The sequence below is a fragment of the Ensifer sp. LC163 genome, assembly GCF_001695855.1.
Lineage (GTDB): Bacteria > Pseudomonadota > Alphaproteobacteria > Rhizobiales > Rhizobiaceae > Ensifer.
In genome coordinates this window covers 55,894-171,236 of record NZ_MBSS01000066.1, presented here as the reverse complement: position 1 = coordinate 171,236, position 115,343 = coordinate 55,894, and the positions used below count along the sequence as shown (strand labels likewise).

At 63.2% G+C, this 115,343-nt stretch carries 94 protein-coding genes, 1 pseudogene and 1 riboswitch (2 of these 96 only partly in view); of the genes and pseudogenes, 65 read left to right on the top strand and 30 right to left on the bottom strand.

The window, feature by feature from the left end; all coding sequences use genetic code 11:
- From BC360_RS28315 to BC360_RS28285, 7 genes and pseudogenes are all read left to right on the top strand, one after another.
- Positions 1-77 carry the 3' end of an extracellular solute-binding protein gene (locus BC360_RS28315; protein WP_065797687.1) on the top strand. Its footprint begins 1,270 nt before the window's first position, so 77 of the gene's 1,347 nt are visible here — the last part of the coding sequence; the start codon falls outside the window, past its left edge; the stop codon is at positions 75-77.
- 70 nt (positions 78-147) lie between these two features.
- A complete protein-coding gene (locus tag BC360_RS28310; protein ID WP_065797686.1) occupies positions 148-1,449 on the top strand; it encodes a carbohydrate ABC transporter permease in 1,302 nt (433 codons plus the stop codon).
- A 2-nt stretch (positions 1,450-1,451) separates the two neighbouring features.
- Positions 1,452-2,294, top strand: a complete 843-nt coding sequence (locus BC360_RS28305; RefSeq protein ID WP_065797685.1) for a carbohydrate ABC transporter permease — start codon at positions 1,452-1,454, stop codon at positions 2,292-2,294.
- A complete protein-coding gene (locus tag BC360_RS28300; protein WP_065797684.1) occupies positions 2,294-3,346 on the top strand; it encodes an ABC transporter ATP-binding protein in 1,053 nt (350 codons plus the stop codon). The genes BC360_RS28305 and BC360_RS28300 overlap by 1 nt, the downstream gene beginning before the upstream one ends.
- A 2-nt stretch (positions 3,347-3,348) precedes the next feature.
- Positions 3,349-4,083: pseudogene (locus tag BC360_RS32580) on the top strand (glycerophosphodiester phosphodiesterase); the annotation flags it as partial.
- Positions 4,075-5,088: a LacI family DNA-binding transcriptional regulator gene (locus BC360_RS31975; RefSeq protein WP_065797735.1), complete on the top strand. Its 1,014-nt coding sequence runs from the start codon at positions 4,075-4,077 to the stop codon at positions 5,086-5,088. The pseudogene BC360_RS32580 and the gene BC360_RS31975, both read left to right, overlap by 9 nt.
- Positions 5,089-5,910, top strand: coding sequence for an inositol monophosphatase family protein (locus tag BC360_RS28285; protein ID WP_065797683.1), 822 nt, complete (start codon positions 5,089-5,091; stop codon positions 5,908-5,910).
- A 3-nt stretch (positions 5,911-5,913) separates the two neighbouring features.
- On the opposite strand, the gene BC360_RS28280 is transcribed toward BC360_RS28285, so the two are convergent.
- Both BC360_RS28280 and BC360_RS28275 read right to left on the bottom strand, forming a co-directional pair.
- Positions 5,914-6,771, bottom strand: a complete 858-nt coding sequence (locus BC360_RS28280; protein WP_065797682.1) for a glycerophosphodiester phosphodiesterase — start codon at positions 6,769-6,771, stop codon at positions 5,914-5,916.
- Between the two features lie 124 nt (positions 6,772-6,895).
- The gene (locus BC360_RS28275; protein ID WP_244512958.1) at positions 6,896-7,768 is read right to left on the bottom strand and encodes a LysR family transcriptional regulator; all 873 of its coding nucleotides are present in this window, start codon (positions 7,766-7,768) and stop codon (positions 6,896-6,898) included.
- A gap of 209 nt (positions 7,769-7,977) precedes the next feature.
- Between BC360_RS28275 and BC360_RS28270 the strand changes: the two genes are divergently transcribed.
- The 5 genes from BC360_RS28270 (at position 7,978) to BC360_RS28250 (ending at position 13,262) form a co-directional block, all read left to right on the top strand.
- A complete protein-coding gene (locus BC360_RS28270) occupies positions 7,978-8,523 on the top strand; it encodes a hypothetical protein (RefSeq protein ID WP_139110239.1) in 546 nt (181 codons plus the stop codon).
- A gap of 122 nt (positions 8,524-8,645) precedes the next feature.
- A complete protein-coding gene (locus BC360_RS28265) occupies positions 8,646-9,641 on the top strand; it encodes an aldo/keto reductase (protein ID WP_065797679.1) in 996 nt (331 codons plus the stop codon).
- A 119-nt stretch (positions 9,642-9,760) separates the two neighbouring features.
- Positions 9,761-9,961, top strand: coding sequence for a hypothetical protein (locus BC360_RS28260; RefSeq protein WP_208858220.1), 201 nt, complete (start codon positions 9,761-9,763; stop codon positions 9,959-9,961).
- A gap of 95 nt (positions 9,962-10,056) precedes the next feature.
- Positions 10,057-10,809, top strand: coding sequence for a protein-L-isoaspartate(D-aspartate) O-methyltransferase (locus BC360_RS28255; protein WP_065797677.1), 753 nt, complete (start codon positions 10,057-10,059; stop codon positions 10,807-10,809).
- Positions 10,806-13,262, top strand: coding sequence for a spermidine synthase (locus BC360_RS28250; protein ID WP_065797676.1), 2,457 nt, complete (start codon positions 10,806-10,808; stop codon positions 13,260-13,262). The genes BC360_RS28255 and BC360_RS28250 overlap by 4 nt, the downstream gene beginning before the upstream one ends.
- A 146-nt stretch (positions 13,263-13,408) precedes the next feature.
- Here BC360_RS28250 and BC360_RS28245 read toward each other — a convergent pair whose 3' ends face one another.
- Entirely contained in the window at positions 13,409-14,326 is a 918-nt protein-coding gene (locus BC360_RS28245) for a hydrogen peroxide-inducible genes activator (RefSeq protein ID WP_065785792.1), read from the bottom strand.
- Between the two features lie 166 nt (positions 14,327-14,492).
- Between BC360_RS28245 and katG the strand changes: the two genes are divergently transcribed.
- Positions 14,493-16,667 carry a catalase/peroxidase HPI gene (katG, locus tag BC360_RS28240; protein ID WP_065797675.1) on the top strand — a complete coding sequence of 725 codons (2,175 nt, stop codon included), beginning with the start codon at positions 14,493-14,495 and terminating at the stop codon, positions 16,665-16,667.
- Between the two features lie 231 nt (positions 16,668-16,898).
- Here katG and BC360_RS28235 read toward each other — a convergent pair whose 3' ends face one another.
- From BC360_RS28235 to BC360_RS28220, 4 genes are all read right to left on the bottom strand, one after another.
- Positions 16,899-21,581 (bottom strand): putative Ig domain-containing protein, encoded by a 4,683-nt coding sequence (locus BC360_RS28235; RefSeq protein WP_065797674.1) that lies wholly within the window; start codon positions 21,579-21,581, stop codon positions 16,899-16,901.
- 539 nt (positions 21,582-22,120) lie between these two features.
- Positions 22,121-23,665, bottom strand: a complete 1,545-nt coding sequence (locus BC360_RS28230) for an aldehyde dehydrogenase family protein (protein WP_065797673.1) — start codon at positions 23,663-23,665, stop codon at positions 22,121-22,123.
- Between the two features lie 18 nt (positions 23,666-23,683).
- Complete coding sequence (locus tag BC360_RS28225; RefSeq protein WP_065797672.1) at positions 23,684-24,568, bottom strand: NAD(P)-dependent oxidoreductase; 885 nt, start codon at positions 24,566-24,568, stop codon at positions 23,684-23,686.
- A gap of 201 nt (positions 24,569-24,769) precedes the next feature.
- Positions 24,770-25,759 carry a zinc-dependent alcohol dehydrogenase family protein gene (locus BC360_RS28220; protein WP_065797671.1) on the bottom strand — a complete coding sequence of 330 codons (990 nt, stop codon included), beginning with the start codon at positions 25,757-25,759 and terminating at the stop codon, positions 24,770-24,772.
- Between the two features lie 104 nt (positions 25,760-25,863).
- Here BC360_RS28220 and BC360_RS28215 point away from each other — a divergent pair, with 104 nt between their 5' ends.
- Complete coding sequence (locus tag BC360_RS28215) at positions 25,864-26,763, top strand: LysR family transcriptional regulator (protein WP_065785786.1); 900 nt, start codon at positions 25,864-25,866, stop codon at positions 26,761-26,763.
- A gap of 118 nt (positions 26,764-26,881) precedes the next feature.
- Here the strand turns inward: BC360_RS28215 and BC360_RS28210 are convergent, their stop codons facing one another.
- The 4 genes from BC360_RS28210 to BC360_RS28195 all read right to left on the bottom strand — a co-directional run bounded on the left by BC360_RS28210 (position 26,882) and on the right by BC360_RS28195 (position 30,395).
- Positions 26,882-27,799 (bottom strand): LysR family transcriptional regulator, encoded by a 918-nt coding sequence (locus BC360_RS28210; RefSeq protein WP_244512948.1) that lies wholly within the window; start codon positions 27,797-27,799, stop codon positions 26,882-26,884.
- 24 nt (positions 27,800-27,823) lie between these two features.
- Entirely contained in the window at positions 27,824-28,981 is a 1,158-nt protein-coding gene (locus BC360_RS28205) for a M20 aminoacylase family protein (RefSeq protein WP_065797733.1), read from the bottom strand.
- Positions 28,982-29,049: 68 nt separating this feature from the next.
- Positions 29,050-29,562: a hypothetical protein gene (locus BC360_RS28200; protein ID WP_065797670.1), complete on the bottom strand. Its 513-nt coding sequence runs from the start codon at positions 29,560-29,562 to the stop codon at positions 29,050-29,052.
- A gap of 17 nt (positions 29,563-29,579) precedes the next feature.
- Entirely contained in the window at positions 29,580-30,395 is an 816-nt protein-coding gene (locus tag BC360_RS28195) for a DUF3100 domain-containing protein (RefSeq protein ID WP_065797669.1), read from the bottom strand.
- A 464-nt stretch (positions 30,396-30,859) separates the two neighbouring features.
- Here BC360_RS28195 and BC360_RS28190 point away from each other — a divergent pair, with 464 nt between their 5' ends.
- The 8 genes from BC360_RS28190 to BC360_RS28155 all read left to right on the top strand — a co-directional run bounded on the left by BC360_RS28190 (position 30,860) and on the right by BC360_RS28155 (position 40,658).
- Positions 30,860-31,885: an ABC transporter substrate-binding protein gene (locus BC360_RS28190; protein ID WP_065785780.1), complete on the top strand. Its 1,026-nt coding sequence runs from the start codon at positions 30,860-30,862 to the stop codon at positions 31,883-31,885.
- Positions 31,886-31,952: 67 nt separating this feature from the next.
- Positions 31,953-33,458 carry a sugar ABC transporter ATP-binding protein gene (locus BC360_RS28185; RefSeq protein ID WP_065797668.1) on the top strand — a complete coding sequence of 502 codons (1,506 nt, stop codon included), beginning with the start codon at positions 31,953-31,955 and terminating at the stop codon, positions 33,456-33,458.
- Entirely contained in the window at positions 33,458-34,450 is a 993-nt protein-coding gene (locus BC360_RS28180; protein ID WP_065785778.1) for an ABC transporter permease, read from the top strand. Before BC360_RS28185 ends, BC360_RS28180 begins: the two co-directional genes overlap by 1 nt.
- Positions 34,447-35,403 (top strand): ABC transporter permease, encoded by a 957-nt coding sequence (locus BC360_RS28175; RefSeq protein WP_065797667.1) that lies wholly within the window; start codon positions 34,447-34,449, stop codon positions 35,401-35,403. Before BC360_RS28180 ends, BC360_RS28175 begins: the two co-directional genes overlap by 4 nt.
- Positions 35,400-36,422, top strand: coding sequence for a LacI family DNA-binding transcriptional regulator (locus BC360_RS28170; protein WP_065797666.1), 1,023 nt, complete (start codon positions 35,400-35,402; stop codon positions 36,420-36,422). The genes BC360_RS28175 and BC360_RS28170 overlap by 4 nt, the downstream gene beginning before the upstream one ends.
- Positions 36,423-36,497: 75 nt before the next feature.
- Positions 36,498-37,742 (top strand): Gfo/Idh/MocA family protein, encoded by a 1,245-nt coding sequence (locus tag BC360_RS28165; protein WP_065797665.1) that lies wholly within the window; start codon positions 36,498-36,500, stop codon positions 37,740-37,742.
- A 277-nt stretch (positions 37,743-38,019) separates the two neighbouring features.
- Complete coding sequence (locus BC360_RS28160; RefSeq protein ID WP_065797664.1) at positions 38,020-38,367, top strand: hypothetical protein; 348 nt, start codon at positions 38,020-38,022, stop codon at positions 38,365-38,367.
- Positions 38,368-39,149: 782 nt separating this feature from the next.
- Positions 39,150-40,658 (top strand): arylsulfatase B, encoded by a 1,509-nt coding sequence (locus tag BC360_RS28155; RefSeq protein ID WP_065797732.1) that lies wholly within the window; start codon positions 39,150-39,152, stop codon positions 40,656-40,658.
- Positions 40,659-40,885: 227 nt separating this feature from the next.
- Here BC360_RS28155 and BC360_RS28150 read toward each other — a convergent pair whose 3' ends face one another.
- A complete protein-coding gene (locus BC360_RS28150; RefSeq protein WP_065785766.1) occupies positions 40,886-41,380 on the bottom strand; it encodes an Lrp/AsnC family transcriptional regulator in 495 nt (164 codons plus the stop codon).
- A gap of 104 nt (positions 41,381-41,484) precedes the next feature.
- Between BC360_RS28150 and BC360_RS28145 the strand changes: the two genes are divergently transcribed.
- Genes BC360_RS28145 through BC360_RS28135 form a run of 3 tightly spaced genes read left to right on the top strand, consistent with a single transcriptional unit; the run spans position 41,485 to position 45,157 of the window.
- Positions 41,485-42,693: a diaminopropionate ammonia-lyase gene (locus BC360_RS28145; protein ID WP_065797663.1), complete on the top strand. Its 1,209-nt coding sequence runs from the start codon at positions 41,485-41,487 to the stop codon at positions 42,691-42,693.
- Positions 42,693-43,874: a M20 aminoacylase family protein gene (locus BC360_RS28140; RefSeq protein ID WP_413813792.1), complete on the top strand. Its 1,182-nt coding sequence runs from the start codon at positions 42,693-42,695 to the stop codon at positions 43,872-43,874. Before BC360_RS28145 ends, BC360_RS28140 begins: the two co-directional genes overlap by 1 nt.
- Positions 43,875-43,918: 44 nt before the next feature.
- Entirely contained in the window at positions 43,919-45,157 is a 1,239-nt protein-coding gene (locus tag BC360_RS28135; protein ID WP_065797730.1) for a Zn-dependent hydrolase, read from the top strand.
- Between the two features lie 217 nt (positions 45,158-45,374).
- On the opposite strand, the gene thiC is transcribed toward BC360_RS28135, so the two are convergent.
- From thiC to BC360_RS28120, 3 genes are all read right to left on the bottom strand, one after another.
- Entirely contained in the window at positions 45,375-47,198 is a 1,824-nt protein-coding gene (gene thiC / locus BC360_RS28130; protein ID WP_065797662.1) for a phosphomethylpyrimidine synthase ThiC, read from the bottom strand.
- Between the two features lie 94 nt (positions 47,199-47,292).
- Positions 47,293-47,424, bottom strand: a riboswitch (TPP riboswitch).
- A 75-nt stretch (positions 47,425-47,499) separates the two neighbouring features.
- Complete coding sequence (locus tag BC360_RS28125; RefSeq protein WP_065797661.1) at positions 47,500-48,864, bottom strand: sigma-54-dependent transcriptional regulator; 1,365 nt, start codon at positions 48,862-48,864, stop codon at positions 47,500-47,502.
- Between the two features lie 3 nt (positions 48,865-48,867).
- Complete coding sequence (locus tag BC360_RS28120; protein WP_065797660.1) at positions 48,868-50,736, bottom strand: sensor histidine kinase; 1,869 nt, start codon at positions 50,734-50,736, stop codon at positions 48,868-48,870.
- A gap of 229 nt (positions 50,737-50,965) precedes the next feature.
- Between BC360_RS28120 and BC360_RS28115 the strand changes: the two genes are divergently transcribed.
- The 11 genes from BC360_RS28115 (at position 50,966) to BC360_RS28065 (ending at position 62,092) form a co-directional block, all read left to right on the top strand.
- A complete protein-coding gene (locus BC360_RS28115) occupies positions 50,966-52,291 on the top strand; it encodes a dicarboxylate/amino acid:cation symporter (RefSeq protein ID WP_065797659.1) in 1,326 nt (441 codons plus the stop codon).
- A 356-nt stretch (positions 52,292-52,647) separates the two neighbouring features.
- Positions 52,648-53,916, top strand: a complete 1,269-nt coding sequence (locus tag BC360_RS28110; RefSeq protein ID WP_065785755.1) for an ABC transporter substrate-binding protein — start codon at positions 52,648-52,650, stop codon at positions 53,914-53,916.
- 139 nt (positions 53,917-54,055) lie between these two features.
- Positions 54,056-54,931: a sugar phosphate isomerase/epimerase family protein gene (locus tag BC360_RS28105; protein WP_161491403.1), complete on the top strand. Its 876-nt coding sequence runs from the start codon at positions 54,056-54,058 to the stop codon at positions 54,929-54,931.
- Complete coding sequence (locus BC360_RS28100) at positions 54,928-55,713, top strand: 6-phosphogluconolactonase (RefSeq protein ID WP_065797658.1); 786 nt, start codon at positions 54,928-54,930, stop codon at positions 55,711-55,713. Before BC360_RS28105 ends, BC360_RS28100 begins: the two co-directional genes overlap by 4 nt.
- Before the next feature lie 11 nt (positions 55,714-55,724).
- The gene (locus BC360_RS28095) at positions 55,725-56,651 is read left to right on the top strand and encodes an ROK family protein (RefSeq protein WP_065797657.1); all 927 of its coding nucleotides are present in this window, start codon (positions 55,725-55,727) and stop codon (positions 56,649-56,651) included.
- Complete coding sequence (locus BC360_RS28090; protein ID WP_065797656.1) at positions 56,648-57,721, top strand: ABC transporter ATP-binding protein; 1,074 nt, start codon at positions 56,648-56,650, stop codon at positions 57,719-57,721. The genes BC360_RS28095 and BC360_RS28090 overlap by 4 nt, the downstream gene beginning before the upstream one ends.
- A 4-nt stretch (positions 57,722-57,725) precedes the next feature.
- Positions 57,726-58,640 (top strand): carbohydrate ABC transporter permease, encoded by a 915-nt coding sequence (locus tag BC360_RS28085; RefSeq protein ID WP_244512946.1) that lies wholly within the window; start codon positions 57,726-57,728, stop codon positions 58,638-58,640.
- Position 58,641: 1 nt separating this feature from the next.
- The gene (locus BC360_RS28080; protein WP_065785749.1) at positions 58,642-59,481 is read left to right on the top strand and encodes a carbohydrate ABC transporter permease; all 840 of its coding nucleotides are present in this window, start codon (positions 58,642-58,644) and stop codon (positions 59,479-59,481) included.
- A 36-nt stretch (positions 59,482-59,517) separates the two neighbouring features.
- Positions 59,518-60,603: a Gfo/Idh/MocA family protein gene (locus BC360_RS28075; RefSeq protein ID WP_065797655.1), complete on the top strand. Its 1,086-nt coding sequence runs from the start codon at positions 59,518-59,520 to the stop codon at positions 60,601-60,603.
- A gap of 35 nt (positions 60,604-60,638) precedes the next feature.
- The gene (locus BC360_RS28070; protein ID WP_065785746.1) at positions 60,639-61,205 is read left to right on the top strand and encodes a TetR/AcrR family transcriptional regulator; all 567 of its coding nucleotides are present in this window, start codon (positions 60,639-60,641) and stop codon (positions 61,203-61,205) included.
- A 35-nt stretch (positions 61,206-61,240) separates the two neighbouring features.
- Complete coding sequence (locus BC360_RS28065; protein ID WP_065797654.1) at positions 61,241-62,092, top strand: cupin domain-containing protein; 852 nt, start codon at positions 61,241-61,243, stop codon at positions 62,090-62,092.
- Positions 62,093-62,131: 39 nt separating this feature from the next.
- Here the strand turns inward: BC360_RS28065 and BC360_RS28060 are convergent, their stop codons facing one another.
- A complete protein-coding gene (locus BC360_RS28060) occupies positions 62,132-62,848 on the bottom strand; it encodes a helix-turn-helix transcriptional regulator (RefSeq protein WP_065797653.1) in 717 nt (238 codons plus the stop codon).
- A gap of 76 nt (positions 62,849-62,924) precedes the next feature.
- On the opposite strand from BC360_RS28060, the gene BC360_RS28055 reads away from it, so the two are divergent.
- Positions 62,925-63,536, top strand: coding sequence for a glutathione S-transferase family protein (locus BC360_RS28055; RefSeq protein ID WP_065797652.1), 612 nt, complete (start codon positions 62,925-62,927; stop codon positions 63,534-63,536).
- Positions 63,537-63,615: 79 nt separating this feature from the next.
- Here BC360_RS28055 and BC360_RS28050 read toward each other — a convergent pair whose 3' ends face one another.
- From BC360_RS28050 to BC360_RS28035, 4 genes are all read right to left on the bottom strand, one after another.
- Positions 63,616-64,533, bottom strand: coding sequence for an aldose 1-epimerase (locus tag BC360_RS28050; protein WP_065785737.1), 918 nt, complete (start codon positions 64,531-64,533; stop codon positions 63,616-63,618).
- A gap of 7 nt (positions 64,534-64,540) precedes the next feature.
- Entirely contained in the window at positions 64,541-65,491 is a 951-nt protein-coding gene (gene araH / locus BC360_RS28045; RefSeq protein ID WP_065797728.1) for an L-arabinose ABC transporter permease AraH, read from the bottom strand.
- Between the two features lie 2 nt (positions 65,492-65,493).
- Positions 65,494-67,020: an L-arabinose ABC transporter ATP-binding protein AraG gene (gene araG, locus BC360_RS28040; protein ID WP_065797651.1), complete on the bottom strand. Its 1,527-nt coding sequence runs from the start codon at positions 67,018-67,020 to the stop codon at positions 65,494-65,496.
- 70 nt (positions 67,021-67,090) lie between these two features.
- Positions 67,091-68,074, bottom strand: coding sequence for an arabinose ABC transporter substrate-binding protein (locus BC360_RS28035; RefSeq protein ID WP_065797650.1), 984 nt, complete (start codon positions 68,072-68,074; stop codon positions 67,091-67,093).
- A gap of 199 nt (positions 68,075-68,273) precedes the next feature.
- Between BC360_RS28035 and BC360_RS28030 the strand changes: the two genes are divergently transcribed.
- The 3 genes from BC360_RS28030 to BC360_RS28020 are packed head-to-tail and all read left to right on the top strand — an operon-like array spanning position 68,274 to position 71,070.
- Complete coding sequence (locus tag BC360_RS28030) at positions 68,274-69,035, top strand: FadR/GntR family transcriptional regulator (RefSeq protein ID WP_065785730.1); 762 nt, start codon at positions 68,274-68,276, stop codon at positions 69,033-69,035.
- A 32-nt stretch (positions 69,036-69,067) separates the two neighbouring features.
- The gene (dgoD, locus tag BC360_RS28025) at positions 69,068-70,255 is read left to right on the top strand and encodes a galactonate dehydratase (protein WP_274533961.1); all 1,188 of its coding nucleotides are present in this window, start codon (positions 69,068-69,070) and stop codon (positions 70,253-70,255) included.
- A 38-nt stretch (positions 70,256-70,293) separates the two neighbouring features.
- A complete protein-coding gene (locus tag BC360_RS28020) occupies positions 70,294-71,070 on the top strand; it encodes an SDR family oxidoreductase (protein ID WP_065797649.1) in 777 nt (258 codons plus the stop codon).
- A gap of 45 nt (positions 71,071-71,115) precedes the next feature.
- Here BC360_RS28020 and BC360_RS28015 read toward each other — a convergent pair whose 3' ends face one another.
- The 4 genes from BC360_RS28015 to BC360_RS28000 form a co-directional block, all read right to left on the bottom strand.
- Positions 71,116-71,616, bottom strand: a complete 501-nt coding sequence (locus BC360_RS28015) for a hypothetical protein (RefSeq protein WP_065797648.1) — start codon at positions 71,614-71,616, stop codon at positions 71,116-71,118.
- A gap of 229 nt (positions 71,617-71,845) precedes the next feature.
- Entirely contained in the window at positions 71,846-72,781 is a 936-nt protein-coding gene (locus BC360_RS28010; RefSeq protein ID WP_065785723.1) for a response regulator, read from the bottom strand.
- The gene (locus BC360_RS28005; protein WP_065797647.1) at positions 72,759-76,145 is read right to left on the bottom strand and encodes an ATP-binding protein; all 3,387 of its coding nucleotides are present in this window, start codon (positions 76,143-76,145) and stop codon (positions 72,759-72,761) included. The genes BC360_RS28010 and BC360_RS28005 overlap by 23 nt, the downstream gene beginning before the upstream one ends.
- A gap of 113 nt (positions 76,146-76,258) precedes the next feature.
- The gene (locus BC360_RS28000) at positions 76,259-76,690 is read right to left on the bottom strand and encodes an OsmC family protein (RefSeq protein WP_065785721.1); all 432 of its coding nucleotides are present in this window, start codon (positions 76,688-76,690) and stop codon (positions 76,259-76,261) included.
- 289 nt (positions 76,691-76,979) lie between these two features.
- Here BC360_RS28000 and urtA point away from each other — a divergent pair, with 289 nt between their 5' ends.
- The 5 genes from urtA (at position 76,980) to urtE (ending at position 82,735) form a co-directional block, all read left to right on the top strand.
- Entirely contained in the window at positions 76,980-78,272 is a 1,293-nt protein-coding gene (urtA, locus tag BC360_RS27995) for an urea ABC transporter substrate-binding protein (protein ID WP_065797646.1), read from the top strand.
- 185 nt (positions 78,273-78,457) lie between these two features.
- Positions 78,458-80,074, top strand: coding sequence for an urea ABC transporter permease subunit UrtB (gene urtB / locus BC360_RS27990; RefSeq protein ID WP_065797645.1), 1,617 nt, complete (start codon positions 78,458-78,460; stop codon positions 80,072-80,074).
- Positions 80,071-81,234 (top strand): urea ABC transporter permease subunit UrtC, encoded by a 1,164-nt coding sequence (gene urtC, locus BC360_RS27985; protein WP_065785718.1) that lies wholly within the window; start codon positions 80,071-80,073, stop codon positions 81,232-81,234. Before urtB ends, urtC begins: the two co-directional genes overlap by 4 nt.
- Before the next feature lie 5 nt (positions 81,235-81,239).
- Positions 81,240-82,004, top strand: a complete 765-nt coding sequence (gene urtD, locus BC360_RS27980; protein ID WP_065785717.1) for an urea ABC transporter ATP-binding protein UrtD — start codon at positions 81,240-81,242, stop codon at positions 82,002-82,004.
- Between the two features lie 35 nt (positions 82,005-82,039).
- Positions 82,040-82,735 carry an urea ABC transporter ATP-binding subunit UrtE gene (gene urtE / locus BC360_RS27975; RefSeq protein WP_065797644.1) on the top strand — a complete coding sequence of 232 codons (696 nt, stop codon included), beginning with the start codon at positions 82,040-82,042 and terminating at the stop codon, positions 82,733-82,735.
- Between the two features lie 8 nt (positions 82,736-82,743).
- Here urtE and BC360_RS27970 read toward each other — a convergent pair whose 3' ends face one another.
- The 4 genes from BC360_RS27970 to BC360_RS27955 form a co-directional block, all read right to left on the bottom strand.
- A complete protein-coding gene (locus tag BC360_RS27970; RefSeq protein ID WP_065797643.1) occupies positions 82,744-83,997 on the bottom strand; it encodes an LVIVD repeat-containing protein in 1,254 nt (417 codons plus the stop codon).
- A gap of 70 nt (positions 83,998-84,067) precedes the next feature.
- Positions 84,068-85,111 (bottom strand): substrate-binding domain-containing protein, encoded by a 1,044-nt coding sequence (locus tag BC360_RS27965; RefSeq protein WP_065797642.1) that lies wholly within the window; start codon positions 85,109-85,111, stop codon positions 84,068-84,070.
- 32 nt (positions 85,112-85,143) lie between these two features.
- Positions 85,144-86,166, bottom strand: coding sequence for an ABC transporter permease (locus BC360_RS27960; RefSeq protein ID WP_065797641.1), 1,023 nt, complete (start codon positions 86,164-86,166; stop codon positions 85,144-85,146).
- 4 nt (positions 86,167-86,170) lie between these two features.
- A complete protein-coding gene (locus BC360_RS27955; protein ID WP_065797640.1) occupies positions 86,171-87,646 on the bottom strand; it encodes a sugar ABC transporter ATP-binding protein in 1,476 nt (491 codons plus the stop codon).
- Between the two features lie 388 nt (positions 87,647-88,034).
- On the opposite strand from BC360_RS27955, the gene BC360_RS27950 reads away from it, so the two are divergent.
- From BC360_RS27950 to BC360_RS27940, 3 genes are all read left to right on the top strand, one after another.
- Positions 88,035-89,042, top strand: coding sequence for a substrate-binding domain-containing protein (locus BC360_RS27950; protein ID WP_065797727.1), 1,008 nt, complete (start codon positions 88,035-88,037; stop codon positions 89,040-89,042).
- 243 nt (positions 89,043-89,285) lie between these two features.
- Positions 89,286-89,744, top strand: coding sequence for an RrF2 family transcriptional regulator (locus BC360_RS27945; RefSeq protein WP_065785711.1), 459 nt, complete (start codon positions 89,286-89,288; stop codon positions 89,742-89,744).
- Positions 89,745-89,882: 138 nt separating this feature from the next.
- Entirely contained in the window at positions 89,883-91,109 is a 1,227-nt protein-coding gene (locus BC360_RS27940; protein ID WP_065797639.1) for an acyl-CoA dehydrogenase family protein, read from the top strand.
- Between the two features lie 390 nt (positions 91,110-91,499).
- Here the strand turns inward: BC360_RS27940 and BC360_RS27935 are convergent, their stop codons facing one another.
- Entirely contained in the window at positions 91,500-92,897 is a 1,398-nt protein-coding gene (locus BC360_RS27935; RefSeq protein ID WP_065797638.1) for an LLM class flavin-dependent oxidoreductase, read from the bottom strand.
- A gap of 85 nt (positions 92,898-92,982) precedes the next feature.
- Complete coding sequence (locus BC360_RS27930; RefSeq protein WP_065797637.1) at positions 92,983-94,200, bottom strand: SfnB family sulfur acquisition oxidoreductase; 1,218 nt, start codon at positions 94,198-94,200, stop codon at positions 92,983-92,985.
- A gap of 393 nt (positions 94,201-94,593) precedes the next feature.
- On the opposite strand from BC360_RS27930, the gene BC360_RS27925 reads away from it, so the two are divergent.
- The 17 genes from BC360_RS27925 to BC360_RS27845 all read left to right on the top strand — a co-directional run.
- Positions 94,594-94,980: a hypothetical protein gene (locus tag BC360_RS27925; protein WP_065785707.1), complete on the top strand. Its 387-nt coding sequence runs from the start codon at positions 94,594-94,596 to the stop codon at positions 94,978-94,980.
- A 200-nt stretch (positions 94,981-95,180) separates the two neighbouring features.
- Positions 95,181-96,083 carry a LysR family transcriptional regulator gene (locus BC360_RS27920; RefSeq protein ID WP_065797636.1) on the top strand — a complete coding sequence of 301 codons (903 nt, stop codon included), beginning with the start codon at positions 95,181-95,183 and terminating at the stop codon, positions 96,081-96,083.
- A 97-nt stretch (positions 96,084-96,180) separates the two neighbouring features.
- Positions 96,181-96,669, top strand: a complete 489-nt coding sequence (locus BC360_RS27915; protein WP_065785705.1) for a GAF domain-containing protein — start codon at positions 96,181-96,183, stop codon at positions 96,667-96,669.
- Between the two features lie 61 nt (positions 96,670-96,730).
- Positions 96,731-97,858 carry an NAD(P)-binding domain-containing protein gene (locus BC360_RS27910; protein ID WP_139110244.1) on the top strand — a complete coding sequence of 376 codons (1,128 nt, stop codon included), beginning with the start codon at positions 96,731-96,733 and terminating at the stop codon, positions 97,856-97,858.
- 345 nt (positions 97,859-98,203) lie between these two features.
- A complete protein-coding gene (locus tag BC360_RS27905; protein ID WP_065785703.1) occupies positions 98,204-98,383 on the top strand; it encodes a hypothetical protein in 180 nt (59 codons plus the stop codon).
- A gap of 321 nt (positions 98,384-98,704) precedes the next feature.
- Positions 98,705-99,649 carry an ABC transporter permease gene (locus BC360_RS27900; RefSeq protein ID WP_065797635.1) on the top strand — a complete coding sequence of 315 codons (945 nt, stop codon included), beginning with the start codon at positions 98,705-98,707 and terminating at the stop codon, positions 99,647-99,649.
- Positions 99,646-100,464 carry an ABC transporter permease gene (locus BC360_RS27895; RefSeq protein ID WP_065797634.1) on the top strand — a complete coding sequence of 273 codons (819 nt, stop codon included), beginning with the start codon at positions 99,646-99,648 and terminating at the stop codon, positions 100,462-100,464. Before BC360_RS27900 ends, BC360_RS27895 begins: the two co-directional genes overlap by 4 nt.
- Positions 100,461-102,089 carry an ABC transporter ATP-binding protein gene (locus BC360_RS27890; protein ID WP_065797633.1) on the top strand — a complete coding sequence of 543 codons (1,629 nt, stop codon included), beginning with the start codon at positions 100,461-100,463 and terminating at the stop codon, positions 102,087-102,089. Before BC360_RS27895 ends, BC360_RS27890 begins: the two co-directional genes overlap by 4 nt.
- Position 102,090: 1 nt before the next feature.
- Positions 102,091-102,948 (top strand): serine hydrolase, encoded by an 858-nt coding sequence (locus BC360_RS27885; RefSeq protein ID WP_065797632.1) that lies wholly within the window; start codon positions 102,091-102,093, stop codon positions 102,946-102,948.
- 52 nt (positions 102,949-103,000) lie between these two features.
- Positions 103,001-104,545, top strand: a complete 1,545-nt coding sequence (locus tag BC360_RS27880; protein WP_065797631.1) for an ABC transporter substrate-binding protein — start codon at positions 103,001-103,003, stop codon at positions 104,543-104,545.
- Between the two features lie 112 nt (positions 104,546-104,657).
- On the top strand, positions 104,658-106,097 hold the full coding sequence (locus BC360_RS27875; protein ID WP_065797630.1) for a M20 family metallopeptidase: 1,440 nt from the start codon (positions 104,658-104,660) through the stop codon (positions 106,095-106,097).
- 270 nt (positions 106,098-106,367) lie between these two features.
- Entirely contained in the window at positions 106,368-107,627 is a 1,260-nt protein-coding gene (gene repA, locus BC360_RS27870) for a plasmid partitioning protein RepA (protein ID WP_065797629.1), read from the top strand.
- Between the two features lie 5 nt (positions 107,628-107,632).
- Positions 107,633-108,697 (top strand): plasmid partitioning protein RepB, encoded by a 1,065-nt coding sequence (gene repB, locus BC360_RS27865; RefSeq protein ID WP_065797628.1) that lies wholly within the window; start codon positions 107,633-107,635, stop codon positions 108,695-108,697.
- Between the two features lie 348 nt (positions 108,698-109,045).
- Complete coding sequence (locus BC360_RS27860; protein ID WP_065797627.1) at positions 109,046-111,961, top strand: DNA translocase FtsK; 2,916 nt, start codon at positions 109,046-109,048, stop codon at positions 111,959-111,961.
- A 362-nt stretch (positions 111,962-112,323) separates the two neighbouring features.
- Positions 112,324-113,391 carry a LacI family transcriptional regulator gene (locus BC360_RS27855; RefSeq protein ID WP_065785693.1) on the top strand — a complete coding sequence of 356 codons (1,068 nt, stop codon included), beginning with the start codon at positions 112,324-112,326 and terminating at the stop codon, positions 113,389-113,391.
- Between the two features lie 26 nt (positions 113,392-113,417).
- Positions 113,418-114,164 (top strand): transporter substrate-binding domain-containing protein, encoded by a 747-nt coding sequence (locus BC360_RS27850; RefSeq protein WP_065785692.1) that lies wholly within the window; start codon positions 113,418-113,420, stop codon positions 114,162-114,164.
- Between the two features lie 77 nt (positions 114,165-114,241).
- Positions 114,242-115,343, top strand: the 5' portion of a protein-coding gene (locus BC360_RS27845) for an amino acid ABC transporter permease (RefSeq protein ID WP_065785691.1). It continues 554 nt past the right edge of the window; only the first 1,102 of its 1,656 coding nucleotides appear in the window; it begins with the start codon at positions 114,242-114,244; its stop codon lies beyond the right edge, outside the window.

Below are 115,343 nucleotides of genomic sequence, written 5' to 3'. Positions count from 1 at the left end.
AGACGGTCGACGCAGCGGTCAGCGACGCGGAGACCGAGCTGAAGGCGACGCTCGGCGACGCGATCGTCATCCGCTGATCCCAGGCGAACATCGCTCTCCGGCGAGCGGCGCTGGCTCCGCCGCTCGCCTTACCTTTGAGGCCCCGCCATGAGAACGTCGCGAACGCTGGGACTGATCATGATCGCACCGGCGGCGATCATGATCCTCCTGTTCTTCCTGATGCCGGTCGTCCTGACCGCCGTCTTCTCGTTGACCAATATGAGCACGGCGACCGGCATTTCCGGTGGCGCCTACCAGGTGACGCAGGCTGCCGTGAACCGGCTGACGACCGATATGCCCGAGCTGGCCGCGGCGATTTCCGAACCGCGCTTCGTGATCGATGGGGAAGGGGTAGCGGCGCTCGAGGCGCTCCAGTTGAAACCTCACTTCGCCACCGAGCTGCGCTCAGAGCATCTGGGTGAGGTCTTTGCCTCGCGGCGCGAGGCGGAGCGGGTCATCAAGGCGCTCAAGGACCGGCCCTCCACCCGCGAGGTCAAGCGGATCTCCGACCTCTTCAACCGTTCGGTTCTCAACACCCGCTTCGAGACGCGCGAGGCGCTCCTGGAAAGCCTCCGCAAGCTCGGTTTTGACCTTACGCCCGAGGAGCAGGAGGCGGTCGCCAAGGCGACCTATACCGGCTGGGTGTGGACTGCCGACAATTTCCGGATCATCGGCAATTCGCCGGATATGGCGCAGGTCTTCCTCAACACTGCCTTCTATGTCGCGGTGACGCTGCTCCTCTTCAATGTCGGTTACGCGCTGTTCCTTGCCGTCACCACCCACTACATGACGGCCTCGACCGCCTCGATCTTCCGCGCTGTCTGGCTGCTGCCGCGCATCACGCCGGTCGTCATCTACATCCTGATGTGGAAGTGGCTCACCTGGGACAATGGTTTCCTTTCCCTGTTCATGGGCCAGTTCGGCTATCCCGCGAAGAACTATCTCCTGGACAATGCCCGAGACGCCTGGTTCTTCGTGATCCTACTCAACGGCTTCATCGGCGCGTCCATGGGCATGCTGGTCTTCTCCTCAGCGATCAAGGCGATTCCTGAGACGCAGTTCCACGCAAGCGAGATGGATGGCGCCAGCCGCTGGCAGCAGATCCGCTACATCATCCTGCCGCAGCTTAGATGGCCGATCCTGTTCGTCACCTGCTACCAGACGCTCTCGCTGCTCGCCTCCTTCAACGAGATCCTGCTTTCGACCCGCGGCGGGCCGGGGCGGGCGACAGAAGTGTGGTCGCTCGCCGCCTATCACACCGCCCTACAGAACTATACCGGCAACCTCGAATACGGGCTCGGCGCCGCCATGGCACTGGTGCTGGTGGTGATCGGGGTGATCCTGTCGCTGATCTATCTGCGGGTCTTCCGCTACGACACGCTGATCTCCAAGCCGTTGATCGAGGACTGACCATGATCGAGAAGACGAGAGTTTCCGCGAATTTCTCGAGCGTCCCGGTCGTGCTGCTGCTCGGGCTCCTGAGCCTGCCGCTGGTGCTGATATATGCCTATCTCTTCATCGACACGATCAGCAATTCCGACGCCGGCTCGTTGGTTCCAAGCGAGTTCACGCTCCAGCATTGGAGCTTCCTCTGGGAGACGAAACCCGGCAAGCCGAACATCTGGCTGGTGACGCTCAACACCTTCGTCTTCACTTCCGTTATCACCGCGGTGATCCTTCTCGTCTCCTCGATGGCCGGCTATGTGCTTTCGCGCCTCAATGTCCCCGCGCGCGGCTTCTTTCTCGCGGGCGTCATGGTGTTGCACGCCTTTCCGTCCGTGACGCTGATCATCGCGATCTTCATCGTGCTCCAGTATCTCGGCCTCTACAATTCGCTGCTCGGGGTCATCCTGGTGAAGGCGGCAATCGACCTGCCGCTCGGCATCTGGCTGATGAAGGGCTTCTACGACACAGTGCCGTGGGAGATCGAGATGGCCGGCATCGTCGATGGCGCCTCCCGCTTCACCGTCTGGCGCCGGCTCGTCCTGCCGCAGATCCGGCCGGCCGTTATGGCGCTCGGCCTCTTTTCCTTCCTCTCCGGCTGGAGCGAATTCATCCTACCGCAGGTGCTGGCGCCCGGCGCTCAGGTCCAGGTGCTCTCCGTCTATCTGGCGAGCCTGATCGCCGACGACAACAATTTCGATTTCGCCACCTTCAAGGCCGTAGGCGTCTTCTACGTCATTCCGGTCCTGATCCTCTACGTCTTCTTCCAGAAGCATCTCATGAACATCTACGGCGGAGGCACGAAAGGCTGATGCGTATCCTGCTCGACAAGTTTTCGAAGAGCTTCGGCACCACCAAGGTCATCGAGGGCATGGACCTCGAAGTGGGTTCCGGCGAGATGCTGGCGCTGCTCGGCCCCTCCGGCTGCGGCAAGTCCACGACGCTTTTTGCCATCTGCGGCATCCACCGGCCGACATCGGGCCGCATCCTGTTCGGCGACAAGGACGTCACCGGCCTGCCGAGCCAGGAGCGCAATGTCGGCGTCGTCTTTCAATCCTATGCGCTCTATCCGCATATGACGGTGGCGGAGAATATCGGCTTCCCGCTCACGGTCCGGCGCCTGGCTGCCGCCGACATCAGGAAAGAGGTGGCGGAGATCGCAGCGCTTGTTCATATCGACAATCTGCTCGACCGGCGCCCATCGCAGCTTTCTGGCGGCCAGCAGCAGCGCGTCGCCCTTGCCCGCGCGCTCATCCGCCGCCCGGACGTCCTCTTACTCGATGAACCGCTCGCCAACCTCGACGCCAAGCTCAGGCTCGAAATGCGCTCGGAGATCCGACGCCTGCAGAAGGAGACCGGCATCACCGCGATTCTTGTCACGCACGACCAGGTCGAGGCGATGTCCATGTGCGACCGTATCGCAATCATGAAGGCCGGTGAGATCGTACAGATCGCCACGCCGTCCGGGATGTATAACGATCCTCGCTCGGCCTTCGTCGCCGGCTTCCTGGGCAATCCGCCGATCTCCTTCCTGAAAGGCAGGGCGGAACAGGGCGCCTTCGTATTCGCAAACGGCATCCGGTTGTCGCTTGCCATCCTCGGCGGAATTCCGGACGGCACCGTGCTTACACTCGGCGTGCGGCCGGAGCACTTCGGGACATCAGGAGATATTGCGGTGGACGGCAAGATTGCCTTCGCGGAGACGCAGGGCCGCGAGAACCTCTATGATGTCATTTTACCGGACGGTTCGGTGCTGCGCTCCATCCAGTCGGTGCGTAACGACGTGGCAGTCGGCGATGCAGTTCGCTGGAGCCTCGACAGCAAGGCGGCCCTCGTCTTTGCCGAAGACGGCCGGAGACTTTGAGCATGCGGGACTTTTCAGCCTTCTTCGGCCGCTTCGGCTGGCCGACAAACAGGGGCAGGTTGCCGTTGTGTATCGGCCATCGCGGCGCAAGCGGGCACGAGCGGGAAAACACCCTCGTCGCCTTCCGCCGGGCTGCGGAACTCGGCGCCGAGATGTGGGAACTCGATACCCAGATGACGATCGACGACGTCGTGGTCGTTGCGCATGACGACCATTTGGAGCGCGTTTTCGGCAAGGACCTGCACATCTCCCGCATGACGTTTGCGGACCTGCGCGCCGCCGTCCCGGATGTGCCAAGCTTCGAGGAGGTCTCAGCGCTCGGCCGCGAGACGGGCTGCGGGCTCTACGTCGAGCTGAAGCGGCCGGGCACCGGGCCGCTCTGTTGGCAGCACCTGAAGGCAATGGACCAGTCTTTCGCCTGCCTCGGTTCGTTCGATGTGGCGCAAGTGCGGGAATTGCGCAACATCGGCTGCGACTACCCGCTCTCCGTGCTGGTCCGGATCGGCGCCGATCCGCATGCGCTCGGCGAGGCGTCCGGTGCCGATATCCTCCATCTCTGCTGGGAGCGGGCGAGCGACACGCCGCAGGACCTCGTCACTGCGGAATTGATCGGGAAGGCCTTCGGCGACGGCAAGGAACTGGTGCTCTGGCACGAGGAGCGGCCGGAGGTGCTCAAGGATCTGATGGCGCTGCCGGTGCTCGGCATCTGCACCGATCTACCGGACCTGATGCGCCCGCGGGAAACGAGCGGCGGCGCTCGCGAGCTGCGCCGGGTGACCTCTTTCGACGTGGCGCGTGTGGCGGGCGTTTCCCGTGCCGCCGTCTCGCGCGCCTTCACGCCCGACGCCAGCGTCTCGAAGAAGACCAGGGAAAAAGTCTATCAGGCGGCCAAGGATCTTGGCTATCGGGTGAACTATCTCGCGCGAAGCCTGACGAACAAGCGTTCCGATCTCGTGGGCCTCGTGGCGGCGGGTCTCGACAATCCGTTCCGCACCCGCCAGCTCGACCACCTCGCCCGCGCATTGATTGCCCGTAACTACCGGCCGATCCTGCTACCGACATCCAAGGAGGTGGATACTTCCACCGTGATCGGGCAGCTGCTGCACTACGCCGTTTCCGGCGTCATCGTCACCTCCGACGCGCCGCCCTCGCATATCTGCGAGGAATGCGCCGCCGAAGGCGTCCCGATCGTACTCGTCAACAAAGGCGAGGATTTTCCCTTCGTCGATCGCGTCGTCTCCGACGATCGAATGTCGGGCTACACCGCCGCCGAGCACCTCCTGGCAGCCGGTGCGAAAAGGCTGGGCGTCATCGCCGGCACCGCCGTTTCCTATACCGCCCGCCGCCGGGCCGAAGCGTTCCGGAGCCGCTGCTCCATGCTGGGTGTCGAGACGCAGCTGATCCCCGTTGCGCTCAACGACTACCAGCACGGCCGTGACGTGGCGCCGCAACTGCTCGACCTCGGCATCGACGGCGTCTTTTCCGTAAACGACTACATGGCCTGCGGCGTTCTCGATGGACTTGTTGGCGCCGGCAATGGCGATGGTTCGGTCAAGGTCATCGGTCATGACGACATCCCGCAAGCAAGCTGGTCGGCCTACGAACTCACCACCTTCCTGCAGCCAGCCGATCTGCAGGCGGAGCAGGTAGTCGACCTGCTCATCAGCCGCATGGCCGAGCCCGATGCGGTTGCACGCGTGGAGTTCACGCCGGTGACCCTGATCAAGAGAAGAAGTGCTTAAATGTCAGCTCCGTTCGCCATTTCCTCCTTGCGGGCCCGCGCCGAGGCCGCGATCCGTATCGCCCGCCGTGTCGGCAGGGAGGCGGCTGCTTTCCGGGCGGAGGCCCCGCCCGAGATGCTGGCTGTCGAGAACAAGGGCTTGCAGGATTTCGTCACCGCTGCCGACAGGCGCGCCGAACAGGCAATCCGTACGACGCTCGCCGGTGAGTTCCCCGATGACGCGGTCATTGGCGAGGAGGGCGGTGGCCACGCCCACGACAGCGGCACCTGGGTGGTCGATCCGATCGACGGCACCACGAATTTCATCCGCGGTTTCCGCCACTGGGGTGTGTCGATGGCTTTCATCGCCGGCGGAGAGCTCCTGATCGGGGTGATTTACGACGCCACACAAGACAAGGTGTTCCACGCGATCCGCGGGGAGGGCAGTTTCAAGGAAGGTCAGCCGATTGCGGCCGCGAAGACCAGCGATCCGGCCCAGGCGATCGCCATGCTGGGGCATTCCCGCCGCACGGATTTCGAGGACTATCTGGCCGTCTCGCGCCGGCTCTACGAGCGCGGCATCGACTACCGCCGCATGGGCGCTGCCGCGATCGGACTGGTCCGTGTGGCCGAGGGTATCGCGGACCTTTACTACGAGCGGCATCTGGCCGCGTGGGATATGCTGGCAGGGGCCCTGATCGCAAGGGAGGCGGGAGCAATCGTCGCCATGCCGCCGCTTGAGCAGCTTCTCGAGCGCGGCGGGCCGGTCGTCGTCTGCGCGCCGCTGATTGCCGATGAGTTCGCGTTCCTGGGGGAGATGGAACGTCTTCCCACCGGCGGTTAGGTTTCAGCCAGCCTCCACCCGCCGAAGCCAGGCACGTTCGATGGCAGGAGCGACATCCGTGGTGATCTGGTCGGGCCTTCGCGCCATCAGGGACGAGAATTCCTGCCATTCTTCTTCGGCGAAGCCAGCGTCGGGCTTATCGAGATTGTAGGTCCAGGCGTCGACGCGTGTTCCCTTGTCGTGGCAGAGACCAATCAGGTCCAGACCATTCCGCGCCGCCTGCAGCACCAACCCCCAGGCAAGATAGATGGTATCGGGCTCGGTCGGGCCGTCGAGGTCGGCAATCAATTCCCGTTCCACCGCTGCCAGGCCGGCGTAGCTATGGATCTCGATCAGCTTGTCGGTTGGGTCGATGCCGCGCTTGAGATCCGGAAGTCGTCGTTTGATGGCGAGGATGAGATCCAGGTCCGCGCCGCTGACGATGATCTGCCGGCCAACGTCGCGGAAGTGGAGGCTAAGATGCTCGACGCCGCGTTCGCCGACAGTCGCGAAGCCGTCCTTCATGTCGAATTGCAGAAGTGCATCCGGGTGCGCCTCTGTCAGCATCGTGGCCAGATCCTCGCTGAGCGTGATGGCATGCCCGCCTGTCTTCATTCTCAGGGGACGAAGATCCGCTGCTGCCATGCGATGGACGGCCCCCGAACCGGTCGTTTCGCCGTCCAGCACATCGTCGTGAAGAACGGCGAAGCCGCCATCCGCCCGCACCCGCAGGTCGATTTCCATTGATGCGCCCAGCCGAAAACCCTCTGTCATCACCGCGGGCGAGAACAGCGGGTCGCCGCGATGCCTGCGCAGGCGGTGCCACTTGAGCCGGGTTATGTGCCCCAGGTGGGTCAAGCTGAGGCCGGAGAACGCATTCATGAGGCACCGGACGGAATGGATGGGACATAGGGCACACCGAGGCTCGTCGACTTGCACCTCGTTCGGCTTGCCTCCCCTAAAGCGGAAGGATGTCAGGGATATAACAAACGAACGGCGGGGGATGTCATGTCTGTTGCGCGACCTCCCGAACCACGCCCCGAAGCCACTGGTGGCCGGGATCTGCGTCATGACGCGCGTGCCAAGCCTGAACGACCCGAAAGGGAGGAATATCGATCGGGGGCGGAAAGAACCGAAGCGGCAGCCGACTGGCGCAGGTCCCGAAAAGGCGGCGGGGTTCGGTGGCCAGGAGATCCGAGGAATCAACCAGGAACGGCGCCATCAGGAAGTGGCCGACGGTGACGGCGACGCTTCTCTTTAGCCCGCGTTCTGCGAGGACGGCATCGACATAACCGTGCGGATTGCCACTCGTCGACACCTGGAGATGCCGAAGGGACAGGTAGCCGTCGAGGTCGAGGGGAGTTGCAAGGGCAGGGTGATCGCCCCGGCCAGCACAGACAAAATCCTCTTCGTAAAGCAATTCCTCGCGCATGTGCGAAGGTGGTCCGGGAAAGTTGCCGGCGATGAGTTCGACGGATCCCTCATCCAGCATCGGCAGGCCGACACCGTGACTGGTGTTGCGGATCACAAGCGATATGTTCGGCGCTTCGCGTTCTATCCGCTCGGTCAGCCGCGGCAGGAGCACGAAGGCGGCATAATCGGACAGGCCAAGGACGAATTGTCGTCGGCTCTCTTCTGGCTCGAACGCCCGACCACCGCGAAGCACAGCTTCAACCTGCTCGAGGATCGACCGGATGGCAGGCGCGGCGTCCAGTGCAGCCGGCGTCGGCACCATGCCGCGCGGAGAGCGGACGAAGAGCGGATCTCCGAACAGGGCGCGCAACCGATTGAGTGCGTGACTGACTGCCGGCTGAGTGAGTCCAACCCGCTCGGCGGCGCGGGTGGCATGCCCTTCGGCCACCAGCGCGTCGAAGATCACCAAAAGGTTGAGGTCGATGGTCGCGATATTAATCGTGTTCATGATTATAATACTAACTATTCATTGGATTTATCGCAACCGCTCGGCAATCAATGTCTCAGCCTTCGGTCGCCCGTGGCCGAACAGGAAATCGCTCTCGGGCGGCCTAAAGTTGATCACGTTCTGAAGGAGAAGAAACAGTGCTCCGTCATGCCACAATTTCCGGTCGGATGAAGACCGCGACCGCCGCGGTGATGATTCATCTGGCTGTCTTAATGGGCTCCACCGTCAACCTCGGGGTCGTCTCCCCTGCGGCTGCGCAGATGAACGCCGGTGCGGTTCCTCCGGAGGCGATCACCGCAGCAAGGACCAGCGTGACGGATGCGCTTGAAGCAGGCCGGCGTGTCTTGCTGGTGGAGCTCCATGGCACCACGCTTTACGTCTTCAACGCCAGCAACAATGTTGGCGGACCCGTCTTGCGTGTTCTCGAAGAACTGGGGTTCACGCCCGTTCTGCCGGAAGGGATCGATGTCGGCGCTTCAGGCGTGACGTCCTTGTCCATCGATCAGCTGCAGGGCGCCAGCGCCGATCACGTTTTCTTCCTTAACTTCTCGACTTCCATGGAGACCGTACGGGAAGTCGAGGGCGCGCTGCGGCGTATTTCGAGCGGCCGCCTCCATCGACTGGACACGACCACCTCCGTCGCGCTCTCGGACGATTGGACCGAATCCTATCTGGTCCCTCGTGTGGCCAACGCCATCCAGGCGGACGGCTGACGTCCTGCATAGAGGCATCAGCGATGTAGGCGCCATGCCAGTCACCTGCCCCCGGATAGACCGGACCTTGCTGCCAATCTGCAGACGGTCATACGGCCTCGTCAATCAAAGGGAATGAACTGATGAAGACACGTAAACTCGGCCCTGATCTCACGGTTTCGGCAGTCGGGCTCGGCTGCATGGGCATGAGCCACGCCTACGGCGGTCAGGGCGAACAGGAGTCGATCCGCACCCTTCATCGTGCCGTCGAGCTCGGCGTCACCTTCTTCGATACGGCCGAGATCTATGGTCCGTTCGAGAATGAAATCCTCCTGGGCAAAGCGTTGAAACCCCATCGGGACAAGGTGGTCATCGCGACGAAATTCGGCTTCCGGATCGATGCCGGCAAGCAGGGCGTGGAAGCCATGTCCGGGGTAGACGGCCGGCCGGAACATGTCCGCGAAGTGGCCGAAGCATCATTGAAACGGCTTGGAGTCGACGTCATCGACCTTTTCTACCAGCACCGCGTCGACCCGCAGGTACCGATCGAAGACACCGTCGGTGCCATGGCCGATCTTGTGAAGGAAGGCAAAGTGCGCGCGCTCGGCCTCTCCGAGGCGGGAGCCGCCATCATCCGGCGAGCCCATGCCGTTCATCCGATTTCCGCTCTGCAGAGCGAATATTCGCTCTGGACCCGCGACCCGGAAGGCGAGATCCTCGACACCTGCCGGGAACTTGGCGTCGGCTTCGTGCCGTTCAGCCCACTCGGCCGCGGGTTCCTGACCGGCAAGATCGAGAAGCCGGAGGACTTCGCTGCCGGCGACTTCCGCCGGACGCTTCCCCGCTTCAGTTCCGAGAATATGGCGGGCAACGTCCTGCTCGTGAAAAGGCTGGAGGAGATGGCGGCTGACAAGGGCGCGACGGCCGCCCAGCTTGCGCTTGCCTGGGTCCTCAACCAGGGAGAATTCATTGTGCCTATTCCCGGTGCACGGAAGATCCCGCATCTGGAACAGAACGTCGCCGCCGCGGACGTCACGCTGACGCCGGAGGAGCTTGTGTTGCTCGGCGACATGCTGGCGCCGGAGAAATTCGCCGGCGCCCGCTACGGCACCGCCGGCGCTTGGGTCAGCAACAAGTGAGTTGCCCCGACGAAAGCTAAGACTTGCCGCAATAGACGAAGGACACTCTGGACATGACCAAGACATGGAAAGATGCCGCGCCCGCTGCGGACGGCACAACAGATCAGGACAGGCGAACCATGCTCAAGACATCCATGGGACTGATGACCGCGGCCGCCCTCGGCCATTCCGCGTCTGCCCATGCGGCCGGTGCGCCAGCCGATGATCGCCGCGCACGGGGCCTCGAAGCACTCAGGGCCGTCGGCGGCGGGGACTTCGGCCGGACCCTGGATCCGCTTTTGGCGCCGCCGCTTTCCGGCAGCGCCATCGCTTTGTTCTGAAATCTTAAGCTGGGGCGCAGCAGAGATCCGAGCGAGGTTTGTTCAAAATTGCCGCCGCCGCCGCTATACTCGGCGTTATAGCCGGGAGGGAGTTCATGCCTCGACTAGCCCAGTGCCAAGCTTTGCTGGCCGTGGTTCTCGCGAGCGCAGCCGCCATGGTTTCGACGTCCGCGCCCGCTCAGGACCGCCTCGGCGAGCGTGCGGCCATGGTCGAAACGATCAAAGGGCACGCCCGCTCAGCGCCGTCAGCGGTCGAGGGGCAAGGCATCGATCCGGCGGTGCTGGAGACGATGGGAAAGGTGCCGCGCCACCTTTTCGTGCCCGAGGAGCAGCGCGGCGCGGCCTATCGAGATCGGCCACTGCCGATTGGATACGGTCAGACCATCTCGCAGCCCTTCATCGTTGCGCTGATGACCGACCTGATCAACGTCGGGCCTGGCGATGTTGTCCTCGAGATCGGTACCGGCTCGGGCTATCAGGCAGCCGTCTTGTCTCCGTTTGCAGCGAAGGTTTACTCGATTGAGATCATACCGGAACTGGGCGAAAGGGCGGCCGCCCGCCTCGCGGAGCTCCGCTTCGACAATGTCGAGGTGAAGGTGGGCGACGGTTACTATGGTTGGCCTGCGCACGCACCTTTCGACGGCATCGTGGTGACTGCCGCTGCCAGTCACATCCCGCCGCCGCTGGTCGAGCAGCTCGCCAAAGGTGGCCGGATGGTCGTCCCCGTGGGAGGTCCCTTCGCGACCCAGTTTCTCATGCTGGTCGAGAAGCGACGGGACGGAAGCATCACCACCCGGCAGTTGCTGCCGGTGGCTTTTGTGCCGCTGACGGGAGGTAGGGCCCGATGAGAGCGGGGCGCCTGCTGCCGATTGGTCTCATATCGGCGGCAACCCTTGCCCACGAAGTGCTGCTGATAAGGCTCTTTTCGATCATTCAGTGGCATCATTTTGCCTATATGATGATAAGCATCGCGCTCCTGGGCTTTGGCGCGAGCGGTACATTCGTTGCGTTGGCCCGCCGCCCCCTGGTGGAACGGTACCCGGCCGTCTTCGCAGCGTCGGCAGCGCTGTTCGGCATTGCTGCGGTTGCCAGCTTCGCCTGTGCCGAACGCCTGCCGTTCAACGCGCTCGAGATCGTCTGGAACCCGCGGCAGCTCGGTTGGCTCGCGGCCATCTATGCTCTCCTGATCCTGCCGTTCTTTTTCGGTGCAACCTGTATCGGTCTTGCCTTCTGCCGCCATCCTGGCCAGATCGGACGCGTCTATGCCTTCGACCTGGTCGGCGCTGGGGTCGGTGCGCTGGGCATCGTCGGGCTCCTGTTCCTGGTCTTTCCCGATACGGCGCTGCGCTTCGTTGCGGCGTTGGGATTCGTGGCGGCTGCCCTCGCCGCGACGGGCATGGCTCGCCATCGGTGGTTCGCCGCGGGCAGCCTCGGGCTTGCAGCCGCGGTCATCATGGTGTGGCTACCACCGTCCTGGACGGCCCCTGGCCCGCACATGTCGCAGTACAAGGGCCTCCGCATGGCTCTCGAAGTGCCGAACGCGCGGGTGGTCGAGGAGCGATCGAGCCCGCTCGGACTACTGACGGTCGTCGAGAGCCCGACCGTCCCTTTCCGGCACGCGCCGGGCCTCAGTCTCGCCAACACCCAAGAGCCGCCCGTGCAACTCGCCGTCTTCACCGATGGCGACGGTATTACGGCGATCACCGCCTATGGCGGCGACCCGGCGACGGTCGCCTATCTCGACCGGACAACGGCGGCGCTCCCGTATCGCATCCTTGAGCGGCCGCGAATGCTAATCCTCGGTGCCGGCGGGGGCGAGCAGGTGCTGCTGGCGCTGCGCGCCGGAGCCGATATCGTGGATGTTGTAGAGGTCAACCCGCAGATGATCGACCTGGCTCGGAACCGCTTCGCGGACTTCGTCGGCGGCATCTTCAGCCGACCGAACGTGCATCTGCGTTTAGCCGAGGCGCGCGCCTTCGCAGCGACCACTGGCGAGCGTTACGACCTGATCCAGATGCCGCTCCTTGACTCCTTCAGCGCGGCCGCGGGCGGCGTGCAGAGCATGCATGAGAACTATACCTACACCGTCGAGGCACTGCGGGATTACCTGGCGGTGCTGAGACCAGATGGAGTCGTCGCGATCACGCGGTGGCTGCGGGTGCCGCCGCGCGACATCCTCAAGCTGTTCGCCACTGCCGCCGTCGCGCTCGAAGCGAATGGCGTGGCCCAGCCAGGCCGGCACCTGGTGCTGATCCGAAGTTGGAACACTGCGACCCTGCTCGTCGCCAAGTCGCCGTTCACGGGCGAAGACGTCGCAGCCACCCGCGGCTTCGCGGCCGAGAATTTCTTTGACATCTCCTGGGCGCCGGGTATCTCCGCGAGCGACGTAAACCGCTACAACCAGCTCGACCAGGAATATCTCTACGAGGGGGCCCTCGCTCTCCTCGGCCCTGATCGCGCTGACTTCACCGAGCGCTACAAGTTCGATATTGCACCGGCCACTGACAATCGGCCCTATTTCTTCGACTTCTTCCGCTGGCGCGCGCTGCCCGAACTCCTGACGCTGCGCACCCAAGGTGGGGCAGCGATGCTCGACTGGGGCTACCTGATCCTGGTAACGACGCTCGTCCAGGCCGCGACCCTCAGCGCCGTCCTGATCCTGCTGCCGCTCTGGCTTCGCCGACGCGCACTCGGGAGAGCCGTACACGGGTTGCGCTTCGGGCTCTATTTCCTTGCCTTGGGCCTTGCCTTCCTCTTCATCGAGATCGCATTCATCCAGCGCTTCGTGCTGTTCCTCGGCCATCCGCTCTACGCTGTCGCTGTCGTGCTTGCGGGTTTCCTTGCCTTCGCCGGTCTCGGTAGCGCCATGGCTGCACGCTGGATGGCGGCGGTCGGAGGTGGGTCACCGGTGCGCGGCATTGCCCTCGCCGTCGTGGTGATCGCATTCCTGGCTGCGATGTACCTACTCGCGCTGCCGTTAATATTCGAACGGCTGCTGGCGCTCCCGGATGCCGCGAAGATCGCGATCACACTCCTCCTCATAGCGCCGCTCGCCGTCTTTATGGGTATGCCGCTCCCCCTCGGCCTCGGCTACGTCGGTGCACGCTCGGACGAGTTTATTCCTTGGGCGTGGGGGATCAATGGCTGTGCGTCGGTGCTGGGCGCGATCCTCGCCGCACTGCTTGCGATGCATGCCGGGTTCACAGGCGTCGTGACGATCGCCACCATCCTTTATCTTGTCGCCCCGGCCTTACTCGCAGGGGTGTCGGATCGAGATCGCAACCCTTCGCCAACCGCCTGAAAGCCCGACGCGGCTATCGGGCGCGCCGGGTGGCGGATTGCGGTCGCCAGGGTCGGCGCGCGGGTCATCAGCAAATGTTTGCTTTGCGATCAGGGCTTTCCCTCCAAATATCTGTCGGGGAAGATCCGAGAGGGGGCGGTTTCCTTTCACGGGGCGCCATCCATTTGCCTCTGCCTTCTCAGTCCGGCTTCGCGCACGATGTCGGCGATCCGAGTGAACTGCGTCGACAGTGGATTGGTCTTTCGCCAGACCATCCCGATCGTTCGGGTGGGACGGGGGCCGGCAAGCCGGGACACGCAGACCGAAGAGGACCGCGTTTCGGTCTCGATGGCCATCTGCGGAATAAGCGTCACACCTATGCCCGCACCCACCATCTGAACGAGTGTCGAAAGCGAGCTCCCCTCCATTACATCGCGCGTCGATGCGGTCGTGATGTTGCAGACGGACAGGGCCTGGTCCCGGAAGCAATGCCCCTCCTCCAGCAGAAGCAGGCGCATCTCGTGAAGCCTCTCCGACGCCGGCACCGGCTTTCCCGCATCCTCCAGCGGCCGCACCAGCACGAATTCCTCGTCAAAGAGTGGGATTTCCTCCAGGGCAGGCTCCGAAATCGGCAGCGCGACGATGGCGATATCCAGTTTCGCCTCCGCCAGGTCTTCGATCAGTCTTCGCGTGATCGCCTCGCGCGGCCGCGGATCGAGCCCCGGATAGAGCTGTGTGAGCGCCATTATGATGCTTGGTAGCAGATACGGCGCGACCGTTGGAATGATGCCGAGGCGAAGGCGGCCCGCGAGCGGGCCGTGCGCAGCCCGTCCGAGGTCTTCCAGTTCGTCAACAGCGCGCAGGATAGCGCGGGTACGGCCAACGAACTCCTCGCCGAGACCCGTCAGCCGTATGCTGCGCCCACCTCTTTCCACAAGCGGCGCGCCGAGCAGTTCCTCCAGTTCCCGTATCTGCACGGACAGCGCGGGCTGCGAGATGGCGCAGCTCTCCGCGGCGCGGCCGAAATGGCCGATCCGGGCAAGGGCGTCAAAATAGCGGAGATGTTTCATGGTTAGGCCATTCATAACCTCAGCATATCGCAGCCTTTAGAATATACAATTGGAAATTATGGATTTGGCTTGTTACTCCTTGGTCACTTGGAAGACACTTTCCCGTGGCGCTGACCCAAGAGGCGTGCCCGCGAAGCTCTTCCAGTGTCTGTAGATTGAAGAAAATCCGTTGGAGGACCAAATGGATACGAAGACAACGACGACCGGCAAGTGTCCGGTCATGCACGGCGGCGCCACGGCTCTCGGCAACTCCGTCATGGAATGGTGGCCCAACGCTCTCAACCTCGACATCCTGCACCAGCACGACAGCAAGACCAATCCGCTGGGCAAGGGGTTCAACTATCGCGAAGAACTCAAGAAGCTGGACGTGCAAGCGCTGAAGGCGGACCTGCGCGCCCTGATGACGGACAGCCAGGAATGGTGGCCGGCCGACTGGGGTAGCTATGTCGGCATGATGGCGCGCGTCACGTGGCACGCGGCCGGCTCCTACCGCGTCGCCGACGGCCGCGGCGGTGCCAACACCGGCAACCAGCGCTTCGCCCCGCTCAATTCCTGGCCGGACAATGTCAACACCGACAAGGGTCGTCGCCTGCTTTGGCCGATCAAGAAGAAATACGGCAACAAAATCTCCTGGGCCGACCTGATCGCGTTTGCCGGCACCATCGCCTACGACGTCGCCGGCCTGAAGACCTTCGGCTTCGCCTTCGGCCGCGAGGACATCTGGGCGCCGGAAAAGGACGTGTACTGGGGTGACGAGAAGCAGTGGCTCGCCCCGAGCGACGGCCGCTACGGCGACGTCTCCAAGCCCGAAACGCTGGAAAACCCACTTGCCGCCGTGCAGATGGGCCTCATCTACGTCAACCCGGAAGGCGTGAACGGCAAGTCCGATCCGCTGGCGACCGCCGCGCAGATGCGCGAGACCTTCGCGCGCATGGGCATGGACGACGAGGAAACCGTGGCACTCACCGCCGGCGGCCACACCATCGGCAAGTCCCACGGCAACGGCAACCCGGGCGACCTCAGCCCCGATCCGGAAACCGCGGGCCCGGAATTCCAGGGCCTCGGCTGGATGAACACCAAGGGCCGCGGCATCGGTCGTAACACGGTCGTCTCGGGCATCGAGGGCGCCTGGACCTCCGAGCCGACGAAGTGGGACAACGGCTTCTTCGAGATGCTGTTCAAGCATGAATGGACGCTGACGCGCAGCCCCGCGGGCGCCTCTCAGTGGGCGCCGATCACCATCGCAGAGGAAGACAAGCCGGTCGACGTCGAGGATCCCTCGATCCGCACCATTCCGATGATGACCGATGCGGATATGGCGCTGAAGGTGGACCCGATCTACCGCGAAATCTCGCTGCGCTTCAGCAACGACTTCACGGCCTTCTCGGATGCCTTCGCCCGCGCCTGGTTCAAGCTGACGCATCGCGACATGGGTCCGAAGTCCCGTTATCTCGGCCCGGACGTGCCGGCCGAAGACCTCGTCTGGCAGGATCCGATCCCGGCCGGCCGCAAGGACTATGATATCGGAGGCATCAAGGCGAAGATCGCGGCGTCCGGTCTTTCGATCTCGGATCTGGTTGCCTCGGCTTGGGACAGCGCCCGCACCTTCCGCGGTTCGGATTTCCGCGGCGGCGCGAACGGCGCCCGCATCCGCCTTGCCCCGCAGAAGGACTGGGAGGGCAATGAGCCGGTGCGTCTGGCCCGTGTTCTTTCCGTTCTGGAGCCGATCGCCGCGGCGTCGGGCGCCAGCCTCGCCGACGTTATCGTGCTCGCCGGCAACTACGGCGTCGAGCAGGCGGCAAAAGCCGCAGGCTTCGATATCGAAGTGCCCTTCGCCGCAGGGCGCGGCGATGCGACCGCCGAGCAGACGGACGCGGGCGGCTTCGCCCCGCTCGAGCCGCTGGCCGACGGTTTCCGCAACTGGCAGAAGAAGGACTATGTGGTGAGCCCGGAAGAGTTGCTGCTCGATCGCGCGCAGCTCATGGGCCTGACTGCGCCGGAGATGACAGCACTCGTCGGCGGTCTGCGCGTCATCGGCACGAACCACGCCGGCACGGCGCACGGCGTCTTCACGAGCCAGGTCGGCGCGTTGACGACGGACTTCTTCGCCACGCTGACCGACATGAGCTATTCGTGGGTGCCGACCGGCAACAACCTGTACGAAATCCGCGACCGCAAGACCGGCGCGACCAAATACACGGCGACCCGGGTCGACCTCGTCTTCGGCTCGAACTCCGTTCTTCGCGCCTATGCGGAGGTCTATGCCCAGGATGACAACAGGGAGAAGTTCGTCAAGGACTTCGTTGCGGCCTGGACCAAGGTCATGAACGCCGATCGTTTCGATCTGGCTGCATGACCCCTGGGATTTCCCAGCAACGCCTTCCCCCGTCAAACGGGGGGAGGCTGTCGGATTCGCCGTCTCTGGAGATCGGCTCATCCGCACTCAGATCACGGCAAACCCTCGAATGGACTATCGGGTGGCTGCCGGCATGACCGATTTGAAGTGCCAGGCGCAATCCGGGATGGCTGGGCTGTGCTGCTCGAACAGGTGATCGGCCGCCCACGCCATTGCCGTGGGAAGGCGCTTCTAGAAGCGCACACTGACACCCACTCTGCCGCCCGCGGACTGTTCGCCATCTTCCTCGATGTTGACGAGCAAGGCCGCGTCCAGATTCCAATTGATGTCGTTGGACAGATCGATGCCCGCGGAGAGCGCGCCGAAGGCGCCGCTGTTGTCGAGTGCAGCAAATCCGACGCTGGCTCCCATCCGTGGGGTGAGCGTCAATCCGCTTTCAAGCTCGTATCTGCGCTCGATTTCCGCGCCGGCGCTGAGACGCCATTGCTGCTCGGTAAAGCCCTCGAGCGATACGGTTCCGCCGGTGCCGTTAGAGACGGCATAGTCATCGACCTTTTCGTTGAAGAAGACCGCTCTGAGTTTTGGCGTGAGGATGGTCTCCTCATCGATCAGCCATTGCCCCTGCAGCTTGGTGTCCCACAGCCAGCGGGTCGTATCGAAGGAGCCGTCGAAGAACGCGGTGTCGATGTCGTTCCACGAACCGCCGTAGAGCAGGCTTGTGTCGAGGAACACGCCCTTGCCGATCTCGAAGGAGGCGTAGGGGCCGGCGAGCCAGCCGTTGCCCGTTAGCTCCGCATCTTCATCTGTGGGGTCGCTCATGCGGTCGAAATGGAACGACAGACCGACCAGCGCCTTTTCGTTGATGAGGTAGTCGGCGCCAGCTGAAAACAGCCCGAAGTTGCCCCATTGGCCCTCGTTCTCATCACGCTTGTGCATCAGGAATGTGCCGTCGATCCAGACGTCAAACGGCGAGAGAGTGGGATCCGCTTGCGTTCTACCCCTTTCGGCAGCCTTGCGCGCCGCGTCGATCTGCGAAAGGCTGGTGGCGAAACCGAGGGTAATTCCGTCGGCAGAGGGCGACACGCGGGTGGTGACGGGTTCGTTGCTTGTCGCGTTTCTCCGTCGATCGAGCAGACCCGGCACCTTTAGCGTCGAGGAAATAAGGTTCTGCCGCGTTTCGACGAACCCACGCACGAGGCCGTCGATTTCGTCGGCGACTTGCTGCGCATCAAAACCGATGCGGTAGGAAATGCTGGCGACGTTCGACGCGCCGCTGGCGCTTGTCAGCGTGTAGCCGATGACGGCGGTGCCGGAGAAGGCGGGATTTGGCGTGAATTTCAGGTAGAGTCCGACGGGTGTGAAACTGCCTGTTGCTGCAAGTTCGCCTTCGATGATCTCCGCCGTCCCCGCGTTCGGCGGCTGCACGAATGCAACGGCGCCTGAGGCGAACGGTCCGCCGGTCGCGCCGCTGTTCAGATAGACATTCGGCGGCGCGGAGCCGGCGGGAACGTTGACCGTCCTGTCGGGCGCCGTCACTTCGCGCGCCTTGACCGTGATGGAGTATGACGCCGTGCCGCTGTTGCCGGCGGTGTCCGTTGCCGTGATCGTGAAGCTGTGTTCACCGATGGTTGCATCCGCGTCGAGCGGGCCGGTCAGCGCGCCGGTGGAGACGTTCAGGATCATTCCCTTGGGCAGACTTCCGGCGCTGATGCCGTAGAGTGTCGCGCCAACACCCCCGTTTGCCACTATGCCGACGCTGTAGTTCTCGCCGGCCATGGCTGCCGGGAGGGCTCCCTGCGCCGGCGCGAAGGACAATGCGATCGGTGCCGGATTGATCACCAGCGCGTATGTGGCGGATCCGCTTGCCCCATATACATCGGTGGCCGTGATGGTGAAACTGGTGCTGCCGGCGGCAGCCGGGGTTCCGGACAGCGTGCCGTCGACCGCGACGGTGAGACCCGCCGGCAGCGCGCCCGATGTCAGCGAATAGGAATAAGGAGCAGTTCCGCCGCTGGCGGTGACCGTCTGGCTATAGGCGGCGCCGGCTGTTCCGTTGGCAAGGTTTGTCGGTGTGAGCACGATCGTCGGGGTGTCGACGGAGAAAGTGTAGGTTTGCGCTCCGGTACTTCCGAAGGCATCGGTTGCCTGGATGCTGAACGTGAAGTTTCCGCTTGCCGTCGGCGTGCCGGACAATGTCCCGTTGGCCGCAAGGTTGAGACCTGCCGGCAGCGTGCCGGCGGTCAGGGAATAGCCGTACGGCCCGACCCCGCCGCTGGCGGTGACCGTTTGGCCATAGGCGGCGCCCAGCATCCCTGATGCAAGGTTTGTCGGCGTCATCACGATCGTCGGGGCGGTGACGGACAAAGTGTAGGCTTGTGCTCCGGTTCTTCCGAAGGCGTCGGTCGCCTGGATCGTGAACGTGAAGTTTCCGGCTGCAGTCAGAGTGCCGGACAGCGTCCCGTTGGCGGCAAGGTCGAGACCTGCCGGTAGCGTGCCGGAGGCCAAGGTATAGCCGTAGGGGCTGACGCCGCCGCTGGCACCAAGCGTTTGGTTATAGGCCGTGCCCGTCGACGCGGAAGGCAAAGTCGCAGGCGAGAGCGTGATCGTGGGCACACCGATCACCAGCGTATAGGCGTGATCGCCGGAATAGGGGCCGGTTCCGCCGGAACTGTCGGTGGCTCGAATGGTGACGTTGAAGGTCCCGCTCGCCGTCGGGGTGCCGGACAAGGTGCCGTTGGCGGCCAGGGTGAGACCTGCCGGCAACGCGCCCGATGCCACCGAATAGCTATACTGCGCGGTTCCGCCACTGGCCGTCATCGATTGATTGTAGGCGACACCGATTTCCCCTGTCGCGAGGCTTGCCGGAGAAACGACGATCGCCGGCAGGTCGACGGCGAGCGTATAGGCCTGGATACCCGTGCTGCTGAAGGCATCGGTCGCTTGCACGCTGAACGAGAAGCTCCCCCCGGCCGTTGCGGTACCCGACAACGTTCCGCCGACCAATGTGATGCCGGGTGGGAGCGCGCCTGATGATATTGCATAGGTGTAGGGTCCGGTTCCACCTGTAGCCGCGATCGTCTGGCTGTAGGCGGCGCCAGTCGAGGCGGCCGGCAAAGTCGCAGGCGAGAAGGTGATCGTGGGCACGCCGATCACCAGCGTGTAGTTCTGCTCGCTGAAATACGGGCCGGTGCCGCTGGAACGGTCGGTGGCTCGAATGGTGACGTTGGAGGTTCCGCTCGCCGTCGGCGTGCCGGACAAGGTGCCGTCTGCGGCGAGCGTGATCCCTGCCGGCAGTGCACCCGCCATGACCGCAAAGATGTGGGGGGTCGTTCCACCGCTGGCCGAAATGGTCTGGCTGTAGGTCGCGCCGACGGTGCCACCTGCAAGGCTCGTCGGAGACATGGCAATAGCCGGAGCGTTGACGTTCAGGGTGTAGGCCAGGGTCCCGGTGCTGTTGAACGCGTCGGTCGCCTGGATCGTGAACGGGAAACTTCCTCCGGCCGTTGCCGTGCCCGACAACGTCCCGTCGCCAGCCAAAGCCATGCCCGCCGGGAGCGAGCCAGATGTGACCGCAAAAGTGTAGGGACCGACCCCGCCGCTGGCGGTGATCGTTTGGCTGTAGGCCGTGCCCACCATGGACACAGGCAATGCCGCCGGTGAAATTGCAATCGCCGGTGCCACGATTTCAACGGAGTATGCCGTCGGGACGGTATCGTTGTGGCCGTCCCTTGCCTCAATCGAGAACGAGAAGGTACCGGCTGCCGTCGGCGTGCCCGAGAGCACACCCGCCGCCGAGAGGGTCAATCCGGTCGGAAGCGCGCCGGTCGAAACGGAATATGTATACGGCGACAATCCCCCGGAGGCGCTGAAAGACAGGCCATAGGCCGAGCCGACGGTGCCGCCCGCCAAGGTACCGGCCGGAGGCGATAGGGCCAATGGCGTGCCGCGGGTTACGGCGACCGAATAGGTCTTTTGAGTGGAACGGTCCTGCGCGGTGACGGTGACGGAGACGGAATTCGAGCCGACACCCAGAGAGATTGCGCCCGAAGGCGAGCCGCTTGCGACTGGATTGCTATTGACTGAGACGGTCGCTCCGCTGTCGGTGGTCGTGGGGGTCACGGTCAGCGACGAGACGCTGTTGGGAACGTTGACGGAATAGTTCGTTGTCGTTGACGCGAACGGGGGTGAAAGTGATCCCGTGCTCAGCGACAGGAGGCTGAGCGTTGCGTCGGTCGACGGCGCGATGTAGGTGAACCCACTGGTAAGCGTTCCTGAACCTGCCGGGTTCGTGACGACGATGTCGACGGCGCCAGCCGCATGCGCCGGTGCGGCGGCCCTGATCTGCGTTTCGTTGACGACCGTGACCGACGTGGCCGCAGCGCCGCCGAAAGTCACGCTCGTCGTCCCGGTAAAGTTGGAGCCGTCAATCGTCACGTCGGTCGTGTCCAATGTCAGGCCGGAAGCAGGCGAAATCGACGAGATCACCGGCGGCAGCAGCGTGGAACGGCACGTAACGGTGACCGTAGCGACGCCACTCTCGTAGCCGCCCATGACATACATCCAATATGTCTGCGCCGGATCGAGCGTGATGCTCCCGGACCGCGTGTAGTCGTTCGGCTCGGTCGGGCCGATTGAGTGCTCTACGACCGTTATGTCATATTGCCCGCCTTTTGAGACGCCAAACGAGGCGCCGGCATAGCCACCGCTTTTCTCCAAGGCACTGCTGTTGGTCGTGGTGACCGTGTAGGAGAGTTCCTCGCCTTGCTCGAACGACGCATAGTAACCGTCGAACCATGCGTTCTGCACGCCACGCGAAATGTTCGACCAGTTGGCGTTGATTTCATTGCAGGCGTTCGAAAGGGCGTAGGCGTTGCCCGCCATCAACAACGCAATGAGGAACGTTGCGAACCGCATGGCGATCGCCTTGCTTGAGCGCGCCGGGCCCGCCAGCGCTAGCAGGCGGGAAATGGGATGAAATGCTGGAGAACTGTCGTGTGTTGCAAGGACGTCTTGCTCAGAGTCACGACAGAAATACGTCATCGGAAAAAGCCCCACTACAAAATCCCGGGCGCAAACGTACCCGCCGAAAAGGCAAGGCCTTCGGCGCGCGCTTCTTGCGTCTGGATTGTCCCCCGATTGCCACGGCCCTCTTGCCACCAACAGAACCAAAGCAAATATAGTGATACTTATTGCCGGTTCGGCCACGTAAGGCTGTAACAGTCTTGCAACACACGCGCAGATTTTATCATTTCGCCCAGGGCATTTGCGCCTGTCGGTAGAATGCGGAACCGAGGGCGGGCGCTGCGGCGAGCGAAGCACGACGATCCCGGAAACATCGCGCCTGATAATTTGTGGCTAACTCAACGTTGCACCGAGGACGACGGCCTGAACATGGAATCAGGCCGTCCCCTCCTGGCGATCGGTTGATGTCTGGTTCGGCAAAAAGACTGTCGTCACGCCTCGGGGGCGTAGCCGAAGACGACGGCTGGGTTTTCCGCCGTCTCGACCCAGACACTTTTCGTCTGAGTGTAGGCCAGCAGTGCGTCGCGCCCGCTGGAGCGGCCGTAGCCGGAACGGCCGAAACCGCCGAAGGGCGACATGACACTGATCGTCTTGTAGCCATTGATCCAGAACGTGCCGGCGCGCACGCGCGACGCCATGCGGTGGGCGCGCCCGACATCCTTTGTCCAGACCGCGCCGGCGAGGCCGTAGGGGTTGTCGTTGGCAAGCGCCACGGCTTCGTCTTCGTCGTCAAAGACGGTGACGCCGACGACCGGACCGAAGACCTCCTCGCGTGCGATGGTCATGTCGGGCTTGACGTTGTCGAGGATGGTCGGGGCGAAGAAGAAGCCGCCGGAGGAGGAAAGCGCCTCCGGTTTCGTGCCGCCGGTTGCAAGCGTCGCGCCCTCGGCAACGCCCTGGCGCACCATCTCGTCGATCTTTGCCCATTGACGGGCATTGTTGATCGGGCCGATCTGGGTGGCGTCGAGATAGGGATCGCCGACGGGGATGCGCTCGGCGGCGCGGGCATAACGCTCGACGAATTGCTGGTGCACCGAGCGGTGGATCAGGAGGCGGGAACCGGCGACGCAGCTTTGGCCGGCGCCCGAGAAGATGGCCGACTGCGCACCGACGATCGCACGGTCCAGATCCGCGTCGGCAAAGACGATGTTGCCGGACTTGCCGCCGAGTTCGAGAATGCAGGGGACGACATTTTTCGCAGCTGCGGCCGCAATGGCAGAGCCGGCCTCAGCAGAGCCGACGAAGACGACGAGGGCCGTTTTCGGGTGGGCAACCATGGCAGCGCCTGCGGTCAGGCCCTGGCCGGCGATGACGTTGACGAGGCCGCGCGGTGCGCCGCCCGCTTCGCAAAGCGCGCCGAGGACCAGTGTGCTGAGCGGCGTCAGTTCCGACGGCTTGATGACGACGCCGTTGCCGGCGCAGATCGCCGGCGCGATCTGCCAGCCGCCGGTGAAGAGAGGTGCGTTCCAGGGCGTGATCTGCGCAACGACGCCGACCGGTTCGTGCCGGATGTAATTCAGGTGCGAGGTCGGAACGGGGATGACGTCGCCATGCAGCTTGTCGCACCAGCCGGCGTAGTATTCGAACATTTCGGCGACACGCAGCGCTTCGCCGCGGATATCGCGGATCGGCCGGCCGGCGGAACGGCTTTCAAGCTCGGCCAGGTCCGGTGCGCGCTCGCGGATCTTGCGGGCGATATCGTTCATCACGCGGCCACGCGCCGACGCCGTCATCGCCATCCATTCGCGCTGGGCGCGCGTCGCCGCTTCCATCGCCGCATCGACGACGTCGGTACCGGCGTCCTTGAACGTCGCGAACACCTCGCCTGTCGCAGGATCGGTCAGATCCTGCTCAGGCCCGGAGCCCGCCACCAGCGCGCCGTCGACATAGCTGCCGATCTCGCTGCCGGGCAGGAAACCATGAAACAGCGTGCGGATGCGCTCGGCCTTGGCGGCCGGCATGGTCATGTCGTTCATCGTCTTCCCCTTGTCTTGTCAGTTGTCGTTGGCCGCGGCGCGGAAGGCGCCCATGCGGGTGAAATCGTCGGCATTGTCGAGCGGGCTTTCGGCCCAGAGCCGGGCGACGGCGGCCGAAAGCGGTAGTGCTGCGCCGGTGCGCGCGGCGAGCTCGCTTGCAAGCCGCACGTCCTTGCGCATCAGCCCCATGGTGAAGCCGCTGTCGAAGCGGTCGTTCATCACCCATGTCGGAAAATGCACTTCGCTGATCATCGATTTGCCGGAGGCGGCATTCAGCACCTTCAGCGCCTGTTCGGGCTCAAGCCCGGCCGAAAGCGCGAGCTTCAGGCCTTCGCCCGTCGTCACCATATGGGCGGCCGCTAGCAGGTTGTTGACGAGCTTGGCGACGTTGCCGGCACCGCTCGGTCCGACATGCAGGGCCTTGGCCGACATCGCATCGATCACCTCTGCCGCACGCGCGACATCGGCGTCGCTGCCGCCGATCATCATCGTCAGCTTGCCGCTTGCCGCTCCCGCCGGCCCGCCGGAAACGGGTGCATCGAGGAAACCATGGCCAAGCGCATTCAAGCCGGCGGCGAGATCGCGCGAAACGTCGGGCTCAGACGTGGAGGTGTCGATGATGACGACACGCTCCTTGGCACCCTTCAGGGCGTCGAGATTGGCTTCGACGACGGCTGCGACGTCCTTGGCCGTCGGCAGCGAGAAGACGATGAAACCGGTATCGACGAAGACATCGCAGAGCGTTTCGCAAGCCGTCACGCCGCCTTCGCCAGCCAGTCTGCGTCTGCTGTCGGAGAGGTCGAAGCCCTTCACGGCAAAGCCGTGGCTTGCGAGCGTGGTCGCCATTCCGAGCCCCATGGCTCCAAGCCCGACCACGCCTATCGCTGTCTCTTTCGTCGTCATGTCCGGTGTCACCCTCAGCGTTTGTTTTGGTGCTGTGAAGGTGGCACGGGGTATCCGGGGCGGGTAGACGGCGGGTCCGGTACACTGCGTTGCTTGCTCCGCAACGTCGGTGTTTCGCCGGAGACCGACCCGAGGCATCGCGTGTTTCCGGTTTAGATAAAGTCGCAGCAACGCTCGATCTCTTTGTTTTACGCATTACCGTCAGACCGTCACGACGATCTTGCCGAATTGTTCGTTCGTCTCGAGATAGCGATGCGCCTCGACGATCTGCTCGAACGGAAAGGTCCTTGCGATCGTCGGCTGCAACGAGCCCGAGGCGAGGCCGTCGAGAATGAAGGTCTTGGCCGCCTGCAATCGCTGGGGATCGGCAATGATCTCGTGGACGAGGTAGCCTCGCAACGTCAACGTCTTGCTGAGGACGGCAAACAGCGGAAAAGGCGTGGGTTCGGGGCTGAGGCCGCCATACTCGATCAGGATGCCGCCACGCGACATTGCCGCCGTCAACGGCTCGAATATCGGCCCGCCTATGGGGTCAAACACCACACGGATTCCTTGCGGGCCGGCAATCTCCTTCAATCGGGCTTCCAGGTCTTCCTCGGTTGAGGCGACCACATGCGCGGCGCCGAAATCGAGCAGGGCCTGCTTCTTGGCGGAGGTCCGCGTGACCGCGATCGCCGTTGCGCCGACCATGTTGGCGATCTGGATGGCCGCCAGTCCGACGCTGCTCGAGGCGGCGGTGATCACGACCATATCCCCCTTACCGAGCTTGGCGATGTCGATCAGGGCGCCATAGGCCGTCAGATACTGCATCCAGACCGCTGCGGCCGCTTCCCAACCGAGCGTCGGCGGGTGTTTGACGACCTGGGAAGCAGGGAAGGTGGCAAGCTCGCCATAGGCCGGCCAACGGACCATTGATTTCGGTGGGATGACGCTGACGGCGTCGCCGGGCTTGAGGTCGTCGACCCCGTCGCCGACCGCCTCGATGGGGCCTGCAGCCTCAAGGCCGAGACCGGAAGGCAGCGTCGGCGTCTCGATATACCGGCCCGAGCGCAGCAGCGCCTCGGCGCGATTGAGGCCGAGCGCCTTGACGCGAATGCGGACCTCGCCGGGGCCGGGGGCGGCAACATCCCGATCCTCGATGCGCAATACCTCGGGACCACCATGCTCATGAAAACGAACGACGCGTGCCATCAGCCGTAAACTCCGTATTGATTGAACTGAATAAGCTATGCGCGTCCGCTTCTTTTCGATAAATGACGGATTTGGCAGAGTAGCAGAAACCAGGAGTTTCGAATATGGATCGCCTTACGAGCATGGCGGTGTTCGTCAAAGCCGTGGATCTCGGCTCGTTTGCAGCCGCATCGGTCGCTCTCGATCTTTCCGGGCCGATGGTCGGCAAACATGTCCGGTTTCTGGAAGAACGGCTCGGCGTGCGTCTGATCAACCGCACGACCCGCCGACAGAGCCTGACCGAATTCGGACGCGCCTATTATGACCGCTGCCGCGTTATCCTTGCGGAAGCGGAAGCGGCGGATGCACTTGCGGCCGACCAGCTTTCCGAGCCGCGTGGCCGGCTGCGCGTCACCATGCCGGCTCTGCTCGGCCGGCGGTGCGTCGCACCCATCCTCATGGAGTTCGCGCGGAAATACCCAAGGCTCGAGCTCGAGCTCTCGTTCGGCGATCGCATCGTCGATCTCGCCGAGGATGGCTACGACCTTGCCATCCGCACCGGCACTCTGGAGGACCGGTCCGGCCTCATCGCCCGTCGCCTCGCCAGCCACAGCATGGTCGTTTGCGCATCGCCGTCCTATGTCGCGAAATACGGCGCCCCAAGGCAGATCGACGACCTGAGTGGCCATCATGCAGTGACGTATAATCGACCGGGATGGGTGCATCCCTGGCTGTTCCCGCGGGACGGCCAGCCGGCACGGGAAGTGACGCCCGCCAATCGGATGCGCCTCGACGACCTCGAGGCCATCGCCGATGCGGCGACCGCCGGGATGGGGCTGGTGTGGCTGCCGTCATGGCTCGTTCGCCATCGCATCAAGGCTGGTGTCCTTGTCGAAGTTTTGCAAGGCGAGCCTGAATATGTGTTCGACAACTATGCCCTGTGGCTGCGCACGCCGCATTTGCCGCTGAAAGTCCGCCTTGCAGCCGATGCACTGGCGGCGGCCCTGCCCAAGGCGATGATCTAGGCCGTGAACCCATAAACCGGATGAGGAGTGGGGTCCGGTCCGTCCGCTTGGTCAAAGGTTTCCGGTCGGCGAAGCTGAGTGCAGAAGTGGCCCCACTTGTAAGCCCGTTTGGGAAGCGTCAGTGTCGAAAAGACTGCATTTCCAGCGCGAGATGCTGGCCGAGTTTTTCCACCGAGAGCGGCAAACGGCGATGGGCCCGCACCATCAGATGGGCACTCGCCTCGCGCAGCAGCGGATCTTCGAGGTCGACTGCCAGCATGATGCCGCGACCGATCTCGCCGGAGACGGCGGCGCGGGGCAGGAAGGTGACGCCAAGACCGGAGGCGACGAAGCGGCGCAGCACTTCGATCGAGTGGGTTTCGAGCAACGGCGCCAGCGCCATGCCGGCGTCGGCGGCGACGCGGGCGACGAGCTGGGTCACGCCATTGCCCTTGCCGAGCAGGGCTGAGGGCGCGGTCAGACAGTCCGCCAGTTTCAGATCGGTACGGTTGGAGAGGGCATGCCCGTTCGGCACGATAACGCAAAGCGGCTGCCGGGCGATCGCCAGCGCCCGGATGCGCGGATCGGTCAACGGCGTGTAGGCGATGCCGATATCCGCGTCGCTGTTGGCGATGGCATCGACCACGTCCTCGGTGCTGCCGAGTTCGACGATGTAGCGGACATAGGAATGCGCCTTGGAGAAGGACGACAGCCCGTGTTCGACAAGATCGGCCATGAAGCCTTCGCCGCAGCGAATGCGGATGCGCGTCTGCTGTACGCCGCGGATCTGGTCGAGCTGTTCGGCAAGCAGGCCGTTGTCTTCCACGACTCGTTTGCCGTGTTCGAGAACGAGTTCGCCGGCATCCGTCAACACTGTGCCGCGCGCGGTGCGCTCGAACAGCGCCAGGCCGATCTCGCGTTCGGTGTCGGCGATCTGGCGGCTGACGACCGAGGGCGCCAGCCCCATATGTTCGGCAGCGCCGCGGATCGAACCGATACGGGCGACCGCCATAAAAATCTTGAGCGCTTTTGCGTCGAGCACGTCCATGGCGGTCATGGTTGCGACGGAAACGGTTTGAGGTCAACGACCAAGAGAGGTCGCGATCAGCCGTGTCCAGAGGTCGACACCTTGCGCGACGATCGCATCGTTGAAATCGTAGTGCGGCGAATGCAGGCCGGGATTGGCGCCGTCGCGGCGCGCGCCAAGCCAGAGGTAGCAGCCGGGGCGTTCCTCCAACATGAAGGCAAAATCTTCCGCGGCCATGCTGGGCGCGGCATCGACGACCGAAAGCGCGTTGTCTTGGGCTGCGACCGAACGCACGAAGGCCGCCGACGCCGCATCATTGATCGTGGCCGGATAGCGATATTGATAGTCGAGATCGGCGCTGCAGCCGAGACCTTCGGCGATGGCCGCCGTCAGCGTCCGCATGCGCTTTTCGAGGATGTCGCCGACCTCTTTCGCGAACCAGCGTGTGGTGCCGCGAATGACGGCATCCTGCGGGATGACGTTCCAGGCGTCGCCGCCGTGGATCTGGGTCACGGAGACCACGGCTGCGTCGAGAGGCGAGACGTTACGGCTGGCAATCGTCTGCAGCGCGGAAACGATCTGGGCTGCGGCAACCAGCGGATCGGCGCCCTCATGCGGCATCGCGCCGTGAGCGCCCCTGCCGGTGACGCGAATTTCGAACACGCCGAAGGCGGCCATCATCGCGTCGTCGCGGGCAACACAAGTGCCGACGTCGAGCGCTGGCCAATTGTGCAGCGCATAGACGGCGTCGGCTGGAAAGTCACGGAACAGACCGTCGGCAACCATGGCGCGCGCGCCGCCCTCGGCTTCTTCGGCCGGCTGGAAGATGAAGTGGACCGTCCCGTCGAAATCCATTTCCGAGGCCTGTCGCGCGGCGGCGAGCAGCATCGAGACGTGGCCGTCATGGCCGCAGGCATGCATCTTGCCTGGGGTTTTCGACGCGTAGGCGACGCCGCTTGCCTCGACGATCGGCAGCGCGTCCATGTCGGCGCGGATGGCGATGGTTCGGGGCGAGGTACCACGCGAGAGCGTGCCAATGAGGCCGGTGCCGCCATAGCCGCCTTTGACGGCAACGCCCCACCCAGTGAGCCTGCCGGCGACGAAGGCTGACGTTTCCCGTTCCTCGAAGGCCAGTTCCGGATGGGCGTGCAGATGATGGCGCCAGGCGATCGTTTCCGCGATGCGGTCGGGGCTGATATCGTGGCGGCTCATCTCATTCATCCTGTATCTGCAAATTGAGGGCCGGCCGCAAAGGCGGCCGGCCCGGGTTCTGTTCTATCCTATTGGCCGAGCCTCAGGAACAGATCGGCGACGACGACGGAGCCCATATAGGTTCCGATCATCACGCAGATCGCCACGATCACGATCTTCCAGCCCGAGCGGCGGGCGATTGCAAATTCGCTGGCCGTCAGCGCAAGGCCGCCATAGGCGAGCGCCGGCGTGGCGAGCGCCAGGAAGTTCAGGTGTTCGACCTGCTCGCTGACCCAGGCAGCGCCGGGCACGCCGGGGATGGTGATCAGGATCGCGATCAGCGAGACCCAGGCGACGCTTGGGAGATAGAAAGGCACGAAGCGTGCAAAGCCGAGGCCGATGATGCAGGCGACGTAGAGCACCGCCATGCCGGGCAGGGCGACGAGCGGCGAGGTTCCCGTTCCGACCCAGTTGGCGACTAGGCCGATCGCGCAGGCGATCAGCAGCAGTCCGGCGTGGCGGATGACATCGATCTTGCGCTCGTCTTCCGCGTTCAGCGGCAGGTCGTCGGCGAGATTGGCGGTGGTGGTGTGATTGGCCATTGTTCCGGTCTCCCCGATCAGGCTGTTGCGCGTTCGGACGGGCGGGCTTTGTTGTAAAGCCATTCCGTCAGCGGCAGGGCGACGAACATGCCGACATAAAGGCCGGTCGCGTAGGTCAGGATGTTGCTGGCTGCGGCCAGCGCCAGGATGATGTCCTTCTGGTCAGGAACGACGGCGACGAGACCGCCGGTACAGGCGGCAAGCATCGAGCCCGAGCCGACGCCACAGGACATGGCGAGCGCGCGCACGTCGAAGATGCCGAGACCATGGACGAGCGGCGGCATGATGGCAAAGACGAATGTGCCGATCAGCGTGCCGGTGGCATAGACGCCCATGGCGCCAGCGCCTTCCGGCGAGTTGAGGCCGTATTTGTCGGCGATCAGCGCGAGGTTAGGCTCGCGGTCGATCGAGTAGGTGGCGCCGACGGCTTCGCGGCCCATCTTCAGAAGGAACACGGCGACCGGGAAGGCGATGAGGATCGTGCCGAGATTGCCGATTTCCTGCAGCACGAGCGCCGGTCCGGCCTCGATGATCTTGGAGATCTGCGGTCCGACCGTCGTGCCGAACTTGGCGATGAAGGGCATGATCGCAACGGTGATCATGGCGCCGGAGAGCTTGACCGCATCCTTGGAAAGGAACTTGGCGCTTGCCTTGAAAATGGCGGGATTGAGCAGGATGCCGAGCGCGAAGGCGTAAAGGATCGGCAGGAAGATCACGGTGCCGAGGCCGATCGACAGGCGTTGGATGCCGATCAGCTCGCAGGCGATGACGATCGCGAGCACAAGGATGTGCAGATAGAGCCCGCCCGTGGCGGCTCCGGGTTTTCCGGTCATGATGTTCTCCTCTGGTTGGGGACCAGTTGTTGTTCTTTGCCCAGATTTCACACTATGGGGTGAGGGCAAATTCCGGCTAGCCGGTCGGCGAGCAACGAGGTGTTGCCGTTCCAGCAACAGCCACCGAGCTGAAGGCGGCTTTTGCAAAGCCGCGCGTCGCGTTTTGTCATTTCATCGTCACAGTCCTGCTCGGGTCGAGTGCGGATGCGAATCGCGCTTTCGCTTTGTCCTGGCTTTTGCATGTGTCGCCTCGATGGCCAAGGCCACATCCGACCAAGTCGGGGCGAGTGAGGCGGAAACCGCCAGCTTTCCCCAGCAAACCCGCCGATCGGCCCGGCCAACTCCGGGCATTTGCAGATTCGATATGTAGATTTGAAAAACCCTTCAGAAATCACTGAAAATCAGCATTGAAATCGATTACATTTTCTGGCTTCATAGCCCTCGCAAGATTTTGGGAGGATCTTATGAAGAAGCTTATCGCCATAGCACTCGGCACCGTCGCATCCATTGCCATCTCCGCTTCGCTCGCCAATGCAGAGACCTTCAAGATTGGTCTGTCCAATGGTTGGGTCGGCAGCGAGTGGCGCACGCAGATGATCGATGAGGCCAAGGCGGCTGCGGAAAAATGGAAGGAAAAGGGCGTCGACGTCGAAGTCAGCGTCCAGAGCGCCAACGTGGATGTGCCCGGGCAGATCGCCCATGTGCGCAACTTCATTGCCGAGGGCGTGAACGCCATCATCGTCAACCCCAACAGCCCGACGGCCTTCGACCCGATCTTCGCGCAGGCGAAGGAAGCCGGCATTCTGGTGATCGCTACCGATGCCGAAGTCTCGTCGCCGGATGCGACCTATGTTGGTATCGACCAGACGGCGTGGGGTGCGGCCGGCGCCAAGTGGCTTGCCGAAACGCTCGGCGGCAAGGGCAAGGTCGTCGCCATCAACGGCGTCGCGGGCCATCCGGCAAACGAGATGCGCGTCGCCGGCTACAAGCAGGTCTTCAAGGACTATCCGGATATCCAGGTGGTCAACGAAGTCAACGCCAACTGGGATCAGGCGCAGGGCCAGCAGGCCATGCAGAACATCCTGGCGACCTACCCTGATGTCAACGGCGTCGTCGTCCAGGACGGCATGGCTGCCGGCGCCTGGAAGTCGATCATGGATGCAGGCAAGACGGGCCAGATCGCTGCAACCGGCGAGATCCGCAAGGACTTCATCGATCTCTGGAGCAAGGACAAGCTGAACTCCGGCGCGACCGTCAATCCGCCCGGCGTCATGGCAAGCGCGCTCAACGTCGCTGTCCTCATGCTGCAGGGCAAGGAACTGAAGGAGCCGGCGACGGCTGGCCAATACAAGAACGCCATGTACCTGCCGATCCCGTTCATCGACTCGAAAAACCTGGCGGACGCCGCCAAGCAGGTCGACGGCAAGCCCGGCTACTATTCCTACACCAGCGCTCTTTCGATCGAAGACGCCGAAGCGCTCTTCAAGTAAGCGCTTGAGCCGAGCGGATGTCGTCATCCGCTCGGCGCCCCGGACCCGATTTTACGGACGACACTCCATGTCGAAACTCAAACTGAACGGCGTAAGCAAGGCTTACGGCGCCACCCTGGCTTTGCGCCGCGGCGACCTCGAGATCGCCGCCGGCGAAGTTCATGTGCTCATGGGCTCGAACGGTTCGGGCAAGAGCACATTGTGCAAGATCATTGCCGGCAGCGTGCGGCCCGATGGCGGGGAGATCCTCATCGACGGCCAGCCGGTTACGATTTCCGGTCCGCAATCGGCGCGTGCGCAGGGCATCGGTATCTTCTATCAGGAACTCAGTCTGGCCGGGAACCGCTCGGTCGAGGAGAACATCTGCCTGGCCATGCTGCCGGTGAAAGCCAGGATGTTCATCGATCGTGCCGCCCTGAAGGCGCGCGCCGCGCGCTACATCGACCTATTCACTGGAGTTTTCGGTGACGGATTTGCGGCCGAGACGCTCGTCGGCAATCTGCGCGCCGATCAGCGACAGCTTGTCGAGATCATGAAGGCGCTGGCCAGCGAAGCCCCGATCCTGATCTTCGATGAGCCGACCTCGGCACTCGATCGGGCGCAGGTCGACCGCTTCTTCGATATTCTGCGCAGGCTGAAGCGCGACGGCCGCGGCATCATCTTCATTTCGCACCGCATGGACGAGATCACCGCGATTGGCGATCGGGTGACGATCATCCGCGATGGCGAGACGATCAAGACGCTCAACCTGAACGAGACCGATCCTGCGGCGGTCATCCGGCTGATGGTGGGCGGCGCTGGCGACATGCCGGCTTCGCGGTCGTCCGCGCCTGCCGTGGCGAGCTTTGCCACCGGTGCCGCCATGACCGTCGACAAGCTTTCCGGTGCCGGTTTCCGCAATGTCAGCTTCGAGGTCGCCAAGGGCGAGATCCTCGGTCTCGGCGGCCTACACGGCCAGGGGCAATCGGCGATGTTGCGTGCAATCTTCGGCGCAGGTGCCATAACATCTGGCGGGATCCGCATCGGTGGCGATCATTTCGATGCCAGGAGCCCGCGCGACGCCATCCGGCGCGGCTGCGCCTATGTCTCGGGCGACCGCGGTCGCGACGGTGTCATTGTCGGCAGGCCGATCATCGAGAATGTGACGCCCATCCACTACCTGCGCGATCGGCTGATGATTGCGCATCCGCGAAGCCTTAAGGAAAAGGCGATGCCGGCGCTCGCAGCCATGCACACGAAGTTCGCGAGCCTCCTGCATCCGATCAACTCGCTTTCCGGCGGCAACCAGCAGAAGGTGATCATCGCCCGCTGGCTGATCGACCGGCCGGATGTGTTGCTGCTCGACGATCCGACCAAGGGCATCGACCTCTCGGCCAAGGCCGATCTCTTCGCCCTCATTCGCCAGCTGGCGGCAGACGGGCTCGGCATTCTGCTCTACTCCTCGGAGGACGCCGAATTGCTTGGGAACGCCAACCGCATCCTCGTCTTCAACGGCGGGTCGGTGACGCGCGAGCTCACCGGCGAGGATCGCACCCGCTACAATCTCTACCAGGCTGCATACGAGGCCGCGTGATGACACCGACCACGACAGAAACTCTATCTTCGCACGCTGGCGGCCTGAAGCTGTGGCTTGAACGCTATCCGTTCCTGCCGGCGCTGATCATCGTCGTCGCGCTTCTGGCGCTGAACGGCGCGTTCTCGCCGAACAGCCTCGGCTACCGCTCGTTGACGGGCCTCCTCAGCACCTACATGGCGCTGATCATGCTGGCGATCGCCCAGACCTATGTCGTCTCGGCCGGGGACATCGACCTTTCGGCCGGTGCGACGCTGTCGCTCGTCAATGTCGCGATTGTCGTGCTGATGGAGAAATGGGGTGGCGGCGCCGGCGCCGTTGTCGGCGCCATGCTATTAGGCGTTCTGCTCGGACTCGTCTGCGGCGTGATCAACGGCATCGTCGTCGCAGCGCTGCGATTGCAGGCGATTGTCGCCACCTTTGCGACCAGCATCTTCTTCACCGGCGTTGCGCTCTATGTCATGCCGGTGGCCGGCACACCGGCCCCGGCACTGTTCTGGCGCACCTATGGTGGCCGGTTGCTCGGCCTTCCCTTTGTCTTCTATGTCCTTGCAGCACTCGCCCTTCTGCTCTTCCTGTTGTCGCGCACCCGTCTCGTCACCCAGCTTCTGGCCGTCGGCGACGACCAGCAGGCGGCCTACCAGACCGGCCTTCCCGTGGTTCTGATCCGCATCAAGGGTTATGCGCTGTGCGGTCTGTTTTCGGCGCTCGCAGCGTTCTGCCTGACCGGCGACACCGCCAGCGGCGACCCGCTGGTCGGCGGCAAGATGACGCTCTACAGCGTCGCGGCCGTCGTGCTCGGGGGCAGCGCGCTTGCGGGCGGCTGGACGACCGTGGTCGGCTCGCTGCTCGGCGCGCTGACGATCGGTCTCGTCAATTCGCTCGTCTTCTTCATGGGCACGCCGTCGGAGTGGCAGAACTTCGTCCAGGGCCTCGCCATCCTTTTCGTCTTGATGGCAGGCGTGCTTGCCGGCCGGAGGGCACGCGCATGAACGTCGCCATTTCCTTCCTCAAGAAGCCGCTGGTCATCGCGCTGCTGTTGATCGTCGCGCTGCTCTATCTCGGCGAGGGCCTGTCGCCGGGCTTTGCCTCGGCCGACCAGATCCTGCGCCTGCTGATCGTTGCTTCGCTGCTCGGCATTGTCGCTGCCGGCCAGAATGTCGTCATCCTCGGTGGCCGCGAAGGCATCGATCTTTCGGTTGGCGGCGTCGTTTCCCTGTCGGCGATCATTGCCGGCAATGTCATGAACGGCGCTGACGGCGGCATCCTGCCGGCGGTCCTTGCCTGCCTTGCGGCCGGTGCCTTCTTCGGCCTCCTGAACGGGCTTGGGGTCACGCTGCTGCGCATCCCGCCGCTGGTGATGACGCTCGGCATGCTCGGCGTGCTCCAGGGGCTGCTCGTCGTCATCCGCAACGGCATTCCCTCCGGCCGTGCAGCCCCTGGTCTCTCCGCCTTCGTCACGCAGCCGCTGGTGCTCGGCATTCCAGGCATCATCTGGCTCTGGATCGCCGTCGGCCTGTTCATGGCCTTCATGCTCAGCCGTACCGTCTTCGGCCACCGCATCTATGCGATCGGTTCCAACGAGCATGCGGCCTACATGGCCGGCGTGCCGGTGCGTCGCATGCGCATCGGGCTGTTCATGATCTCCGGCATGTTTGCGGCCGTCGCCGGCCTATGCCTGCTCGGCTATTCCGGCTCGTCCTTTGCCAATGTCGGCGAGCAATACATGCTCTCCTCGATCATCGCTGTCGTCTTCGGCGGAACGTCGCTTGCCGGCGGCAAGGGCGGGTACACCGGCACCATGGCCGGCGCCCTGTTGCTGGTGATCCTCCAGGGCATCCTGACCACCGTCAACATCGACGAATCCGGCCGCCAGATGGTGTTCGGCGCGACGTTGCTGCTGCTGATGCTGTTCTATGGACGGGGAAGGGCGATGCGCGCATGAGCGAGCGGCCGAAGATCAAGGATATCGCCGAGCGGGCCGGCGTTTCGGTTGCAACCGTGTCGCGGGCGCTGAGCGATTCCGGCCTGGTGACGGCGGAAACGCGCCAGCGCATCCATGCTCTTGCCCGTGAGCTCAACTATCGGCCGAATGTCAGCGCGCGCAACCTGCGCACCCGCAAGTCGATGTCGGTGCTGCTGGTCGTGCGCGACGTCGGCAACCCGTTCTATCTCGACATTCTCAAGGGCGTCGAGGCGACGGCGCGCGAGGCCGGCTATTCCGTGCTGATGGGCAACACCGAGAATGACCCGGATCGCGAGACGGAATATTTCAACATGCTGCGCGACGGTCATGCCGATGGCATGATCCTGATGACCGGCAAGCTGCCGCCGGCGGGGCATGATGCTGGTGTCGACCTTGCGCGCCTGCCTGTCGTCGTCGCACTGGAAATGATCGAGGCCGCGGGGCTGCCGCATGTGCAGGTCGACAACCTTGCTGCCGCGAAGGCCGCAGTCGAGCATCTGATCGCGCTTGGCCACCGCAGGATCGCCCATATCGCCGGGCCGCTGCCCGAGGTCATGGCCGTTCACCGCCGCGACGGCTATCGCGCCGCCATGCACGATGCCGGCCTTGTGATCCCGGACGGCTACGAGGTCCGTGGCGACTACCTGCTTGAAACCGGCCAGCTCTGCTGCGGTCAACTGTTTGCCCTATCCGAACCGCCGACGGCGCTTTTCGCCGCGAACGACGAAATGGCCTATGGCGCCATTCACGAGTTGCGTCGCCTCGGTCGCGACGTGCCGGGTGACGTTTCGGTCGTCGGTTTCGACGATCTCTACCTGAGCAAGGCCTTCTATCCGCCCCTGACCACCGTCAACCAGCCGCGCGCCGACATCGGCCGAACGGCAATGTCGTTGTTGCTGCGCATCCTTTCTGGCGAGGAGGTGGCCCTTGCCGCGCCCATCGTGCTGCCGACGGCCTTGAGCATCCGGGCCAGCACCGCCTCGCCACGTCACTTTTAAGTCGAGCATGATGTCGACCGAAAACCGCCTACACTTTTCGGCATCATGCTCCAGCCGAAAATCTGGGAGAAGAGAATGACACAGCTACCGAAGCAGACGCTGCGCGTGGGATTCGTCGGAACCGGCTTCATCGCCCATTTCCACCTGAAGTCGATGATCGGCGTGCGCAACGTCGAGGTGACGGGTGCCTTCAGCCGCAAGGCGGAAAACCGCGAGAAATTTGCGCGCGAAGTGGAAGCACTCGGGCTCGGCATCTGCCGCACGCATGAGAGCCTGGAAGCGCTGCTTGTCGCCGATGACGTCGACGCGATCTGGATCCTTTCGCCGAACTATACGCGCCTCGAGGTCATGCGCTCGCTGCACGGGGCAATCAAATCCGGTCGGAGCAAAGTCTTCGCAGTCGCCTGCGAGAAGCCGTTGGCGCGCACGGTGGCGGAAGCCCGCGAGATGCTGACGCTGGCCGAGGATGCCGGCCTCAACCACGGCTATCTCGAAAACCAGGTGTTCTGCACGCCGGTATTGCGCGGCAAGGAGATCATCTGGCGTCGCGCCGCATCCACCACCGGCAGGCCCTATCTCGCCCGGGCGGCAGAGGAGCATTCCGGCCCGCACGAGCCCTGGTTCTGGCAGGGCGACAAGCAGGGCGGCGGCGTTCTCTCCGACATGATGTGCCACAGCGTCGAGGTGGCGCGCTATCTGCTGACTGCGCCCGGTGCGCCGCGCAATTCGCTGAAGATCAAGGCCGTCAACGGCACCGTCGCCAACCTGAAGTGGACGCGCCCCAACTATGCCGAACAGTTGCGCAAGCGTTTCGGCAACGACGTCGACTATCGCAACCGTCCTTCGGAAGACTTTGCGCGCGCGACGGTGACGCTCGAGGACCAGGACGGCAACGAACTGATGATCGAGGCGACGACCTCCTGGGCCTATGTGGGCGCCGGCCTGCGCATCCAGCTCGAATTGCTCGGACCGGAATATGCGCTCGAATACAATTCGCTGAGCACGGGGCTGAAGATCTTCATGTCTCGCGAAGTCACAGGTTCGGAAGGCGAGGATCTTGTCGAGAAGCAGAATGCCGAGCAGGGGCTGATGCCGGTGCTCGAGGATGAAGCCGGCGTCTACGGTTATACCGACGAAAACCGCCACATGGTCGAATGCTTCCGCAAGGGCCAGAAGCCGCTCGAGACCTTCGAGGACGGTCTTGCCGTGGTCGAGATGCTGATGGGGCTCTATCGCTCCGCCGAGATCAACGCCACCTTGCAGTTCCCGGCACCAGAACTCGAACATTACGTGCCCGTCGTCGCGCGCAAGGGCGCGTAACAGGGCGCGCCCGAGATCGGCGGGAGAGCGGCAAGGCCGGCTCCCGCCACCCGCTCCATGACGAGCTGGCCTTTCGCCATGGTTCCAAAGGCAGCCGCGGGATCTGTCGAGCCGCGCTCCCGGACAACCGACGCCGACAAATTCGGTACTTTCGAACCGCCGTCGGGAATAAACCGCGACGGCTGCCGTTATGCCCCATCGAGAAAACGCAACGACCGGATGACACAGGCGACATTCGCCACGAACCGGTCGAGAAGAAGCAAAGGATTGGGCCATCATGAGCAGCGTTCGAGCACTTGCACCGGGCAAGGACATCGTTATCTCTTCCACCAAGGAAGCGAGTGATTTCGGCGGTCAGATGCCGCTGCGCCAGGTGCGGCTGTTGACCGGGTCGATGCTGCTCCCCTTCGCGGCGATCCTGATCTTTCTTGCAGCCGATGGGCTGACCATGCCGATGCGCGTGGCGCTGATGGTGTTTGCGACAACACTTGTCTGCCGGACGATCTTCGATCTTCCGGAAACGCCGGTGGCGCTTGCCGGCGCATTGGTCCTCGGCGCCACGGGCACCGTCAGCGAAGAGGCAGTGTTCGCAGCGCTCGGCAACGATATCGTCTGGAGGACATAGCGTTGGTTTCCCGCTATCCAACGCTAAGGGGGATCAAATCACGAACGCGAAGCAGAAGGCACCTAACGTCGCATTTGAGTGTAGAGAGAGGAAGTCGAACCGCATACCCGGACGGCGGCTTGGCGGACACGGCCTCGATTTCAAGCCACCGCTCGGTAGAAATGACAACGGTCGAGTAGCAAAGTGTTGGTCTGACACTGGCTACGATTTCCGCCCCCTTCGGAATGATCAGAATGTTGGGCACCATCATGGGGACTTGGCAGATCGTCGAGCGCTTGGTCATGACAGTTAATCGCCGTTACATCGACCGCCCATTGGAAAGATCGCGCCCATTGGAAAGGATATCGATCTGTAATGGTACGCGTGACGCTACATCTGAAAGTTGCGTGGTGACAGCTTTGCCGATCTGTCCGAGACCCCAGAAACCTGAGAGCTCATGCACTCGCCTTTTGCGCAAATCGGATAGACAATGCCAAGACCTGATGCCCGGTTGGTTCGGATGGGAGCTGATGTCGAACAAGTACTGAGGAAAGATTGCCGGCCCTCGCCTTCATTTCAGGCGCCGCCGCAACATGCTAGCCTGCGAAGGTCGGGGCGTGTGTGCCGGGTAGCACAGGGACATTGATACAGAGATAGGGGCGAGGGGCATTTTGGATGTTCGCCAGCCCGGAATTTCTACTTTGGGTATTGGTACAGCTATACGTTGACCGGTGACAATCATCAACGAACTGTTCTTGCGCGAAATGCCGGACAAACCGCTGAGCAAGGGGGAGACAGGACTGATGGACAAGAACGCTGATAACAAGGCCGGTCATATCGGCCCAAAGGGGTTTACGCGACGGGCAATGCTCACGACTGGCGGCTCGCTGGCGGCGGCGCAACTCGCTGGCAGGATTGGTGTGCGCGGATTGGCCGCCGCGCTTGCTTCCGGAACTGCCGCGTTGGCACAGTCGGCCAAGCCCAATATTGTTTTCATCCTGGCCGACGATTTGGGCTGGAAGGATGTCGGATTTCACGGCTCTGACATAAAGACGCCAAACATCGACGAACTGGCGGAGAAAGGCGCCCGGCTTGAGCAATACTACGCCCAGCCCATGTGCACGCCCACCCGGGCGGCGTTCATGACGGGCCGCTACCCGTTCCGCTACGGCATGCAAACCGCCGTCATTCCCCAGGGCGGTACCTACGGCCTGGCGCTCGACGACTATCTCTTGCCGGAACTGCTGAATGAGGCAGGCTATGCCACCGCCGCGAGCGGCAAGTGGCACCTCGGTCACGCGAACGCGGCGTTCTGGCCGCGCCAGCGCGGATTCGATTCATTCTATGGTGCTCTGCTTGGCGAGATCGATCACTTCACGCACAAGTCGGCAAACGGTAATGCGGACTGGTACCGGAACAACGACGCCCTCGAGGAGGAAGGGTTCGACAACATCCTCTTCGCTAGCGAAGCCGTGCGAGTGATCAACGAGCACGATCAGTCAAAACCCTTGTTCCTGTATCTGGCCTTCACGTCGCCGCATACGCCCTTCCAGGCGCCGAAGGAATATCTTGAACGCAACAGCCATATCGCCGACGAGAGCCGGCGAAACTATGCAGCGATGATCTCGGTGATGGACGATGGCATCGGCAGAGTCGTCGATGCTCTCGAAACGCGCGGCATGCGCCAGAATACGCTCATTCTCTTTCACAGCGACAATGGCGGCGTGGTCAATGCTTTCTTTGCGGGGGAAAGCGATGTCAAGGGCAAGCTTCCGGCCGACAACGGTCCTTACCGGGAGGGCAAGGGGACGACCTATGAAGGAGGTACGCGCGTCGTTGGCCTGGTCAACTGGCCGGGAAAGATCGAGCCTGGCACTGCCGACGGAATGATGCATGTCGTTGACATGTACCCGACCTTGGCGGCTCTGGCCGGCGCTGAGCTCGGCAAGAATAAGCCGCTGGACGGGATGGACATGTGGCCGATGCTTGGCGAAGGAAAGCCATCGCCACGCACCGAGATCGTCTACAACATCGAACCAATGACGGCCGCCGTGCGCCAGGGCGATTGGAAGCTTGTGTGGAAGACGACGTTGCCGCCGAAAGTCGAACTCTTCGATCTTTCGAAGGATACGTCCGAGACCACAAACCTTGCCGATCAGAACCCCGAAATGGTGCAGAAACTGCAGGCGCGGGTCATCGAGCTCGCCTCACAGATGTCTCCTCCTCTCATCCTGCAGGACGCCGTGCGATTGCTCTTGCACTCGGACACCGTACTGCCCGACGCGGCCGAAATGTTCAATGTTGGAGATTGAGTGATTTGGCGGCTCATTCCGAGGACGAGCGGCGTGCCGGGGCCGTTCGCCTGCCGGAATGCCGGAGGTTGGCGGACGCAACTGGCTATCGTGATGCCGGAAAGCGGCGAAGGTTTCGCGCCGGCCTCGTCGCTTGAAACCGTCGACGCCTATCTGACATCGATCGGTGCCGTGCTCCATTGGAGGCTGACGCGGAGAAGAAGGCGCTTGCCGGCCGGCAATAGTGTTCAACGCGGCCTCTCCACCGGCACGGAAAGGCCGACCTTGACGCGATCCATGGTCACGAAGGTTCTAAAGCGCCGGATGTTGGGGTTGCCGAAGAACATGCGCCGAGTGAAGGCCTCGTAATCGCCCATCGTCGGCACGATCACGACCAGCATGAAGTCCACATCGCCCGTGACGTAGTAGCATTGCTGTACCTCGGGAGCGGCCGAAAACGCCGCCTTGGCGGCGTCGAGCAGGTCGATCTGCTCGCTTTCCACCTCCACTTCGACAAGGATCGTCAGGGCCTGGTTGACGCGGGCCGGGTCGATCACCGCCACATTGCTGCGGATGACGCCGGTTTCTTCCATGCGCTTGATCCGCCGTTGCACGGCCGGGGCGGACAGGTTGACGGCCTCACCGATCTGCCGCTGCGGCGTCGTGTTGTCCTTCTGCAGGATTGAAAGGATTGCCAGATCGAAGCGATCGAGCTCTGCCGGTGCGGTCTTTGAAGCGGCCATCGTCTCCTCGTCATTGTTTACAAACTTGCATTCGAAGTCGCCATTTAGAGCGCATTTCTCTCGTGCAGTGAAATATAACTTCATCGAACAGGGAGATTGCCGACATGCTCATTCGCAACCACCATGCCGATTTCGGATCGTCGCTGCTGCCGGAAGATGCCGAGATACTTTCGATAACGGCGGCTGCCGAGGTCGAGCGTCAGCTTTCCCGCCGCGACGACCACCGGCCGACGCCGCTTCATTCCTTGCCGGCGCTTGCGGGCGAGCTTGGGGTCGGCGCGATCTTCGTCAAGGACGAGGGCCATCGGCTCGGGCTCGGCAGCTTCAAGGCGCTTGGCGGATCCTATGCGGTGATCCGGCTGGTGCTCGACGAGGCTCGAAAGCAGACCGGCCTTGACGTCGACATCGACGATCTCGCGCGCCCGGACGTTCGTGCGGTCGCCCGCGAGATGACGTTCGGCTGCGCCACGGACGGCAATCATGGTCGATCGGTGGCAATGGGGGCACAGCTCGTCGGGGCGAAGTCGGTGATCTTCGTACATTCCGGCGTCAGCCAGAAACGCATAGAGGCGATCGCGCATTACAGCGCCGAGATCGTCCGGGTCGAAGGAACCTATGACGACTCGGTCGAGTTTGCGGCGAAGGTCTGTGCAGAGCGCGGCTGGACGGTTGTCTCGGACACGTCCTGGCCGGGATACGAATATATTCCCGGCCTGGTCATGCAGGGCTATACGGCACTCCTGTGCGAGGCCCTGCGGGAGGTCGGTGCGCCGCCAACCCATGTCTTTGTCCAGGCCGGCGTCGGCGGCATCGCCGCCGCAACGGCTGGCCATATGGCGCTGCGCTACGGCCGCGACCGGCCACGCTTCGTCGTCGTCGAGCCGGCCCGGGCGGCCTGCCTGCTCGAAACCGCAAAGGTCGGGCGGCCGGTGAAAGTGGCGCATGGCGAGCCGACCGTCATGGCGATGCTCGAATGTTACGAGCCTTCGCTTGTCGCCTGGCGCATCCTGTCGCGGGTCGCCGACGCCTTCATGACCGTCGACGAGGAGGACGCCGTTTCGATCATGAATCGCCTCGCCCGCCCGACGGGCGGCGATCCGGCAATCATTGCGGGCGAAAGCGGCGGCGTCGGTCTGGCCGGCCTTGTCGCAGTCGCCGGAGATCCGAACAAGCGTGCTGCCCTCGGCCTTGACGCCAATTCGCGGATCCTTGTGATCAATACGGAAGGCGCCACGGATCCTGAACGCTACGAAGAACTGGTTGGTCTCGCACCCGCGCAAGTCGCCGGGGCTTTGAACACGGAAAGGGTGTGATGCGGATGGCAAGCACGGATGTCGACAAGCTTGTAGCGGAGATGAGGGCGTGGCGTCATGACCTGCATGCCCATCCGGAATTCGGCTTTGAAGAGAAACGAACGGCCGCCTTTGTTTCCGCCAAGCTGCGGGAGTTCGGCCTGGACGAGGTCACCGAAGGCATCGGTGGCACCGGGGTGGTCGGCACGCTGCGGCGTGGAACGGGAAACCACGCCATAGCGCTGCGGGCCGACATGGACGCGTTGCGCATTGCGGAACAGGGCACGGCTTCCTATTGCTCCACCCAGCCCGGTACGATGCATGCCTGCGGCCATGACGGCCATACGGCAATGCTGCTCGGCGCGGCGAAGCTGCTGGCCGAGGAGGGCGGCTTCGATGGGACGGTGCGCTTTGTTTTCCAGCCTGCTGAGGAATGGGGCAAGGGCGCTCTTGCCATGCTTGCCGATGGCCTGCTGGAGCGCTTTCCCTTCGACGAAATCTATGGCCTGCACAATATGCCGGGCCTGCCGGTCGGAAAGTTCGAGACACGTGTGGGCGCCATCATGTCGGCTGAGGACAATTTCGAGATCACGCTCAGAGGCGTCGGCGGCCATGCCGCCCGCCCCCATTGGGGGAATGAGACGCTGGTCGCTGCCTGTGCCACGGTCGTCAGTCTGCAGACGATCGTCTCGCGACGCCTGTCGCCGACGGATATCGCCGTTGTCTCCGTGACCGAATTGGTCACGGACGGCACGCGCAACGCCTTGCCCGGTCTGGCACGCATTCTCGGCGATGCCCGCAGCTTTCGACCCGAGGTGAGCGCCAGGATCGAGCAGCAGATGCGCACCATCGCCAAGGGGACGGCGGATGCCTATGGCTGCGAGGTCGATGTGAGTTATACGCGCGAATTCGTGCCATTGCTCAACGATCCGGCTCTCGTTGATCAGGCATTCGCTGCGGCCGGCGTGGTGTTCGGGGCGGAGAATGTCGCTGTTGCCGCCGAGCCGATGACCGGCTCGGAGGATTTTGCGCGGTTTCTCGCGCATGTGCCGGGCTGCTTTGTCTTTATCGGCAACGGCCAAGGATCCGCGCCGCTGCACAATCCGCATTACGACTTCAATGACGACGCCTTGATCTTCGGTGCCCGGTTCCACGCCGAAATTGCCCGGCAGCGACTGGCCGCGCCGGATGCCGGGTTATGACTGTCATGATGCCCCGTATCAGCACAATCGAAGGCGACGCCGTCATGTCTCATCCTTCCATCAATGCCGAGCGCCTGCTCGCGCGCATCGGCGAACTCGGTGCGATCGGGCGCGACGATCGGGGCCAGTTGACACGGCTTGCAGCGTCCGACGCGGAAAAGCTGGGGCGGGACCGTCTGGTCGGCTGGATCGAGGCGGCGGGGCTGGATGTCGCTGTCGACCGCATCGGCAACATTTTCGGCATCTGGTCCAATCGGGATAACGCCGAGCAACTACCGCTTATACTCGGTTCCCATATCGACACGGTGATCAATGCCGGCATCTACGATGGCTGCTACGGCGTGCTTGCCGCGCTTGAAGTCATCGAGACCCTGAAGGAGCAGGGGTCTATATCGGAACGCCCGATCGTTGTGGCGGCCTTTACCAACGAAGAGGGCGTCCGCTACGCACCCGATATGCTGGGGTCGCTGGTCCATGTCGGCGGTCTTGCGGTTGAGGCGGCCCTTGCGACCCTCGGGACTGATGGCACGACGCTCGGATCGGAACTCGTGCGCATCGGCTACGCCGGCAGCGTCGAGCCCGGCTCCTTGAAACCCCATGCCTATGTCGAACTGCACATTGAGCAGGGACCGGTGTTGGAGCGCGAGGCGACAACGATCGGCGCCGTCGAAAACCTGCAGGGCATCTCCTGGCAGCGCGTCACGATCGACGGGGTTGCCAATCATGCCGGCACGACGCCGATGGCGATGCGCTGCGATGCCGGCCTTGCGGCCGCGCGTGTCGGCCTGTTCCTGCGCGAGCACATCGCGCGCTCGAACGCGCCGAGCGTGGCGACGATCGGGACCATGCGCTTCGAGCCGAACGCGATCAACGTCATTCCTTCGCGTGCGGTCTTTACCGTCGACCTGCGCGACCCGGACGAGGATCGCCTGCGGATGCTTGAGGCGGCGCTTTCCGACTTTCTCCGCCGCCTTGAGCAGGAGGAGCATGTGAAGATATCTGTCGAGCGTCTCGCCCGGTTCGAGCCGGTCATCTTCGACAGCGCGATCGTCGAGGCGATCGAAGTTTCGGCGACGGCCCGTGGGTTGAGGAGCCGGCGGATGACCTCCGGCGCCGGCCACGACGCCCAGATGATCGCGCGCATCGCGCCGGCGGCGATGATCTTCGTTCCGAGCCGTAACGGGATCAGCCACAATCCGCGCGAACATACGGATCCGGCCGACCTCGTCGCAGGAGCCAATGTTCTGCTCGATGTTGCTACGCGGCTTGTAGGTAGCCGCTAGAGCGCCGGAATAGAGGCATCCTCTCCACCGTCATGCTCGGGCTTGACCCGAGCATCCAGCCGCCATCTTTGCGGCCGCGTGTCGAAAAGTTGCGGCCCCAGACGTGGATGCTCGGGTCAAGCCCGAGCATGACGGAGGGAGAGGGGGGCCTTCAGTTAATACAGAGCCGAAATCCTACGCCAGAAGGGGCGGTTTGCCGCCCCTTCTGGCGTGGTCTTTATCGCTGCACTACGGCGTCGTCGCCGACCGGCAGATAGAGATCGCCGCCGTCGCGATACTTGGCTGCCATCGCCTGCAGACCTTCCTTCTGCGCCTCGGCGCGGATGTCGTGCGAGATCCGCATCGAGCAGAATTTCGGCCCGCACATCGAGCAGAAATGCGCGACCTTGTGCGCCTCCTTCGGCAAAGTCTCGTCGTGGAAGGAGCGCGCGGTCTCCGGGTCGAGCGACAGGTTAAACTGGTCCTCCCAGCGGAACTCGAAACGGGCGCGCGACAGGGCGTCGTCCCGGGTGCGGGCCGCCGGGTGTCCCTTGGCGAGATCAGCTGCGTGGGCTGCGATCTTGTAGGTGATGACCCCGGTCTTGACGTCGTTGCGATCCGGCAGGCCCAGGTGCTCCTTCGGCGTCACGTAGCAGAGCATGGCCGTGCCGAACCAGCCGATCATCGCAGCACCTATGCCCGACGTGATGTGGTCGTAGCCGGGCGCGATGTCGGTCGTCAGGGGCCCAAGCGTATAGAACGGCGCCTCGCCACAGACGGCGAGCTGCTTGTCCATGTTTTCCTTGATCTTGTGCATCGGCACGTGGCCCGGCCCCTCGATCATCACCTGGCAATCCTTGGCCCAGGCGATCTTCGTCAACTCGCCCAGCGTTTCCAGTTCGGCAAATTGGGCGGCGTCGTTGGCATCGGCGATCGAGCCCGGGCGCAGGCCGTCACCGAGCGAAAACGAGACGTCGTAGGCACGGCAGATATCGCAGATCTCTTCGAAGTGCTCGTAGAGAAAGCTCTCCTTGTGATGGTGCAGGCACCACTTGGCCATGATCGAGCCGCCGCGCGAGACGATGCCCGTGACCCGGTCGACCGTCAGCGGGATATAGTGAAGCCGGACACCGGCATGGATTGTGAAGTAGTCGACGCCCTGTTCCGCCTGTTCGATCAGCGTGTCGCGATAGACCTCCCAGGTCAGGTCCTCGGCGATGCCGTTGACCTTTTCGAGCGCCTGGTAGAGCGGCACGGTGCCGATCGGCACCGGTGAGTTGCGGATGATCCATTCGCGGATGTTGTGGATGTTGCGGCCGGTCGAAAGGTCCATGACCGTGTCTGCGCCCCAACGGGTTGCCCAGACCATCTTTTCCACTTCCTCGGCCATCGAAGAGGTGACGGCGGAGTTGCCGATATTGGCATTGATCTTCACCAGGAAGTTCCGGCCGATGATCATCGGTTCGCATTCCGGATGGTTGATGTTGGCGGGCAGGACGGCGCGGCCGCTGGCGATTTCCTGGCGGACGAATTCGGGCGTGACGTGATCGGGAATATGGGCGCCGAAACTTTCGCCGTCGCGCTGCGTGGCGCGCGCGGCGTCGCGGCCGAGGTTTTCGCGGATGGCGACGAACTCCATCTCGGGCGTGATGATGCCGGCCCGTGCATAGGCAAGCTGCGTCACGGCGCGCTGGCCGGTGGCGCGCAAGGGCGTGTGGCGCAAGGGGAACGTGGGCGTCAGCCGGTCTCCGGAGGCAAAGCCGTTGTCTTCCGGCCGGACGCTGCGCCCGTCATAGGCTTCGACATCGCCACGTGCGATGATCCAGTTGCGGCGCGGCCGTGGCAGCCCTTCCTCGATGCGGATGTTGGCGTCTTCAAGGGTATAGGGCCCGGAGGCATCATAGACCGTGACCGGCGGCTCGCCCGACGTGGGGTGCAGGGCGATTTCGCGCATCGGCACACGGATATCAGGATGGATCGTGCCTGGTTTGTAGACCTTCTTCGAGGCGGGAAGCGGGCCTTTGGTGACCGAGAGGTCTGCGGGTTTGGTGACAATATTCATGATGAGGCTCCAAGTTTGCGGTTGGAGACCCAGTTCTGAAGCCGGAAGGAAAAGACAGGTCCGCCCGGATTTCCGCGCGATTGACGGAATCGTGGCGTCGATGTCTGCACCGTCCCTACGCCAGTATGAACTGGATCAGGTTCAACGGGTCACTGCGCCTCGGTCGGCAAAGCCGATCCGCCCAGCAGTATCTCAGCCCCTTGACGGGACCCCCCTGGTGAATGCCTAGAGATAGCCATCGATCCGGATGCGCAGTCAAGCGCTAATCCGAAGGTCGCGTGTCAGGCCTGTTGATCGCTTACTAGCGGCCCGGCTTTTCGACTGACGGGCGATCGGCATAATCCGCCCGGTTGATGCCGTGCCGCTGCAGCTTGTCGTAGAAGGTCTTGCGCGGAATGCCCAGCGCCTCGATCGTCGCCTTGACGTCGCCGCGCTGCGCCCGCAGCGCTTCTTTCAGAATTTCTGCCTCGTAGCGCTCGAGCCGTTCGGGCAGGGCGGCACCGGTTGGCGCAGCGGCGGCGGTCGGCTGTCCGAGCGCCCCTTCGACGCCAAGGGCGACGCGCTCGGCGAAATGCGAGAGTTCGCGCACATTGCCGGGCCAGGAATGGGACATCAGATAGTGGTGCACCGCGGGCGAAACCGTCGGCACGTCGCGCTTGAACCGCTCGCCCGCGCGCGTCAGGAAATGCGAAAAGAGAAGCGGGATGTCGTCCCGGCGTTCGCGCAGCGGCGGGATCGACAGGGTGACGACGTTCAGCCGGAAATAGAGATCCTCGCGAAAGTCGCCCCGCTGGGCCGGGTCACCAAGGTCGATCTTGGCGGCGGCGATCACGCGGATATCCACCGGTCGCACGACATTGGTGCCGAGCGGCGTGATTTCGCGGGCTTCGAGAACACGCAGCATCTTGACCTGCGTTGCCGGCGGCATCGCTTCGATTTCATCGAGGAAAAGCGTGCCGCCACTTGCATGCTCGATACGGCCGATGCGCTTCTTCAAGGCGCCGGTAAAGGCGCCCTGCTCGTGGCCGAAAAGCTCGCTTTCGATCACCGTTTCCGGCAGTGCGCCGCAGTTGAGCGCCACGAAGTTGCCGTCGCGGCGCCGGCTCCAATTGTGCAGCAGCGTCGCCACCACCTCCTTGCCGCTGCCGGTTTCGCCGGCAACGAGCACATCCACGTCGGTGTCGGCGATATGCTGCAAGGTCTGGCGCAGCCGTTCCATGACCGGCGTCTGGCCAATCAGCGGCAGGCTTTCGCCGGCGACTTCCGCTGCACGCTTCAGGGCACGGTTTTCCATCACCAGCCGGCGCTTTTCCAGGGCGCGGCGCGCGCTCTGCACAAGACGGTCGGCGGCAAAAGGTTTCGGAATGAAGTCGTAGACGCCGTCCTGCATGGCCTGAACGGCCATCGGAATATCGCCGTGCCCGGTCACCAGAATGACCGGCAGGTCGGGGTCGAAATCGGCGATGCGGCGAAAGAGTGTCAGGCCATCGATCCCCGGCATGCGGATATCGCTGATGACGATGCCGTCGAAGCCCGGGCCGAGGAGTATGAGCGCTTCCGCCGCGCCGGGAAAGGCGGAGACGGTGAGGCCGGCAAGCTCCAGCGTCTGCTTCATCGCCTTCCTGAGCTCGCTGTCGTCGTCGACGAGGCATACGGATTGTTGCATCGCTCAGGCCCTCTTCAAGCGAACGGTGAAGACGGTACCGTCGGGGCCGGTCTTGACCTCGATGTCGCCGCCATAGTCGACGACGATTTCCTTGGAGATGGCAAGGCCGAGACCGAGGCCCTCATCCTTGGACGTGTTGAACGGGGTGAACAGATCCTCGAGGATATCGGGCCGGATGCCCGGGCCATTGTCGGCGACAACAAGGAAAACAGTGTCGGAGGCGCCGATCTCGCACCGCACGCGGATCTCCGCGTCTGCCCGGTCGCCGAGGGCTTCCAGGGCATTCTGCAGCAGATTGATCAGCACCTGTTCAAGCCGGATACGGTTGCCGAGCACGCTGAGCCCGTTCTCCGGCAGATCGATGACGATCGCGTCCATTCGGCCAGCAAAGCGGCTGCGCAGCAGCATTCGTGCGCCTTCGATCACCTCCGGCACGGACGTCGGTTCGGCGACGAATCGTCCCTTGCGCGCAAAACTGCGCAGCTCGTCGGTGATGGTGCCGACCCGCTCGGTCAGCGCGGCGATGCTTTCGAGGTTTTCGACCGCTGTCTCCTGCTGGCCGCGATCGAGGAAGGTGCGCGCATTGTCGGCATAGGCGCGGATGGTCGCGACCGGCTGGTTGATCTCGTGGGCGACGCCGGCTGCCACCTGGCCAAGGATCGCCAGCCGGTTGGCCTGGACCAGTTCCTGCTGCACCGCCTGAAGCCTTTCGCCGGTGCGCCGGTGGTCGGCGATTTCGGTTTCGAGGTGATCGCGCGCCAGGCTCAGGTCGTGCGTGCGCTCGGTGACGCGTCGCTCCAGTTCGTCGCGCGCGGCGCGCTCGTTCGCCGCGACCAGCGTCAGCGCCTGGCGCCGGCGAAGGAGGAATGCGGCAAGCGCCAGCAGCGGAACGAGAACGGTGAGCGCCAGCAGCCGTGCCTCACGGCTCGCGGCACCAAGGGCGGCATCCAGCGGGGCCAATTGCTCCAGCCGCCAACTGGTCGAGGGAACCATGGTCTCGACCCTGAGGTATTGCTTCTCGCTGCTGCCGGGCAGAAGTGCTGTCAGCACGCTCGACCCATCGCTCATCGGTTCGATACCGCGGAACGGCAGCGGCAGCAGCGAAGCATCGCCGAACTGCAGGCTGTCGCGGATGGCGGCGAGGCGGTCTCCGGGGATGTTGCGGGTCGTCATGAAGCGCCAGGACGGGAAACTGGTGATCAGCACGATGCCGCGCCGGTCGGTGACATAGACCGGCTTGCCGGAGGCAAGCCAATCGGCCTCGACACCGTCGAATTCGAGTTTTGCGACCACGACACCGATGGGGCCGTCAGGACCGTCGACACGTCTTGATATGTAGAGGCCCGGCCGCTTGCTGACGGTGCCCATGGCGAAATGCTCCGCCTTGCCGTCGCGCATCGCCATCCGGAAATATTCGCGGAAGGCGTAGTCATTGCCGACGAAGCTAGTCGGCTCGCGCCAGTTGCTGGCCGCGACCGCCAGGCCGTCGAGGCCGATCGCGTAGATCACCGCCGCATCCGTATTGGTGGCCAGCGCCTCGAGCTTTTGATTGAGCCGCTGCAACGGCTGGTCGCCACCTCGCTCGAGCGCGGCTTTCACCTCGACGTCGTCGGCCAGCACCAGGGGCAGCGCGCGCTGTCGCTCCAGCGCCGCCTTCAGCAGCGAAGCCTTGAGATTGGCATCAATGCGGCTTTGGATATCGACGGATTCGAGCGCCTTGTTTCGCCCATATTCGCCGGCGACAAAGAGCCCCGCTACCAACAGCCCCAATGCGACCGCGGCAAAAATCAGCCAGGCGCGGCGCATCTGCCGGTCAAGATCCGCTGGATCGAAGGGGGTAGGGGCGGGCATGGACATGGCGGAATTGTGCATTATTCCGCCCAGATTTCCAGACGACCTGTGCGGATATCCGCTCAAATATTTGTGTGCCCGACCCGGGTTCTCTTGAAATGTGCTGATATTTCAATAGCCTGATGAGCCGTGCTGCGATCTGGCACGCCTATTGCAAATGACATCCTCATGACAGCCCGAGCTGTCGCGCTTCGGAAATATGGCCCGGGAGGCCCGGCATGACGCCGGACTGGGCCGAGTGGAGGATATCATGATTATCGACCAATCCGCGGAACCGCGCGGCAAGACACCTTTCTATCGTCATCTCTATGTCCAGGTTCTGGCGGCGATCGCCGCGGGCATCCTGCTCGGACATTTCTATCCGGAAATCGGCACGCAGCTGAAGCCGCTCGGCGATGCCTTCATCCGGCTCGTGAAGATGATCATTGCTCCGGTCATCTTCCTGACCGTTGCCACCGGCATCGCCGGCATGACCGACCTTGCCAAGGTCGGGCGGGTCGCCGGCAAGGCGATGATCTACTTCCTGACCTTCTCGACGCTTGCGCTCATCATCGGCCTGATCGTGGCCAATGTGGTGCAGCCGGGCGCCGGCATGCACATCGATCCCGCCTCACTCGACGTCAAGGCGGTCACCTCCTACAGCGAAAAGGCGCATGAGCAGTCGATCACCGGCTTCCTCATGAACATCATCCCGACCACGCTCGTCGGTGCATTCGCCGAGGGTGACATCCTGCAGGTGCTGTTCATCTCCGTCCTGTTTGGTCTGGCACTTGCCATGGTCGGCAAGAAGGCGGAGCCTGTCGTCGACTTCCTGCACGCGCTGACACTGCCGATCTTCAAGCTGGTCGCGATCCTGATGAAGGCCGCGCCGATCGGCGCCTTCGGCGCCATGGCCTTCACCATCGGCAAGTATGGCGTCGGATCGATCGCCAACCTCGCCATGCTGATCGGCACCTTCTACGTCACCTCGCTGCTCTTCGTCTTCGTCGTGCTCGGCGCCGTCGCCCGCTACAACGGCTTCTCGATCGTCGCTCTCATCCGCTACATCAAGGAAGAGCTGCTCTTGGTTCTCGGCACGTCCTCCTCGGAAGCTGCGCTTCCGGGCCTGATGAGCAAGATGGAGAAGGCCGGCTGCAAGCGCTCGGTCGTCGGACTGGTCATCCCGACCGGTTATTCCTTCAACCTCGACGGCACCAACATCTACATGACGCTCGCGGCTCTCTTCATCGCACAGGCGACCGACATTCCGTTGTCGCTCGGCGACCAGGTGTTGCTGCTACTGGTGGCGATGCTGAGTTCCAAGGGTGCGGCCGGTATCACGGGCGCCGGCTTCATCACGCTCGCCGCCACGCTATCGGTCGTTCCGGCCGTACCGGTCGCCGGCATGGCGCTGATCCTCGGTATCGACCGTTTCATGTCGGAATGCCGGGCGCTGACCAACTTTGTCGGCAATGCCGTCGCGACCATCGTCGTGGCAAAGTGGGAAGGCGAACTGGACGAGACCCAACTCGCCACGACCCTTGGCGGCCGGGTGCTGCCGGAAAGCTCGGTTCAGGGCCTTCAGCCGGCCGAATAGAGCTGCCTCCCAGGGCAAGACCGCATCTTGGTGCGGCAAGGCGTGGTTCACCTTCCGGTGGGCCACGCCTTTTTCTTTTTGGGGATTCGCCTCGTGGCGTTGCCGCCCTACTGCATAATTCCTTAAATCGGAATCGATTTAAGGACAAAATTATGCAGCAACTCAAAGTGTTACAGCGACCTTTGCGCGTCTAAATAGACGCGCGGCGCTGTAAGTCAAATAGGCCGGTGGCCTGTTGCCGGCTTGTCGAGGATGTTGTGATTTTCTCGTTTACCCCACTTTACTGTACCGTCTGGACGGTATAGTAATTTGTCATCGCTGATCGAGGCAAAACGTTTTCTGGGGAGGAGACGAGAATGCATTGGACGAAGTGCGTGAAGGCGGCCGCCTTGGCCACCGCGGCGTTTGCCGCATTTCCGGCGGCTGCGGCCGAAGTGTCGATTTTCTGCAGCTCGGCCGGCGCCGAGCTTGAACTCTGCCAGTCGGCCTCCGAGGCCTGGGCCAAAGAGACCGGCAATACCGTCAAGATCAACAAGATGCCGGCCAACTGGGGTGAGGCGCTGCCGCTCTACCAGCAGCTGCTCGCCGGAAAATCCGGCGACGTCGATGTCCTGACCCTCGACAATATCTGGGTCGGCACGCTCGCTTCGCACCTCGTCGATCTCCGGCAGAAGGTGCCGGCCGACGAGGTTTCCAGCCACTTTGAATCGTCGCTTGCCGACGCGACCATCAACGGCCAGCTGCTGGCCATGCCGTGGTTCGTCGATGCCGGCCTGATGTTCTATCGCAAGGATCTTCTGGAGAAGCACGGCAGGGCCGAGCCGAAGACCTGGCAGGAACTCACGGAGACGGCGAAGTTCATCCAGGACAAGGAGCGGGCATCGGGCAGCCCCGATATGTGGGGCTATGTCTGGCAGGGGCGGGCCTATGAGGGCCTGACCTGCGACGCGCTCGAATGGGTGTCATCCTTCGGCGGCGGAACCTTCATCTCGCCGGAGGGCGAGATCACCGCCAACAATCCGAAGGCCGCTGAAGCGCTCGATCTTGCCCGGTCCTGGATCGGTGGCATCAGCCCGGAAGGCGTGTTGAACTACGACGAGGAAGGCTCGCGCGGCGTCTTCGAGGCCGGCAACTCGGTCTTCCATCGCAATTGGAGCTACGTCTGGGGCACGACGCAGGCCGACGGATCGTCGCTCCGCGGCAAGATCGGCGTCATGGCGTTGCCGGTCGGGGCCGAGGGCGGGAAGTCGAGCGGATGTTATGGGGCGGGCCTTCTCGGCGTGTCCAAATATGCCGACGACGTCGACGCGGCCGTCAGCCTGGTCCGCTACCTGACCGGCGCCAAGGAACAGAAGCGCCGCGCGCTTCAGGCCTATAGCCCGACGCTGAAGGCGCTCTACGAAGACAAGGACATTCTGGCCGCCAACCCATCGCTGCAATTTGCCGAGAAGGCCTATGCCGAAAGCGCCTCGCGTCCATCGCAGGTGACCGGCGCGTCCTACAACCGTGTGTCCCAGCGGATCTTCAATGGCGTGCACAATGTGCTGAGCGGCAAGGAAAGTGCGGGCGATGCCCTGGCCAAGGTCGCGAGCGACCTGGAACGTCTGAAGGCGCGGGGCTGGTAAGCCCCGCCCATCTTCTAGAGCGTTTCCGGTTTAAATGAAGTCGAAGAAACGCTCTAGCTCATTGTTTTTTACGCATTTCCTGACGGAAAACCGCTTCGCACTTTTCCTGAAAATGCTCTGGAGATCGAGGACATCACCCGTGAACATTGCGATAGCACCGTGCTGCTGGGGCGTTTACTGGCCCGAGGGCAACGACATCAGCTGGACCGATTATCTCGACCGCATCAAGGCGGCCGGATACCGGCACACCGAACTCGGGCCATACGGTTTCTTTACCACCGATCCCGCGGTGCTTTCGTCCGAGCTTGGCAGTCGCGGCCTGTCGGTCGTCGCGGCCGCCCATGTCCACACGCTCGCCGATCCCGCCTCCTGGCCGGTTCTTGAGGAAAAGACGCAGGCGATCTGCCGGCTGTTGTCTGAAATCGGCGCGACGCATTTCATCCTGATGGACGAGTCCGAGTTCTATCCGAAGGACAAGATGGGGGTGGTCGATGAGACGGGCTGGCGCTCCGTCGTCGAGCAGACCATGGGTGCCGCGCGTATCGCCCGCTCGCACGGGCTGGAGTTCAGCTTTCACCCGCATGTCGGAACATGTGTCGAGCTTGAGCCGCAGATCGAGCGCCTGCTTGCCGAGACGGAGCCGGGCCTTGTCGGCCTTTGCCTCGACACCGGTCATCACGCCTATTGGAAGGCCGATCCGACCGCCTTCTTCAAGCGTCACCGGGATCGGATCAACGCAATCCACCTGAAGAACGTCGACGGTGCCTACCGCGAACGGGTTCTGGCTGAAGGCATTCACAGCGATCGCGCCTTCGAAGAGGGTATCATGACCGACCTCGATCGCGGCGTCGTCGACATTGCCGCTTTCGTCGCCGAATTGCTGGCGACCGGCTACGACGGCCCGCTCGTGGTCGAGCAGGATTTGGCGCGCGGCCATCCCGACGCGCCGGAAACCATCGCGGAACGGAACTTCCGCTTCGTTTCCGAGCTTCTCGCTGAGCGGGCAAGAGCATGAAGGTCGAAATCCACGATACGCCGCTGTCGATCGGCGAGCACCTCGCTGGCCGGATCATCGATGGCATCCGGACGCGGGGCTCGGAGGGCCGCGCTTATGTGCTCGGTTGCCCGGGCGGGCGCAGTCCCATGCCGGTTTATGAGGCGATCGGCCGACGGCTTGCGGTCGAGCCCGTCGATTGCTCGCGGCTGGTCATCGTGATGATGGACGAATACCTGCAGACCGATGCCAACAACGGCCTGACGCCGCCACCCTCGTCGGCGCATTTCTCCTGCCGCGGGTTCGGCGAGCGCGAGATCGTCGGGCGGTTGAACGCCGCGCTTCCTCAGGCGTTTCGCGTGCCTCCCGCAAACTTCTGGATGCCGGACCCAAGCAATCCCGGCGACTACGATGCCCGCATTGCCGCTATCGGCGGCATCGATCTTTTTCTGCTCGCATCCGGTGCCGGCGACGGTCACATCGCGTTCAATCCGCCGGGTTCGGCGCGTGACAGCCGGACGCGGGTGGTGGCGCTTGCCGAGCAGACCCGGCGCGACAATCTTGCGACCTTTCCCGACTTTCGCGGCATCGACGAGGTGCCCTCGCACGGCGTGACCATCGGCATCGGCTCGATCGTGGAGCTGTCGAAATCCGTGGCGATGATTGCCTGGGGCGAGGGCAAGCGCCATGCCTGCGAACGCATGCTCGCTGCCACGGCCTACGACGCCACATGGCCGGCAACGATCGTATCCGAATGCCGGGCCGCCGAATTGCACGTCGATGCGGCGGCTGCCGGTCGATGAGGAGTGCGCCTGTGAGCCAGCACGCGATCGGCATCGATGTCGGCGGAACGAAGACCAAGGCCTGCCTTGTGCGCCTGGCCGATGGTGCCGTCGTCACCGAACGCACGGAGGCGACGCCCTGCCAGGCTGGCGGGCAAGCGGTGCTCGAATTGGTCGGCGTGCTTGCCGAGGCCATGGAAGCCGAAGGCCAGGCGCGCGAGCTTGAGACCGCAGGCCTCGGCCTTTGCCTGCCTGAACTGGTCACCGGTGCCGGCGAACCGGCATCGGCCTGGAATTTCGATTGGCGCGATCTCGACTATCGCCAGCATCTCAGCCGTTTCGGCGCTGTCCATATCGACAGCGATGTCCGTGCCGCGGCTTTCGCCGAAGGCTGGATCGGTGCCGGCGTCGATGCGGACCCCTTCGTCTATGTGACGATTTCGACCGGCCTGTCGCATTCGCTGGTGGTCGGCGGCACGCCCTATGCCGGCGCCCGCGGCTTCGCCATCCATTTTTCCGGCAGCGACATCGTGGCGTTTGCCGGCGAAGATCAGGACCAGCCGGTGCGCCACAATCTCGAGCTTTTCGCCAGCGGCAAGGCGCTCGGCGAGCGTTATGGCAAGCTCCTCGACCGCCCCGGCACGACCGCGCTGCAGCTTTTCGAAGCGGAAGCGCGCGATCCGAAAGCGGCCAAGATGGTCGGTGACGCGCTTTTGTCGCTTGCCTCCTATCTCGGGCAGCTCGTCAATACGCTCGACCCGGCAATCCTCATTCTCGGCGGCGGCATCGGCAGCGACCCGTCAGTCAATGCGCGGCTTGCTAGCCTGGCGCGGCCATTCATCTGGGCCGACGGCGCCCGGGATCTTCCCATCATCAGAAGCGTTCTCGGCGACACGGCCTGTGCGGTCGGCGTGGCGGCGCTTGCAAACATGGCTCGCAAACAGGCGGTGCGCATATGAGCGGAATTGACCTAACCGATGTCGTCAAGCGTTTCGGTGCGCTGACCGTGATCGACAAAGTCAACCTGAGGGTTGGCGAAGGCGAGTTCGTGGTGTTCGTCGGCCCTTCGGGCTGCGGCAAGTCGACGCTTCTGCGGATGATTGCCGGGCTCGAGGAAATCTCCGACGGCGAACTGCAGATCGGCGGCAAGCGCATGAACGAAACGCCGCCGGCAGAGCGCGGCATCGCCATGGTGTTCCAGTCCTACGCGCTCTATCCGCACATGAGCGTCGAGCGCAATCTCGGCTTCGCGCTGGAGACGGCGCGGCTTGCGGCAGGCGAAATCAAGGAGCGGGTGAGCAAGGTGGCGCGCTTCCTCAAGATCGAACATCTGCTGCACCGCCGGCCCGCCCAGCTCTCCGGCGGACAGCAGCAGCGGGTCGCCATCGGCCGCGCGCTGGTGCGCTCGCAAAAGCTCTTTCTCTTCGACGAGCCGCTCTCCAACCTCGATGCGGATCTGCGCATGGAGATGCGGGTGGAGATTGCCCGTATCCATCGCGAGCTCAAGGCAACCACCGTCTACGTCACCCACGACCAGCTGGAGGCAATGACGCTCGCCGATCGCATCGTCGTCCTGAAGGACGGCCGGATTGCCCAGGTCGGGACGCCGATGGAGCTCTACGAACGGCCGGCAAGCAAATTCGTCGCCAGCTTCATCGGCGCACCGCGCATGAACTTTCTGCCGGGCACGCTGCGCCGCGACACAGGCGCGAGCCGCCTGGAGGTCATGGGCGTCACCCATACGCTCGACCGTATCGACTATGACGGCGAGATCAGCATCGGCCTGCGGCCTGAGGATCTGATCCTTGGCGGTGGCGAGGTACAGATCCCGGCACAGGTGCTGCTCGTCGAGCCGCTCGGCGGCGAGGCGCTGGTCCATGCGCGCGTCGGCGATGGCCAGATGCTGGTGATGAAGGTGCAGGGCAAGCCGGATCTCCGGCCGAATGCCGACATCACCGTCGGCTGGATGCGGTCAAAGGCGCACCTGTTCGGCGCCGACGAGTTGGCGCTTCGTGCGGCGGAGGCCTGAGACAATGGTGTCAGGTGTCTTGATGAAATCTCTCGGCTTGCGTCAAGCCCGCGCCCGCACCGCCTGGTGGTTCCTGGCGCCGAGCCTGTTGGTGTTGACGGCCGTTGCCCTCTGGCCGCTCGGGCGCACCTTCGTCTTTTCCTTCACCGACGCGCTGCTAACGGAGCCGGACTTCTACAGTTACATCGGCTTCGACAATTATCGGGCGCTGTTCGAAGATCCGCTGTGGTGGCAATCGGTTCGCAACACGCTGTATTTCACCGTCATTTCGGTGTCGATCGAGACCGTTCTCGGGCTGACGATCGCGCTTCTCCTCAATTCCCACATCGCCGGGCGCGGCGCCATGCGGGCGATCATTCTCATCCCCTGGTCGATCCCGGTCGTGGTCAGCGCCCGCATGTGGCAGTGGATGCTGCACGACCAGTTCGGCATCGTGAACCACGTGCTGAAAATGGCAGGTTTCATCGACAGTGGCATCGCCTGGACCGCCAATGCCTCCCTGGTCATGCCGGTGATCATCGCGGTCGATGTCTGGATCACCACGCCCTTCATGGTGCTGCTGATCCTGGCGGGGCTGCAGATGCTGCCGCGCGGCATCTACGAGGTCGCGGCAATCGACGGCGTGCCGGCGTGGAAGCAGTTCACCTCGCTGACGCTGCCGCTGCTGGCGCCGAGCATTGCGGTTGCCGTGCTCTTCCGCCTGCTCGATGCGCTGCGCATGTTCGATTTGAGCTTCGTGCTGTCGTCCAACAGCGACGACACCAAGACGGTGTCGATTTATGCCCGCGAGGTCCTCGTCAACTTCCAGGACATGGGCGTGGGCTCCGCCGCCAGTACCGCCGTCTTCCTGATGATCGCCGTCGTTACCGCGATCTATGTCACCGTCTTCCGTCTCAATCGCCGCCTTTTGGGAGTTTGACATGGTCCGAAGCAACACCCGCAAACGCCTGCATCAGGTCGCGATCTACAGCCTCTTCGGCATCGTCGCGCTCTATACGCTGTTTCCGTTCTACTGGATGATCGCGTCGTCGCTGAAGTCGGGCCAGGCGATCTTCGACGTGACGTTCTTCCCGGACCTGAAATTCAACAACTACGCGGCCATCCTGTCGGACGGCGTTTTCCTGCGCAGCCTCTTGAATTCGCTGATCGTCGCCTTCTCGGTCGTGGCCCTTTCGCTCGTGCTGGCGATCGCCGCTGCCTATGCGCTCGGCCGGATCGACTTTCGCGGTCGTTCGCCGATCATGCTTCTGGTGCTCGCGGTCTCGATGTTTCCGCAGATCGCGCTTTTGTCCGGCCTGTTCGAGATGATCCGCTGGCTCGGGCTCTACAACACCGTCGGCTCGCTGATCTTCGCCTACATGATCTTCACGCTGCCTTTCAACATCTGGGTTCTGACCACCTTCATGCGCGATCTGCCGAAGCAGATCGAGGAGGCGGCGATCATGGATGGCTGCTCGCCTTTGCGGATTGTGCGCTGCATCTTCCTGCCGATGATGGGGCCGGCACTGATCTCGACGGGCCTGCTTGCCTTCATCGCCTCGTGGAACGAGTTCATGTTCGCGCTGACCTTCATCCTGACGGACGAGAACCGCACGGTGCCGGTGGCGATCGCGCTGATCTCGGGCTCCAGCCGCTATGAATTCCCCTATGGCGCGATCATGGCGGCGTCGACGATCGTCACCGTTCCATTGGTCATCCTCGCTCTCATCTTCCAGAAACATATCGTCTCCGGCCTGACAGCCGGTGCGGTCAAGGGTTGAATTGTTGCCTCACCCAGAGGCGGAAAGGTTGCTTTCATGCGTGTCGTTCGCGTTGGTTTGATCGGGCTTGGCGAAGTCAGCCAGCTCATGCATCTACCGATCCTGGCGGATCACCGGAACCTGTTTGAAATCGTCGGCGTCTATGACGTGTCGCCAAGCCTGACGGCCTATTGTTCGGCGCGCTATCCCGGCGCAAGGCCGTTCGAAACGGCCGAAGCGCTGGTTGCCGCACCCGATATCGATGCCGTGTTCATCCTCACCCCGGACCAGACGCACAGTTTCTATCTCGAACTGGCGCTGAAAGCGGGCAAACATGTCTTCCTGGAGAAGCCGGCCTGCCTTACCCTTGGCGAGATCGACGCGGTCGCGCCGCTTGCCAGGGCCACCGACCGCCTGTTGTTCGTCGCCTATATGCGCCGCTATTCGCCGAGCTTCCTCAGGGCCAAGGCGATGATGCCGGAGCAGGAAGCGGTCCGCTACGTCCGCGTGCGCGACATCATCTGCGAGGGCCCGTTCTTCATCAAGCAGACCCGCAACATCTTCTACCCGACCGATCTCGATGCCGCATTCCTCGCCGATTCCCGCGCGCAGACCGCGGCGCTTCTCAAGCAGGTGGTTGGTCACGATGCGCCTGCCGATCTGATGCGCGCCTACCAGGTTCTGACTGGGCTGTCGTCGCACAGCCTTTCGGCGATGCGCGAACTGATCGGCCTGCCGAAGCGGGTGATCGCCGCCCACCACAAGGCCAACGGCGAATCCATTGTCGCGCTTTTCGACTATGGCCATTTCACCGCAATCTACGAGGCGTTGATCGACAACGTTGCTCGCTTCGACGCCCGCATCGAAATCCTGTCCGACCGGCGCCAACTGCGGGTCAGCTACGACACGCCCTATATCCGCAACCTGCCAACCTCGCTGGAGGTCATCGATTCGACCGACACCGAGACGGAGACGCGGGTCTTCGGTCCAGACTATACCGATCCCTTCGCGCTCGAACTGCGTGCCTTCCACGATCATCTGGTCAAAGGCACGCAGCCGAAAACCACGCTCGACGATTCACGCAACGATCTGGCGCTGATGGCCGAGATCGTCGATCGCCTGCGGGAGAGTTCACAGATATAGCTGCGCTGATTTTTTCAACACTGGATTGTACCGACATGGCAAAACGTGAAAGCGCACGGGACCGTATTTTGACTGCCGCCGAGGCGATCGTGGTGGGCAAGGGCGTTTCCTCGCTGACCTTCGACGAGGTCGCGGAGCAGACGGGCCTGAGCAAGGGCGGCATCCTCTATCATTTCGCCAGCAAGGACGCCCTGGTGCGCGCCATGGTCGAACGGTTCGTCTACCGCTTCGAGACCGGTCTTGCCGGCATCGAGAAGGAAGACGAGGATCCGCACGGCCGGTACACAAGGGCCTATGTCGGCGCGACATTGGGGGAGGCCGCAAGCACGGGCGAGCAATATGACCGTCTCGGCGCCAGCATCACGGCGGCGCTTTCCAACTTTCCTGATCTGCTGGAGATCGTGCGCCAGCAGAACATCCGTTGCCAGGCGGCGGTCGAAGGCGACGGCCTCGATCCGGTTGACGCCACGATCATCCGCCTTGCCGTCGAAGGCCTGTGGATGGCGGAGGTCTTCAACGTCATGCATCTCGACCCAGACATGAAGCGCAAGGTCACTGCCCGCCTGATCGAGCGGACGCGCGCGCCATCAACCACAAAATAGCGCGCAACCGCGTGCCCGCAGCCAAGGAGTTACCGATGGGCTACAAGCCTTCACCGCGCCCCGTATTCGACCGCGCCAGCCATATCCCCTATGCTGATGTCACCCGGCACCTCTGGGGGGAGGAGAATGCCGGCCTCGTCGACGATTGGATCTACGCATCCACCGACAGCATCCATCAGATCGTCTTCGGCATGCAGCCCGGCGGCTGCTTCAAGCATACCGACGCCTTCCGTACGATCTTCGGCGCCGATGAAGTGCTCTATGTGCTGAGCGGCACGCTCGGCCTCGCCAACCCGGAAACCGGGGAATTCTGCATCGCGCAGAAGGGCGAGGCGTTGTTCTTCCGCAAGGATACCTGGCATCACGGCTTCAACCTCGGCAACGAGCAGGTCCGTGTGCTCGAGTTTTTTGCCCCGCCGCCGGCAAAGGGCACGTCCGGTCCCTATGCCCGCACCAAGCCCTATCTCGAGCTTGCGCAGTCACGCTACAGCCAGAGCGAATTTATCGGACGCTGGCCGATGGAGGCGCAGGCGCAACGCGATGGACGTACGATCCATCCGATGCGCGATGCCGACCTGCTGTGGAGCCTGGATCAGGCGACACAAGGCGCCTTTACCGGCCTCTACTGCGCCACCGACCAGTTGACCGTTGGCAAGACGACGCTGCTGGCCGGCAAGCGCACCGGCGTCGAACGCCACAAGGGCGACGAATGCCTCTACGTCGTTTCCGGAACGCTGAACATCCATGTCCCGGATGCGGAAGGTCAGGCCTGGTTCGAGCTCAATCCGCGGGACGGTTTCTACATTCCGGCCGGCACCGATCATCAGTATTACAACATGTCGGGCGAGCAGGTGGAGTTCGTCTTCGGCGTGGCGCCGGACTTCTGAACGCCTTTCTGCCGCGTTAGCGGCACCTGCGGCGCCGTTCTAACCCTTGAGGTGGGCCGGCGCCGTGTCCGTTGAGCCCGCGTTCATGCGGGCAATGAATTCGCGCAGCATCGCCACACGGCGCGGACGGAAGCTTTCGCCGGTCGGCTTCATGTCGGCGATGCGGTCGATGCGGAACTTGCGGAAGTCCTGACGGAGACAACACCAGCCGAGCAGCACCAGGACATGCTCGAGATAGACGATCCCAAGCGGCAGGACACGCCTTTCGCTGTGGCGGCGCTCGGCGTCGACATAGTCGATGACGATTGCCCGTTCCTGCCAGCAGGCCTCGCGAAGCAGCCCGACATCGATATCGGGCGCGGACCTCTGCTCGAAACGGTGAACCTGCGAGACGGCATGGATCGTCTGCTGCTGCAACCGATCGGGCAGGGTCGCGGTTATCTTCGAAAGCACCGAGTCGGCGGCCCGCGCAAGCTCGGGTTCGCCCATGTGGCGAACTTCGGCCAGACCCAGCACGAGGGCTTCGATTTCAAGGCGCGTGAAGGTCTGGGGCGGAAGGGCGATATCCTCGGTCAGGCGATAACCGAAGCCGCGCTCGCCGTCGATGACGGCGCCGGCCGTGCGCAGGCTGTCGATGTCGCGGTAGAGCGAGCGTAGCGACACGCCGGTTTCCTCTGCCAGCCGCGCGGCAGTCACCGGCGGCGGCAGGCTGCGAAGTGCCTGGAGAAGACGAAACAAACGATCGCTGCGCGCCATGAGCCTACTGACGGAAATTGGCAGTTCGGTCGGTTTATAAAGAGCGCAGACAGAAACCGCAATCGAGGACCCTTCAATGTTGACGCTCTATCACGCCCCGCGCTCCCGCTCGTCGCGCATTATCACCTTGCTCCGCGAACTGGATGCGCTCGACGAGGTGAACATCGTAATCGTCGACATCACCCGCGGCGACGGCAGCGGCGCCAAGGACCCAAAAAACCCGCACCCGGAAGGCAAGGTGCCGCTTCTCGTGCACGATGGCGTCGTCATCTGGGAAAGCATTGCCATCATCCAGTATCTGACCGATCTTTTCCCGGCCAAGAACCTGGCGCCGCTTCCCGGCGACCCCAAGCGCGGCCGTTATCTGAGCTGGCTCGCCTGGTATGCCGGTGTCGTCGAGCCGGTGCTGATCGTCGAGGCGGCCGGGCTCTCGCATCCCTATCTGCAGTCCACGTTCCGCGGATCCGCCGAGATGGCGCGCCAGCTGGAAACGGCGCTCACGGCAAGCCCCTATCTGATGGGCGACCAGTTCTCGGCCGCCGACCTGCTGCTCTATTCGCCATTTGCGTGGTTTCCGGAAGCAGCGCCCGATGTGCCTGCCGTCAAGGCCTGGATCGGACGCTGCGCCGCACGGCCATCGGTCCAGTGGGCGGCAGAGTTCGATGCGTCGTCGCTCGCTGCGGCTTAGGCACGAAATCGGTGTGAGATACAATGAAGCGCCGCGCGTCAGATAGGACGCGCGGCGCTTCATTGTTTGAACTGGCGGCTTAACTTCGGCGCTCGGCCCGTTCTGGTTCTACGCGTTCCGTGGGCGGGATCGGGTGCGGGGTAAAGGTGATTGTGCCGACAAGGCTTTGGTCATGCTCAAGGATTGAAAGGCCACCAAAACCCGGAAGGTGATGGCCGTTCGGCAGGTGCGTCATCGGCTCAAAGCAAAAGAAGTCTGCGTCCGCAGGCGAATAGAGCATGAAGTGACGGAAGGGCGCCCGCGCTTCGATCTCCAGGCAGAGGTCGTGTTCCGGCCACTTGATGATGGCCTTGCCGTCCCAGTCCTCATAGGCATTGTTCAACCATCGTGGCGCGATGGGATTGCCCATTTCGAAGTCAAGAGCATCCGGTATCGGCCCGGGCTGGTCGGGCAGGTGACCTGCTCTCTCCGTCCAGAAGCGATCGGCCTTCGCGATCAGCCGTGTGCCGGCGGTTTTCGGGAAGAAGGGGTGGTGACCGAGGCCCATGGGCAAAGCGTGGCGCGATCTGTTGGTGACGGAGAGCGTGACGGAGAGGCGCTCGCCGACAATCCTGAAATGCTGAACGGCCTCATAGGCATAGGGGTTTGGCGCCGCTGCCTCGTGCACATAGCGCAGGCATGCTTCGGTTTCGCTGTGCGAGACCGCCTCCCATGTCGCCAGCCAGCCGTCGCCATGCAGATAACAGGGGTCGCTTGAGTTGGCGGTGAGGACGAAGCGATTGCAGGCGATGCTGAAGCTGTTGCCCTCTAGCCGGTTGCCGAAGGGAACGAGCGGAAAGCTTGCCTCGGCACCGTGGTGTTGCGAGGCAAGACCGCCTGCCGACCTGGGTTGGAAGATCGGCACGCCGCGATAGGAGCCCGACAGGATCGAGCCGCCGAAGCGGCTCAATTCGATCGAAAGCTCCCCATTGCCAAGCTGCAGAACGTCCGCAGACATGGCGCAGCTACGCCCGGCGACCGACCGCGGACGAGCGCAGGTTGTCGAGCAGCACGGCAAGCAGCAGGATCAGGCCGCGCACGACATACTGGTAGAAGGCCTGGATGTTGAGCAGGTTCATGACATTCTCGGCAATGCCCATGATCAGCACGCCGACGATCACGCCGGTCATGGCCGCCCGTCCGCCGGCAAGCGACACGCCGCCCAGCACGCAGGCGGAGATCACCGAAAGCTCGAGGCCGGTCGCCGCGTTTGGTTGGCCCGAAGTGATGCGCGATGCCAGCAGCACGCCGGCAACGGCGCAGACGAGACCCTGCAGCGCAAAAATCCAGATGCGCATGCGCGCAACGTCGACGCCGGCAAGGCGCGACGCCTCCGGATTACCGCCGATCGCCAGCGTGTTCTTGCCGAAGACCGTGCGGTTCAACAGGAAGCCGAAGGCGACGAAGAACAGCGCCATGACCCAGATCGGCGTCGGGATGCCGAGGAAGCGCGAAAGCGCCAGCTGGTAGAAGCTCGGATCGTTGATGCCGACGGCGCGGCCGTCCGATGCGATCAGCGCCAGGCCGCGCACGATTTGCATTGTGGCAAGCGTGGTGATCAGCGCGTTGATGCGGAAACGGGCAATGACGACGCCGTTGACCGTTCCGACGAGACCGCCGCACACCAGGGCGGTGACGAGGCCGAGCAGGATCGAGCCGGTCGCATTCGATGCCATGACGGCGACCATGCCGGAAAAGGCAACCGTCGAGCCGACCGAAAGGTCGAAGTCGCGCGAGGCGAGGCAGAACATCATGGTGCAGGCGACGATGCCGATGGTGACCACCGACTGCAGCAGGCCCAGCATGTTGCGCTCGGTCAGGAAGTTGGGGACGGTGAGCGACACGACAAGAAAGGCCAGCGCGAAGATGACGACGAGGCCCTGTTCGCCGAGAAGGAGTTTTTTCAAGGAGGTCATCATCACCGTACCTGTGCGTGAGGAAGAGTGTTGCTGTTTTGAACGTCCGGCAGCGCGGCAGCGAGAATGCGCCGCTCGTCGAATTCCACCCTTGGAATGTCGGCGGCGACGCGACCCTCGCACATCACCACGATGCGGTCGGCGACGCCCATGACTTCGGGCAGTTCGCTGGAGATCACCACGATCGCCATGCCGTCTGCGGCCAGTTCGTAGAGGATTTCGTAGATTTCCGATTTGGCGCCGACATCGATGCCGCGCGTCGGCTCGTCGATAACAAGCACCTTGACGCCCTCTTCGGACAGCCAGCGGCCGAGGATGACCTTTTGCTGGTTGCCGCCCGACAGATTGATGATGTCCTGGCGGCGCGATGGCGTGCGCACGCGAAGTTTGGCGATGAACTTGTCGGCAAGTGCGCCTTCCTTCTTCGGGTTGATGATGCCGAAGGGCGAGAAATGGCGTCGCGAGGAGATTGTCATGTTCTCTTCGATCGAGCGTCCCTGGACGATGCCGTCGAACTTGCGGTCCTCCGGGCAGAGCACGATGCCGGAGCGGATCGAATGGGGTGGGCTGTCGGCCTCAATGGCGACGCCGTCGACCGACACCGTGCCCTTGTCGCGGGCGTCGGCGCCATAGACGAGGCGGGCCATTTCGCTGCGGCCGGCGCCGATCAGGCCGAAGAAGCCAAGGATCTCGCCGCGCCTGACGGAAAAGCTCAAGGGGTGGCGGAGTTTCGGTCCCGAAATACCTTCGACACGCAGCCGCTCTTCGCCAAGGCTGCGCTCGCGCCAGCCCCAGATGTTGGCGATCTCGCGGCCGACCATTTCCGAGATGATCTGGTCGCGCGTCACCTTCGAGATGTCGGGATGATGGGAGGCGAGCTTTCCGTCGCGCAGCACCGTCAGGCTGTCGCAGAGGCGGAAGATCTCGTCGAGGCGATGGGAGACATAGAGAATGACCGTGCCGTTGGCGCGCAGGCGGTCGATGAGGGCGAAGAGGATCTCGCTTTCCCTGGAGGATAGCGACGATGTCGGCTCGTCAAGCGCGATAACGCGCGCATCGAGCATGACCGCCTTGGCGATTTCGACCATCTGCCGTTCGCCGATCGAAAGCGAGGCGACCTTCGCGGCCGGATCGACCTCGATGCCGATCTCGGCCAACTTCCGGGAAACGACGCCGGTCAGCTGCTGGCGATCGATGACGCCGGCTTTGCCCGGAAAGCGCCCGAGCCAGAGGTTTTCCGCGACCGTCAGTTCCGGGACGAGCTGCAATTCTTGGTGGATGACGATGACGCCGGCGTGGAAGGCGTCGCGCACCGAACGGTAGTGCTGCTGCTCGCCGTCGATCAGGATTTCGCCGGTGTCTGCGGACTGGTCGCCGGAGAGGACGCGGATCAGCGTCGACTTGCCGGCGCCGTTCTCGCCCATCAGCCCGTGGACGGCGCCTTTTCTGACCGAGAACGAGACGTTCGACAGTGCCTGGACGCCGGGGTAGCCCTTGGAGATGGATCGGAATTCAAGGAAGTCTTGCATCTGCGGCGCTCCGGGAATGGGGCGCCCGGCGATGATAAACCGCCGGGCTCAAAGTCATCGATGACGACGATTATTCGATGCCGAGGTCCTTGCGAACCGCCTCGTAGGTATCACGCAGGGCAACCTGGCCGGCGGTCAGCGTCAGCTTTTCCGGCTCCTTGGCGTTGGCTACCCACTCATACATGTTGAGCGCGGTCTCATAGCCGTGGCGCTTCGGCGAGATGATCACGGTACCGAAGAAGCCGGTTGCGGCGGGCTTCTTGAACTCGTTGATGGCCGAGTCCGCACCGCCGATGCCGACGCTGATCATGCTGTCGGCGGCAATGCCGACGCTTTCGGTGGCGCGCACGGCGCCGAGGACCGCTTCGTCATTGAGGCCGACGGCGACCCACTTCTTGATGCCGGCATTCTTGTTGAGAACGACGGTCGAGGCGTTGAGGGCTGCTTCCGTATCGGTTTTTGCCTGCGGTGCGTCGAAGATGTTGGCTTCCGCGAAGCCGTTTGCCTTCAAGACCGAGAGCGCGCCTTCGACGCGGTCGACGGCGGTCGGCAGCTGGTCGTAGGAAACGCGGATCGCGCCGACGTCCTTCATGTCCCAACCACGCTTCTTGATCTCGTCGACGATCGACTGACCGACGGCTTCGCCGATCTTGGTGGCGGAAATGCCCATATGCGGCACGTCTTCGATCGGGCTGCCATCGGCGTTGACGAGGCGGTCGTCGACGGTCATCAGCTTGAGGTCGTTGGCGGCTGCCTTGGCGATGATGCCCGGGCCGAGCTTGACATCAGGCGTGCAGATGATGAAGCCCTGCGCGCCCTGTGCGCCGAGATTGTCGATCGCCGATTGAACTTTCTCGCCATCTTCCGCGCCGATCTTGACCAGCGTGAAGCCCTTTTCCTTGGCGGCGACGTCGGCGAACTTCCATTCATCCTGGAACCACGGTTCCTCGGGCTGCTTGACGATGAAGCCGATCTTGACGTCGGCGGCGAAGGCGGACGTTGCGGCGAATACGGCGACGGTGCCAGCCAAGATGGCGGCCTTGAAGAAGCGCATGATTTCTCTCCCTGGTGAAACTGCCTCCTGCAGTTCTCATTTGTGTATGATGAATCATCATATCCGTCAATTGCCATTGTATGATGATTGAGATAGTGATGTATAACCATTGCCGAAGCGCCTCCCTGATCCCTGTCGCGAGGGAAGGTGATATGGGGTAAAGGCGTCGGCGGAACTGAAGGGATGGGTGGAGATGCAGATGGAAGGACAGGAGCCGCAGGGCGCGGCAGAGGAGCAAGTGCAACGCCGGCCGCGTGTCCAGAAGAACGTGACGCGGACCATCGCCTCCGACATCTGCGCCGATATCTTTCCGGTCGGCTCCTATCTGCCGCGGGAAAACGATCTCTGCGAGCGTTACGGCGTCAGCCGGACGGTTATCCGGGAATCGCTGAAGATCCTCGAATCGAAGGGCATGGTGCGTGGCCGTTCGCGTGTCGGCACTATCGTTTGCGGCAAGGATGAGTGGAACATCCTCGATGCGCAGGTGCTCGAGTGGATCGGCGAACGCATCTTCGAATTCGACCTGTTGAACTGCATCCTGGAAGCGCGCCGGGCGATCGAGCCGGTTGCGGCCGAATTCGCCGCCGAGCGTGCGACCGTCCAGGAAATCGCCGATCTCGAGCGGGCCTGGCAGGCAATGCGTGACGGCGAGCGCGATATTGCCGGCTTCACCGATGCCGACGTTGCCTTCCACACCTGCCTGCTCAAGGCCAGCCATAACCAGGTTTTCCTGCAGCTCGTCGGTATCATCCAGGCGGCGCTCAAGTTTTCGCTGCATGCCTCCAACGAAGCCGCCGAGCGGCGCGACGAGGCTATCGACATCCATCGTGAACTGGTCGAGGCACTGCGCATGCGCGACAAGGCGGCCGCGCGCGACTGCTCGACGCGTATGCTGAATCTCGCCGCACGCGACCTGGCGACGGCGGTCCAGCAACATCGCCCCGTGAAATCCGCTTTCTAACGTTCCCGATCGCGATCCGCCTGCCACGGTTGATCGCGACAACTCATCCCCACCGAACTGGACATCAACCCATGAAGATCACCAAGCTCACGACCTATATCGTCCCGCCGCGCTGGCTGTTTCTCAAGGTGGAGACCGACGAAGGCATCGTCGGCTGGGGTGAGCCTGTCGTCGAAGGACGGGCGCTGACGGTCGAGGCGGCAGTGCACGAGCTTTCCGACTACCTCGTCGGCAAGGATCCGTTCCTGATCGAGGACCACTGGAACGTGATGTACCGCGGCGGTTTCTACCGCGGCGGCGCCATTCACATGAGCGCGCTTGCCGGCATCGACCAAGCGCTTTGGGACATCAAGGGCAAGGCGCTGGGCCAGCCCGTACACTCCCTGCTTGGCGGACAGTGCCGCGACAAGATCAAGGTGTATTCCTGGATCGGCGGCGACCGCCCGAGCGACGTCGCCCGCAACGCCAAGGACGTTGTGGCGCGCGGTTTCAAGGCGATCAAGCTCAACGGCTGCGAGGAACTGCAGATCGTCGACACCAACGAGAAGATCGACAAGGCGGTGGAGACCATCGGTACCATCCGCGATGCGATCGGCCCGAACATCGGTATCGGCGTCGACTTCCACGGCCGGGTCCACCGGCCGATGGCCAAGGTGCTGGCCAAGGAGCTCGAGCAGTTCAAGCTGATGTTCATCGAGGAGCCGGTGCTTTCGGAAAACCGCGAGGCGCTGAAGGAAATCGCCAACCATTGCTCGACGCCGATCGCGCTTGGTGAGCGCCTCTATTCCCGCTGGGATTTCAAGTCGGTGCTTGCGGACGGCTATGTCGACATCATCCAGCCGGATCTTTCCCATGCCGGCGGCATCACCGAATGCCGCAAGATCGCCGCCATGGCCGAGGCCTATGACGTGGCGCTGGCGCCGCATTGCCCGCTCGGCCCGATCGCGCTTGCCGCCTGCCTGCAGATCGACGCCGTCAGCTACAACGCCTTCATCCAGGAGCAGAGCCTCGGCATTCACTACAACGAGGCCAACGACATTCTCGACTACGTCTCCAACAAGGACGTCTTCCACTATGAGGACGGCTTTGTCTCGATCCCGCAAGGGCCCGGCCTCGGCGTCGAGGTCGACGAGGCCTATGTCATCGAGCGCGCCAAAGAGGGTCACCGCTGGCGCAATCCGATCTGGCGCCATGAGGACGGCAGCGTCGCCGAGTGGTGACGGCTGCGCGGGATCATCGGCTGAGGGAGGCGGAAAATATGAGCAAGCGGCTAGCTGGAAAGCGCATCGTCATCACCGGGGCAGCCCAGGGCATCGGTCTCGCCATGGCCGAGGCGTTCCTGAAGGAGGGGGCGAGCCTCTTTCTGATCGATCGCGACGGGCCTCTGCTCGATAGGGAGACGGCAAGGCTCAGAGCTGAAGGCGGCACGCTTGCATCGACGACGGCCGATATTACCGATGTCGATGCAATCGCCGGCGCCATCCGCCAGGCCGAAAACACCATCGGCAGGCCGAACGCGCTCGTCAACAATGCCGGTATCAACGTCTTTGCAGAACCGCTGGCCTTGAGCGATGCGGACTGGCAGCGCTGCTTCGACGTCAATCTCAAGGGTGCGTGGAACTGCAGCCGCGCCATCCTGCCCGGCATGATCGAGGAGGGCGGCGGCGTCATCCTCAACATTGCCTCGACGCACGCCTTCACGATCATCCCGCATACATTTCCCTATCCGGTGGCGAAGCATGCGCTTCTCGGCATGACCAAGTCGCTCGGGATCGAATATGCCTCCAGAGGGATCCGGGTGAACGCGCTTGCCCCGGGTTACGTTCTGACGCAGAAGGCCGTCGAATACTGGAACAGCTTTCCGGACCCGGTCGCCGCCGAGGCGGAAACGATGAAGCTGCATCCCGGCGGACGGATCGCAACAGCTGATGAAATCGCCCGCGCCGCGCTCTTCCTGGTGTCCGACGAATGCACCTTCATCAACGCCACGTGCCTGACCGTCGACGGTGGGCTGAGCGTCCTGCATCATCCCTAAGCCAGGCCACGCGGCTCTGCCTCAATAGCAATGCGTACGACCGCGTCACTTGCGGTGCAGGTTGATCTCGCTGGTGACGACCTTGTCGCCGGATGCCGGATCGACGTCGACCGTGGTCAGCCGCATCCCGTTCACCCCCACCTTCTGCAGCGTCAGGTTGGCGCTGCGGTCACCGTTGACTTCCTTTGCCCAACGAATAGTGAGGTTGATGGCGTTGCCGCGGCGCTTACCGCTCAGGCCCGCCCGTCCTCCCCGTGGCCCGAGGTAGGATCCGCTGTATTTCGACCCGCTGAACCGGAGCTTGGCATCGATGGAGCGTGAAATCAGGATCAAGCCGCGGCACACGCCTTCCATCGACAGCGCCAGCCCTTCGGACTGAGAATCGAAGTTGCAGGAGACGTTGATCGGCGACATGTGGGCGCGGATCCTGACTGTTCCTTCGCCCGTCCAACTGCCTTGAAGCGATTTCAGGAACGCGCCTTCATCCGCTCGCGCGCCGCCGGCGAGTGATGTCGTCGCGGCGGCAAGCACTAGCCATCGCAGCATGTCGCAACCCTCCGTTCAGAGCCCGCGATGGTACACCAGGAAAGGCCGGGATCACCAGCGGCAAGGTGATCCCGATCGCTCTCCGGCTTTTCAGGCGCCTTAACCGCCCTTCTCGCGCGCCAGGCGGACGCGGAAACGGCCAGCACAACGGGGGCCCGAAAGCATGGGCGGCGCGCGTGGCATCGCCGCCGCCTGCTTCTTCCCGGAAGCGGCAAGGGGTTGTCGCCGGCTAAATCCCGTGCAGGACCTGTGTCGCCTTGACCGCGGCCGAGGCGCGGTTTTCGACGCCGAGCTTCACATAGATCTGTTCGAGATGCTTGGTGACGGTGCGCGAACTCAAGCCGAGGATCTCGCCGATATCGCGGTTGGATTTCCCCTTGGCGATCCAGAGCAGCACTTCGGATTCGCGTTGGGTCAGCGCGAAATGCTGCCGCAGCATCTCGTCGTCGCTCCGTCGGCTTTCGGCCGTCAGGCGGAAGAGATACTCGTTGGCGCCGATCGCGCCGAGAAACGAGATCTGCAGTCCGGATTGCCCGGGTTCTTCCAGAGTAAAACTATTCTCCCGCTTGCCGCCGGCTCCGGTCTTCTCCAGCCAGGCGGCGATACGGTGTGCGATCGTCGCGAGGCCCTCGTCGCTGCCGGTTGCGGCGTTGACGAGGCGAGCTGCCTGCGGTGTCGACCAGCGAACACCGCCATCCGAGCGCACGGCGAGCAGATGGCGCCCGGCGGCATCGAGCGCGACGCGCGCGCTTTGCGCCGAGCGGGCGTTGGAGAGGTGAACGCGGATGCGAGCCCTCAGCTCATCGATGTTGATCGGCTTTGTCAGGTAGTCGACGCCACCGGCCTCGAGTGCATGAACCACATGCTCGGTCTCCGTCAGCCCGGTCATGAACAGCACCGGCGTTTGGCCGACGGATGCGTTGGCCTTCAGTCTCAGGCAGGTTTCGAACCCGTCCATGCCGGGCATGACCGCGTCCAGCAGAATGACGTCGGGCGTGATCCGCTCGGCAATCGATAGGGCGGCATGGCCCGAAGTGGCGATCAGCACGGAGAAGCCCGACTGCTCCAGCGCTTCGGTCAGAAAACCGAGCGCTTCGGGAGAATCGTCCACCAGCAGCACGATGTCGCGACGAGCGTAAGTCTCAACCACGGGTGACGGCTCCATTCTCCGCTTTTTCCCTCAGGAAGGCATCGTAGCCCGAGAGGTCGAAGGCCTGGACATAGGCGCGGGCTGCATCGACGAAGAGCTGATGTTCCGGTTCCAGGGCGATTTCCCTCAGCTTGGCCTCGATGCCTCTGACGTAGCCGATCTCGCCGAGCCGGATCAACTCCTCGACATGGTGCTGACCGGGCAACGTCATGGCACCCGCCTTTACAGCCCTCGGTTCCTCGAACGCGTCGCCCTCATGGACAAAGGTGAGGCCGAGCTGAACGGCGAGCTTGTCGGCGAGTTGGCCGACACCGAAGGGTTTGGCGAGCGTATCGTTGTGACCGACAAGGGCGCCGGTGGTCGAGCCGTCGCCGATATTGGCGGAAAGCATGATGATCGGCGCCGTCTGCCCGCCTCTGCGCAGTCTGTCGACGAGTTCCCAACCGTTCATATCAGGCATGGAGATGTCGACCAGGAAGATGTCCGGCGCCAGCGCCTCAACCATCGCAAGGCATTGCTTGCCGCTTTCGGCTGCAAGCACGGTGAAGTCCATGGGTGTGAGAATTTCGCGCATCAGGTCGCGGTGGTCGGCGTTGTCGTCGACGACCATGATCGTGCGCCGCGGGCCGAGATAGGATGTGATCCGGCGCACCGCCACCAGCGGCGCCGGCCGATCGACGGCGGAAAGCATCAGCCGGACCTTGAAGGTCGTGCCCTTGTTCGGCTCGCTGGTCACGGATATTTCGCCACCAAGCGTCTGGGTCAGCAAACGGGTGATGGTCAATCCGAGGCCCAAGCCCGGCATGCTGCCGAGGTGCTCCGCTTCGCCGCGCTGGAACGGATCGAAGATGCGCGGCAGGTCCTTCTCGGCGATGCCGCGGCCGCTGTCACTGATCGTGAACGTCGCGACCTGGCTGCGATAGTCGATGTCGAAGCGGATCTCGCCGCGTTCGGTGAACTTCAGCGCATTGGACAGCAGATTGACGAGGATCTGGCGCAGCCGTTTTTCGTCGGTCTTGACGTAGCGCGGCAAGGCGGCAGCACGCCGATGTTCGAAGGCGATGCCTTTCGCTTGCGCCTGCGGGCGGAACATCTCGACGACCTGATCGAGGAAGTCGTGAATGTTGATCTCGTTGGAATAGACCTGCAGCTTGCCGGCCTCGATCTTGGAAATATCGAGAAGCCCGTCGATGAGGCCGGAGAGGTGGTCGGCGCTGCGCCTGATCACCTTGATCGCGCCCTGTCGCGCCGGCGGGATCGTTTCGTCGCGCTCGAGCACCTGCGCGTAACCCAGCACCGCGTTGAGCGGCGTCCGCAGCTCATGGCTGAGGCCGACGACATAGCGGCTTTTGGCGCGATTGGCCGCCTCGGCAGTCTCTTTTGCCTGCTGCAGGGCCGCATCGGTCTTCTTGTGCGCGGCGATTTCCTTCAGGAGCAGCGTGTTCTGTCGCGATGATTCTTCCTCGGCGACCACGCGGCTGTCGTGAGCAAGCACATAGAACCAGCAGACGATGCCGGCAAGCACGGCAAAGACAAAGAAGACGACGGCAATCGTTCGCTCGACGACTACAGCGGTTTCCGGCGAGGCGTTGCCTGTCTGGTGTGCGATCATCGCCAGGATCAGACCTATGCCTGCGATCGAGAGCACAGCCGAAATGGCGTAACGACCGAGCCGCGTCGCCAGCTTGGCGGTCACCGTTTCAGGCAAAAGGGCGTGCGCGACCGTTGCCACCTGCGCATTGAACCGCGCCTTCGGCTTGCACATGTCGTGGCAGCGGCTGTCGAGCGAGCAACAGAGCGAGCAGATCGGTGCGGCATAGGCGGGACACCAGGCCATGTCCTCCGGCTCGAAGGGATGCTCGCAGATCGAGCAGGTGATCTCGCTCTCTCTCGCCCAGCTCTTTCTCGGCTTGCGGGCGAGATAATATTTGCCGCCGGTCGCCCAGGCGATCAGCGGCGAGGCGATGAAGGCGACGATCAGGGCGATGTAAGGCGCAAGCGATGCGGCGATGGCGCCGAAGGCGCCGAAATGCGCCGTCAGCGCGATCGTTGCCGAGAGCGCCATGGCGCCGAGCCCGACAGGATTGATATCGTAGAGATGGGCGCGCTTGAACTCGATGCCGGGCGGAGAGAGACCGAGCGGTTTGTTGACGAAGAGATCGGCCGAAATGGTGCAGAGCCAGGCCATCGCAATGATGGAGAAGACGCCGAGCGTCTCCTCGAGCAGCCGGTAGATGCCGAGCTCCATCAAGAGCAGCGCGATAGCCACATTGAACACCAGCCACACGACACGGCCGGGATGGCTGTGGGTGAGGCGGGAGAAGAAATTGGACCAGGCGAGCGACCCGGCATAGGCGTTCATGACGTTGATCTTCAACTGCGAGACGACGACGAAAGCGACCATCAGCAGGAGGGCGGCCGTCTCAGACGGGATCATGTAGCCGAAGGCGGTGTAGTACATCTGTGCCGGGTCCGCGGCCCGCGTCGACGGAACGCCGGATGAGAGGGCGAGCACGACGAGAAAGGAGCCGGCCAAAAGCTTTGGCGCACCGACCAGAACCCAGCCGGAACCGGCCAGGAAGACGGCGATGCGATGATGCAGTTTGCGCTGGCCGTCCGGCGGCAGAAAGCGCAGGAAGTCGACCTGCTCGCCGATCTGCGCCATCAGCGCGAAGATCACCGCGGAGGCGGCCCCGAACTCGATGAGGTCGAAGGGCGCGAGCGTGCCCGGCGGTCCGGACGCATGATGGATGCCGGCATAGGCGAGCCAGATGCCGACCTTCTCCCAGTCGGCAAAGGCGATGAAGACGAAGGGCAGGACGTTGAGCACGATCCAGAAGGGCTGGGTGATCAACTGGAACTTGCTGATGAGGCGCACGCCGTGGGTGACGAGCGGGATGACGACGGCCGCGCTGACGATGTAGCCGACCCAAAGCGGCATGCCGAGCGCAAGCTCGAGCGCCCCAGACATGATTGAGGCCTCGATCGCAAAGAGGATGAAGGTGAAGCTGGCATAGATCAGCGAGGTCAGCGTCGAGCCGATGTAACCGAAGCTTGCGCCACGGGTCAGAAGGTCGATATCGACGCCGTGGCGGATCGCGTAGCGGCTGATCGGCAGGCCGACCGTCAGGATCATCAGGCTGGCGATCAGAATGGCGACGATGGCGTTGGTCGTGCCGTAGGACATGGTGATGGCGCCGCCGATCGCCTCCAGCGCCAGGAACGAGATCGCGCCGATCGCGGTCTGCGAAATGCGCCCGGAGGAAAAGCGCCGCGCACTCTTGGCCGTGAAGCGCAGCGCATAGTCTTCAAGCGTCTGGTCGGCGACCCAGCGATTGTATTCTCGTCGAACGGGAATGATACGCTGGCGTGCCGCCATGTTGCCTCGTCATCTCTCGCATTGCCGGCAGACGACTGCCTATTTTCACGGCATCGACATCCTTTGCGTGAAATTTATGCAATGCGGAGAAGGCGAAAGCAAGCTTGAAAGGGTCATCCACTCACGGCGGTCGTGTCGACGACGACAAAATCATGCGTGATCGTCGCGGACTTGGCGAGCATCGCTGACGCCGAGCAGTATTTTTCCAAGGACAGGGCGATCGCGCGCTCGACCTTTTTCTCCGCGAGGCCACGTCCCTTGACCACGAAGTGCATATGGATGCGGGTAAAGACCCGGGGGTCCTCTTCGGCGCGGTCTGCGTCGAGCTCCACGGTGCAATCCTCGACCGGCTCGCGGCCCTTTTCAAGGATATGAACCACGTCGTAGGCCGAACAGCCGCCGGCGCCGATCAGCATCAGCTCCATCGGGCTTGGGCCCGGAGTACGCCCCTCAGGACCGGAGGCCGTTCCGAGGACGATCTTGTGACCGCTTCCGGATTCGCCGACGAATGTCCGCTCTTCAACCCATTTGATTCGTGCCTTCATGATCTTTCACCTGTGTTGAGCTGCTCGTCACGGCCGGCTGGCCGTCGAAGCTTCTCAATAGCCGTAAAACGCATGCTCCGGCCATACGGGCAGGCGCATTTCGATCTCGTCGTCTCCGCGCAATGACGCCAAACCCGCATCGCTCCCGGCGGCTGCTTCCACTTTGCCCCCTCGGCCTACGTAGAATGACGTATGTGCAGTGCAGCAGGACTGGCGGATGATCCCTCAAGCAACGGTCAAAAGGAACGAGGCCTCGTTGCGGCGACCAGAACGAGAGGGGTTCAATCAGATGAATATCACGGCACGCGTCACCGGCGCCTTCCTGGCAACGGTCCTGTCGACAACGGCATTCAACGGCGCCTTTGCGGCCGACGACACGATCAAGGTCGGCATTCTGCATTCGCTGTCGGGAACCATGGCGATCTCAGAGACGACCTTGAAGGACGCCATGCTCATGCTCATCGACGAGCAGAACAAGAAGGGCGGCCTGCTCGGCAAAAAGCTTGAAGCGGTTGTCGTCGACCCGGCGTCAGACTGGCCGCTCTTTGCCGAAAAGGCACGCGAACTCGTTTCCGTCGACAAGGTTTCGGCCGTGTTCGGCTGCTGGACGTCGGTGTCGCGCAAGTCCGTCCTGCCGGTGTTCGAGGAGCTGAATTCGATCCTGTTCTACCCCGTTCAATACGAGGGTGAGGAAAGCCAGCGCAACGTCTTCTACACCGGTGCCGCACCGAACCAGCAGGCGGTTCCGGCCGTCGACTATCTGATGGAAAACGAAAGCGTCGAACGCTGGGTGCTGGCCGGCACCGACTACGTCTATCCCCGCACGACCAACAAGATCCTCGAGGCCTATCTCATCTCCAAGGGCGTCAAGCCCGAAGACATCATGATCAACTACACGCCGTTCGGCCATTCCGACTGGCAGACGATCGTGTCCGACATCAAGAAATTCGGTTCCGCCGGCAAGAAGACCGCCGTCGTCTCGACGATCAACGGCGACGCGAACGTGCCGTTCTACAAGGAACTGGCAAACCAGGGCGTCAAGGCCGAGGATATCCCCGTCGTCGCCTTCTCCGTCGGCGAAGAGGAACTCGCTGGTCTCGATACGGCCCCGCTCGTCGGCCATCTCGCCGCCTGGAACTACTTCCAGTCGGTCGATACCGCTGCCAATGCCGAGTTCATCAAGACCTGGAAGGCCTATACCAAGAACGACAAGCGCGTCACCAACGACCCGATGGAAGCCCATTACATCGGCTTCAACATGTGGCTGAAGGCTGTCGAGAAGGCCGGCACCACCGACACCGACGCGGTGCTTGACGCCATGATCGGCGTCTCGGTGCCCAACCTTTCCGGCGGTTATTCGACGATGATGCCGAACCACCACATCACCAAGCCGGTGCTGATCGGCGAGATCCAGGACGACGGCCAGTTCGAGACGGTCTGGGAAACGCCCGGCCTCGTGGTCGGCGACGAATGGTCCGACTATCTGCCCGACTCCAAAGACCTGATCGCCGATTGGCGCGCGCCGATGTCCTGCGGCAACTTCAACGTTGCCACCGGCAAGTGCGGCGGCAAGGGCTCCTGATTTCATCACGTAGCGATAGTTTCCGGATCGCGGCAGCTGCCTCGCTCCCCTTTGCATGACGAAATCATAGGCAGGCATACCCTTCGCCCAACGCTCCCGCTGGGCGAAGGGATCTCGAAATTCCATGCCGCGATGGCGGCGCCTGCCTTGCGCTCGCGCGGGCGAGCGAAACCGAGCGAGAGGCGATGTACCGCATTCTGCAAACCCTGTTGATCACCCTGTGCCTATTGGTTTCGGCCCATGTCACGGGCTTGCGCGCCGCGGACGATCTCGGCGCCCTGATCAGTGCGCTCGGAACGGCCAAGCTGGCAGAATTGGACGATCGCATTGCCGCGCTTGCTAAGAGCGGCGATCCGCGCGTCATCCCGGTTCTCGAAGCGCTCGGCGAAGGCAATCTCTACGCCCGAAAAGCCGATGGCGGCGTGTTCCTGACCACGGAGAAGGGCACGAACCTTGTTCTTGTCGATCCGCTTGATGGCGCGGACATCGGCGAAGTGCCGAAAGGCGAGCTGCAGAAAATCAAGGTCAACAACGCTGTCCGGCGTGCCGTTCGAAGCGCGCTCGGCGGCCTGACGCTTTTCAGCGCCGATGCGGAGGCAAGGCTGAAGGCGGCGCAATCCATGCGCCAGACCCCGAACGCTGGCGCGCTCGAGGCGATCGAGACGGCGCTTGCGGCTGAAAAGGACGCCGCCGTGCGCAAGACGCTCGACGAGGCGCGCGCGGTCACGCTTCTGGTCTCGGATCGGCCCGACGACGATAAGCGCGCGGCGATCAAGGCGCTGGCGGAAGGCGGTGGTCGCGAGGCACTTGGCGTGCTGACCTCCGCACTTTCTTCGGCGGATGCGAGCCTGAAACCGGATATCGAAGCCGCACTGCAGCGCATCGAGCAGGCGCAGGCATTCTGGAACGCCGGCCAGAATGTCTGGTATGGCCTGTCGCTCGGCTCGGTGCTTCTGCTGGCGGCCATCGGCCTTGCCATCACCTTCGGCGTCATGGGCATCATCAACATGGCGCATGGCGAGATGGTCATGCTCGGCGCCTATACGACATTCCTGGTCCAGGACGTCATCCGCGGCTCCTATCCGGCGCTGTTCGACTGGTCGCTGGCGATCGCCCTGCCGCTCGCCTTTCTCGTCACCGGGATCGTCGGCCTTGCCATCGAGCGCAGCGTCATCCGCTTTCTCTATGGTCGGCCGCTCGAAACTTTGCTGGCAACCTGGGGGATTTCGCTGATCCTGCAGCAATCGGTCCGCTCGATCTTCGGGCCGACCAATCGCGAGGTCGGCAACCCCTCCTGGATGGCGGGCGCCTTCGAACTCGGCGGTCTGACGATCACCTGGAACCGGCTCTGGATCATCGTATTTGCACTTGCCGTCTTCGCGGCACTTCTGTTCCTGCTGAAACGTACGTCGATGGGCCTCAGGATGCGCGCCGTGACACAGAACCGGCACATGGCGTCATCCATGGGCATTCGCACCCCATGGGTGGACGCCCTAACCTTTGCACTTGGTTCCGGCATCGCCGGCATGGCCGGCGTCGCGCTGTCGCAGATCGACAATGTCTCGCCCAATCTCGGCCAGGGCTACATCATCGACAGCTTCATGGTCGTGGTCTTCGGCGGCGTCGGCAATCTCTGGGGGACGCTGGTCGGCGCGTTTTCGCTCGGTATCCTCAACAAGTTCCTCGAGCCCTATGCCGGCGCGGTACTCGGTAAGATTCTCGTCCTGGTGCTGATCATCCTCTTTATCCAGAAGAAGCCGCGCGGTCTCTTCGCACTCAAGGGAAGGGCGGTGGAAGCATGATCACGTCGTTTCTGCTCAAGTCGCTCGATCGCAGCATCGTCGTCGTCGTGGCGATCCTGCTGGGGCTTGCCATCGCCATTCCGGCCCTCAATCTGCTGACTGCGCCGGACCACCCGCTGCACGTGCCGACCTTTCTGGTTTCGCTGTTCGGCAAGTACCTGACCTATGCCTTGCTGGCGCTGGCGCTCGATCTCGTCTGGGGTTTCTGCGGCATCCTTTCGCTGGGGCATGCCGCGTTCTTCGCGCTCGGTGGTTATGCCATGGGCATGTATCTCATGCGCCAGATCGGCGCGCGCGGCTCCTATGGCAATCCGTTGCTGCCGGATTTCATGGTGTTCCTCAATTGGAAGGAGTTGCCATGGTTCTGGCAAGGCTTCGACATGTTCTGGTTTGCGGCGCTGATGGTGGTGCTGGTGCCCGGCCTGCTTGCCTTCGTCTTCGGCTGGTTTGCCTTCCGCTCGCGGGTCAACGGGGTCTACCTCTCGATCATCACCCAGGCGATGACCTATGCGCTGCTGCTTGCCTTCTTCCGCAACGACATGGGTTTTGGCGGCAATAATGGCCTGACCGACTTCAAGGACATTCTCGGCTTCAACATCCAGGCCGACGGCACGCGGGCAGCCCTTTTTGCCGCATCCGCGCTGACGCTCGCCTTATGTCTGGTGCTGACGACGGCGATCGTTCGCTCGAAATACGGCAAGGTGCTGGTCGCGGTGCGGGATGCGGAAAGCCGCACGCGTTTTCTCGGCTACCGTGTCGAGCACATCAAGCTCTTTGCCTTCACCGTCTCGGCGATGATGGCGGGCATCGCCGGCGCGCTTTACGTGCCGCAGGTCGGCATCATCAATCCCGGCGAGTTCGAACCGGGCAATTCCATCGAAGTCGTCATCTGGACGGCGGTCGGCGGGCGCGGCACGTTGATCGGGCCGATCGTCGGGGCAATCCTGGTCAATGGCGGCAAGAGCATTTTCACCGCGGCGTTTCCCGAGTTCTGGCTGTTTGCGCTCGGCGGACTGTTCGTCTTTGTCACGCTGTTCCTGCCGAAAGGCGTCGTTGGCACGGCGAGCGCCTATCTCGCCCGCCGCAAGGCTCACCGCCGGGCGGCCGATGCCGAGAACGCGCGCGACAACCTTGTCGCTGAACCCATGGCGGCGGAGTAATTGCCATGAACCAGACCATCAGCCAGACGAAACCGAAAAGCCTTCTCTATCTCGATGGCGTCTCCGTCTCCTTCGACGGCTTCAAGGCGCTCAATTCGCTCTCCTTCGTGATCGAGCCGGGCGAGCTTCGCGCCATCATCGGCCCGAACGGCGCCGGCAAGACCACGATGATGGACATCATCACCGGCAAGACGCGGCCCGACGAAGGGCAGGTCTTCTTCAAGGGCGATATTGACCTCACCAAGCGCGACGAAGCCGAAATCGCCAGTCTCGGCATCGGCCGCAAGTTCCAGAAGCCGACGGTCTTTGAAAGCCACACCATCTGGGACAATCTGGAACTGGCGCTCAATCGCAGCCGCGGTGTCTTCCCGACGCTGTTCTATCGGCTGACGGCGGGCGACAAGGCGCGGATCGAGGAGATCCTGTCGACCGTTCGGCTCAGCGCGCGCCGCGATGATCTTGCCGCCAACCTGTCGCATGGGCAGAAGCAATGGCTGGAGATCGGCATGCTGCTCGCGCAGGAACCGGAGCTGCTTTTGGTCGACGAGCCGGTGGCTGGCATGACCGACGCGGAGACGGCCGAAACGGCGATCCTGCTCAAGGAGATCGCGAGAACGCGGTCGGTCGTCGTCGTCGAACACGACATGGGCTTCATCCGCGAGCTTGGCGTCAAGGTCACGTGTCTGGCCGAAGGGGCGGTGCTTGCCGAAGGCTCGATCGACTTCGTCAGCAGTGATGCGAAGGTGATCGAAAACTATCTCGGCCGCTGACGCCGACCGCAACAGTCTAAGGAAAGGACGCCTTCATGCTGAGCGTCGAAAACGTCAATCTCCACTATGGCGCAGCACAGGCGCTGCGCAATGTCTCGATCGGCGCGGAGATGGGCAAGATCACCTGCGTGCTTGGCCGCAACGGCGTCGGCAAGTCGAGCCTGCTCAGGGCCATCACCGGGCAGCATCCGGTCAGTGCCGGGGCAATCACCTTCAATGGCGTGACGCTCGGCGGCATGGCGCCCTATCGCCGTGCCAAGGAGGGTATCGGCTATGTGCCACAGGGCCGCGAGATCTTTCCGCTGCTCACCGTCAAGGAGAACCTGGAGACCGGCTACGCGCCGGTCAAGCGCGGCGACCGCTCAATACCGGAAGATGTCTTCAATCTTTTCCCCGTGCTTCGCTCGATGCTCGGGCGCCGCGGCGGCGATCTCTCCGGCGGCCAGCAGCAGCAACTGGCGATCGGCCGGGCGCTCGTCACGCGGCCGCGCATCCTGGTGCTCGACGAACCGACCGAGGGGATCCAGCCGTCGATCATCAAGGATATCGGTCGGGCGATCCGCTATCTCCGCGATTCGACGGGCATGGCGATCCTTCTGGTCGAGCAGTATCTCGATTTCTGCCGCGAGCTCGCGGACCATGTCTACATCATGGACCGCGGCGCCGTGGTGCATGAGGGGCCGCCGGAGACTTTGGACACAGTCGAGGCCAGGCGTCACCTGACGGTCTGATCTCGGACTCAACCACCATATTCGATAATTGCGAGCCCGGCATTGTAGTCGGTCGCATAGATGATGCCGGCCGCATCGACAAAGACATCGGCCGACTGGATGACGCGGGGTCGCCCGGCGCGTCGGTCGGTCATTTCGATCGGCCCGGCCGGGACGAGCGCGCCGGTCTGGCGCGGGCGGTAAGGGTCGGTGATGTCGAAGGCGCGGATGCCGGCATTCTGCCAGGTGGCGAAGATCAGTGTCTCCGAAACGAACGAGCCCGGCCGGTTTTCGTGCAGGTTGTGCGGCCCGAAATGCCCGCCCTTGGCGACGTAGTCGGCCTCGGAAGGAATCGGGAAGGTCGAGATGCTGACCGGGTTCGAGGGTTCGCGGATATCGAAGATCCAGGTGTGCTTGCGGTCGTCTTCCTCGTGATCGAGCACGGCCTCGTCGGCGACGACAAGCAGATCGCGACCGGGCAGCGGCAAGGGCGAGTGCGTTCCGCCGCCGAAGGGGGGCGACCAGTTGCGGTGGGCAATGAGCTTCGGGTTGGCGTAGTCCTTGACGTCGAGCAGCGTCAGGCCGCCGTCGCGCCAGCAGGCATAGGCCGTGTCGCCGGAAACAAGCGCGTGATGCAGCGCATAGCGCTTGCCGTCCGGCGCAGTGGAGACTTCTCCTGCCGCCTTGTTCATCCCCGGCAGCCACCAGCGGCCGACGATTTCGGGCCTGGTCGGATCGATCATGTCGATGGTGACGAAGATGTAGTCGTTGAAGCCGTCGAACAGAGCCGAGGCATAGGCATAGCGGCCGCCGACATACCAGAGGCGATGGAAGCCGACGCCCTCGATATTCAGTTCGCCGATCTTGCGCGGGCGATCCGGAATAGAAATGTCGAAGACCGACATGCCGGCGCTCCAGGCACGCTTGCGGCCGCTGCCGGCGACGGTGTCGCCGACGGATTTGGTGTAGTAGGTCTTCTCGTCGGCGAAGGTCTCGACATCGGCAAACAGGTCAAGCGCATTGATGACCAGCAGTAGGTCGTCATGCGTCTGCAGGTGGATGTTCCAGGTATTGGCCGGTGCCGGCACATAGGTCACCGCACCCGGCCGCTTCGGATCGCGCACGTCGACGATCGAAAAGCCCTGCGACCACGGGTGGGCGACATAGGCGAAACCGCGATGCACCATCAACTGCAGGCCATCGCCGCGCCCGCCGATCGGCGAATGGCCGATCAGTTTCATGTTGTTTGCAAAATCGGGCGTGGGAAGGTCGATGCCGCTCATGGTCTTTCCAGTCTCAGTCCGTGAGAAAAACGCCGCGCGGATCGGCGCGGCGGCTCAATTTCTATAGCGATCAATTGGTGGCTGCGGGGATCCACTCGGCGGTCGCCGCATCGCTCTTGCGGAACGCCGGGAACTTTACCTGCAGGTCCTCGATCGTCTTGATCTCGCCCTTGGCGAGATCGTCACGCGTGACGAGCGTCGGCTGCAGCAGAACCGTCTGGCCGGGGAACTGACCGGCGATCGCAAGCGAAACGGCGCGCACCGAGACTTCGCCGACAACGGCGGCGTTGGTGGCGGCTGTCGCCTGCCAGGCGCTATCCGGCTCGTTCATCAGCTGGATGTCGGCCGTCGAGATATCGACGCCGTAGATCTTCACCTTGCCGGCAACGCCAAGTTCGTCGATTGCAAGCTTTACGCCCTTGGCGAACTCGTCCCAGGGGGTGAAGATCACCGAAATATCCGGGTTGGCGGTCAGCACGGCCTTGGTCTGGTCGGCGACGGAGGCCGGAACCGTGTCGTTGACGACGCCCCAGGTGGCCTTTTCCGTCAGGTTGTGCTTGGCGACGAAGTCCTTCCAGACGCCATAGCGACGGTCGAGCGGTGCGAAGCCGGCGACATAGACGGCGCCGCCGACGAAGCCGTCGCCCTTGTCCTTGACGGCCTGCTCCAGCACCAGCCGCGCCATGTCCTTGTCGCTCTGCTCGATCTGCGGGATCTGCGGATTGTCGAGATTGACGTCATAGGCGACGACCTTGATGCCGGCATCGAGCGCCTTCTGGGCTACGTCCTTCAAGACCTCCGGGCGACCATTGTTGATGATGATGCCATCGACACCGAGATTGATCGCCTGCTCGATAAGGCTGCGCTGGGTGTCGTTGTCGTTGCGCGCCTGCGAGACGGTGAGGTTGACGTGAAGCGCATCCGCCTGGCGCTTGACGCCGGCCTCGAATGCCTGCAGCCAGTCGCCGCCGCCAAGGAAGCTGACGACGGCGATGTCGACGTCGCCCTTGTCGAACGGGGCAGGTGCACCGTCAATGCCGGCGGAAAAGGCAGGGGCCGCCATCAGCGAAGCGGCAACAAGGCTGCCGAGAATGGTGCGCGTCAGGTGTTTCATGGTCAGTATCCTCGCTCTGTTTGAATGGATGGTCAGCGCGCCTGGCTGCGGCCAAGGCCGTAGGTGAGCGCCAGCGCTCCGACGAGCACGGCGCCCTTGACGAAGTCCTGGGTGTAATAGGGGGCGTTGAGCATCGTCAGGCCGTTGAGCAAAAGGCCGACGAAGACCGCGCCGACGATGGTGCCGAAGACGTTCGGTCGGCGCAGGCCGAGAACCGCAAAACCGATCAGAGCGGAGGCGACCGAATCCATCAGCAACGAGGCGCCGGACGAGACGTCGCCACGGCCGACACGGGCAGCGACGATGATGCCGCCGAGCGAGGCGAGCGTGCCGGAAAGCACATAGGCAAGCGTCTTCAGGCGCGGGACCGAGGCGCCGGCAAGCCGGGTCGCCAGTTCGTTGCCGCCGGTGGCAAACAGCAGGCGGCCAAGGCGGGTGCGCTCGGTCAGCACGAACAGGATGATGGCGACGAGCACCATGATGACGACGGGGGCGGGGACGATGCCAAAGAAGCTCGAGCGCCCGATCAGCAGGAAGGCCGGGTCGTAAGCGCCTGTAGCCGTCGAACCGTCGGGCAGGATGAGCCCGGCGGAGATCGACCGCCCGGCGGTCGGGATCAGCTGCAGGCCGGTCAGCAGAAACATCATCGCCAGTGTTGCCAGCAGATCGGGCACACGCAGGCGCACGATCAGGAAGGCGTTGACGAGGCCGACGAGTGCTCCAAACAGCAACACCAGCGGCACGGTCTCGTAGACGCCAAGGCCCCAGACGATCATCGCGTAGCTCGCCGCCATGACGCTCGAGGCGGCGACCGCGCCAATGGAGAGATCGAAGCCACCGACGGCAAGTGTGACCGTGACACCGGCGCCCAGAATGGCGACGACGGAAACGGCCTGCAGTATGCTCATCAGATTGGTGACGTTGATGTAGGCGGGCTGGGCGAGCGCGAAGCCGGCGACCATGACGATAAGCAGGATGAACACGGCGCTGGCGCGGATGGCGGCGCTCACGCGTTCTCCGATCGGGTCTTTGCTTTCGGTGTTGAGGGTGGTCATCCGGTCAGGCCTCGATTGCTCGCGCCGCCGGCTCGGCTTGCGGAGCCGGCGTCAAACTGTGGTGGTCGATGATGAGAATCCGGTCGGCGACTTCCAGCGCCTCTTCCGGATCCGAAGTGGCGATCAGGGTGGCACGCTCGGTGTTGGCGCGGATCGCGGTGATGATGTCATGGCGAGCGCCGACGTCGACACCCTGGAACGGTTCGTCGAGCAAAAGCACGCGGCTCGGCTCGGCGTTCCAGCGGCCAAGGATCACCTTCTGCTGGTTGCCGCCGGAAAGCGACGTTATCGGCGCCTCAGGCCCGCTGGCCTTGATGCCTAGGGTATCGATGGCGCGCTGCGCCTCGTGCTTTTCGCGCGCACCCAGAAGGAAACCGAGCGGATACCACCTCGCCAGATGAGGCAGGCTGATCGTCGGCGCCAGCGTACTGCCCGGCCAGTCCGACGGCATCAGCGACGAGCGGTGCCGGTCTTCGCCGGCCATGAAGATGCCGGCTTTGATCGCGTCGGCGGGTGTCGCCGGACGGTAGGCCCTGCCGTCGAGCCGCATCGTTCCCGCCGCAGGCGTGCGCGTGCCGAAGATCGCCTGCAGCAACCGGCTCTTGCCCGCACCCAGCACGCCGGTGACGGCCACAACTTCACCCGCGTGAAGCGCAAGGTCGAACGGGGTGCTGCCGGCAACGAGCTGAATACCGGCCATCTCCAGCACCGGCGCGCGATGGAAGGAGCGCGCATCCGGGCGGGCCGTGCGCAAGGGGCGCCCGATCATCGTCTCGACGGCGCGATCGAAGTCGATCGGCCGGCCGAATTCTCCAACGACGGTGCCGCCGCGCATGACGACGGCGCGGTCGGCAAGTGCATTGAGATCGGCGATGCGGTGCGAAATGAACAGGATCGCCAGACCCTCGTCACGAAGGCGCCGGAGGATCGCGTAAAGCCGCTCGGACTCTCGTCCCGAAATGCTCGCCGTCGGCTCGTCCAGGATCAGCAACGACGCCCGGCGCGACAGGGCGCGCGCAATGGCCACGAGTTGCCTGTCTGCCGCGGTCAGGTCTGCAAAGTCTCGGTCCAGCGGCAGCTCGAAGCCGGCATTCCGAAGCATCTCTGCCGCCTTGCGGCGGACACTAGAGCGGCTGAGGAAGAAAGGTGCCGAGCCATCCGCGTAAGCATGCAGCAGCAACGCATCGGCGACCGTCAGTCCCGGCGCGCCGACGCGCTCGGTCGACTGGTGGACGGTCACGACGCCGGCTTCCGTCGCCTCGGCGGGGGAGCGGGGATCATAGGGCCGCCCGGCCAGCGTCATCGTTCCCTGATCCGCTGCCAGCGTTCCGGCGAGCACATTGACCAGGGTTGATTTGCCGGCGCCGTTCGCTCCCATGAGCGCGACGATCTCGCCCGAGCGGATTACCAGGGAGGCTCCGGCAAGCGCCTTCGTCGGCCCGAAAGCGTGGGCAAGTCCGTCGATGCGGAGGAGGGGCATTGCTAAAACCAATTCGTCACTGCGCTGCAATAACTCAGAAAAGTATGCATTTTCAGTAGAGAAGAACAGCGCAACAAACGAAAGCTGGTCCCAAACATGCGCTAATATGTCGCAAAAATATCCCAGGTTTACGCAATAATCGGAATTTTCCTCCTGGCGCTGTTGAGAGCCGTTTCGCGCGGGGCCAACCGCAGCACAACTTCTGCTGCCAGACCGGCTGCTGTGAGCAAGGCGTTCCGCTCACGGCAGCGGGATTGTAATGTGTTTATTGTACATAAAAATTGTAGATTATACAATGCGGTCGACGGCTGATGGTCAGCTGCACAGGTTGAGATTCAACAGGAGGTCGACAATGCGGTGCAATTTGAAGCGCGCGGCGATAACGCTCATGACTTTGGGGTTAGCGGGCGGTGTGTCAGCCGCAGGGCTGGAGGGCGCGCCAGCGCCTTTCGACAAGGGCGGGGTAAAGGTGGCGCTCATCTCCTACATTTCTTCCGGCGATTTCTTCCAGGCCTATCAGGCCGGTGCCGAGGCGCAGGCCAAGGCGCTAGGCATTGATCTCAGGGTCTTTCCCGGCAAGCAGAATGCCGCGGAGCAACGCGAGCAGGTCCAGCAGGCGATCAATCTCGGCGTTCACGGCATCGTCGTCGACCACGGTCTGCCGGAGTCGCTCGGCGATGTCGTGCAGCAGGCTGTCGACGCTGGCGTGAAGGTGGTGGCCTTCGACGTCAATCTGAACAATCCGGCCGTGCCGCAGGTCGAGCAGAGCGACCATGAACTGGCGCGCCTGGCACTGGAGCAGGCGGTCAAGGACAATGGCACAAGCTTCAATGCCGGTTACGTCTATGTCGCCGGTTTCGCGCCGCTCGACCGCCGCAATAAGGTCTGGGACAAGTTTAGGGCGGACAACCCGGGCGTGGTCGAAAAGGCGCGCTTCGGCAATGTCAGCGACACCACGGCAACCAGTACGGCGGATCAGGCAAAAGCCGCCTTTACGGCCAACCCGGACATATCAGTCGTCTTTGCGCCCTATGACGAGTTCGCCCGCGGCGTGAAGCTTGCCGCCGCCGATCTGGGCATAACCGACAGGCTGAAGATCTATTCCGCCGATGTTTCGACCGCCGATATCCAGGAGATCGTCGAAGAGGGCAGCCCTTGGGTAGCGACCGTCGCGACCAATCCGGCCGTCGTCGGCGCCGTCTCGGTCCGTGCGGTTGCGCTCAAGATCGCCGGTCAGCACGTGCCGGAACGGATCCTGGTCAAGCCGGCGCTGTTGACACAAGAGGCTTTGCGCCAGGCGGGCGTGAAGACGATCGAGGAGCTGGCGGCAAAGGTTCCGGCTTTCAGCGCAAGCGATGCCGTGACTGCCGATTGGATCCCCGCCAAGCTTTTCTAGCGTTCCGCGATGACGTGGCGTCGGCACAAATGAGCAAATCATTGCTGCGCCGCCTCGAATTCGACAATAAAATGCACAAAATCTATGCAGAAACTTACGTAATTTCTTGAGAATGGCCCGGTTTGGGTGTATGGCATCCTAAGCGAAACAGTGCGGCCGTCACAACCCGTTGCCTCCGGTGATACCAACGTCGGTGCGGAACGGATTTGTGGCGGCCTTCCTTGTTCAGGAGAGCGAAGTGCAATGTTGACCAAGAAGGGTAAATATGGGCTGAAGGCCCTTGTCGACCTGGCTCAACTGGAGCCTGGCGAAACCGCCTTCATTACTGAAATCGCCACCCGCAACAATATTCCGAAAAAATTCCTCGACGCGATCCTGCTCGAGCTTCGCAATGCCGGGATCCTGCGGTCGAAAAAGGGCCCTGGCGGTGGCTATTCGCTTTCCAGACCGGCGTCCGATATTCGCATCGGCCAGGTCATCCGCACGCTTGACGGACCCTTGGCCCCGATCCGCTGCGCCAGCCGGACGGCGTTCGAAGCCTGTGACGACTGTTCCGACCCGGTCAACTGTCACGTGCGTAAATCGATGAGTGACGTGCGCGATGCCGTGGCCTCGATCCTCGACAATATGACGCTCGAACAGTTTGCAGCCAACGACAACGCCACCGAGATCGTGGCGCTGAGAGACGTGGAAGCCGGCTGACCTTCTGGAGGTCGACGGCCGTCTTCGCGTCAGGGGCGGGTAGGACTTTCCCGCTTGCGGCTCCGAGTTGAAATTCGTTTGCTGTTATTGTCTATAGAATAAATGCACTATTTCGCCTCAACCAATGGAGAGAGGCGAATGAGCAACGTGCATTTCCTCCGGGAGCCCGAACCGGCCAATACCGAACAGCAAGAAAAGCGCCAGCATCTGTATGCGCAGGCGACCGAACTGTCGGGTGAGCTTGCCCGACGCGGTGCCGAGCTCGATCGCCTCGGCTTGCCGCCACGCGACGAAATCGAAGCGCTGCGTCGGGCGGGACTGCTGTCGGCACTGCACGCGCCTGAAGTCGGTGGCTCGGGCTTAAGCTGGGTGGACGGGTTGCGTCTCGTGCGGATCATATCGCGCGGGGAAAGCTCGATCGGCCAATTGCTCGGCTACCACTATGTCAACAGCCAGTATGCCTACTGGGCGGCGGCGGATCCGAACCAGGCTTGGGTGCTCGGCGCCGAAACGGTCGAGCGGCAGCTCTATTGGGGTGCGGCAGTCAACCCGCGCGACCCCGGGCTGGTGCTGGAGCGGCGTGGCGGCCACTATGTGCTCAACGGTCGCAAGACCTTTTCGACTGGTGCCCACGTCTCCGACCGCATCAACGTCAACGCGACGCTCAATGGCAGGATCGCCAATTTCGTCGTGCCGACGGATCGGCCGGGTTATGTCGCCCATGACGATTGGGACAATATCGGCCAGCGCCTGTCCGACAGCGGCAGCGTCGAGTTTCGCGACTTTCCCGTCTACGAGCGTGATTTCATCCTGCCCCTTGCCGACCCGTCCGATCCGCCCCCGGTGCAGGCGACGTTCAACACGCCGCTGATCCAGCTTGTCTTCGTCAATTTCTATCTCGGCACGGCTGAAGGCGCGCTGGCTGCTGCGCTCGACTACATCAGGACCACCACGCGACCCTGGATCACGTCGGGCGTCACGCGAGCCAGCGAGGACCCCTACATTCTCGAACGTGTCGGCGAATTGCAGGCCGCCTTGAAGGCGTCTGTGGCTTTGGCCGACGTGGCGGCGGGCGTTGTCGAAGCGGCGCTGTCGAAGGGGCCGTCGGTCACGGAGCGCGAGCGCGGGGAAGCCGCGATCGAAGCCTATGCCGCCAAGGTCAATGCTACCCATGTGGCGCTCGATGTGACGGCCAAGGTTTTCGAACTGATGGGCGCGCGCGCCACGGCCGCGCATTATGGGTTCGATCGCTATTGGCGCAATGTCCGCACCCACACTCTGCATGACCCGGTCTTCTACAAGGCACGCGAGGTTGGCGATTTTGCGTTGAATGGCCGGATCCCGCCTGTGAGCCTTTACAGCTGATTGGGAGGGGCGGGGCCGGGTGGAAGAACCACCGAGCCTCAATGCACGATGGAGAACGCCCGGCTTTTTCCGGGCGGCCAGCCTGCTGACAGGGTCCGGTCGGCTGACCGTGGCCGGCCGGCGGTCGTATTGATCGGCGTCTGTTCTATTCTCTCCGTCATGCTCGGGCTTGACCCGAGCATCCATCCGCCTCGGGCCTTTGGGTCCAGATCGCCTTTCTCGCCACGGACGCACCGCGCGTGGATCCTCGGGTCAAGCCCGAGGATGACGGCACGAGAGGCTGGGCCGTCATGTCCGCTTGGTCATCCGCGGGCCCGACCGAGTCCTCGGGCTTGACCCGAGGATCCAGTCGCCGCCAACCTCCGGGTGGTTTTCCGTCGGGGGTTGTTCCTATGCGGACGCAACGATCGCTTGCGGCTTCTCGGCGAACTGCCGGTAACCTGCACCAGGGTGCGGAGCGGCCAAGCGTGGACCGCCGCCGAACAGCTTTTCGCGCAGCGTGCCTTCGCGATAGGCGGTCTTGTAGACGCCGCGCTTCTGCAGTTCCGGCACCAGCAGGTCGACCGCATCCTCGAATGTCTCGGGCGTGACGGCATAGGCCAGGTTGAAGCCGTCGACATCGGTGTCTTCGACCCACTCCTGCAGGAGATCGGCGACCGTTTGCGGGGAGCCGACGAAGACGGGACCGAAGCCGCCGATGCCGACCCAATTGGCCATTTCGCGCACGGTCCAGACCTTGTCCGGGTCGATGGTCGTAAAGGTTTCGACCGCCGACTGGACCGCATTGGTGTAGCGATGGCGGAGCGGCTCGTCCGGTGCGAACTGGCCGAAATCGATGCCGGTCCATCCGGAGATCAGCGCCAGCGCGCCCTCATAGGAGACATGTTTGCGATAGTCGTCGAACTTCTTCTTCGCGTCCGCGTCGGTTTCGCCGAGGATCACGGTTTGCAGATTGAAGGTGAGGAGGTCGCGCGGATCGCGCCCTGCGCGCTCGGCCGCTTCGCGGACATTAGCCACGTATCGCTTCAGGACCGTTTTCGAAGGGGCCGCGACGAAGACGCACTCCGCGTGGGCGCCGGCAAAATCCTTGCCTCGGCTCGAAGCTCCGGCCTGGTAGAGAACGGGCGTGCGCTGCGGTGACGGCTCGCTCAGGTGGATGCCCGGGACGGTGAAATGCCGTCCGTGGTGGTCGATCGGATGCACCTTGCCGGGATGGGTGAAGAGGCCGCTAGCCCGGTCGCGCACGACCGCTCCGTCTTCCCAGCTGCCTTCCCAGAGCTTGTAACAGACCTCGAGATATTCTTCCGCGATATCGTAGCGATCGTCGTGCCGTGTCTGCTGTGCCTGGCCGATATTGAGCGCACCGCTGTTGAGATAGGAGGTGACGATATTCCAGCCGACGCGGCCCTTGGTCAGGTGGTCGAGCGTCGAGATCCGTCGCGCAAAGGTGTAGGGGTGTTCGAACGACAGCGAGGCCGTGAGCCCGAAGCCGAGATGTTCCGTCGCATGCGCCATGGTCGGCACCAGCTGCAGCGGATCGTTGACCGGAACCTGCGCGGAATGCCGGAGTGCCGCTTCCACATTGCCGTTCAGCACGTCGTAGACGCCGAGCACATCGGCAATGAACAGGCCGTCGAACTTGCCGCGTTCGAGCGTCGTTGCCAGATGCACCCAGTAGTCGAGATCCTTGTAACGCCAGGACTGGTCGCGCGGATGCGTCCAAAGGCCTGGAGATTGATGGCCGACACAGTTCATGTCGAAGGCATTCAGCCGGATTTCGCGGCTCATATCCGTCTCCTCATGGAAATCTGCATGCACGCCCCCCGGAGATCGGTGCCGATCTCCGGGGGAAGGGCGGCATCAGGGTAAGGCGTCAGAGAGCGCCGTTCTTCGGCGGCGCGACACCATTCAGGTGATAGTTGCCGACGACGTGGTATTTCCAGCGCACCGGGTCATGCAGCGTGTGCGTGCGGGCATTGCGCCAGTGCCGGTCGAGATTGAGGCCTATGCGGGTGGATGATGTGCCGGCGAGTTCGAACAGGGTGTTGGTGGCTTCGAGCGCGATTTCGGTCGTCAGCACTTTGGCGGCGGCGACGGCGAGCGTCGCCTCGACCACGCTCTCCTCGGTGCCGTTGATCTGGGCGATGTCGACCTTCTTGCCAGCGCGCTCGACAATGGCGGTCGCGGCCTCAAGCCGGATTGCAAGCTGTCCGACGCGCGCGATGGTCAGCGGGTCGTCCGCTGCCCGGTCGACGCCGCTATCCATCCAGGGGCGCGCCCGGTTGCGCACGAAATCGAGCGTGTCAGTGAAGGCGGCGCGCGCGATGCCGAGATCGATGCCGGCATGAATGATCTGACCGACCGCGCCGATCGTCGTCGGGCGTTCGAAACCGCGGTGATGGCGCACGACCGCGTCGGCCGTCACGTACACGTTCTGCAGTACCGTCGTTCCACTGCCAGTGGTGCGCTGTCCGAACCCGTCCCAATCGTCGATGATCTGCAGGCCGTCGGCGCCGCGCGGCACGAAGGACATGGTGAGTTTTTCGTCCTGATCGAGCGCGAACACGACGATCCATTCGGCAAAGAGCACGCCGGTCGAATAGAACTTGCGGCCGTTGAGGCGGTATCCGAGACCGTCCGGCGTCAGGCGCGTCGCATAGTCGCCGACGGTTTTCGTGTCTTTCTCGGAAAGCGCGTTGCCGAAGCGGTCGCCGGCCAAAGCCCGTCCGAAGAAGAATTTCTTCTGTTCTTCCGTGCCGTCCGTGCGCAGCGCCTCGAGGATATAGAAATGGTTCTGTGGGATCTGGCCGATCGAGCTATCGGCTTCAGACAGGATGGCGGTGATTTCCGCCAGTACGGCGTTGGAAACGTCGATGCCGTCATAGTCGGAAGGCACGGTGATCGCCAGCAGCCCTGATTGGGCAAGGGTGTCGAGCTCGTCGAAGGGCAGGATCCGGTCGGTATCCCGTTCGTTCGATCGTTTGGCGAATTCGCCCGCGAGGTCCCGGGCGATCTCCAGCGCCTCTTCCTCACTTGCGATCCGGTGTGCCGAGAGCTTTGTCTTTTCGGAAAGCTGCGAGATCGTCCCCATGTGATTGCTCCATGTCGATAGTGGCGCATATCTGTGAATTATCTGGCGTCTTCAGGTAAGATCGTATATTCTATGGAATATATGGATATTAGTTTTTCGTTCCTCAGGCTTTAGCGAACATTCGCCATTTCGAGGCTGATACTGCCGAATGGGGCACGAAATAGCTGCCGATCGGGCATGATCGCCGTTGCACCCAGAACGGCCGTCTTGCGAAAACTTCAAAAAAAGTCGCCGGTCGCTTGGAACCATTGCCACGTTTTTGCATTTCGCCATGGCCTGCAGTCCACCGATTGTGTGGTCGTCAAGGTACCGGCCACACGGCACGATGACAAATACATGCTGACAGTATTGGCCATTCGCGTTTCCCGGCCTTAACCACTGAAGGAGACACAAATGACGAATTTGCTGCCCGCTCTTCATGAAGGGCATGCCTCCATCATCCTGCAGAATCTCTTTCGAGATGCCCTCGAGGCCTATGATGATTGGGGCGAGGGGATGCCTGAACCCGTGGTTTCGTTCGAAGGCAAGCTGCTGCCAGTCAGGGTCGTCTTCGACTGGATGAAACCTTGCACCGATATCATGCCCGCAAACATGATCGGCATCGTCACCGATCGGTTGAGCAAACCCTGGAGTGGCGACGGTCCGCTCGATGAGATGACGTTCTCGACGGCGGCGCGTGTGATGTCCGTTCTGACCAAGCGCCAGTTGCGTCGTTATGGCAGCGGCTCGATCGAGGTCTTTGCCGAGCGCTTCAACCAATCGCTGCGCGTCGACACCTGATCGACGACAAGGCGGCCTGAACAAGCCGGAGAGCGCACGCGTGCTCTTCGGCGAATGCCCCCAATATTTCCGGGCCATCCGCACCCTGGCGCGTCACCGCGGCGTCAGACGAGCGCCGCCGTCGAATCCGGCTTCCTTGATTCGTCGCCTTTTCGTAAACACGAAGGAGAAGACGGTAATGGGATGGATGCGGGGTCGGCATGAATTTTCGACAATTGGAAGTGTTGCGGACCCTGCTTGCCACCGGCTCGACGATCGCGGCGGCAAAAACCATGGGGCTCAGCCAGTCCGGTGTCAGCCGGCTCCTGCAACAACTGGAGGAGGACCTGTCGCTGACGCTGTTTGCACGCGACAAGGGCCGGCTGATCCCGACGCCGGAGGCGCTAAAACTGTCCGAGGATGCCGAACACATTTTGCTCGGGATCGATCGCTTTACCAATCTTGCCCAGGACCTTCGCAGTGGCGCCGTCGGCCCGGAAGTCGTGCGCATCGGCCTGCCGAACAGTATGTCCGAAAACTTCGCGCCTGCGATGCTGGCCGACTATGCCAAGGATTTCCCCGGCGTGCGTGTCGAAACCTTCTTCGATACGACGGTTGCGATTGCCCGCCTTGTGGAGCAGCGCGTCATCGATTTCGGTTTCCTGCGCTACGAGGGTCAATTGAGCGCCAGCCTCGAAATGCAGCCGGTGGCAGGCGGCGTCAGCGTCTGCGTCATGGCAAGGAACCATCCGTTGACGGCGCTCGACCACGTCACCCCAAGGGAGCTCCGAGGTATACCGCTGATCCTGATCGGTCGCCGCCGGCCGACCCGGGTCATGCTCGACGAGATCTTTCGAAAGGCAGGCGTGCCGCAGAAGGTCAAGATCGAAACGCACAGCAACAGCTCGGCCTGCGCCTATGCCGCCCATGATCTCGGCGTGGCGATCATCAGCAGCTTTTTCGCCAACCTGCACCGGCATCTGCCGATCGAAATCCGGAGCTTCTCGCCCCACCTGACCCAGGATTTCGGTGTCGCAACGGCCGCCGGCGTACCGCTGTCGATTGCTGCCCAGGCGATGATCGACTGTCTCAAAAGGCAAGTCGCCGCTTCACAGCAGCCGTGAGCGCCTTGTTCGTCGTCGGCGCAGATGCGCCGCAATTGGCAAAATGTCGAGCGTGACACTACATTGCCTGTCCACGCATTGAGAGAGTGAAGAGATCATGTTCCAGCCAGCGGCCATCGACACAGGCGACAAGACCGAATTCTACAGGCAATTGGCGCAGCAACTCGAATCCTTGCTGCAGGGTGAGCCGAACATGATCGCCAATGCGGCCAACACCTCGGCACTGATGTTCCAGACGATGCCCGACCTCAATTGGGCCGGCTTCTATTTTCTCGATTCCGATGACGAACTGGTGCTCGGGCCATTTCAGGGCAAGCCTGCCTGCGTCCGCATTCCTGTCGGCCGCGGCGTCTGCGGCACGGCCGTCAAAGAAGGGCAATCGATCCTCGTGGAAGACGTTCACGCCTTCCCGGGCCATATCGCCTGCGATGCGGCGTCCCGCTCCGAGCTCGTGGTTCCTGTCCGACGCCATGGCCGGGTGATCGGTGTCATCGACCTCGACAGCCCAGAACCAGCGCGCTTCGACCAGGACGACCAGGCCGGCATCGAAAAACTGGCTGCGATTTTCGCCGCGGCGATTGGCTGAAGGCCAGCCCCGTGGATGAACTGACAGGGAACGATCGGCTTTCGGTTTTGACCGCACGATGATGGATGCACAGAACGCCTTTGCCCCCTCCGACGAGGTGGAGACGCATGCGCGCGTGGCCCGCAAGATCGACATCGTCGTCATCGGTGCCGGGCAGGCGGGTTTGTCTTCGGCCTACCACCTGATCCGGCTCGGGCTGTCGCCTCAGATGCAATACGTCGTTATCGACCGGTCGCCGCAGCCGGGAGGCGCCTGGCAGTTCCGCTGGCCGTCGCTGACGCTGAGCACCGTCAATGGCATCCACGATCTTCCCGGCATGAAGTTTGCGGACGCAATCGACACGAGCAATGGGGAAGTCCATGCGGCGGTTGCGGTGCCGCAATATTACAGCGCCTACGAGAAGGCATTCGACCTTCCCGTTCGCCGACCGATTGCCGTCAAGGTCGTGTGCGAGAGGGGTGAACGTTTCCGGGTCGAGACGGACGCCGGCGTCTATGCCGCGCGTGGCATCATCAACGCGACCGGCACCTGGGAATCCCCCTACATTCCGCCCTATCCGGGAGTGGATCTTTTCAAGGGGCGCCAACTGCACACGAAGGATTATCAAACCGCCGAGCAGTTTGTGGGGCAGCACGTGCTGGTCGTCGGCGGCGGCATCTCCGCGATCCAGTTGCTCGACGAAATATCTCAGGTGACGTCGACGACATGGGTCACACGTGAGGAACCTGCCTTCCGCGAAGAGCCGTTTACATCAGAGGTCGGACGTGCCGCCGTGGCCATGGTCGAGGACCGCGTCCGCCGGGGCCTGCCGCCGGGCTCGGTCGTCTCCGTGACCGGCATTCCGGTGACGCCGGCGATCCTGGCTGCCCGTGCGCGCGGTGCGCTTGATCGCCAGCCGATGTTTGCCGAGATCACCGAGCGCGGCGTGCGCTGGCAGGACGGGCGGGAGCAGGCCGTCGACGTCATTCTCTGGAGCACCGGCTTTCGAAGTGCGCTCGATCATCTGGCACCGCTGCAGCTGCGCAATGCCGACGGCGGCATCCTGATGGCCGGTCGGCTTGCGACACAGGTGGCAAAGGACCCGAGAATTCATCTCGTCGGTTACGGCCCCTCGGCGTCCACCATCGGTGCGAACCGGGCGGGAGGGGCTGCCGCTCGCGAGCTCGCCGATTGCCTCCATCTGCTTTAATCGCCCGCTGCTACGATCCCTTCGGAGTTGACGGTCGAGGTGCGCATAGCGTGTGGCAGACATAGGCATCGGCTCTTCGCAGCGTCGACCTTTGGGCATACGTCCAATGGATGCGATCTGCGATATCAGCCTAAAAATTCCGCTTGAGCCGAACCTTGCGTCATACCTTAAGCACGATTCCCGAAGGCGCTTTGAATAGCCAGGCGTCGAGCGAAGGCGACCAAGCTTGCGGGAATTTGCTCCGGCGAGTGCGCCGATGCTTATGGCGTTTCGCTTCACCGGGCAGTGACACCACAGATTTCGTCTGGGCGGACTCGAGGGTGACGCGGAAGGATACGGTCGTGGATGATGTTGCAGGCAACGCAGAAGAAGCGCCAACCGGCTGGCACAACAGTTCGAATTGTGGTTGTCGGCATCGTCTTCGCCTTGTTCCTGGTCGGTATTGCGTCTGCCGTCAGCGCCACCGGCACGCGCGGCGGGCACCTGTTTCCCGATCTCAAGATGGGCTTCAACATTCGCTGGTGACCCAAGGTCCAGTGTGGACAGCCTTTGTGCTGCGGCATCGCGGCGCAATCCTCCTTGATAGCTGGCGCCCACCTTCACTCGCAGTCCGGAGCTTTTGATCCAGACCCGTCGCGTTTTGGTGTAACCGGCCCCTACCGTCATGCGACGCCATGCTTGATCGGTTCCGTCGGCTGACCGCATGTCATGCCTTCGTCATAGAGCTATGACGATTCCTCATAATATTGCGCGGTTTTTTCCATTCGATCATAGTCGTGTCAAGAAAAGCCGGCAGGAGGGCCGAATCGCGATGTCGCGCCGGGCCGTTCTCAGTACGGGGAACCCATGATCAAGTTCATACTCAATCGCCTCGTGATGGCGATACCGACGATCGTCATCGTCTCGGTTGCCGTCTTCACGCTCATCCGTCTCATCCCCGGCGATCCGGCTGCGCTGATGCTCGGCGATATGGCCGAGCCGCAGCAGATCGCCGAAATGCGAAGCGTGCTCGGCCTCGATCGCAGCATCCCCGAGCAGTTCGTCATCTGGGCCGGCAACATCCTGTCCGGCGATTTCGGCCGCTCGATCGTCACCGACGAGCCGGTTCTTCACCTGGTGCTGAGCCGCTTCATGGTGAGCGCCGAGATCGTCGTCATCGCCGTGTTCCTCGCGAGCCTGATCGCCGTTCCCGCCGGCGTCATCGCCGCCTGGCGGCAGAACAGCCTGACGGATCTGGCGCTGGTCGGCACGGCCACCGTGCTTCTGTCGATCCCGACCTTCTGGCTGGGTCTGCTGCTGCTGCTTGCCTTTGGCTTGAAGCTGGGCTGGCTGCCGGTGTTGGGCTACGTGCCGATCTCGGAAAACTGGAAGGCGGGCCTTCTCTACCTCGTTCTGCCCGTCATGACGTTGGTCATCCACGAAATGGGCGTGATCATCCGCATGGCGCGCGCCTCGACGCTCGAGGTTCTCCGGCTCGATTACATCACCCATGCGCGGGCCAAGGGGCTGTCGGAGAGCGCCGTCCTCTGGAAACATGCTTTCAAGAACGCGTTCGGTCCGACCTGGACGATGATCGGCCTGATCCTCGGCAATCTGCTCGGTGGCATCGCAGTCATTGAGACGGTCTTTACCATCCCTGGCCTCGGCCGCCTGATGGTCGACAGCATCTTCCAGCGGGACTATCCGGTGATCCAGGGCTGCCTGCTGCTCGTCGCTTTCTCCTATGTCGTCGTCAACCTCGTGGTCGACCTTCTCTATCCTCTCTTCGATCCGCGGGTGGTGGCAGAATGAGAAAGCTCACTTTCAACGGCGTCATCGGTGGCGGTCTCATCGCGGCGCTCGTCCTCACCGCGCTGATCGGCGTGTTCTGGACGCCCTACGATCCGATGGCGCTTGGCTTCACCTCGCGTCTCGCAGCGCCCGGCGCGCAGCATTGGCTCGGCACCGATGAGTTCGGACGCGACGTTGCCAGCCGCCTGATGATCGGCGCCCGCGCCAGCGTCTGGATCGGCTGCCTGACGGTCGCTTTCGCGGTCGTCTGCGGCACGCTGATCGGCCTCATCAGCGGCTATGCCCGCGGCTGGGTCGATGGCGTCATCATGGCGGTCAACAACGCGCTGCTCGCCTTCCCTGGTATCCTTCTGGCGCTCGGGCTGCTCGCAGTCTTCGGGGCCAACCAATATGGCATCATCTTCGCGCTTGGCATTGCCTACACGCCATCGATGGCGCGTGTCGTGCGCGGCGCCGTGCTGTCGCTGCGCGAACGCGAATTCATCGAGGCGTCGTGCGTCATGGGGAATGGCGAAATTTACACCATGCTGCGCCACATCCTGCCGAACTGCCTGGCACCCATTACGGTGCTTGCGACTTCAATGTTCGGCTGGGCGATCCTGTCGGAAAGCGCGCTGTCGTTTCTCGGCCTCGGCGTGCCGCCACCGGCGCCGACCTGGGGCAACATGCTGGCCGCCGGTCGCCCGTTCATCGAGCAGGCCGTCTGGCTCGGTTTCTTCCCCGGCCTTTGCATCGCGCTGACGCTGCTCGGCATCAACCTTCTCGGCGACGCGCTCCGCGACAAGCTCGACCCCCGCATGCGAGGCCTGAAATGACCGGCAGTTCCCTACTCAGCGTTCGCGACCTGTCGCTGGCCGTCGCCCATAGCGGCAACCAGGTGGTGAGGAACGTCAGCTTCGACGTCGGCCCCGGCGAAATCGTCGGCATCGTCGGCGAATCCGGCTCCGGCAAGACGCTCGCGACGCGTGCGATTATCGGCCTGATCCCCCCGGCGGTACGCAATGTCGGCGGCACGATCAGCTATCGCGGGCGGGATGTACTGGCGATGAGGGATCACGATATCCGGCAGTTGCGCGGCGGCGAGATCGGCGTCGTGTTCCAGGAGCCGATGACCTCGCTCAACCCGTCGATGACCATCGGCAGGCAGCTCGAAGAAGGGCTGATCCTGCATACGAAGAAGAACGCCGACGAGCGTCGGGCCGCCATCCTCGACATGCTGAAGCGAGTCGGCCTGCGCGAGCCGGAGCGGGCGCTAGCCGCCTATCCGCACGAGTTTTCCGGCGGCATGCGCCAGCGCATCATGCTCGCCTCCGTCATGTTGCTGAAACCGGCCCTGCTGATTGCCGACGAGCCGACGACGGCGCTCGACGCCGTCGTGCAGCGCGACGTCATGGAACTGATGGTCGAACTCACCAAGGCCGAGGGCACGGCCGTTCTCCTGATCAGCCACGATCTGCCGATGGTCGCGCGCTATACCAATCGCTTCGTCGTCATGGAAAAGGGCATGATTGTCGAGCAGGGCACGACCGAGGACATTCTAAGCGCGCCGGAGCATCCCTACACCCGCAAGCTCCTGTCCTCGCTGCCGTTTCGCGCGGCACCGCGCAGGCTCGACATGTCGCGGACACCCATGGTGTCGGCGCGCAACATCGTGGTGGAATATCCCGGTCGCAAGGGGCTCTTCCGCAAGCAGGCGCCGAAGCGCGCGCTTCACGGCGTCACCGTCGACATCCATGTCGGCGAGGTCGTAGCCCTCGTCGGCGGCTCCGGTTCGGGCAAGACGACGCTTGGCCGCACGATCGCCGGCCTTGTCGAGCAGAGCGAAGGCGAGATCCTCTTCCGGGGGCGCGAGCGCAGTGCCGACTGGCGTGACTACCGGCTGAATTGCCAGATGGTTTTCCAGGACCCCTATTCCTCGCTCGATCCGCGCATGACGATACAGGCGCTGGTCGAAGAGGCGCTGCGGCTGGTGCCCGATCTGGATGGTGCAGCCAAGCGCAAGCGGGCGCTCGAAACGCTTGACGAAGTCGGTCTTGGCGGCGATTTCGCCAGCCGCTATCCGCATGAGCTTTCCGGTGGCCAGCGTCAGCGCGTCGCCATTGCCCGAGCAATCGCCCGCCGTCCGAAATTCCTGATCGCCGACGAACCGGTCTCTGCGCTCGACGTCACGGTGCGGGCGCAGGTGCTCGAACTCTTCTCCGACCTGCAGAAGCGCCACGGGTTTTCCTGCCTGTTCATCAGCCATGACCTCGGCGTCGTCGAGCAGGTCGCCGACCGGGTGATTGTCATGCAGGACGGCCGCATCGTCGAACAGGGCGACCGCGACAGGATCTTCGACCAGCCGCAGGAAGCCTATACGCGCAAGCTGCTGTCGGCGATCCCGGCACTCGATCTCAATCAGACGGGTGGCGTCACCCTCAAATGGCGGCTGGAGGCCTGACATGACTGTAGCAATGAAAGCCGCGACAATGGCCGAACGGCTTCATGCGATTGCCGACGCCCAGCCGTTCATCACCCGTTTCCTCGTCCGCAATCTTGAGACTGGCGAGACGATAGGGCGGGGCGAGAACGAAGAGACGCCTTCGGCCAGCACCCGCAAGACCTCGATCATGATGGCGGCGCTGAAGGCGGCGCACGAAGGCCGGCTCGATCTCGACGCAGCCATCACCTACGAGGAGCGGCTGAAGCACGAGGTCGCGAGCGGCATGTTCCGCTACATGACGCCGGGCATTGTCATCCCGCTGCGCGACGCCATCGTCGGCATGATGGTGCTCAGCGACAATGTCTGCACCAAGATGGTGCTCGAACGGCTGACACTCGAAGAGGTCGACAGCTACTGCAAGGCGATCGGCATGGCCGGCACCCACCATCGCTTTCTGATCCCGCCGCTCGGCCTGAAGCCGGACCATTCGCTCGGCGAGGTGACGACGACGACGGCGAGCGACCAGATATTGCTGCTCGAACTGATCCTCGCCGCGCAGGACGATGAGGCCGCTGCGGCACGTCTCGGCGCGTCGGTCGAGCTTTGCCGCTTCGCGCTGCGGACGTTGAAGAACCAGGTGCTGCGCTACGGCATCCGCTCGCGGCTGCCTTTCGATACGGTCGTTGCAAGCAAATCCGGGCGTGGCAAACGCGGGCGCATGGACGCCGGGCTCGTCTATCGCAACAGTCGGCCGCTCTACGGTATCGCCGTCTTCACCGATGGCGTGCCGCAGGTGATGGCCGATGGCACGCCCGGCTACACCATCGCGCTCGAAACCATCGGTCGGCTGTCGCAGGCCTGCTGGGACGCGTTCTGACCGAAATCAACCGCAACAAACCAACAAGAAACAACTGGAGAAGAGTGGAACAATGAAAAACATATTCCTTGCCGGCACCATCCTGATGAGTGGCGTCGGCTTTGCCGAGGCGCGTGACCTGGTGGTTGCGCAGAGCTCCGACATCCGCAGCAACGTGCCGGGCGTCAACCGCGACGGCAACACCGACTCGGTGATCTTTCACATTGTCGAAGGCCTCGTCGGCTACGCCGAGAACGGCGAGGTGAAGCCGCTCGTCGCCAAGAGCTTCGAGGTGTCTCCTGATGGATTGACCTATACATTCAATCTGCGCGGCGACGTAAAGTTCCACAATGGCAATGCGGTCACGGCCGACGATGTCGTGTGGAACTGGAACCGCTACATGGGCGCCGACACCAAGTGGACCTGCGCCGGCGATTTCGACGGCAGCAAGACCATCAAGGTATCCGCCGTCACGGCTGTCGATCCGAGCACGGTAACGATGACGATCGAAAAGCCGTCGGCCGTCTTTCTCGGCCTGATGGCGCGTCCGGAATGCGGATATACCGGCATCATCGCCAAGGATTCGGTCGGCGCCGACGGCGCCTTCGTTGCGCCGATCGGCACTGGGCCTTTCAAATGGGCCGAATGGAAGAAGGGCGAATATGTCCGTCTCGAAAAGAACGAGGCCTATGTCTCGCCTGCCAATGACGGCAAGCCGGACGGCATGGTCGGCTCCAAGCGGCCACTGGTCGACGGCATCAAGTTCATGGTCATCCCCGACGCGTCGACGGTAAAGACTGGCCTGCTGTCGGGAGCGCTCGATACGGCCGAAGTTTCTGCCGACCTGATTTCGGAGTTCAAGGACAGCGAGACGATGCAGTTGATCGTCAAGCGCAACAACGGCAAGAACCTGCTTTACTTCCAGACCCGCGACAAGGTGTTGAGCAACGTCGCCGTACGCCGCGCCATGGCCGAAGCGCTCGACCTCGACCAGCTGGTTGCCGCCGTCTCCAACGGCACCGGCGAGGCCAATGCCTCGATGGTTTCGGCGGACTCGATCTTCTACTCGGATGCGCAGAAGACGAAGACCCCGATGGACCTGGAAAAGGCCAAGAAGGATCTGGCAGACGCCGGCTACAAGGGCGAGGCGATCACCATCATCGCCAACAAGCGCGGCAACGTGCCGAGCTTCCCGGCCGCGGTCGTCGCCCAGGCGATGATGCAGCAGGTCGGTCTCAATGTGCAGATCGAAGTGCTCGACTATGCGACCCAGGTCGACCGCCGCCGCTCGGGCAACTACCAGGTGATTTCGCAGTCGGTTGCACCGCGTCTCGATCCCGCGCTGATGTACGGCTTCTACGTCGGCAACAAGGACAAGAACGCGTCGCTGATGTGGGATAACCCGAAGGCGGTCGAGCTGATGAAGGCGGCCTATGTCGAGGCCGATCAGGCAAAGCGCCAGGCGATCTTCGACGAGTTCCACAAGCTGATGCTCGAGGAAGTCCCGGGGATCTTCATGTACGACATGGTCGACATCTGGGGTGCGACGAAGAAGTTGCACGGCGAGCCGGTCTGGCAGTCGAACACCCGGCTCTGGGAAGTCACGCTCGACGACTAAGTCAAGCTCGGCCAGAACTCGTATCCGGTGGCGGCGACCGTGCCGCCACCCTCCACCTGAAGACAGAAATGCCAATGCGGCCGGCTCCCATGTCGCCGCAAGAGGAATACCTATGCCCCAGCCATCCGTCGTCGCCGCTCTTTCCGACATCGTCGAAGAGCTGAAGTCCGAATTCACTGCGATGAGCGACGCGATCTGGGACTATGCCGAGCTGAGCTTTCGCGAGCACAAGTCGGCGGCAATGCAGGTAGCGATGCTGGAGAAACATGGGTTTCGTATTGCGCGCGGAACGGCCGATATCGAAACGGCCTTTACCGGCGAAGCCGGCGAGGGCGGTCCGGTGATCGCCCTTCTCGGAGAGTTCGATGCGCTTGCCGGTTTGAGCCAGATCGCCGGCGTTGCCGAGGCAAAACCGCTTGAGGACGGAGGCACCGGACACGGCTGCGGCCACAATCTGCTCGGCACCGGCTCCCTGCTGGCCGCAGTCGCGCTTGCCCGCTACCTGCGCGAAAACAATCTGCCGGGAACGGTCCGTTACTATGGCTGCCCCGGCGAAGAGGGTGGCTCGGGCAAGACCTTCATGGCGCGTGCTGGCGCCTTTGCCGATGTCGATACCGCGCTCACCTGGCATCCAGCACCTTTCAATGGCGTGCGCTCGACCAACAATCTCGCGGTCCTCGAAATCTACTATCGTTTCAAGGGTGTCGCCGCACATGCCTCGAACGGCGCCCATCTTGGACGCAGCGCCCTCGATGCGCTGGAACTGATGAATATCGGCGTCAACTTCCTGCGCGAGCACATGCCGCAGGATTGTCGCGTGCATTATGCGATCACCGATGCCGGCGGCAAGGCGGCCAATGTCGTCCAGGCGCGCGCCGAAGCGCTCTATCTCGTCCGCGCCCCGCAAATGCCGGAAGCGCTTGCGTTGGCTGCCCGCATCGACAAGGTCGCCAACGGCGCCGCGATGATGACGGAGACGCAGGTCGAGGTCGTCTTCGATCGGGCGGCAACCAATCTGTTGCCGAACATCACGCTGGAAACCGCGATCCACCAGAACATGGTTGCGCTCGGGCCGGTTCCCTTTGACGAGGCGGACCTTGAGTTTGCCCGCGAGATCCAGCAGACCATGACGCCGGAGGCGATCGCCAGCAGCATCCGGCTCTACCAGATCAAGGGCGACGTGTTCTCCAACAGCCGGATGGATGGATCGAGCGGTCTGCACCTCGGGCTTCGCGATTTCGAGGGGCAGTCGCATTTCCGCGCCGGCTCGACCGATGTCGGCGATGTCAGCTGGGTCACGCCGACGGCGCAATGCTGGGCGCCCGCCTGGGCGATCGGTACTGCCCCGCACACCTGGCAGGTGGTTGCACAGGGCAAGAGCCCCGCGGCCCACAAGGCCCTCGCCCATGCCGCCAAGTCGTTGGCAACGACGGGCCTCGATCTCATTCTCGATCCGGAATTGCTTGCGCAGGCAAAGGCCGAGTGGCGTGAAAAGACCGAGGGCAAGCCTTACCAGTGCCCGATCCCGGATCATATCGGTCCCAAGCTCTGATCATTCGCGCGATTGCCGTCACGCGCTGCCACGACGAAGTCGCCGCCCTCGGGCCGGCGGCTTTTTCGTTTCCTCCGGGTCGCGATAGCGCAGGACCATGCCGGCCGGGATGTGCGAAATCGGCCCGACGCCTTGACGCGAATCATTGTCTGCGGCATCCCTGTTACGGAATTTTCTGAATATATGCTGTTTAGGCGTATCTCAATTAAATCTCTGTTAGTGCCTCCCGGTGTCAATGATGCGGGAGGGCACGCAAGGAGTATGGCGGGAATGGACATGACGGTAACACAGACGCGACCCGGGACGGATCTTTCCCACGCCCGGCAGCCAGCCGACGAAGCCATCGCAGCCGATGCACGCGCCCTTTCCGAACAGCTGAAGGCAATGCGCGAGCGGCTGTTCCCGCCGACCGCGATGAAGACGCTTCGCAGCTTCACCTCCGGCGAGGCTGCCAAGCTGATCGGCGTTTCCGATGGCTACCTGCGCCAGCTGTCACTTGCGGGCGAGGGGCCGCAACCCGATACCGGCACCGGCGGGCGCCGTTCCTATTCGCTGTCCGACATCAACGCGCTGCGCCGCCACCTGGCCGAGCAGGCGCTTGCCAAGGGCAATGCCGCCAAGGCGCGCAGCTACCTGAAATGGCGCGACCGCGAGCGCGGCGAGCACCTGCAGGTGATTTCCGTCACCAACTTCAAGGGCGGCTCCGGCAAGACCACCTCGTCGGTCCACATCGCGCAATATCTGGCCATGACCGGCCACCGGGTTCTCGCCGTCGACCTCGACCCGCAGGCGTCGCTTTCGGCGCTTTTCGGCTACCAGCCGGAACTGGACCTCACCGGCAACGACACGCTCTATGGCGCCATTCGCTACGATGCCGAAGCTCGGCCGCTGAAGGACATCATCCGTCCGACCTATTTTGACGGGCTCGACCTGGTGCCCGGCAATCTGGAACTGCAGGAATTCGAACATACGACGCCGCAGGCGCTCAGCGCCCGCCACAACGGTTCAGATGCCGGCCCGCTGTTCTTCGCGCGGGTGCAGTCGGCGCTGGCAAGCGTGGCCGACGACTACGACGTCGTCGTCATCGATTGCCCGCCGCAGCTGGGCTATCTCACGCTGTCGGCGCTTTGCGCCTCGACCTCGGTGCTCGTCACCGTGCATCCGCAGATGCTCGACGTCGCGTCGATGAACCAGTTCCTCTACATGACCTCGGACTTGCTCAGTGTCGTGCGCGAAGCGGGCGGCGAGCTCAATTTCGACTTCCTGCGCTATCTCGTGACCCGCTTTGAGCCGAACGACGGCCCGCAGGCGCAGATCGTCGGTTTCATGCGTTCGCTGTTCGGAGATCGTGTCCTGACCTCGGCGATGGTCAAATCGACCGCGGTTTCCGATGCGGGTCTCACCAAGCAGACGCTTTACGAGGTCGGGCGGGAAAACTTCACCCGCGCCACCTACGACCGCGCGATCGAATCGCTGAATGCCGTCAACGGCGAGATCGAAGCTCTCATTCATGCGGCCTGGGGGCGCTAAAAGACATGGCTGGCAACCGCAAGAACGAACTGCGCGCACTCTTTTCCGGAAACGTGGCGCCGGTAGCACCCGCGCCTTCGGCCGAAGCGAATGCAGCAACGTCCGCTGAGGTAACGGCACTGACACCCGCGACGCCTCCGGCCGATACGCCACGGGCTGCCTCGGGCGCCATCAAGGCCATGGGCCTTTCCCTTGGCAGCATCACCAGGGAGGCCGAGGAGGCCCGATCGCTGCGCGAGGCGCTGCATCAGGGCGAGCGTGTCGTAGAACTCGATCCCGATCTGGTGGACGCCTCCTTCGTCGGCGACCGTCTGACGGACGGCGAACTCGACGATCCGGACTTTCTGGCCCTCGGCGATAGCATCCGCGAGAACGGCCAGCAGTCGCCGATCCTGGTGCGACCGCATCCGGAAAAGCAGGGGCGCTATCAAACCGCCTATGGCCACCGCCGGCTGAATGCCGTCCGCAGCCTCGGCATCAAGGTCAAGGCCATCGTCCGGTCCTTGACCGATGACGAACTCGTGCTGGCGCAGGGCAAGGAAAACGCCGAACGCCGCAACCTGTCGTTTATCGAGCGGGCGCTGTTTGCCTCGGCCCTGGCCGAGCGCGGCTTTGATCGCAAGGTCATCGGCGACGCGCTTGCTGTCCAGAAGAGCGAACTGTCGCGGCTGATCCAGGTCGCCGAAAGCGTTCCGTTGGCAATCGCCCGCGCGATCGGTCCCGCTCCCAAGGTTGGTCGCGAACGCTGGATGGCGATCGGCGGCCTGCTCGAGGGCGAGGCAGCGCTACAGAAGGCGCAGGAAGAGATCGGCCTGAGGCGTTTCCTCGAGGCCGACAGCGACCGGCGCTTCCAGCTCGTCTTTGCGCGCCTGTCACGCACCGACAGGCAGGATCCGGCCAAGCCGGAGGTTCTCACCGACGAGAACGGCCGGGCCTTTGCCAAGTTGAAGCGAGACGGAAAGAGTGCCCGGATCGAGTTCTCGGCCGATGTCAGCCCGGTCTTTGTCGATGAGGCGATCGAGCGCCTTGCCAAGCATCACGCGGCTTTCGTGGCTGCGCGCCGGAGCTGATTGCTCGCGATTTTCGCAAGCCTGTCGCAGTCTTTATCGGGCCGGCGTGACGAGGTCACGCCGGCCCGATTCGTTGTGGCCTGTATCTGCGACCGAAGCGCATCACGTCGTTGTGCCGCCGTCCCAAAATGACGATCCGGAAGAAATATTTTCGACCACGTGCCGCCAGCGACAGAATGGCGCGATGCCCTTGAGCGGGATGGGGATTGCGGCCGTTTCAGAGGCTGTCTTGCCGGATTGAACGGGGCGCCCGATGTCTTTCAAGCGGCCCTTGGAAGGGACTTGTTAACCTTCATTTTCTATCGCTTAGCAGGCCCCTCGGCGATGTCTCTAGCTCTTCCAGGACCCATGCGTATTCCCAGGACAAACTTCTCTCAGGCAGCTTTGCATGATGCAAACCAGGCGGATTATTATGACGATCCGCAGGACGGTGCGTTGAGCGATATGCCTCCCCATGACGCGGATCCCGTCGATCCCTACCAGTTGTACGAGGCGCCCGCAGCGCCTCGCAGGCCCGCCAACCAGCAATCGGACGCGACGGCGCATGTCGGCCGTGCTGCCCGCCTTTATGGCCAGGGCACGGCCTATGCCCCCGCCCAAGTGACGACGTCGACCGACGAACCGCTGCCGACCCTGTCGGAGATCGCCGGCCACTACGGCGACGCGACGTGGGAGAGCCATTTCTTCCTGGCGCCGAATGTGCGCTTCACCCGCACGCCGGAACGGGAGTTTACCAAGCGCCGCGCGCCTTCGGGCAGCGAGAGCGATGTCGCGCCCGAAGAAGACATCGCGCCCGGCGAAAATGCCGTCGTCGAGACCGCGCCAGCAGACGTGGCGCCCGTGGCCATCGAGATCGCCGTCCCCGCCGCATCGCCGGTGGTGGTCGACGTCGCACCAGCAGTCGAGCCTGAGCCGGCGTTGCCATCCTACAGCCCGTCTGAACTGCTGCGTGTGCTCACGAGCCAATTGCCGCATTGGTCGTCGGCACCAAAGGCGGACGCTGCCAACGCGGCGTCCGGCGCTACCGTTGCTGACGCTGCAGTCGCTCCCAGCCTGGCGGAGCAGTCCGCAAACGAAGCGCCTGCAGCCAGCGCGACGCCGGCTGCACCCGTTGAGCCGGCGCCGATTGTCGAGCCAATGCCAGCCATGGCAGAGACCCAGGCCGACACGCGCTTGTCGTTCCTGTCGGATTTTGCGTTCTTCGAATTCGGTCCGTCCGCCCTGGACGACGGTTCGCTCGAGGCAGCCACTGTGCAGCCGAAGCCCTTTGTCGAAACGGCGGTGCCCGCTTCCTTTACTGCCGCTCCGGTCGTGTCTGTGCCGCCACCGGTGTCGCCCCCCGCAGCCGTCAAGGCGGTGGAAATCAGGCGCATGCCGCCGACGGCGATCACGTCGCTTTTCCGCGTTGTCGAATGCCGACCGGCAGCGGTCGCGCCAGCGACCCCAGCCGCCGCTGTGGCAGCGCCGGAAGAGCCCGTGTCCGTAGAACCCGCGCGCGAAGCGCCGGCGCCGATGGTCGTTCCGTCGGAAATCGCATCCGTTCCGCCGGCTGCGGTCGAACCGGCCGAAATCACCTCGCTGATGGCCGAGGAAGAGCCGGTCCGCACGGTTGCGACGGTGTCGAAGGCTGCAATCACCATGCCCGCGCAGGTCTCGCGCGCACCCTCGCTGCTGCCGCCGATTGGCGCGACCGAGCGTTTCGCTCACGCCGACGGCTATGAGTTTCCGGCCGAGGATCTGTTGCAGGAGCCGCCGGAAGGCCGCGGCTTCTTCATGTCGCAGGAGCAACTCGAGCAGAACGCCGGGCTTCTCGAAAGCGTGCTCGAAGATTTCGGCGTGCGCGGCGAGATCATCCATGTCCGCCCAGGCCCGGTCGTCACGCTTTACGAATTCGAGCCGGCTCCCGGCGTCAAGTCTTCCCGCGTGATCAATCTGGCCGATGACATCGCCCGCTCGATGTCGGCACTGTCCGCTCGTGTGGCGGTCGTACCCGGCCGCAACGTCATCGGCATCGAGCTGCCGAACGCGACCCGCGAGACCGTCTATTTCCGCGAGCTGATCGAATCCGTCGATTTCCGCAAGACAAATTGCAAGCTGGCGCTTTGCCTGGGCAAGACGATCGGCGGCGAGCCCGTCATCGCCGAACTCGCAAAGATGCCGCATCTGCTCGTTGCCGGCACCACCGGTTCGGGCAAGTCGGTGGCGATCAACACCATGATCCTGTCGCTGCTCTACCGGCTGAAGCCGGAAGAGTGCCGCATGATCATGGTCGATCCGAAGATGCTCGAACTCTCTGTCTATGACGGCATCCCGCATCTGCTGACCCCTGTCGTTACCGATCCGAAGAAGGCGGTGATGGCGCTGAAATGGGCGGTGCGCGAGATGGAGGATCGCTATCGCAAGATGTCGCGCCTCGGCGTGCGCAACATCGACGGCTACAACCAGCGCGCCGCCGCGGCCCGCGAAATGGGCGAGCCGGTGATGTGCACGGTCCAGACCGGCTTCGAGAAGGGCACCGGCGAGGCGCTGTTCGAGCAGCAGGAAATGGATCTGGCGCCGATGCCCTATATCGTCGTCATCGTCGACGAGATGGCCGACCTGATGATGGTCGCCGGCAAGGAGATCGAAGGCGCTATCCAGCGGTTGGCGCAGATGGCGCGCGCTGCCGGCATCCACCTGATCATGGCGACGCAGCGCCCCTCGGTCGACGTTATCACCGGCACGATCAAGGCCAACTTCCCGACGCGTATCTCCTTCCAGGTGACCTCGAAGATCGACAGCCGCACGATCCTTGGCGAACAGGGTGCCGAACAGCTGCTCGGTCAGGGCGACATGCTGCACATGCAGGGCGGCGGCCGCATCGCCCGTGTCCACGGACCGTTCGTTTCGGACCAGGAAGTCGAACATGTCGTCGCCCACCTGAAGACGCAAGGCCGGCCCGAATACCTCGAAACCGTCACGGCGGACGAGGAGGAAGAGGAGCCTGCGGAAGAGCAGGGCGCCGTCTTCGACAAGACCGGCATGGCCTCGGAGGACGGCAACGAACTCTACGACCAGGCCGTCAAGGTGGTGCTGCGCGACAAGAAGTGCTCCACATCCTACATCCAGCGTCGTCTGGGAATCGGCTACAACCGCGCCGCTTCGCTCGTCGAACGCATGGAAAAGGAAGGTCTTGTGGGTGCCGCCAACCATGTCGGCAAGCGCGAAATCATCCATGGCAACCGCGATCATGCGATCGCGCCTGACAGCGACGACATGGAATGAGAAGGCGCCTCCTTGGCGCAGAGTAATGCTTAGTAAAAGACCGCGAAGCGACTGCTTTGCGGTCTTTTTCATGCGCGTGAAATTTTCCTCGGTTGAAATGTCGTGACGCGCGGCGACCAGATGGAGGCGCGGTCTAGGGCCTTGGTGCGGTGGTCGCCGAGCGGCCTGCCGACACCGTCCTCCCCGTTCGCGGTTCCATCCGTGTTGCCGCTCAGGTCGACCTATCGGCCCGCGCGACTAAAGATGTTGTCGAGCTAAAGTTCTCCCCACATCAAAATAAAAACGTTTTTATTTTTCTTGAAAACGTTTTTATTGGCTGTTACGCATATGCTCAGAGTGAGCCAAGGGACCTGGGAGGGTGCATGGCAGCGCATATGCACAAAACCAGGCGCACACCCGCGCCGACGATCAAGACGCTGGCCGAGATCACCGGCTATTCCATCGCAACGATCTCGAAAGCGCTCAGGGATTCGCCAGTCGTGGCGCCCGTTACCCGTGATCTCATCTTCAAGGCGGCGCGCGAAGTCGGCTATCAGGCCAACGCGCGCGGCATGGCGCTTCGCACCGGAAAGAGCTTCCAGGCGGCAGTGCTGATGCCGGTGACGGCAGCGCGCGACTATGAGTGGGACGGCGTCGAATATACCCAGGTCTTGAGCGGCGTCAGCCAGGCGCTTGAAGGCACGGACTACCGCATGTCCGTGCATGTCATCCGTGATGCCGCCGACGGCGTCGAAACGGCGCGCCGTATCGTCGATCAGGGCCTTGCCGACGGGTTGATCTTCTCGGGCATCCTTGCCGACGACCCGCGCATCGATCTGCTGGTCGACCAGCACTTCCCCTTCGTTTCGATGGGGCGTTGCCGCAAGGACCTCGACTACGCCCATGTCGACATCGACAACGAATGGGCGGCCCACGCCGCCACCGCGCGGTTGCTCGCCGGCGGCCATCGCCGCATCGCGCTCGTCAATCCCGAGCGCCGGCTCTCCTATGCACTGGACAGGCTGGATGGTTTTGCCCGTGCCTTCCGAGAGGCCGGCATTGCCGCCTCTGTCGATCTCGTTGTCGAAGGCGATCTTTCGACCCATTTCGGCCGGCAGAGCGTGATTGATCTCCTGCAGGCGGCCGAGCCGCCGACCGCCTTCGTCTGCATCAACGAATCGACGACGCTCGGCGTGCTTTCCGGCCTCGGCAGTCTTGGGCGGCAGGTGGGCGTCGACGTCGACGTGATCGCCTATGACGATATCAACGTCAGCGCTTATTTCACGCCGCCGATCACCACCTTCTATCAACCGATCGAGGTCCTCGGACGGACACTCGGGCAATTCCTGTTGAAGCGCATGGAGGGCGAGGACCCGAAGGCGTTGCGGCAGGTCTTCAGGCCAACCCTGATCGAAAGGCAGCCGGACAATCTCGGCGGCCGGCTGGTCTGAGCATTCATCATCCAAGGAGGAGAACCATGAAAAAACTGATTATAGCGCTGACCTTTGCGGCTCTTGCCTCAAGCGTTTCCCACGCCGCCGACCTCGGCGGCAAGCTGCTCAAGGTGGGGTCCGACACAACCTCGCCGCCAATGGAAAGCGTCGATCCGGCGAGTGGCCAGATCGTCGGCTTCGACGTCGACGTGGTCAATGCCGTCTGCGCCAAGATCAACTGCCAGGCCGAGTTCGTCACCACCGGTTGGGATGGCATCTTTGCCGCGCTCGATCAGGGCAATTTCGACCTCGTCGCCTCGGGCGTCTCGATCACCGAGGAACGCAAGAAAGCCATGGATTTCTCCGATCCCTACATCGTCAACAGCCAGGCCGTGCTGATGCGGGTTGAAGACCAGGGCATCACGCTGGACGCCTTCAAGGCGGCCGGCAGAAAGCTCTCCGCCCAGGCGAACACGACCGATGCGCAGGTCGCCGAAGGTGTTGTCGGCAAGGAGAACGTTGCCGCCTATGACAGCTTCAGCGCCGCCATCATCGCGCTCAAGAACAAGGACGTCGACGGCGTCGTCATCAACGGCGCCAATGCGGCCGCCTACGAGCGCGAATTCGCCGGCGAACTGGTGGTCGCCATCAAGGATCTGGAATCCGATCCGCTCGGCCTCGTCTTCCGCAAGGGCGATGAGAACGTCGCGGCCTTCAACGAAGGCCTGAAGATGATCAAGGACGACGGCACGCTCGACCAGCTGGTCAACAAGTACTGGGGCCTGAAGTAAGCCTTCCGCAATTCCCCCGGAGCGCCGATGCGCGCTTCGGGGACTAGCCTTTTCAACAGCAATACCCGGAGGAATGAATGTCGTTCCTGAGAAGCGTGCGTCCGAGCAATCTCATCATCCTGACCGCGCTGCCCTTCATCATCTATCTCTTCGTATCCTCCGGAGACTACCAGCGGTCGCTTCGCGCCATCCTTGGCGTCGAGAATGGCTCGTCAGCCTTCGTGCCCGGTTTTCTCGCATTGGCAATTGCCTTTTCGGCCGGACTTGGCGTGCTCCTGTTCTCGCGGCCCAAGGCGGGCCGCCAGAAATGGGCCGTTGCCGCGGCGGTGCTGAACGTTGCCGCCGCCTTCGTCCTGTTGCTCGGGCAGAGCATTCATCCATTCATCGCTTCGGTGGTGGCAAACGGTGTCGATCCGTTCAAGTCGGAGCTGATCGTCAAGGGCGTGACGCCGCGGCAACTGACGGAGGCGGCCGATCTGTGGGTTCGCAGCGTCGAGGCGTGGCTGTTCCCGGGATACCTCGTGTTGAGCATTCTCGGTCTTGGGCTGTTTTTCGCCGGCGAGCGCGCCGGTGAGCCATTGGATAGTCCATTGCGCCGTATCGGGCGCTGGATCCTCGGCGTCGTCAATGGCGCCGGATTGGTTTTCATCTTCTTCTTCGCGCATATCGCCTTTGCCGCGGGCGTGGCGACCACCATCCGCGCGGCGATTGCCGCCTATATTCTGGCCGCGGTGATGGGGCTCGTCTGGGTCGGTCTCTTGCAGTTGCGCTCGACGGTGCGCACCAGCCTCTATTTCGCCGTGGCGACGCTGATTCTCGCGCTCGTAGCCGCCTGGTTCCTGCTGCAGCCGCGCGACACCTACGTGCTTGCCGGTTCGCTCGACGGCAAGGTCGGCATCGTCACCAACACGCCGGCGGGTCTCATCAGTGCGGTACGGTTCGGCCAGTATGACGGCGCCCCGCAGACGGAGACGCCGGTGCGCACCTTTGTTGGCCCGACCGAGGCACTCGCCTCCATGGCCAAGAACGAAGGCGTCAGCGCCGCCCTGCTGCCGGTAGCCTCGGCGCCTGAAGATCTGCCGGTGCTTTGGAAGACCGAAGCGCTCAATGACCGCGATCGCGCGACCGGCATCACCGTTGCGGTGCTTGCGATCATTCTCGGACTTCTGACGTTCGGCG

Excerpts from the sequence above, each read along its gene's own strand:
- BC360_RS28310 (WP_065797686.1), top strand. The coding sequence starts at position 148 with ATGAGAACGTCGCGAACGCTGGGACTGATCATGATCGCACCGGCGGCG.
- BC360_RS28305 (WP_065797685.1), top strand. The coding sequence starts at position 1,452 with ATGATCGAGAAGACGAGAGTTTCCGCGAATTTCTCGAGCGTCCCGGTC.
- BC360_RS28300 (WP_065797684.1), top strand. The coding sequence starts at position 2,294 with ATGCGTATCCTGCTCGACAAGTTTTCGAAGAGCTTCGGCACCACCAAG.
- BC360_RS31975 (WP_065797735.1), top strand. The coding sequence starts at position 4,075 with ATGCGCCCGCGGGAAACGAGCGGCGGCGCTCGCGAGCTGCGCCGGGTG.
- BC360_RS28285 (WP_065797683.1), top strand. The coding sequence starts at position 5,089 with ATGTCAGCTCCGTTCGCCATTTCCTCCTTGCGGGCCCGCGCCGAGGCC.
- BC360_RS28280 (WP_065797682.1), bottom strand. The coding sequence starts at position 6,771 with ATGAATGCGTTCTCCGGCCTCAGCTTGACCCACCTGGGGCACATAACC.
- BC360_RS28270 (WP_139110239.1), top strand. The coding sequence starts at position 7,978 with ATGAAGACCGCGACCGCCGCGGTGATGATTCATCTGGCTGTCTTAATG.
- BC360_RS28265 (WP_065797679.1), top strand. The coding sequence starts at position 8,646 with ATGAAGACACGTAAACTCGGCCCTGATCTCACGGTTTCGGCAGTCGGG.
- BC360_RS28260 (WP_208858220.1), top strand. The coding sequence starts at position 9,761 with ATGCTCAAGACATCCATGGGACTGATGACCGCGGCCGCCCTCGGCCAT.
- BC360_RS28255 (WP_065797677.1), top strand. The coding sequence starts at position 10,057 with ATGCCTCGACTAGCCCAGTGCCAAGCTTTGCTGGCCGTGGTTCTCGCG.
- BC360_RS28250 (WP_065797676.1), top strand. The coding sequence starts at position 10,806 with ATGAGAGCGGGGCGCCTGCTGCCGATTGGTCTCATATCGGCGGCAACC.
- BC360_RS28245 (WP_065785792.1), bottom strand. The coding sequence starts at position 14,326 with ATGAATGGCCTAACCATGAAACATCTCCGCTATTTTGACGCCCTTGCC.
- katG (WP_065797675.1), top strand. The coding sequence starts at position 14,493 with ATGGATACGAAGACAACGACGACCGGCAAGTGTCCGGTCATGCACGGC.
- BC360_RS28235 (WP_065797674.1), bottom strand. The coding sequence starts at position 21,581 with ATGCGGTTCGCAACGTTCCTCATTGCGTTGTTGATGGCGGGCAACGCC.
- BC360_RS28230 (WP_065797673.1), bottom strand. The coding sequence starts at position 23,665 with ATGAACGACATGACCATGCCGGCCGCCAAGGCCGAGCGCATCCGCACG.
- BC360_RS28225 (WP_065797672.1), bottom strand. The coding sequence starts at position 24,568 with ATGACGACGAAAGAGACAGCGATAGGCGTGGTCGGGCTTGGAGCCATG.
- BC360_RS28220 (WP_065797671.1), bottom strand. The coding sequence starts at position 25,759 with ATGGCACGCGTCGTTCGTTTTCATGAGCATGGTGGTCCCGAGGTATTG.
- BC360_RS28215 (WP_065785786.1), top strand. The coding sequence starts at position 25,864 with ATGGATCGCCTTACGAGCATGGCGGTGTTCGTCAAAGCCGTGGATCTC.
- BC360_RS28210 (WP_244512948.1), bottom strand. The coding sequence starts at position 27,799 with ATGACCGCCATGGACGTGCTCGACGCAAAAGCGCTCAAGATTTTTATG.
- BC360_RS28205 (WP_065797733.1), bottom strand. The coding sequence starts at position 28,981 with ATGAGCCGCCACGATATCAGCCCCGACCGCATCGCGGAAACGATCGCC.
- BC360_RS28200 (WP_065797670.1), bottom strand. The coding sequence starts at position 29,562 with ATGGCCAATCACACCACCACCGCCAATCTCGCCGACGACCTGCCGCTG.
- BC360_RS28195 (WP_065797669.1), bottom strand. The coding sequence starts at position 30,395 with ATGACCGGAAAACCCGGAGCCGCCACGGGCGGGCTCTATCTGCACATC.
- BC360_RS28190 (WP_065785780.1), top strand. The coding sequence starts at position 30,860 with ATGAAGAAGCTTATCGCCATAGCACTCGGCACCGTCGCATCCATTGCC.
- BC360_RS28185 (WP_065797668.1), top strand. The coding sequence starts at position 31,953 with ATGTCGAAACTCAAACTGAACGGCGTAAGCAAGGCTTACGGCGCCACC.
- BC360_RS28180 (WP_065785778.1), top strand. The coding sequence starts at position 33,458 with ATGACACCGACCACGACAGAAACTCTATCTTCGCACGCTGGCGGCCTG.
- BC360_RS28175 (WP_065797667.1), top strand. The coding sequence starts at position 34,447 with ATGAACGTCGCCATTTCCTTCCTCAAGAAGCCGCTGGTCATCGCGCTG.
- BC360_RS28170 (WP_065797666.1), top strand. The coding sequence starts at position 35,400 with ATGAGCGAGCGGCCGAAGATCAAGGATATCGCCGAGCGGGCCGGCGTT.
- BC360_RS28165 (WP_065797665.1), top strand. The coding sequence starts at position 36,498 with ATGACACAGCTACCGAAGCAGACGCTGCGCGTGGGATTCGTCGGAACC.
- BC360_RS28160 (WP_065797664.1), top strand. The coding sequence starts at position 38,020 with ATGAGCAGCGTTCGAGCACTTGCACCGGGCAAGGACATCGTTATCTCT.
- BC360_RS28155 (WP_065797732.1), top strand. The coding sequence starts at position 39,150 with ATGGACAAGAACGCTGATAACAAGGCCGGTCATATCGGCCCAAAGGGG.
- BC360_RS28150 (WP_065785766.1), bottom strand. The coding sequence starts at position 41,380 with ATGGCCGCTTCAAAGACCGCACCGGCAGAGCTCGATCGCTTCGATCTG.
- BC360_RS28145 (WP_065797663.1), top strand. The coding sequence starts at position 41,485 with ATGCTCATTCGCAACCACCATGCCGATTTCGGATCGTCGCTGCTGCCG.
- BC360_RS28140 (WP_413813792.1), top strand. The coding sequence starts at position 42,693 with ATGCGGATGGCAAGCACGGATGTCGACAAGCTTGTAGCGGAGATGAGG.
- BC360_RS28135 (WP_065797730.1), top strand. The coding sequence starts at position 43,919 with ATGTCTCATCCTTCCATCAATGCCGAGCGCCTGCTCGCGCGCATCGGC.
- thiC (WP_065797662.1), bottom strand. The coding sequence starts at position 47,198 with ATGAATATTGTCACCAAACCCGCAGACCTCTCGGTCACCAAAGGCCCG.
- BC360_RS28125 (WP_065797661.1), bottom strand. The coding sequence starts at position 48,864 with ATGCAACAATCCGTATGCCTCGTCGACGACGACAGCGAGCTCAGGAAG.
- BC360_RS28120 (WP_065797660.1), bottom strand. The coding sequence starts at position 50,736 with ATGCACAATTCCGCCATGTCCATGCCCGCCCCTACCCCCTTCGATCCA.
- BC360_RS28115 (WP_065797659.1), top strand. The coding sequence starts at position 50,966 with ATGATTATCGACCAATCCGCGGAACCGCGCGGCAAGACACCTTTCTAT.
- BC360_RS28110 (WP_065785755.1), top strand. The coding sequence starts at position 52,648 with ATGCATTGGACGAAGTGCGTGAAGGCGGCCGCCTTGGCCACCGCGGCG.
- BC360_RS28100 (WP_065797658.1), top strand. The coding sequence starts at position 54,928 with ATGAAGGTCGAAATCCACGATACGCCGCTGTCGATCGGCGAGCACCTC.
- BC360_RS28090 (WP_065797656.1), top strand. The coding sequence starts at position 56,648 with ATGAGCGGAATTGACCTAACCGATGTCGTCAAGCGTTTCGGTGCGCTG.
- BC360_RS28085 (WP_244512946.1), top strand. The coding sequence starts at position 57,726 with ATGGTGTCAGGTGTCTTGATGAAATCTCTCGGCTTGCGTCAAGCCCGC.
- BC360_RS28080 (WP_065785749.1), top strand. The coding sequence starts at position 58,642 with ATGGTCCGAAGCAACACCCGCAAACGCCTGCATCAGGTCGCGATCTAC.
- BC360_RS28075 (WP_065797655.1), top strand. The coding sequence starts at position 59,518 with ATGCGTGTCGTTCGCGTTGGTTTGATCGGGCTTGGCGAAGTCAGCCAG.
- BC360_RS28070 (WP_065785746.1), top strand. The coding sequence starts at position 60,639 with ATGGCAAAACGTGAAAGCGCACGGGACCGTATTTTGACTGCCGCCGAG.
- BC360_RS28065 (WP_065797654.1), top strand. The coding sequence starts at position 61,241 with ATGGGCTACAAGCCTTCACCGCGCCCCGTATTCGACCGCGCCAGCCAT.
- BC360_RS28060 (WP_065797653.1), bottom strand. The coding sequence starts at position 62,848 with ATGGCGCGCAGCGATCGTTTGTTTCGTCTTCTCCAGGCACTTCGCAGC.
- BC360_RS28055 (WP_065797652.1), top strand. The coding sequence starts at position 62,925 with ATGTTGACGCTCTATCACGCCCCGCGCTCCCGCTCGTCGCGCATTATC.
- BC360_RS28050 (WP_065785737.1), bottom strand. The coding sequence starts at position 64,533 with ATGTCTGCGGACGTTCTGCAGCTTGGCAATGGGGAGCTTTCGATCGAA.
- araH (WP_065797728.1), bottom strand. The coding sequence starts at position 65,491 with ATGACCTCCTTGAAAAAACTCCTTCTCGGCGAACAGGGCCTCGTCGTC.
- araG (WP_065797651.1), bottom strand. The coding sequence starts at position 67,020 with ATGCAAGACTTCCTTGAATTCCGATCCATCTCCAAGGGCTACCCCGGC.
- BC360_RS28035 (WP_065797650.1), bottom strand. The coding sequence starts at position 68,074 with ATGCGCTTCTTCAAGGCCGCCATCTTGGCTGGCACCGTCGCCGTATTC.
- BC360_RS28030 (WP_065785730.1), top strand. The coding sequence starts at position 68,274 with ATGGAAGGACAGGAGCCGCAGGGCGCGGCAGAGGAGCAAGTGCAACGC.
- BC360_RS28020 (WP_065797649.1), top strand. The coding sequence starts at position 70,294 with ATGAGCAAGCGGCTAGCTGGAAAGCGCATCGTCATCACCGGGGCAGCC.
- BC360_RS28015 (WP_065797648.1), bottom strand. The coding sequence starts at position 71,616 with ATGCTGCGATGGCTAGTGCTTGCCGCCGCGACGACATCACTCGCCGGC.
- BC360_RS28010 (WP_065785723.1), bottom strand. The coding sequence starts at position 72,781 with ATGGAGCCGTCACCCGTGGTTGAGACTTACGCTCGTCGCGACATCGTG.
- BC360_RS28005 (WP_065797647.1), bottom strand. The coding sequence starts at position 76,145 with ATGGCGGCACGCCAGCGTATCATTCCCGTTCGACGAGAATACAATCGC.
- BC360_RS28000 (WP_065785721.1), bottom strand. The coding sequence starts at position 76,690 with ATGAAGGCACGAATCAAATGGGTTGAAGAGCGGACATTCGTCGGCGAA.
- urtA (WP_065797646.1), top strand. The coding sequence starts at position 76,980 with ATGAATATCACGGCACGCGTCACCGGCGCCTTCCTGGCAACGGTCCTG.
- urtB (WP_065797645.1), top strand. The coding sequence starts at position 78,458 with ATGTACCGCATTCTGCAAACCCTGTTGATCACCCTGTGCCTATTGGTT.
- urtC (WP_065785718.1), top strand. The coding sequence starts at position 80,071 with ATGATCACGTCGTTTCTGCTCAAGTCGCTCGATCGCAGCATCGTCGTC.
- urtD (WP_065785717.1), top strand. The coding sequence starts at position 81,240 with ATGAACCAGACCATCAGCCAGACGAAACCGAAAAGCCTTCTCTATCTC.
- urtE (WP_065797644.1), top strand. The coding sequence starts at position 82,040 with ATGCTGAGCGTCGAAAACGTCAATCTCCACTATGGCGCAGCACAGGCG.
- BC360_RS27970 (WP_065797643.1), bottom strand. The coding sequence starts at position 83,997 with ATGAGCGGCATCGACCTTCCCACGCCCGATTTTGCAAACAACATGAAA.
- BC360_RS27965 (WP_065797642.1), bottom strand. The coding sequence starts at position 85,111 with ATGAAACACCTGACGCGCACCATTCTCGGCAGCCTTGTTGCCGCTTCG.
- BC360_RS27960 (WP_065797641.1), bottom strand. The coding sequence starts at position 86,166 with ATGACCACCCTCAACACCGAAAGCAAAGACCCGATCGGAGAACGCGTG.
- BC360_RS27955 (WP_065797640.1), bottom strand. The coding sequence starts at position 87,646 with ATGCCCCTCCTCCGCATCGACGGACTTGCCCACGCTTTCGGGCCGACG.
- BC360_RS27950 (WP_065797727.1), top strand. The coding sequence starts at position 88,035 with ATGACTTTGGGGTTAGCGGGCGGTGTGTCAGCCGCAGGGCTGGAGGGC.
- BC360_RS27945 (WP_065785711.1), top strand. The coding sequence starts at position 89,286 with ATGTTGACCAAGAAGGGTAAATATGGGCTGAAGGCCCTTGTCGACCTG.
- BC360_RS27940 (WP_065797639.1), top strand. The coding sequence starts at position 89,883 with ATGAGCAACGTGCATTTCCTCCGGGAGCCCGAACCGGCCAATACCGAA.
- BC360_RS27935 (WP_065797638.1), bottom strand. The coding sequence starts at position 92,897 with ATGAGCCGCGAAATCCGGCTGAATGCCTTCGACATGAACTGTGTCGGC.
- BC360_RS27930 (WP_065797637.1), bottom strand. The coding sequence starts at position 94,200 with ATGGGGACGATCTCGCAGCTTTCCGAAAAGACAAAGCTCTCGGCACAC.
- BC360_RS27925 (WP_065785707.1), top strand. The coding sequence starts at position 94,594 with ATGACGAATTTGCTGCCCGCTCTTCATGAAGGGCATGCCTCCATCATC.
- BC360_RS27920 (WP_065797636.1), top strand. The coding sequence starts at position 95,181 with ATGAATTTTCGACAATTGGAAGTGTTGCGGACCCTGCTTGCCACCGGC.
- BC360_RS27915 (WP_065785705.1), top strand. The coding sequence starts at position 96,181 with ATGTTCCAGCCAGCGGCCATCGACACAGGCGACAAGACCGAATTCTAC.
- BC360_RS27910 (WP_139110244.1), top strand. The coding sequence starts at position 96,731 with ATGGATGCACAGAACGCCTTTGCCCCCTCCGACGAGGTGGAGACGCAT.
- BC360_RS27905 (WP_065785703.1), top strand. The coding sequence starts at position 98,204 with ATGATGTTGCAGGCAACGCAGAAGAAGCGCCAACCGGCTGGCACAACA.
- BC360_RS27900 (WP_065797635.1), top strand. The coding sequence starts at position 98,705 with ATGATCAAGTTCATACTCAATCGCCTCGTGATGGCGATACCGACGATC.
- BC360_RS27895 (WP_065797634.1), top strand. The coding sequence starts at position 99,646 with ATGAGAAAGCTCACTTTCAACGGCGTCATCGGTGGCGGTCTCATCGCG.
- BC360_RS27890 (WP_065797633.1), top strand. The coding sequence starts at position 100,461 with ATGACCGGCAGTTCCCTACTCAGCGTTCGCGACCTGTCGCTGGCCGTC.
- BC360_RS27885 (WP_065797632.1), top strand. The coding sequence starts at position 102,091 with ATGACTGTAGCAATGAAAGCCGCGACAATGGCCGAACGGCTTCATGCG.
- BC360_RS27880 (WP_065797631.1), top strand. The coding sequence starts at position 103,001 with ATGAAAAACATATTCCTTGCCGGCACCATCCTGATGAGTGGCGTCGGC.
- BC360_RS27875 (WP_065797630.1), top strand. The coding sequence starts at position 104,658 with ATGCCCCAGCCATCCGTCGTCGCCGCTCTTTCCGACATCGTCGAAGAG.
- repA (WP_065797629.1), top strand. The coding sequence starts at position 106,368 with ATGGACATGACGGTAACACAGACGCGACCCGGGACGGATCTTTCCCAC.
- repB (WP_065797628.1), top strand. The coding sequence starts at position 107,633 with ATGGCTGGCAACCGCAAGAACGAACTGCGCGCACTCTTTTCCGGAAAC.
- BC360_RS27860 (WP_065797627.1), top strand. The coding sequence starts at position 109,046 with ATGCGTATTCCCAGGACAAACTTCTCTCAGGCAGCTTTGCATGATGCA.
- BC360_RS27855 (WP_065785693.1), top strand. The coding sequence starts at position 112,324 with ATGGCAGCGCATATGCACAAAACCAGGCGCACACCCGCGCCGACGATC.
- BC360_RS27850 (WP_065785692.1), top strand. The coding sequence starts at position 113,418 with ATGAAAAAACTGATTATAGCGCTGACCTTTGCGGCTCTTGCCTCAAGC.